The sequence below is a fragment of the Micromonospora sp. CA-269861 genome (genome assembly GCF_050948505.1).
GTDB lineage: Bacteria > Actinomycetota > Actinomycetes > Mycobacteriales > Micromonosporaceae > Micromonospora.
Genome location: NZ_CP192014.1, coordinates 225,484 through 337,877, shown reverse-complemented (window position 1 = coordinate 337,877; position 112,394 = coordinate 225,484). Strand labels below are relative to the sequence as shown.

Annotated in this window: 104 protein-coding genes, 4 tRNA genes and 3 pseudogenes (2 of these 111 only partly in view); 61 read left to right on the top strand and 50 right to left on the bottom strand. The window is 71.3% G+C overall.

All coding sequences use genetic code 11. The features are described 5' to 3' along the window. A protein-coding gene (locus ACQP0U_RS01630) for an NlpC/P60 family protein (protein WP_433315138.1) crosses the window boundary here: on the top strand, positions 1 to 270 show its end. The gene continues 1,284 nt to the left of window position 1, outside the view; the window shows 270 of its 1,554 coding nt (coding positions 1,285-1,554); the start codon falls outside the window, past its left edge; it ends in the stop codon at positions 268 to 270. A 736-nt stretch (positions 271 to 1,006) separates the two neighbouring features. Here the strand turns inward: ACQP0U_RS01630 and ACQP0U_RS01625 are convergent. Beyond that, on the bottom strand, positions 1,007 to 1,573 hold the full coding sequence (locus tag ACQP0U_RS01625; RefSeq protein ID WP_433315136.1) for a hypothetical protein: 567 nt from the start codon (positions 1,571 to 1,573) through the stop codon (positions 1,007 to 1,009). A 61-nt stretch (positions 1,574 to 1,634) separates the two neighbouring features. Here ACQP0U_RS01625 and ACQP0U_RS01620 point away from each other — a divergent pair, with 61 nt between their 5' ends. The 3 genes and pseudogenes from ACQP0U_RS01620 (at position 1,635) to ACQP0U_RS01610 (ending at position 4,940) form a co-directional block, all read left to right on the top strand. Next, a complete protein-coding gene (locus ACQP0U_RS01620; protein ID WP_433315134.1) occupies positions 1,635 to 1,970 on the top strand; it encodes a hypothetical protein in 336 nt (111 codons plus the stop codon). A gap of 365 nt (positions 1,971 to 2,335) precedes the next feature. Continuing rightward, positions 2,336 to 3,694, top strand: a pseudogene (locus ACQP0U_RS01615) (DEAD/DEAH box helicase); the annotation flags it as partial. Between the two features lie 625 nt (positions 3,695 to 4,319). Then, positions 4,320 to 4,940, top strand: a complete 621-nt coding sequence (locus ACQP0U_RS01610; protein ID WP_433320541.1) for a putative glycolipid-binding domain-containing protein — start codon at positions 4,320 to 4,322, stop codon at positions 4,938 to 4,940. Between the two features lie 35 nt (positions 4,941 to 4,975). On the opposite strand, the gene ACQP0U_RS01605 is transcribed toward ACQP0U_RS01610, so the two are convergent. Genes ACQP0U_RS01605 through ACQP0U_RS01595 form a run of 3 tightly spaced genes read right to left on the bottom strand, consistent with a single transcriptional unit; the run spans position 4,976 to position 7,438 of the window. Further along, a complete protein-coding gene (locus ACQP0U_RS01605) occupies positions 4,976 to 6,067 on the bottom strand; it encodes a PLP-dependent cysteine synthase family protein (protein WP_433315132.1) in 1,092 nt (363 codons plus the stop codon). A gap of 32 nt (positions 6,068 to 6,099) precedes the next feature. Continuing rightward, positions 6,100 to 6,930 (bottom strand): SDR family NAD(P)-dependent oxidoreductase, encoded by an 831-nt coding sequence (locus ACQP0U_RS01600; RefSeq protein ID WP_433315130.1) that lies wholly within the window; start codon positions 6,928 to 6,930, stop codon positions 6,100 to 6,102. A 49-nt stretch (positions 6,931 to 6,979) separates the two neighbouring features. After that, complete coding sequence (locus ACQP0U_RS01595) at positions 6,980 to 7,438, bottom strand: Lrp/AsnC family transcriptional regulator (RefSeq protein ID WP_433315128.1); 459 nt, start codon at positions 7,436 to 7,438, stop codon at positions 6,980 to 6,982. A gap of 270 nt (positions 7,439 to 7,708) precedes the next feature. Here ACQP0U_RS01595 and ACQP0U_RS01590 point away from each other — a divergent pair, with 270 nt between their 5' ends. Then, entirely contained in the window at positions 7,709 to 7,975 is a 267-nt protein-coding gene (locus tag ACQP0U_RS01590; RefSeq protein WP_007454516.1) for a BldC family transcriptional regulator, read from the top strand. 179 nt (positions 7,976 to 8,154) lie between these two features. Here ACQP0U_RS01590 and ACQP0U_RS01585 read toward each other — a convergent pair whose 3' ends face one another. Further along, positions 8,155 to 8,784, bottom strand: coding sequence for a UbiX family flavin prenyltransferase (locus ACQP0U_RS01585; protein ID WP_425779005.1), 630 nt, complete (start codon positions 8,782 to 8,784; stop codon positions 8,155 to 8,157). A gap of 152 nt (positions 8,785 to 8,936) precedes the next feature. On the opposite strand from ACQP0U_RS01585, the gene ACQP0U_RS01580 reads away from it, so the two are divergent. After that, positions 8,937 to 9,920 (top strand): terpene synthase family protein, encoded by a 984-nt coding sequence (locus ACQP0U_RS01580; RefSeq protein ID WP_433315126.1) that lies wholly within the window; start codon positions 8,937 to 8,939, stop codon positions 9,918 to 9,920. A 51-nt stretch (positions 9,921 to 9,971) separates the two neighbouring features. On the opposite strand, the gene mqnP is transcribed toward ACQP0U_RS01580, so the two are convergent. Continuing rightward, positions 9,972 to 10,946, bottom strand: coding sequence for a menaquinone biosynthesis prenyltransferase MqnP (gene mqnP / locus ACQP0U_RS01575; protein ID WP_433315124.1), 975 nt, complete (start codon positions 10,944 to 10,946; stop codon positions 9,972 to 9,974). After that, complete coding sequence (locus ACQP0U_RS01570; RefSeq protein ID WP_433315123.1) at positions 10,946 to 12,406, bottom strand: menaquinone biosynthesis decarboxylase; 1,461 nt, start codon at positions 12,404 to 12,406, stop codon at positions 10,946 to 10,948. The genes mqnP and ACQP0U_RS01570 overlap by 1 nt, the downstream gene beginning before the upstream one ends. Before the next feature lie 170 nt (positions 12,407 to 12,576). On the opposite strand from ACQP0U_RS01570, the gene ACQP0U_RS01565 reads away from it, so the two are divergent. Next, entirely contained in the window at positions 12,577 to 13,452 is an 876-nt protein-coding gene (locus ACQP0U_RS01565; RefSeq protein WP_433315121.1) for an alpha/beta fold hydrolase, read from the top strand. A gap of 72 nt (positions 13,453 to 13,524) precedes the next feature. Here ACQP0U_RS01565 and ACQP0U_RS01560 read toward each other — a convergent pair whose 3' ends face one another. After that, entirely contained in the window at positions 13,525 to 14,079 is a 555-nt protein-coding gene (locus ACQP0U_RS01560) for a carboxymuconolactone decarboxylase family protein (RefSeq protein WP_433315119.1), read from the bottom strand. An 85-nt stretch (positions 14,080 to 14,164) separates the two neighbouring features. Between ACQP0U_RS01560 and ACQP0U_RS01555 the strand changes: the two genes are divergently transcribed. Continuing rightward, a complete protein-coding gene (locus tag ACQP0U_RS01555; RefSeq protein WP_433315118.1) occupies positions 14,165 to 14,641 on the top strand; it encodes a MarR family winged helix-turn-helix transcriptional regulator in 477 nt (158 codons plus the stop codon). Positions 14,642 to 14,785: 144 nt separating this feature from the next. Beyond that, the gene (locus ACQP0U_RS01550) at positions 14,786 to 16,147 is read left to right on the top strand and encodes a hypothetical protein (RefSeq protein ID WP_433315116.1); all 1,362 of its coding nucleotides are present in this window, start codon (positions 14,786 to 14,788) and stop codon (positions 16,145 to 16,147) included. Positions 16,148 to 16,217: 70 nt separating this feature from the next. Here ACQP0U_RS01550 and ccsB read toward each other — a convergent pair whose 3' ends face one another. From ccsB to hemL, 6 genes are read right to left on the bottom strand one after another with little or no spacing between them, the layout of a single operon-like run. Further along, positions 16,218 to 17,189, bottom strand: a complete 972-nt coding sequence (gene ccsB / locus ACQP0U_RS01545; protein WP_433315114.1) for a c-type cytochrome biogenesis protein CcsB — start codon at positions 17,187 to 17,189, stop codon at positions 16,218 to 16,220. Next, on the bottom strand, positions 17,189 to 18,826 hold the full coding sequence (gene resB / locus ACQP0U_RS01540; RefSeq protein ID WP_433315112.1) for a cytochrome c biogenesis protein ResB: 1,638 nt from the start codon (positions 18,824 to 18,826) through the stop codon (positions 17,189 to 17,191). Before resB ends, ccsB begins: the two co-directional genes overlap by 1 nt. Further along, positions 18,826 to 19,644 (bottom strand): cytochrome c biogenesis CcdA family protein, encoded by an 819-nt coding sequence (locus ACQP0U_RS01535; protein ID WP_433315110.1) that lies wholly within the window; start codon positions 19,642 to 19,644, stop codon positions 18,826 to 18,828. The genes resB and ACQP0U_RS01535 overlap by 1 nt, the downstream gene beginning before the upstream one ends. After that, positions 19,644 to 20,213, bottom strand: a complete 570-nt coding sequence (locus ACQP0U_RS01530; protein ID WP_433315108.1) for a TlpA family protein disulfide reductase — start codon at positions 20,211 to 20,213, stop codon at positions 19,644 to 19,646. Before ACQP0U_RS01530 ends, ACQP0U_RS01535 begins: the two co-directional genes overlap by 1 nt. Further along, on the bottom strand, positions 20,213 to 20,860 hold the full coding sequence (locus ACQP0U_RS01525) for a histidine phosphatase family protein (RefSeq protein WP_433315106.1): 648 nt from the start codon (positions 20,858 to 20,860) through the stop codon (positions 20,213 to 20,215). The genes ACQP0U_RS01530 and ACQP0U_RS01525 overlap by 1 nt, the downstream gene beginning before the upstream one ends. Positions 20,861 to 20,866: 6 nt before the next feature. Then, positions 20,867 to 22,204, bottom strand: a complete 1,338-nt coding sequence (gene hemL, locus ACQP0U_RS01520; protein ID WP_433315104.1) for a glutamate-1-semialdehyde 2,1-aminomutase — start codon at positions 22,202 to 22,204, stop codon at positions 20,867 to 20,869. Positions 22,205 to 22,384: 180 nt separating this feature from the next. On the opposite strand from hemL, the gene ACQP0U_RS01515 reads away from it, so the two are divergent. Next, the gene (locus ACQP0U_RS01515; protein ID WP_088951070.1) at positions 22,385 to 22,720 is read left to right on the top strand and encodes an STAS domain-containing protein; all 336 of its coding nucleotides are present in this window, start codon (positions 22,385 to 22,387) and stop codon (positions 22,718 to 22,720) included. Between the two features lie 14 nt (positions 22,721 to 22,734). Here ACQP0U_RS01515 and ACQP0U_RS01510 read toward each other — a convergent pair whose 3' ends face one another. Beyond that, on the bottom strand, positions 22,735 to 23,289 hold the full coding sequence (locus ACQP0U_RS01510) for a response regulator (RefSeq protein ID WP_366333793.1): 555 nt from the start codon (positions 23,287 to 23,289) through the stop codon (positions 22,735 to 22,737). Continuing rightward, positions 23,286 to 27,653 carry a HAMP domain-containing protein gene (locus tag ACQP0U_RS01505; RefSeq protein ID WP_433315102.1) on the bottom strand — a complete coding sequence of 1,456 codons (4,368 nt, stop codon included), beginning with the start codon at positions 27,651 to 27,653 and terminating at the stop codon, positions 23,286 to 23,288. The genes ACQP0U_RS01510 and ACQP0U_RS01505 overlap by 4 nt, the downstream gene beginning before the upstream one ends. A gap of 295 nt (positions 27,654 to 27,948) precedes the next feature. Between ACQP0U_RS01505 and ACQP0U_RS01500 the strand changes: the two genes are divergently transcribed. Both ACQP0U_RS01500 and ACQP0U_RS01495 read left to right on the top strand, forming a co-directional pair. Then, positions 27,949 to 30,021, top strand: coding sequence for a SpoIIE family protein phosphatase (locus ACQP0U_RS01500; RefSeq protein ID WP_433315100.1), 2,073 nt, complete (start codon positions 27,949 to 27,951; stop codon positions 30,019 to 30,021). Positions 30,022 to 30,070: 49 nt separating this feature from the next. After that, the gene (locus ACQP0U_RS01495) at positions 30,071 to 30,502 is read left to right on the top strand and encodes a hypothetical protein (RefSeq protein WP_433315098.1); all 432 of its coding nucleotides are present in this window, start codon (positions 30,071 to 30,073) and stop codon (positions 30,500 to 30,502) included. A 20-nt stretch (positions 30,503 to 30,522) separates the two neighbouring features. Here ACQP0U_RS01495 and ACQP0U_RS01490 read toward each other — a convergent pair whose 3' ends face one another. After that, entirely contained in the window at positions 30,523 to 31,881 is a 1,359-nt protein-coding gene (locus ACQP0U_RS01490) for an FAD-binding oxidoreductase (RefSeq protein ID WP_433315096.1), read from the bottom strand. A gap of 96 nt (positions 31,882 to 31,977) precedes the next feature. On the opposite strand from ACQP0U_RS01490, the gene ACQP0U_RS01485 reads away from it, so the two are divergent. Together ACQP0U_RS01485 and ACQP0U_RS01480 are read left to right on the top strand one after the other, a co-directional pair. Continuing rightward, positions 31,978 to 34,074, top strand: coding sequence for a S9 family peptidase (locus ACQP0U_RS01485; RefSeq protein ID WP_433315094.1), 2,097 nt, complete (start codon positions 31,978 to 31,980; stop codon positions 34,072 to 34,074). 163 nt (positions 34,075 to 34,237) lie between these two features. Continuing rightward, positions 34,238 to 34,423, top strand: coding sequence for a hypothetical protein (locus ACQP0U_RS01480; RefSeq protein WP_433315093.1), 186 nt, complete (start codon positions 34,238 to 34,240; stop codon positions 34,421 to 34,423). A gap of 12 nt (positions 34,424 to 34,435) precedes the next feature. On the opposite strand, the gene ACQP0U_RS01475 is transcribed toward ACQP0U_RS01480, so the two are convergent. From ACQP0U_RS01475 to ACQP0U_RS01460, 4 genes are all read right to left on the bottom strand, one after another. Continuing rightward, the gene (locus ACQP0U_RS01475) at positions 34,436 to 35,968 is read right to left on the bottom strand and encodes an FtsX-like permease family protein (protein WP_433315091.1); all 1,533 of its coding nucleotides are present in this window, start codon (positions 35,966 to 35,968) and stop codon (positions 34,436 to 34,438) included. Continuing rightward, on the bottom strand, positions 35,965 to 36,666 hold the full coding sequence (locus ACQP0U_RS01470) for an ABC transporter ATP-binding protein (protein WP_433315089.1): 702 nt from the start codon (positions 36,664 to 36,666) through the stop codon (positions 35,965 to 35,967). Before ACQP0U_RS01470 ends, ACQP0U_RS01475 begins: the two co-directional genes overlap by 4 nt. Next, positions 36,663 to 37,199 carry a PadR family transcriptional regulator gene (locus ACQP0U_RS01465; protein WP_433315087.1) on the bottom strand — a complete coding sequence of 179 codons (537 nt, stop codon included), beginning with the start codon at positions 37,197 to 37,199 and terminating at the stop codon, positions 36,663 to 36,665. The genes ACQP0U_RS01470 and ACQP0U_RS01465 overlap by 4 nt, the downstream gene beginning before the upstream one ends. A gap of 177 nt (positions 37,200 to 37,376) precedes the next feature. Then, positions 37,377 to 37,964, bottom strand: coding sequence for a TIGR03086 family metal-binding protein (locus ACQP0U_RS01460; RefSeq protein WP_433315085.1), 588 nt, complete (start codon positions 37,962 to 37,964; stop codon positions 37,377 to 37,379). A 31-nt stretch (positions 37,965 to 37,995) separates the two neighbouring features. Here ACQP0U_RS01460 and ACQP0U_RS01455 point away from each other — a divergent pair, with 31 nt between their 5' ends. Continuing rightward, entirely contained in the window at positions 37,996 to 38,829 is an 834-nt protein-coding gene (locus tag ACQP0U_RS01455; protein WP_433315084.1) for an AraC family transcriptional regulator, read from the top strand. Positions 38,830 to 38,861: 32 nt separating this feature from the next. Here ACQP0U_RS01455 and ACQP0U_RS01450 read toward each other — a convergent pair whose 3' ends face one another. Genes ACQP0U_RS01450 through ACQP0U_RS01425 form a run of 6 tightly spaced genes read right to left on the bottom strand, consistent with a single transcriptional unit; the run spans position 38,862 to position 44,459 of the window. Then, a complete protein-coding gene (locus ACQP0U_RS01450) occupies positions 38,862 to 40,391 on the bottom strand; it encodes a SpoIIE family protein phosphatase (RefSeq protein ID WP_433315082.1) in 1,530 nt (509 codons plus the stop codon). A 13-nt stretch (positions 40,392 to 40,404) separates the two neighbouring features. Continuing rightward, positions 40,405 to 41,766, bottom strand: coding sequence for a sensor histidine kinase (locus ACQP0U_RS01445; protein ID WP_433315081.1), 1,362 nt, complete (start codon positions 41,764 to 41,766; stop codon positions 40,405 to 40,407). Then, positions 41,763 to 42,776, bottom strand: a complete 1,014-nt coding sequence (locus ACQP0U_RS01440) for a SpoIIE family protein phosphatase (RefSeq protein WP_433320539.1) — start codon at positions 42,774 to 42,776, stop codon at positions 41,763 to 41,765. Before ACQP0U_RS01440 ends, ACQP0U_RS01445 begins: the two co-directional genes overlap by 4 nt. Continuing rightward, positions 42,773 to 43,192, bottom strand: a complete 420-nt coding sequence (locus tag ACQP0U_RS01435) for an ATP-binding protein (RefSeq protein WP_433315079.1) — start codon at positions 43,190 to 43,192, stop codon at positions 42,773 to 42,775. Before ACQP0U_RS01435 ends, ACQP0U_RS01440 begins: the two co-directional genes overlap by 4 nt. Beyond that, positions 43,189 to 43,599: an STAS domain-containing protein gene (locus ACQP0U_RS01430; RefSeq protein WP_433315077.1), complete on the bottom strand. Its 411-nt coding sequence runs from the start codon at positions 43,597 to 43,599 to the stop codon at positions 43,189 to 43,191. Before ACQP0U_RS01430 ends, ACQP0U_RS01435 begins: the two co-directional genes overlap by 4 nt. After that, complete coding sequence (locus ACQP0U_RS01425) at positions 43,599 to 44,459, bottom strand: STAS domain-containing protein (protein ID WP_433315075.1); 861 nt, start codon at positions 44,457 to 44,459, stop codon at positions 43,599 to 43,601. Before ACQP0U_RS01425 ends, ACQP0U_RS01430 begins: the two co-directional genes overlap by 1 nt. Before the next feature lie 163 nt (positions 44,460 to 44,622). On the opposite strand from ACQP0U_RS01425, the gene ACQP0U_RS01420 reads away from it, so the two are divergent. Continuing rightward, on the top strand, positions 44,623 to 44,979 hold the full coding sequence (locus ACQP0U_RS01420) for an STAS domain-containing protein (RefSeq protein ID WP_007454464.1): 357 nt from the start codon (positions 44,623 to 44,625) through the stop codon (positions 44,977 to 44,979). A gap of 13 nt (positions 44,980 to 44,992) precedes the next feature. On the opposite strand, the gene ACQP0U_RS01415 is transcribed toward ACQP0U_RS01420, so the two are convergent. Beyond that, a complete protein-coding gene (locus ACQP0U_RS01415; RefSeq protein ID WP_433320536.1) occupies positions 44,993 to 46,144 on the bottom strand; it encodes an MFS transporter in 1,152 nt (383 codons plus the stop codon). Positions 46,145 to 46,359: 215 nt separating this feature from the next. Here ACQP0U_RS01415 and ACQP0U_RS01410 point away from each other — a divergent pair, with 215 nt between their 5' ends. The 4 genes from ACQP0U_RS01410 (at position 46,360) to ACQP0U_RS01395 (ending at position 48,328) form a co-directional block, all read left to right on the top strand. After that, positions 46,360 to 47,040 (top strand): FadR/GntR family transcriptional regulator, encoded by a 681-nt coding sequence (locus ACQP0U_RS01410; RefSeq protein WP_433315073.1) that lies wholly within the window; start codon positions 46,360 to 46,362, stop codon positions 47,038 to 47,040. A gap of 39 nt (positions 47,041 to 47,079) precedes the next feature. Continuing rightward, positions 47,080 to 47,541, top strand: a complete 462-nt coding sequence (mscL, locus tag ACQP0U_RS01405; protein WP_433315071.1) for a large conductance mechanosensitive channel protein MscL — start codon at positions 47,080 to 47,082, stop codon at positions 47,539 to 47,541. An 81-nt stretch (positions 47,542 to 47,622) separates the two neighbouring features. Then, positions 47,623 to 47,874 (top strand): hypothetical protein, encoded by a 252-nt coding sequence (locus ACQP0U_RS01400; RefSeq protein WP_088951051.1) that lies wholly within the window; start codon positions 47,623 to 47,625, stop codon positions 47,872 to 47,874. A gap of 82 nt (positions 47,875 to 47,956) precedes the next feature. After that, positions 47,957 to 48,328, top strand: coding sequence for a hypothetical protein (locus tag ACQP0U_RS01395; protein WP_433315069.1), 372 nt, complete (start codon positions 47,957 to 47,959; stop codon positions 48,326 to 48,328). Here the strand turns inward: ACQP0U_RS01395 and ACQP0U_RS01390 are convergent. Continuing rightward, the gene (locus ACQP0U_RS01390) at positions 48,241 to 49,503 is read right to left on the bottom strand and encodes a benzoate/H(+) symporter BenE family transporter (protein ID WP_433315067.1); all 1,263 of its coding nucleotides are present in this window, start codon (positions 49,501 to 49,503) and stop codon (positions 48,241 to 48,243) included. The genes ACQP0U_RS01395 and ACQP0U_RS01390 overlap by 88 nt on opposite strands. A gap of 55 nt (positions 49,504 to 49,558) precedes the next feature. Here ACQP0U_RS01390 and ACQP0U_RS01385 point away from each other — a divergent pair, with 55 nt between their 5' ends. The 8 genes from ACQP0U_RS01385 to ACQP0U_RS01350 all read left to right on the top strand — a co-directional run bounded on the left by ACQP0U_RS01385 (position 49,559) and on the right by ACQP0U_RS01350 (position 56,351). Next, the gene (locus ACQP0U_RS01385) at positions 49,559 to 50,119 is read left to right on the top strand and encodes a helix-turn-helix domain-containing protein (protein WP_433315065.1); all 561 of its coding nucleotides are present in this window, start codon (positions 49,559 to 49,561) and stop codon (positions 50,117 to 50,119) included. Positions 50,120 to 50,234: 115 nt separating this feature from the next. After that, positions 50,235 to 50,954, top strand: a complete 720-nt coding sequence (locus ACQP0U_RS01380) for a PP2C family protein-serine/threonine phosphatase (protein ID WP_433315064.1) — start codon at positions 50,235 to 50,237, stop codon at positions 50,952 to 50,954. Positions 50,955 to 51,057: 103 nt separating this feature from the next. After that, positions 51,058 to 51,396, top strand: a complete 339-nt coding sequence (locus ACQP0U_RS01375; protein WP_433315062.1) for a PadR family transcriptional regulator — start codon at positions 51,058 to 51,060, stop codon at positions 51,394 to 51,396. Then, a complete protein-coding gene (locus tag ACQP0U_RS01370) occupies positions 51,393 to 52,238 on the top strand; it encodes an ATP-binding cassette domain-containing protein (protein ID WP_433315061.1) in 846 nt (281 codons plus the stop codon). The genes ACQP0U_RS01375 and ACQP0U_RS01370 overlap by 4 nt, the downstream gene beginning before the upstream one ends. Further along, complete coding sequence (locus ACQP0U_RS01365; protein WP_433315059.1) at positions 52,235 to 52,927, top strand: hypothetical protein; 693 nt, start codon at positions 52,235 to 52,237, stop codon at positions 52,925 to 52,927. Before ACQP0U_RS01370 ends, ACQP0U_RS01365 begins: the two co-directional genes overlap by 4 nt. 83 nt (positions 52,928 to 53,010) lie before the next feature. Next, positions 53,011 to 54,186, top strand: a complete 1,176-nt coding sequence (locus tag ACQP0U_RS01360; RefSeq protein WP_433315057.1) for a GNAT family N-acetyltransferase — start codon at positions 53,011 to 53,013, stop codon at positions 54,184 to 54,186. A gap of 54 nt (positions 54,187 to 54,240) precedes the next feature. After that, positions 54,241 to 54,990 carry a ZIP family metal transporter gene (locus ACQP0U_RS01355; RefSeq protein WP_433315055.1) on the top strand — a complete coding sequence of 250 codons (750 nt, stop codon included), beginning with the start codon at positions 54,241 to 54,243 and terminating at the stop codon, positions 54,988 to 54,990. 161 nt (positions 54,991 to 55,151) lie between these two features. Beyond that, the gene (locus tag ACQP0U_RS01350; protein ID WP_433320534.1) at positions 55,152 to 56,351 is read left to right on the top strand and encodes a hypothetical protein; all 1,200 of its coding nucleotides are present in this window, start codon (positions 55,152 to 55,154) and stop codon (positions 56,349 to 56,351) included. Positions 56,352 to 56,471: 120 nt separating this feature from the next. Here ACQP0U_RS01350 and ACQP0U_RS01345 read toward each other — a convergent pair whose 3' ends face one another. Next, positions 56,472 to 57,554, bottom strand: coding sequence for an NAD-dependent epimerase/dehydratase family protein (locus ACQP0U_RS01345; RefSeq protein ID WP_433315054.1), 1,083 nt, complete (start codon positions 57,552 to 57,554; stop codon positions 56,472 to 56,474). Positions 57,555 to 57,801: 247 nt separating this feature from the next. On the opposite strand from ACQP0U_RS01345, the gene ACQP0U_RS01340 reads away from it, so the two are divergent. The 3 genes from ACQP0U_RS01340 to ACQP0U_RS01330 all read left to right on the top strand — a co-directional run bounded on the left by ACQP0U_RS01340 (position 57,802) and on the right by ACQP0U_RS01330 (position 61,981). After that, positions 57,802 to 57,873, top strand: a tRNA-Lys gene (locus tag ACQP0U_RS01340). 305 nt (positions 57,874 to 58,178) lie between these two features. Then, entirely contained in the window at positions 58,179 to 61,037 is a 2,859-nt protein-coding gene (locus ACQP0U_RS01335; RefSeq protein WP_433315052.1) for a hypothetical protein, read from the top strand. Between the two features lie 173 nt (positions 61,038 to 61,210). Beyond that, on the top strand, positions 61,211 to 61,981 hold the full coding sequence (locus ACQP0U_RS01330; RefSeq protein WP_433315051.1) for an IclR family transcriptional regulator: 771 nt from the start codon (positions 61,211 to 61,213) through the stop codon (positions 61,979 to 61,981). A gap of 96 nt (positions 61,982 to 62,077) precedes the next feature. Here ACQP0U_RS01330 and ACQP0U_RS01325 read toward each other — a convergent pair whose 3' ends face one another. Beyond that, positions 62,078 to 62,344, bottom strand: a complete 267-nt coding sequence (locus ACQP0U_RS01325) for a hypothetical protein (protein ID WP_433315049.1) — start codon at positions 62,342 to 62,344, stop codon at positions 62,078 to 62,080. Between the two features lie 98 nt (positions 62,345 to 62,442). Here ACQP0U_RS01325 and ACQP0U_RS01320 point away from each other — a divergent pair, with 98 nt between their 5' ends. Beyond that, a complete protein-coding gene (locus ACQP0U_RS01320) occupies positions 62,443 to 63,873 on the top strand; it encodes an extracellular solute-binding protein (RefSeq protein WP_433315047.1) in 1,431 nt (476 codons plus the stop codon). A gap of 125 nt (positions 63,874 to 63,998) precedes the next feature. Next, positions 63,999 to 65,906, top strand: a complete 1,908-nt coding sequence (locus tag ACQP0U_RS01315) for an ABC transporter permease subunit (RefSeq protein WP_433315045.1) — start codon at positions 63,999 to 64,001, stop codon at positions 65,904 to 65,906. Positions 65,907 to 65,930: 24 nt separating this feature from the next. On the opposite strand, the gene ACQP0U_RS01310 is transcribed toward ACQP0U_RS01315, so the two are convergent. Beyond that, the gene (locus ACQP0U_RS01310) at positions 65,931 to 66,875 is read right to left on the bottom strand and encodes a GNAT family N-acetyltransferase (RefSeq protein WP_433315043.1); all 945 of its coding nucleotides are present in this window, start codon (positions 66,873 to 66,875) and stop codon (positions 65,931 to 65,933) included. Continuing rightward, entirely contained in the window at positions 66,872 to 67,483 is a 612-nt protein-coding gene (locus tag ACQP0U_RS01305) for a dihydrofolate reductase family protein (protein WP_433315041.1), read from the bottom strand. Before ACQP0U_RS01305 ends, ACQP0U_RS01310 begins: the two co-directional genes overlap by 4 nt. Before the next feature lie 136 nt (positions 67,484 to 67,619). Here ACQP0U_RS01305 and ACQP0U_RS01300 point away from each other — a divergent pair. Both ACQP0U_RS01300 and ACQP0U_RS01295 read left to right on the top strand, forming a co-directional pair. Beyond that, a pseudogene (locus ACQP0U_RS01300) lies at positions 67,620 to 67,742 on the top strand (LysR family transcriptional regulator); the annotation flags it as partial. 88 nt (positions 67,743 to 67,830) lie between these two features. After that, on the top strand, positions 67,831 to 68,496 hold the full coding sequence (locus tag ACQP0U_RS01295; RefSeq protein WP_433315039.1) for a LysR family substrate-binding domain-containing protein: 666 nt from the start codon (positions 67,831 to 67,833) through the stop codon (positions 68,494 to 68,496). Here ACQP0U_RS01295 and ACQP0U_RS01290 read toward each other — a convergent pair. The 3 genes from ACQP0U_RS01290 to ACQP0U_RS01280 all read right to left on the bottom strand — a co-directional run bounded on the left by ACQP0U_RS01290 (position 68,486) and on the right by ACQP0U_RS01280 (position 71,434). Continuing rightward, positions 68,486 to 69,382, bottom strand: a complete 897-nt coding sequence (locus ACQP0U_RS01290; protein WP_433315037.1) for a GNAT family N-acetyltransferase — start codon at positions 69,380 to 69,382, stop codon at positions 68,486 to 68,488. The two genes, ACQP0U_RS01295 and ACQP0U_RS01290, sit on opposite strands and share 11 nt — an antisense overlap. A gap of 27 nt (positions 69,383 to 69,409) precedes the next feature. Further along, positions 69,410 to 70,570, bottom strand: coding sequence for a low temperature requirement protein A (locus ACQP0U_RS01285; protein ID WP_433315035.1), 1,161 nt, complete (start codon positions 70,568 to 70,570; stop codon positions 69,410 to 69,412). A gap of 75 nt (positions 70,571 to 70,645) precedes the next feature. Beyond that, a complete protein-coding gene (locus ACQP0U_RS01280) occupies positions 70,646 to 71,434 on the bottom strand; it encodes an SAM-dependent methyltransferase (protein WP_433315033.1) in 789 nt (262 codons plus the stop codon). 145 nt (positions 71,435 to 71,579) lie between these two features. On the opposite strand from ACQP0U_RS01280, the gene ACQP0U_RS01275 reads away from it, so the two are divergent. After that, a complete protein-coding gene (locus ACQP0U_RS01275) occupies positions 71,580 to 72,044 on the top strand; it encodes a hypothetical protein (protein ID WP_433315031.1) in 465 nt (154 codons plus the stop codon). A 129-nt stretch (positions 72,045 to 72,173) separates the two neighbouring features. Then, a complete protein-coding gene (locus ACQP0U_RS01270) occupies positions 72,174 to 72,803 on the top strand; it encodes a phosphatase PAP2 family protein (protein ID WP_433315029.1) in 630 nt (209 codons plus the stop codon). A gap of 36 nt (positions 72,804 to 72,839) precedes the next feature. On the opposite strand, the gene ACQP0U_RS01265 is transcribed toward ACQP0U_RS01270, so the two are convergent. Further along, a complete protein-coding gene (locus ACQP0U_RS01265; RefSeq protein WP_433315027.1) occupies positions 72,840 to 73,727 on the bottom strand; it encodes a prepilin peptidase in 888 nt (295 codons plus the stop codon). 589 nt (positions 73,728 to 74,316) lie between these two features. Between ACQP0U_RS01265 and ACQP0U_RS01260 the strand changes: the two genes are divergently transcribed. The 12 genes and pseudogenes from ACQP0U_RS01260 to ACQP0U_RS01205 form a co-directional block, all read left to right on the top strand. Next, entirely contained in the window at positions 74,317 to 74,883 is a 567-nt protein-coding gene (locus ACQP0U_RS01260) for a hypothetical protein (RefSeq protein WP_433315025.1), read from the top strand. Next, on the top strand, positions 74,877 to 75,803 hold the full coding sequence (locus ACQP0U_RS01255) for a hypothetical protein (RefSeq protein WP_433315023.1): 927 nt from the start codon (positions 74,877 to 74,879) through the stop codon (positions 75,801 to 75,803). The genes ACQP0U_RS01260 and ACQP0U_RS01255 overlap by 7 nt, the downstream gene beginning before the upstream one ends. Further along, positions 75,800 to 76,462 (top strand): SAF domain-containing protein, encoded by a 663-nt coding sequence (locus ACQP0U_RS01250; RefSeq protein WP_433315021.1) that lies wholly within the window; start codon positions 75,800 to 75,802, stop codon positions 76,460 to 76,462. The genes ACQP0U_RS01255 and ACQP0U_RS01250 overlap by 4 nt, the downstream gene beginning before the upstream one ends. Positions 76,463 to 76,464: 2 nt before the next feature. Then, positions 76,465 to 77,265: a ParA family protein gene (locus ACQP0U_RS01245; RefSeq protein ID WP_433315019.1), complete on the top strand. Its 801-nt coding sequence runs from the start codon at positions 76,465 to 76,467 to the stop codon at positions 77,263 to 77,265. After that, positions 77,255 to 78,796 carry a CpaF family protein gene (locus ACQP0U_RS01240; RefSeq protein ID WP_433315017.1) on the top strand — a complete coding sequence of 514 codons (1,542 nt, stop codon included), beginning with the start codon at positions 77,255 to 77,257 and terminating at the stop codon, positions 78,794 to 78,796. The genes ACQP0U_RS01245 and ACQP0U_RS01240 overlap by 11 nt, the downstream gene beginning before the upstream one ends. Positions 78,797 to 78,800: 4 nt before the next feature. Further along, on the top strand, positions 78,801 to 79,703 hold the full coding sequence (locus tag ACQP0U_RS01235) for a type II secretion system F family protein (protein ID WP_433315015.1): 903 nt from the start codon (positions 78,801 to 78,803) through the stop codon (positions 79,701 to 79,703). 117 nt (positions 79,704 to 79,820) lie between these two features. Beyond that, the gene (locus ACQP0U_RS01230) at positions 79,821 to 80,690 is read left to right on the top strand and encodes a type II secretion system F family protein (protein WP_433320531.1); all 870 of its coding nucleotides are present in this window, start codon (positions 79,821 to 79,823) and stop codon (positions 80,688 to 80,690) included. 24 nt (positions 80,691 to 80,714) lie between these two features. Continuing rightward, on the top strand, positions 80,715 to 80,918 hold the full coding sequence (locus tag ACQP0U_RS01225) for a hypothetical protein (RefSeq protein ID WP_357768671.1): 204 nt from the start codon (positions 80,715 to 80,717) through the stop codon (positions 80,916 to 80,918). 5 nt (positions 80,919 to 80,923) lie between these two features. Beyond that, a complete protein-coding gene (locus ACQP0U_RS01220) occupies positions 80,924 to 81,367 on the top strand; it encodes a TadE family protein (protein WP_433315013.1) in 444 nt (147 codons plus the stop codon). Then, positions 81,364 to 81,831, top strand: coding sequence for a TadE/TadG family type IV pilus assembly protein (locus tag ACQP0U_RS01215; protein WP_433315011.1), 468 nt, complete (start codon positions 81,364 to 81,366; stop codon positions 81,829 to 81,831). The genes ACQP0U_RS01220 and ACQP0U_RS01215 overlap by 4 nt, the downstream gene beginning before the upstream one ends. After that, the gene (locus tag ACQP0U_RS01210) at positions 81,828 to 82,277 is read left to right on the top strand and encodes a pilus assembly protein TadG-related protein (protein WP_433315009.1); all 450 of its coding nucleotides are present in this window, start codon (positions 81,828 to 81,830) and stop codon (positions 82,275 to 82,277) included. Before ACQP0U_RS01215 ends, ACQP0U_RS01210 begins: the two co-directional genes overlap by 4 nt. A gap of 14 nt (positions 82,278 to 82,291) precedes the next feature. Further along, positions 82,292 to 83,407 (top strand): annotated as a pseudogene (locus tag ACQP0U_RS01205) (LysM peptidoglycan-binding domain-containing protein); the annotation flags it as partial. 565 nt (positions 83,408 to 83,972) lie between these two features. On the opposite strand, the gene ACQP0U_RS01200 reads toward ACQP0U_RS01205, so the two are convergent. Next, positions 83,973 to 84,827, bottom strand: coding sequence for a DUF2231 domain-containing protein (locus ACQP0U_RS01200; RefSeq protein ID WP_433315007.1), 855 nt, complete (start codon positions 84,825 to 84,827; stop codon positions 83,973 to 83,975). A 186-nt stretch (positions 84,828 to 85,013) separates the two neighbouring features. On the opposite strand from ACQP0U_RS01200, the gene ACQP0U_RS01195 reads away from it, so the two are divergent. After that, positions 85,014 to 85,814, top strand: coding sequence for a crotonase/enoyl-CoA hydratase family protein (locus ACQP0U_RS01195; RefSeq protein ID WP_433315005.1), 801 nt, complete (start codon positions 85,014 to 85,016; stop codon positions 85,812 to 85,814). 1 nt (position 85,815) lies between these two features. On the opposite strand, the gene ACQP0U_RS01190 is transcribed toward ACQP0U_RS01195, so the two are convergent. The 8 genes from ACQP0U_RS01190 to ACQP0U_RS01155 form a co-directional block, all read right to left on the bottom strand. Then, complete coding sequence (locus tag ACQP0U_RS01190; protein ID WP_433315003.1) at positions 85,816 to 89,517, bottom strand: discoidin domain-containing protein; 3,702 nt, start codon at positions 89,515 to 89,517, stop codon at positions 85,816 to 85,818. Between the two features lie 188 nt (positions 89,518 to 89,705). Next, a complete protein-coding gene (locus ACQP0U_RS01185) occupies positions 89,706 to 92,588 on the bottom strand; it encodes a galactose-binding domain-containing protein (RefSeq protein WP_433315001.1) in 2,883 nt (960 codons plus the stop codon). Positions 92,589 to 92,726: 138 nt separating this feature from the next. Next, entirely contained in the window at positions 92,727 to 94,373 is a 1,647-nt protein-coding gene (locus ACQP0U_RS01180; protein WP_433314999.1) for a glycoside hydrolase family 13 protein, read from the bottom strand. Between the two features lie 101 nt (positions 94,374 to 94,474). Then, positions 94,475 to 95,362 carry a carbohydrate ABC transporter permease gene (locus tag ACQP0U_RS01175; RefSeq protein WP_433314997.1) on the bottom strand — a complete coding sequence of 296 codons (888 nt, stop codon included), beginning with the start codon at positions 95,360 to 95,362 and terminating at the stop codon, positions 94,475 to 94,477. Positions 95,363 to 95,374: 12 nt separating this feature from the next. Then, positions 95,375 to 96,331 carry a carbohydrate ABC transporter permease gene (locus tag ACQP0U_RS01170; RefSeq protein ID WP_433314996.1) on the bottom strand — a complete coding sequence of 319 codons (957 nt, stop codon included), beginning with the start codon at positions 96,329 to 96,331 and terminating at the stop codon, positions 95,375 to 95,377. 83 nt (positions 96,332 to 96,414) lie between these two features. Continuing rightward, positions 96,415 to 97,794: an ABC transporter substrate-binding protein gene (locus ACQP0U_RS01165; RefSeq protein WP_433314994.1), complete on the bottom strand. Its 1,380-nt coding sequence runs from the start codon at positions 97,792 to 97,794 to the stop codon at positions 96,415 to 96,417. A 333-nt stretch (positions 97,795 to 98,127) separates the two neighbouring features. After that, positions 98,128 to 99,132: a LacI family DNA-binding transcriptional regulator gene (locus tag ACQP0U_RS01160; RefSeq protein ID WP_430499341.1), complete on the bottom strand. Its 1,005-nt coding sequence runs from the start codon at positions 99,130 to 99,132 to the stop codon at positions 98,128 to 98,130. A gap of 93 nt (positions 99,133 to 99,225) precedes the next feature. Then, a complete protein-coding gene (locus tag ACQP0U_RS01155) occupies positions 99,226 to 100,713 on the bottom strand; it encodes a dihydrolipoyl dehydrogenase family protein (protein WP_433314992.1) in 1,488 nt (495 codons plus the stop codon). Between the two features lie 80 nt (positions 100,714 to 100,793). Between ACQP0U_RS01155 and ACQP0U_RS01150 the strand changes: the two genes are divergently transcribed. Continuing rightward, positions 100,794 to 101,870 carry a serine hydrolase domain-containing protein gene (locus ACQP0U_RS01150; RefSeq protein ID WP_433314990.1) on the top strand — a complete coding sequence of 359 codons (1,077 nt, stop codon included), beginning with the start codon at positions 100,794 to 100,796 and terminating at the stop codon, positions 101,868 to 101,870. A gap of 13 nt (positions 101,871 to 101,883) precedes the next feature. On the opposite strand, the gene ACQP0U_RS01145 is transcribed toward ACQP0U_RS01150, so the two are convergent. Beyond that, a complete protein-coding gene (locus tag ACQP0U_RS01145) occupies positions 101,884 to 103,209 on the bottom strand; it encodes a cryptochrome/photolyase family protein (protein ID WP_433314988.1) in 1,326 nt (441 codons plus the stop codon). After that, positions 103,206 to 104,129 (bottom strand): phytoene/squalene synthase family protein, encoded by a 924-nt coding sequence (locus ACQP0U_RS01140; protein ID WP_433314986.1) that lies wholly within the window; start codon positions 104,127 to 104,129, stop codon positions 103,206 to 103,208. The genes ACQP0U_RS01145 and ACQP0U_RS01140 overlap by 4 nt, the downstream gene beginning before the upstream one ends. Before the next feature lie 65 nt (positions 104,130 to 104,194). Between ACQP0U_RS01140 and ACQP0U_RS01135 the strand changes: the two genes are divergently transcribed. From ACQP0U_RS01135 to ACQP0U_RS01095, 9 genes are all read left to right on the top strand, one after another. Further along, the gene (locus ACQP0U_RS01135) at positions 104,195 to 105,337 is read left to right on the top strand and encodes a polyprenyl synthetase family protein (protein ID WP_433314984.1); all 1,143 of its coding nucleotides are present in this window, start codon (positions 104,195 to 104,197) and stop codon (positions 105,335 to 105,337) included. A 28-nt stretch (positions 105,338 to 105,365) separates the two neighbouring features. Beyond that, positions 105,366 to 106,847, top strand: coding sequence for a phytoene desaturase family protein (gene crtI, locus ACQP0U_RS01130; RefSeq protein ID WP_433314982.1), 1,482 nt, complete (start codon positions 105,366 to 105,368; stop codon positions 106,845 to 106,847). After that, a complete protein-coding gene (idi, locus tag ACQP0U_RS01125; RefSeq protein WP_433314980.1) occupies positions 106,844 to 107,464 on the top strand; it encodes an isopentenyl-diphosphate Delta-isomerase in 621 nt (206 codons plus the stop codon). The genes crtI and idi overlap by 4 nt, the downstream gene beginning before the upstream one ends. Continuing rightward, positions 107,454 to 108,404: a MerR family transcriptional regulator gene (locus tag ACQP0U_RS01120; RefSeq protein ID WP_433314978.1), complete on the top strand. Its 951-nt coding sequence runs from the start codon at positions 107,454 to 107,456 to the stop codon at positions 108,402 to 108,404. Before idi ends, ACQP0U_RS01120 begins: the two co-directional genes overlap by 11 nt. A gap of 75 nt (positions 108,405 to 108,479) precedes the next feature. Next, the gene (locus tag ACQP0U_RS01115; protein ID WP_433314976.1) at positions 108,480 to 109,262 is read left to right on the top strand and encodes a polysaccharide deacetylase family protein; all 783 of its coding nucleotides are present in this window, start codon (positions 108,480 to 108,482) and stop codon (positions 109,260 to 109,262) included. 154 nt (positions 109,263 to 109,416) lie between these two features. Beyond that, positions 109,417 to 109,489 (top strand) — tRNA-Glu (locus ACQP0U_RS01110). A 31-nt stretch (positions 109,490 to 109,520) separates the two neighbouring features. Then, positions 109,521 to 109,594 (top strand) — tRNA-Asp (locus ACQP0U_RS01105). 99 nt (positions 109,595 to 109,693) lie between these two features. Beyond that, a tRNA-Phe gene (locus ACQP0U_RS01100) sits at positions 109,694 to 109,767 on the top strand. 142 nt (positions 109,768 to 109,909) lie between these two features. Beyond that, the gene (locus ACQP0U_RS01095) at positions 109,910 to 110,113 is read left to right on the top strand and encodes a hypothetical protein (RefSeq protein ID WP_433314974.1); all 204 of its coding nucleotides are present in this window, start codon (positions 109,910 to 109,912) and stop codon (positions 110,111 to 110,113) included. Positions 110,114 to 110,140: 27 nt separating this feature from the next. On the opposite strand, the gene ACQP0U_RS01090 is transcribed toward ACQP0U_RS01095, so the two are convergent. Beyond that, positions 110,141 to 111,100 (bottom strand): hypothetical protein, encoded by a 960-nt coding sequence (locus ACQP0U_RS01090; RefSeq protein WP_433314972.1) that lies wholly within the window; start codon positions 111,098 to 111,100, stop codon positions 110,141 to 110,143. Between the two features lie 166 nt (positions 111,101 to 111,266). On the opposite strand from ACQP0U_RS01090, the gene ACQP0U_RS01085 reads away from it, so the two are divergent. After that, positions 111,267 to 111,794, top strand: a complete 528-nt coding sequence (locus ACQP0U_RS01085; protein ID WP_433314970.1) for an SRPBCC family protein — start codon at positions 111,267 to 111,269, stop codon at positions 111,792 to 111,794. Positions 111,795 to 111,806: 12 nt separating this feature from the next. Here the strand turns inward: ACQP0U_RS01085 and ACQP0U_RS01080 are convergent, their stop codons facing one another. Further along, positions 111,807 to 112,394, bottom strand: partial view of a DUF2786 domain-containing protein gene (locus ACQP0U_RS01080; protein ID WP_433314968.1) — the 3' portion only. The gene runs 117 nt beyond the window's last position; the window shows 588 of its 705 coding nt (coding positions 118-705); its start codon lies beyond the right edge, outside the window; its stop codon occupies positions 111,807 to 111,809.

The window sequence follows — 112,394 nt, the reverse complement described above, 5'->3', positions numbered from 1 at the left end:
CCGACGCCCACGCCCACGAAGACCACCACCCCGAAGCCCACCGAGAGCGCGACGCCGACGCCGACGCCGACCCTGACGACCACCCCGACTCCCAACCCGACAGGCAGCACCACGCCGAAGCCGTCGGAGACCCCGGACACCACTCCGACGACCCTTCCTCCGGCACCGACCAGCGCCCCGGCCAGCGCGTCTGCGACGACCACGCCGAAGGCCAGCACGAGCGTGACGGGCAGTGGCGGCGCGACGGGCAGCCCCAGCACCGCGGGCTGATCCGCCACGACCGGCTCCGGCTGTCCGCTCGGGAAGATCTGTGGCACCGTGACAACCAGGCACATCCGACTCGACGTCACGGGTCCGGGTGCGAGCATGGCGCGGAGGGCGGAAATGGCCGAGCAGAGAGATCCGGCGGAGACTGTCGACCCCCTGGTCGACCAGGCCGGCCCACCAGGGCCGGACACCGCCGACCCGGTAGCCGCCAGCGACGCCAGCCCGGCCGCCACCAGCCCGACAGGCACCAGCCCGACAGGCACCAACTCGGACGACTCCGACCCGGCTGACAGCAACGACAGCCCGGCTGCCAGCGGCACAGCACCTGCCGTCGCGGACGCCTCGACCGATGCCGACGACGACGAACCAGCCGACGACGACGCATCCGCCGGTGTCGACGCCGCTTCCAGCGGAACGGACGCTTCCGCGGCCGTTTCCGGGACCGGCGCCGGGCAGTCGGCCGCCGTCGACGCGCGCCAGGGCCAGGCCGCCGCACCGGTACGCGCACGCGCCAGCGTCACGACCGCCGGTGCTCTCCGCAGTGACCTGCCGGCCAGCGCTCCGGTCACCGCGACCACCTACCGCGCGACCGGTTCGGCCAGCCCAGCCGACGTGTCGTTGCCAGGGCAGCGGAACGACTCCCCGCGCCGGCCCGGGCCAGCGCCACGGTTCCGAGCAGCAGCCGGGGAACGGCCGACGCCCTCGGCACCCCGGACCACCGCGAGAGCACGCCCGGCGTCTACCGAGCCGCGCCGGTGGGTGCCGAGCCGGAGCCGGCCCCGACACCAGAGCCGGAGCCCGCGCCACCCGGTCCCGGGCCGACTCCGCCGTCGCCACCGGAACCGGAGCCCGCGCCGGCCCCGGGCCCGTACCCGCCCAGCCCGACACCGACGCCGGGCCCCCGACCCACGCCGCCACCCGGCCCGGTTCCGCCTGTCCCGGGCCCGCCCACCCCGCCGCCCTCGCCGATGCCGCCCATCCCCGGCCCGCCGTCGCCGCCCGTTCCGAGCCCGCCGCTGCCGCCGCCCGGCCCGCCGGTGCCCGCCCCACCAGCCCCGCCCGGCCCGATGCCGGCACCGCCGTTCCCGCCGCCGCCGGCGATGACCGACCCGCCCGGCGTACGGGCCACCGCTTCGGTCTCCGCACCGCCGGCCGGGTGGCCGTCCACCGGAGGGGCGACCCGCCCGACGTCCGGTGGCGGATGGACCGGGACGGCCGCCTCCCCGCCGCCGGTGGTGCCCGCGCCGGCGCTGCCGAGCTGGCCACCGTCCACCACCGGGGCTGCTTCGTCGACCCGGGGCAGCACCGCGAACTCCCGGACGACCGCGCCACCGAGCAGCCCACCGGCTGGTTCCGCCGGACGGAACGTGGCCGACGCCCGTGGTGCGCGGCCCGACAGCGGCGTCCGTGGTGGGCGGCCCGACAGCGGCGCCGACCTGGCCGGCACCGTCTACGGCAACGGCGAGGGGGCCGGCTTCACCACGATCGCGATACCCGCCAACGCGGTGGAGACTTCCGGCTCGTTGACCGGGCACATCCTGGCCCAGGGCTGGTCGGACACTCCGGCCGAGCGGTCCAGCAACGCCCGGGTGATGATCGTCCTGGCCGCCGCCCTGGGCCTGCTGGTGGCGATCAGTGTCGTGGTCGTCCTGCTGGCCGGCGACGCCCTGGACGGTCTGGTGGGCAGCGTGCTCAGCGGGTGAGCCAGCGAGTGGTGGCGATGGTGAGTCCGCCCACTACCGTCGGTCAACCGACTGGCGGCTTCGCCGGACCGCCGTACACTGGCTGAGATCACTGACCCGGCGCGCGTGGTGTGCGCCCCTGGGCGATCTTGCGGGCGATCCGGCGGTACAGCCGCGGCAGGCCATCGCGAAGATGCGCCCCGCTCGAAAGGTTTTTGTTGACCACCTCTGCTGACCCCAGCACCGTTTCATCCGTTTTCAACTCAGTCCCGGCGACCGACGCCGCCCGGGAGCAGCTAGACGTCGCTCCGAGCGAGGCCGGCACCGTGCCGGCCGCGACCGCCACCCCGCAGGCCGAGCCCGTGCCGACGGAGACCGCCGAGCCGATGAGCTTCGCCGCTCTCGGCCTGCCCGAGCCGCTGGTCCGCGCGCTGGCGCAGCAGGGCATCACCAGCCCGTTCGAGATCCAGCGGGCCACCGTTCCGGACGCGCTCGCCGGCCGCGACGTGCTGGGCCGCGGGCAGACCGGTTCGGGCAAGACGCTCGCCTTCGGTCTGCCGATGATCGCCCGGCTGGCCAGCCGCAACCGGGCCCGGCCGATGCGTCCGCGCGCCCTGGTCCTGGTGCCCACCCGCGAGCTGGCCATGCAGGTCAACGACGCCCTGGTGCCGCTGGGCAAGGCCGTCGGCATCTTCCTCAAGACCGCCGTCGGCGGCGTTCCGTACGACCGTCAGATCGACGCGCTGCGCCGCGGCGTGGAGATCATCGTGGCCACCCCGGGCCGACTCGGCGACCTCATCGAGCGGGGCATCTGCCAGCTCGACGACGTCGAGGTCACGGTGCTCGACGAGGCCGACCAGATGGCCGACATGGGCTTCCTGCCCGAGGTGACCGATCTGCTGGCGAAGACGCCGGCGAACGGTCAGCGGCTGCTCTTCTCGGCCACTCTGGACGGTGACGTCGACGCGTTGGTCAGGCGGTTCATGACCGACCCGGTCACCCACTCCACCGCGCCGTCCACCGCCTCGGTGTCCACCATGGACCACCACATGCTGTTGATCCCGCCGCACGAGAAGTTCCCGGTGGCAGCCTCGATCGCCGCCCGGGACGGCCGGACCATGGTCTTCGCCCGTACCCAGCTCGGGGTGGACCGGCTGGTCGAGCAGCTCGCGGCCGTCGGCGTACGCGCCGGTGGGCTGCACGGCGGCAAGACCCAGCGGATGCGCACCAAGACGCTTGCCGAGTTCCGTGAGGGCCGGATGAACGTGCTGGTCGCCACGGACGTGGCGGCCCGGGGCATCCACGTCGACGGGGTCACCCTGGTGCTGCACGTCGACCCGCCGAAGGACCCCAAGGACTACCTGCACCGCGCGGGGCGTACCGCCCGGGCCGGCGAGTCGGGCGCGGTCGCCACGCTTGTGCTGCCCAAGCAGCGCCGCACCACCCTGGCGATGATGGAGAAGGCCGGCGTCGCGCCGGCCGAGACCCGGGTCCGGGTCGGGGACGCGGCGTTGGCCGAGCTGGTCGGTGCCCGCGAGCCCAGTGGCGTCCCGGTCCGCGTCGAGGCCGAGCCCCGCGGCTACGGCGACCGCTCCGGCGGCCCGCGTCGGTTCGACGACCGGGCCGGCGGCCCGCGTCGCTTCGGTGACCGCACGGGTGGCGAGCGCCGGTACGGCGACCGCCCCCAGGGCGACCGGCGCTTCGGCGACCGCCCGCAGGGTGAGCGCCAGTACGGCGACCGCCCGCAAGGTGACCGGCGCTTCGGCGACCGGCCCACCGGCGAGCGGCGCTTGGTGACCGGCCGCAGGGCGACCGGGGTTACGGCGACCGCCCCCAGGGCGACCGCAGGTACAGCGACCGCCCCCAGGGCGACCGGGGCTACAGCGACCGGCCGCAGGGCGACCGCCGGTTCGGCGACCGGCAGCAGAGCGACCGCCCGCAGGGCGACCGGGGTACGGCGACCGCCCGCAAGGTGAGCGCCGCTACGGCGACCGGCAGCACAGCGACCGGCCGCAGGGCGAGCGCCGGTTCGGTGACCGGCCGCAGTTCGGTGACCGGGACGGTCGGGGCGATCGACCGACCGGCGAGCGGCGCTTCGGCGACCGGCCGCAGGGTGACCGGCGCTTCGGCGACCGGGACGCTCGGGGTGCTTTCCGCCCGGAGAGCCGGGTCCGGGACGACCGGCCCCGCGATGACCGGCCGCGGGAGGACCGCCCGCGTGACGATCGGCGCGGTTTCGGCGGGCGACCGCCGGCGCGTACCCACTGATTGATCCACCGAACGCCGTCGCGAAGCCCATGCTTCGCGGCGGCGTTCGCGCATGCCCTGCCGATGTCGGTCCGGTCGCGTAACGTCCGGCTCATGCCGACCATGCCGAAGTCAATCTTCTGGTCCCGGACGGACACCGCCGGCAGCGAGCAGGTCCTGCTCGACGACGGCCACGGGTTGGCGGCCCGGGGCACCCTGCTCGCCGTCGACCCGATCCCGTGGACCGCCCGCTACCAGCTGACCACCACGCCGGACTGGGCCACCACCCGGGTCGAGGTCGAGGCCGAGGGTCTCGGCTGGCTGCGCCGGGTGACCCTGGAGCGGGCCGCGGGCCGGTGGCGGGTGACCACCGCCGAGCAGGGCGACCTGGACGCGGCCCTGGTCGCGGCCGGTCATCCCCGATCCGGGCTGCCGGGCACGGACGACCCGGACCGGTTGGCCGACGCCCTCGACGTCGACCTGAGCGGCTCGCCGCTGTTCAACACCCTGCCGGTCCACCGGCTCCGGATGGCGGCCGAGCCGGCCGATGTGGCACACCGGATCACCGTTGCCTGGGTGCTTCTGCCCGGCCTGGAGGTGGTGCCGGCCGAGCAGATCTACACCGGGCTCGGGCCGGGTCGGGTGCGCTTCGCCAGCGGCACCTTCACCGCCGACATCGATCTGGACGACAGCGGCTACGTGGTGCGCTACCCCGGGCTGGCCGAACGGATCGACCCCCGCTGATCGGCGCTCAGACCGCCCCGACACCGCCGAGCGGTTCAGGCGGGCCAGGCGCCGCTGGTCAGGAAGCGGTCGATCGTGGCCAGGTGCGGGGTCAGGTCGAGGCCCTGGGCGGCCACCCAGTCGTCGGCGTAGTACGTGTCGGCGTACCGGTCGCCCGGGTCGCAGATCAGGGTGACCACCGAGCCGGTCCGACCCTCGGCGAGCATCGCGGCGATCAGGCCGAACGCGCCCCACAGGTTGGTGCCGGTGGACCCGCCCACCCGGCGGCCGAGCAGCGCCGACCCGGCGCGCATGGCGGCCAGTGACGCCGCGTCCGGCACCTGGACCATCCGGTCCACCACCGAGGGCAGGAACGACGCCTCCACGGTGGGCCGGCCGATCCCCTCGATGCGGGAGCCCTTCCCGGTCCGTACCGACCAGTCGGCCGCCAGCCAGGCGGGGTAGAACGCCGAGTTCTCCGGGTCGACAACGCAGAGCTTGGTGGCGAGCCGGCGGTACCGGGCGTACCGGCCGATGGTCGCGCTGGTGCCCCCGGTGCCGGCGCCCACCACGACCCAGGCGGGGATCGGGTGCCGCTCCAGCTCCAACTGCGCGTAGATCGACTCGGCGATGTTGTTGTTGCCCCGCCAGTCGGTCGCCCGCTCGGCGTAGGTGAACTGGTCCATGAAGTGCCCGCCGGAGTCCTCGGCGAGCCACCGGGCCTCGACCACCACGCTTGCCGGGTCGTCCACCAGGTGGCACCTGCCGCCCTGGAACTCGATCTGCGCGATCTTCTCGGGCGAGGTGGAGGCGGGCATCACCGCGATGAACGGCAGGCCGAGCATCCGGGCGAAGTACGCCTCGGAGACCGCCGTGGAACCCGACGACGCTTCGACGATCGTGGTGCGTGGCCCGATCCAGCCGTTGCAGAGCCCGTACAGGAACAGCGAGCGGGCCAGCCGGTGCTTCAGCGAGCCGGTGGGGTGTGACGACTCGTCCTTGAGGTAGAGGTCGATCCCCCACTCCCTGGGCAACGGGAACGGAAGCAGGTGGGTGTCGGCCGACCGGTTCGCATCCGCCTCGACGGTGGCGATCGCCCCCGTCACCCAGGTCCGGCTGGCCTCGTCGCACCTGTCGAGATGAGTCACGCTCGAAAACGTAGCAAGCAGGCCAGTGCCGGTCAGCGCCGGTCCGACGGCACCGACCGGCGGCGTTGGCGGCGCTGACCTGCGCGGCCGGCCGCCCGGACGAGCGGGGTCAGCGCGACGGCCAACCGGGGCAGCGCGTCCAACAGCCGCACCTGCGCTCCCCGCCAGCGGGGAAGACTGACCACCGGACGCGGCCGGTGGGCCAGCCGGACCACCCGGGCAGCCACCCGCTGCGCGGTCAGCATCGACCCGGTGAACGAGGCCACCGCCCCCGGGTCGTCCAGCCGGTCGTGCAGCATCGGGGTCCAGATGCCGTCCGGGCAGAGGCAGGAGACGTGCACCCGCCGGTATCCGGCCATCCGCAGGTCGGAGAGGGTGCCGAGGCTGAACGCCAGCAGGGCGTGCTTGCTGGCCGCGTACACCGTCTCGCCGGGCGCGGCGACCAGCCCGGCCAACGAGACGACGTTGAGCACGTGGCCGTGCCCCTGGCGGCGCATCACGGTCAGCGCGGCGAGGGTGCCGTTCATGGCGCCGAGGGCGTTCACGTCGAACACCCGACGGCGGGTCGGGGCGTCGTGCTCCCACGACGCCCCGGTGACCAGGATGCCGGCGTTGTTGACCCAGAGGGCGAGGTCGCCCCGGCTCGCCGCGGACGCGGCGATGGCGGCGCAGGCGTCCTCGTCCCGAACGTCCAGGGCTGCCGACCAACCCCCGACCGGCGCCGCGGCGGTCCGCACCGCCGCCGGGTCGAGGTCGGTGAGCAGCACCGACCAGCCGTCGGCGTGCAGCGCGGTGGCGATGGCGCGGCCCAGGCCGCCGGCAGCGCCGGTCACCACGGCCACGGGACGCTCCGGCGGGATCATCGGCGCACGCTACCGCCGGCCGCCGGGCGACACCAGGGGTACGCGGCAGTCAGGCCGCGGGCGGGCCGACCGGCTGGGGGCGGTTCTCCCACTTGGTGGAGAGCGCGATGGCGGTACGGGTGGAGGCGACCCCCGGCGTCCGGTTCAACCGCGTGATCAACTGCTCCAGCTCGGCGATCGTGCCGACCCGCGCCTTGAGGAGGAAAGACTCCACGCCGGCCATGAAGTAGCAGGACTCGATCTCGGGCAGCACCCGCAGCGACTCGAGCATGTCGTCGGTGTCGGCACCGGAGTCCTCCACGATGCCGATCAGCGCGGTGACGCCCAGTCCGATCGACTCCGGGGCCACGTCCGCCCGGTAGCCCCGGACCACACCACTGCTCTCCAGCTTGCCGACCCGCTCGTGCACGGCCGGGGCCGAGAGGCCCACCTGTCGGGCCAACTCGGCGTACGAGAGGCGAGCGTTGCCGCGCAGCAGGTCGACGAGGCTCAGGTCGATGGCATCCACAGAGAGTGACCCTAACCGCTGACGCGTAACGTGCGGCCTTCGGCACCCGTTGGACTGAGCGGTGAGTCACTGTTCACAAACCGCCGGTCAGGGCAGAGGTAGCACCAGTAACATTACTAACTCCCCACTCAGTGCATTTTTCGCGTTTGGGCGGACAGGCCATGTCCCTGGTGCTGTAATTGCCATACGTCCCTCATGACGGCTCTGGGCTACGCACCAGCCGGGGGCAGTGTGTTCAGCCGGGGGCTTCGTCGACGCGAGGAGGGGGCTGTGGACACTGGAGATCGCCTGCTGACACCGGGTGAGGTCGCCGCGCTGTTTCGGGTAGACCCGAAAACTGTGACGAGATGGGCGGCGGCCGGCCGGATAGGAAGCATCCGGACTCCAGGCGGGCATCGCCGGTTTCGGGAATCCGAGGTGCGAGCCCTGCTTGAGGGGGAGGGCATGCTGGACGAGGTGGATGAGGTCGGAAAGCCACGCAATGTGGGGCCGGCCGCATCCACGGGGCCGGGTCCGGCCAACGCCGGCATGTACTGAACTGGTGCGGACAACGCCACGCGGACCGGACACCAGTCCGGTCCGCGTCCCGCTTCGGCCAACCGCCGGGCGGCAGCACCGCTCGTGCTGAGCAGGACAACGGTGCCCAGCACGAGCGGACGGCTCAGCACGAGCAGGACGGCTCAGCACGAGCCGACGGCTCAGCACGGGCGGACGGCTCAGCTTCGCGCTGCGCCAAGCTGGCCGGACCACCGCCGAAACAGCGTGTGTGGGACGCCGAGCGCGTCCAGCACCTTGCCGGCCACGAAGTCGACGAGCTGCTGTGCGCTGGCCGCTGCGCCGGCACCGTAGAAGCCGGGGCTGGCCGGCAGCACCACCGCGCCCGCGTCGTGCAGCGCGATGAGGTGCTCCAGGTGGCTGCGGGTCACAGGTGTCTCCCGGGGCACCAGCACCACGGGCCGGCGTTCCTTGAGGTTGACCTCGGCGGCGCGCTGCAACAGGTCCTTGGAGAGCCCGATCGCGACGCCCGCACAGGCTGCCGTGCTGGCCGGGACCACTGCCATCCCGCGTACCCGGTAGGAGCCGCTGCTCGGCCCGGCGGCCAGGTCGCCGGCCGGCCAGTGCCGCACATCGGCTGTGGTCAGGTCCCGGTCGAGCCAGGCGGCGAGGTCCTCGGCCCAGTGCCCGTCGCGGAAGGGTCGGCCGGTCTCGTCGAGCACTGTGAGCCGTGCCGCCCGGGACACGATCAGGTCCACCGGCTCGCCCGCGTCGAGCAGTCCGCCGATGACTGCCGCCGCGTACGGCGTGCCGGAGGCACCGGAGACCCCGACCACCCATGGTTCCCGCATCCCCCCAGCCTGCCTGGTCCGGCTGGTCCGCTGGTGGGCACCCCCGGGGGATGCTCCGATCCGACATCTCCGGCGGGTAGCTGCGCATCCCGCCGTCCTGACATGCTGCCGCTGGCGATTTGCACCGGAACGATCTGGCAGAGGAGGCATCGGTGACGACCGGCGAGATCCTCCGGGCGCTGCGTGCCGAATGTCCGATCCCGTCCCGGCTTCCACCGCACGCCGATCGTGTGCAGGCCTGGGTGCTCGGTCTGCTGCCCGAGCTTGACCTTCGACTGGACGCCGCCGCCCTGCACCGGCTGTCCCGGGGAGCCTTCGCCCGGTACGCCGGACGGCTCTATCCGGAGGCGACCGAGGCCGACCTGCGGGTGCTGGCCATGCTGTTCACCTGGTTCTTCCTGGTCGATGACGCCTGCGACGGGCCGGACCGGTTGACCCCGGAGCAGATCCGGGCGCTGCGCAACAGCACGTTGGCGCTGCTGCGCGACGGCACCCGGCTGCGGCAGACCGGGCTGACCGGCCCGCTGCGACGACTGCTGGTGCTGGCCTGGCGGGAACCGCGCCGCCGGATGCCGGCCCGGTGGCGGGAGCGTTTCGCCAACGCGGTGGCCCGGCACCTCGACGGCACCTGGCAGGAGGCCGTCAACAAGGAGGCCGGTCGCCGGCCCAGCGTCGACGAGTACGTCGCGCTACGTCGGTCGACGTCGGCGGCGGAGGTGTCGTACCCACTCGTGGAGTTCGTCAGCGGTAGGCCGTTGCCCGACCCGGTCTACCACCACCCGCTGCTGCGGCAGATCGCCCGCACCGGCAACGACCTGCTCTCCTGGTACAACGACCTGGCCTCGTTGGAACGGGACCGGATCACCGCCGGCGGGCACAACCTGGTCCTCGCCATCGAGGCCGAACTGGCCGTGCCGGAGGCGAAGGCGGTCGAACGGGCGGCCGAGCACTGGCGGGAGGCGATGCGACGCTTCGTCACGCTAAGAGCTGCGGTGCCGTCGTTCGGCCCGGCGTTGGACGAGGCGGTCGCCGACCATCTCGACGGGATCGCGTACGCCGTGCGCGGGACCGTCGACTGGACGTTCGAGAGCGCCCGTTACCCCGTCAGCACCGTGCCACCAGCCGCAGGGCCGTAGGCCGGACCGGCCCAGCCTCAGGGCCGTAGGCCGAGCCGGACCGGCCCAGCCTCAGGGCCGTAGGCCGAGCCGGATCACCAGGTCGAGCAGGGCGAAGAGGAACAGCGCGATGCCGACGAACCCGTTGGCGGTGAAGAACGCCCGGTTGACCTTGCTGAGGTCGGTGGGTGTGACCACCAGATGCTGGTAGCCGAACGCCACAGCGGTCAACGCCAGCCCGATCCACCAGAGCCAGCCGAGACCGATCAACGCGCCGAACCAGATGAACAGCGCGAAGGTCACCACGTGCGCGACGGTGGAGGCGTGCAGCGCGAATCGCCGACCGTACCGGGCGGGCACGCTGTGCACACCGATCTCCCGGTCGATCTCGGAGTCCTGGCAGGCGTAGATCAGGTCGAAGCCGCCGATCCACAGCCCCACTGCCGCGCCGAGCAGCCAGGCTGGTCCGGAGCCGTCCAGGGTGCCGGTGACCGCCAGCCAGGCGCCGACCGGGCCGACCGCCTGGGCGATCCCGAGGATGGCGTGCGGCCAGTTGGTGAACCGCTTGCCGTAGGGGTAGACGACGAGCGGCACCACGGCGAGCGGCGCGAGCACCAGGCACAGCGGGTTGAGCAGGGCGGCAGCGACGAGGAAGACCACAAGCGCGACGGCCGCGCCGGTCCAGGCCGTCCGCACGCTCACCGCTCCGGTGACCAGTTCCCGACCGGCGGTACGCGGGTTCCGCGCGTCGATCTGGCGGTCGAGGATCCGGTTGGCGGCCATCGCGAACGTCCGCGCCCCGACCATCGCCACGGTGATCAGCAGCAGGTCGAGCCACCGTACCCGCCCGCCGTTGACCTGCATCGCGGCCAGCGCCGAGAGGAACGCGAACGGCAGCGCGAACACGGAGTGCTCGACGGCGACGAGCCGCAGGAATGCCCGCGCCCTCCCCCGCGATCTTGCAGTTTCTGCGGGGACAGTTGGGGCGGAAGGGGAGGAGTCGGCGACCGGAGGTGCAAGATCGCGGGGGTGTTGGGCGGGCGCCATCAGATTCCGTACTCCTTCCAGCGCTTGTCGACCAGCGCCGTGACCTCGGGGGCCATGCTCATCTCCTCCGGCCAACCGCGGGTGTAGCCCTCGGTGGGCAGCTTGCGGGTCGCGTCGACGCCAGCCTTGCCGCCCCAGAACTGCTGGTACGACGAGTGGTCGAGGTGGTCCACCGGGCCCTCGGTGAGCAGCAGGTCACGCGCGTAGTCGACGTTGCCGAAGGCACGGAAGGCGACCTCGTTGTAGTCGTGCACGTCGCAGTCCTCGTCGACGATCACGATCAGCTTGGTCAGCGACATCAGGTGCGCGCCCCAGATCGCGTTCATCACCTTCTGCGCGTGCTTCGGGTAGCGCTTGCGGATGGAGACGATCGCGCAGTTGTGGAAGACACCGGCGGCCGGCAGGTCGTAGTCGACGATGTCCGGGATCATCAGCTTGAGCAGTGGCTGGAAGATCCGCTCGGTGGCCTTGCCGAGGCCGTGGTCCTCCTGCGGCGGCTTCGAGGTGACGATCGAGTGGTAGACCGGGTTGCGCTGCATGGTCATCGCCTCGATGTGCAGCACGGGGAACGGCTCGACGGGCGTGTAGAAGCCGGTGTGGTCGCCGAACGGCCCCTCGGGCAGCCGCTCACCCGGCTCGAGATAGCCCTCCAGCACGATCTGCGCGTGCGCCGGCACCTGCAACGGGACGGTGAGGCAGTCGACCATCTCCACCCGCTCGCCGCGCAGGAACCCGGCGAACAGGTACTCGTCGATGTCGCTGGGCAGGGGTGCGCTGGCGGCGTACGAGACGACCGGGTCGCAACCGATCGCCACCGCGACCGGCAGACGCTGCCCGAGCCGCTCGGCGACCGCGTGGTGCGCAGTCGAGTCCTTGTGGATCTGCCAGTGCATGCCCAGGGTGTTGCGGCCGTGCTGCTGGAGTCGGTACAGGCCGAGGTTGCGCTTGCCGGTCTCCGGGTGCTTGGTGTGGGTGAGCCCGTAGTTGTGGAAGATCCCACCGTCGTCGGGCCAGACCTGCAACCCCGGCAGCCGGTTGAGGTCGACGTCCTCACCCCGGTAGACGACCTCCTGGCAGGGGGCGGTCTTCACCTTGCGCGGCGGCACCGACTTGAGCTGCATGACCTTGCCGAGACCCTCCCGGATGCCCGACCAGCCGACCGGCAGCTCCGGCTTGATCAGCGCGCCGATCCGGGCACCGACCTCGTCCAGCGACTCGACGCCGAGGGCCATCGCCATCCGCTTCTCGGTGCCGAACAGGTTGATCGCCACCGGCATCTCGCCCCGGGTCGGACGCTCGAAGAGCAGCGCCGGGCCGCCGGCCCGCACCGTGCGGGTGACCACCTCGCTGATCTCCAGGGTCGGGTCGACCGGGACGTCGACCCGGCGCAACTCCCCCGCGCGCTCCAGCGCCGCGAGAAAGTCCTTGAGATCGGTGTACGGGAAGCCACGAGCCGCCATGTCGCCAAGTCTCCCGCACCGGCTCCCGCAGGGACCAAGCCGGGTGCTGTGACGCTCGCGATTGCCCCCTCGGCGGACCAGTCGCGGGCATGGCGGGAGGTTGAGCGGGTAGCCGGGCAGGCGGACAGACGGCGGGCAGCCGGGCAGCCGGCGGACGGGTGGAGGCGGCGATGGGCGGGGAGCGGGTTCCGGCGGGGTTTGCCGAGCAACGGGCTCGGGTCGGCCAGATCACCATGAACTACGTCCGTGGCGGCACCGGCCCGCCACTGGTGCTGCTGCACGGGTATCCGCAGTGCTGGTACATGTGGCGGCACCTGCTGCCCGAGTTGGGGCGCTCCTTCGAGGTGGTCGCGCCCGACCTGCGGGGCTTCGGGGGCAGCGACGCCCCGGCCGGCGGGTACGACAAGAAGACTGTCGCCGCCGACCTGCACGGACTCCTCGACCAGCTCGGCCTGGTCAGTGACCTCCGGCTGGTCGGGCACGACCTGGGGACCATGGTGGCGTACGCGTACGCCGCCGCCCATCCGCAGCGGGTGGGTCGGCTGGTGCTCACCGAGGCGCCGATCCCCGACGAGAGCATCTACACGTTCCCCGCGCTCACCTCGGCCGGGCCGGGGGTGTGGAACTTCGGCTACTTCTCCATCGGCAACGGGCTTCCGGAGGAGTTGGTCAGCGGTCGGGAGTCGCTCTGGGTGGACCGGTTCACCGACGCCCTGATGGTGCGCAAGGGCAGCATCGCCGCGCCCGACATTGAGGAGTTCGCCAGCCATCTGCGCGACCCGGCGCATCTGCGGGCGAGTTTCGCGTACTTCCGGGCGTTCGAGCAGGACATCACCGACAACGCGGCGCACCGGGACACGAAGCTGACCATGCCCGTGCTGGCCGTCGGCGCGGCGGCCAGCCTGGGTGCGCAGGTCGCCGATCAGGTTCGCCGGTACGCCGACACGGTCCGCGGCGAGGTGATCGAGGACTGCGGGCACTGGCTGTACGAGGAGCGTCCGGACGAGATGCTCGCCCTGCTGCGCGACTTCCTCGGGGCGACCTGAGCAGAGGCCCGCAAGGTGCCCGAGCGTCGCGCGTGCGGGTGTGCCGGGACTTTGCCGGCCCGGCCAGGCTGGTCAGGCCGCGGACGTCCAGGCGTGAGCGGCCAGGGGCGGGTCGAGCGGCGCCCGGGTGAGCCGGTTGGCGAAGGTCGAGATGGTGTACGCGCCGACGCCGAGCACCACGTCCAGCGCGTGTCGGGGCTGGTAGCCGGCGGACAGGAAGGCGTCCAGCTCGTCGTCGGGCACTGCGCCCCGGTGGTCGAGCACGGCCAGCGTGAACCGGCGCAGCGCCTCCAGGCGCGGGTCGGCCAGCGCCGAGCCGGCGCGCAGCGCGGTGATCAGCTCGGCGTCCGCCCCGAGCCGGGTGAGCGTGCCGGTGTGCAGGGCGACGCAGACGTGGCACTCGTTTGTGGTGGCGACGGTGAGAACGACCACCTCCCGCTCCAGCGGGGCGAGGTCGGTCTGCTCGAAGCCCGCGCTGGCGGTGAGGAAGCTGGTGAGCAACTGCGGCGAATCGGCCATCAGCGCCACCGGAGTGGGCAGCCAGCCGAATCGGCGGCGTACTCCCTCGATCGCTCGACGGGCAGCGCCGGGCGCTGTCTCGGCGGTGTGGGCGGTGAAGACGGGCATGGGGTTACCTACTTTCCGCAGCCTCAATCGGGGTGCGATACGATAGTCAACGTGGTTGACGAAATAGTAAACGTGGTTGACCAACGTGACAACCCCTGAACCCACCCGGCCCGGCTTCCAGCTACCGCTGCTGCTGTTGGCCGGCTTCCGGACGCTGATCGACGACCTGCACCGCGAACTGGCCCGGGAGGGGCATCCGGAGCTGCGGCCGCTGCACGGGTTCGTGCTCCAGGCCGTCGGAACGGACGGCACCACCGCCACCGAGCTGGGCCAGCGGCTGGGCATCTCCAAGCAGGCAGCGGGCAAGACCGTCGACCGGCTGGTCGCCGTCGGCTACCTGGAACGGGTCGACGACCCCTCCGACGCTCGACGCCGGCTGGTCCGGGTGACCCCGCGCGGTGCGGACGGGCTGCGTCGCTCGGCGGAGATCTTCGACCGGCTGCGCACACAGTGGGCCGACACGCTCGGCACAGAACGGGTCGCCGCCATGGAGGACGACCTGCGCACCGTGGCCTCGGCCAACTGGTTCCGGCTCGACGTGCCCGGCTGGTTCGGCGGCTGACCGACGGCGTCGCCAACCGGCCGAGCCGCCCGGTCGACCTATCGAGAACTGTCACAGGCGATCTCTAAGATCATGGATGCCGATCGGGTCGGGGCGAGCGGGCCCGGCTTCTTCCGATCGGCTCATCCCTCACCAAGGAGATCGATGAGATCTGTGCACGTTACGCGTGGCAGGCTCCTTCGCGGCCTGACCGCGCTGGTCGTGGGCACCGCTGGGGTTGCCGTGGCGGCTGGCCCTGCCGCGGCCGAGGACGACCCCGGCTGGGTCAGCGGCTGGCTCGGTGACGTCACCGTCGGCGGCCCCGGCGCTCCCGGCCGCACGGTGTCGTTGACCCTGACCAGCACCGGGGCCACCCAGCCCCGGGTGACCATCGACCTGGCCGGTCTGGCGGGCGTGGCCACCGCCACCTTCCCCGACTTCTGCGTCACGCAGGGCACCTCGGTGACCTGCCCGATGCCACCGACGGCCATCGACGAGTCCGGCACGCTCACCGGCACCCTGCCTGTGGTGTTCCGGGCCGCGCCCGGCGCGGTCGACGGCGCGACCGGCACCCTTGACTACACGGCGCTCGGCGACCAGACCGAGGCGTACGCCCAGCAGGCGACGGTCACCGTGCGGTCCGGTCCCGACCTGCTCGACACGGTCGACGAGTACCTCTCGGGCGTGGAGGTCGGCGACAGCCTCGCCGTCCCGGTGAACGTGGTCAACGCCGGTGACCAGCCGGCGGTGGACCTGCGGCTCACGCTCCGCTTCCCGGTGGGCCTGGTCCCGCCGAGCTTCCGCAACTGCCGCTACGGCACCGACCAGTCGCTCGCCACGATTGTGGTGTGCACAGTGCGGGGCACCTTCGCGCCCGGCCAACGCCACGAGCTGCGGGGTGGGCTCGCCACCTCGGTGGGCCCGGCCACGCTCGGCAGCAAGCGGATCACCCAGGTCGTGGAGCCGCTGGCCAGTGCCGGCGCACTTCCGAACGGCGTCAAGCTCAGGAGCCGCGACGCCGACCAGGCGCTGCGGCTGCGTCCGGTGGGCGCGCCCCTCGGCGTGATCCCGGTCGAGGCGGACAGCGCCAGCGGGCAGACCTATCTGCGCGCGGTGCGGGGGGCGTTCGACATCGTCGCTCAGGGCGCGGCCGTCACCGGTGCTGTCGGCGAGACCGTGCGGGTCACTGTGGGCCTGCGCAACACGGGTCCGGGCGTACCGGACGGCAGCATCTCCGGCGAGAGCGTCGGGGCCTTCCGCTTCACCCCACCCGCCGGGGTCACCGTGCTGGCCACCCCGTCGGGTTGCTGGCTGAGCGGTGACGAGGAGGAGCCCGAGACGGTGCCGGCAACCTGGTACTGCGATGGGCCGGGGTCGGTCTTCCCAGCCGGTACGACCCACGTGGTCGGGTTCGACCTGCGGATCGACAGCCTGTCCGGTGGGCCCGGCGAGGTCCAGCCGTACCAGCGCTACCCCCGGGTGGACGACGACCCGAGCAATGACGTCGCCCCGGTCACCGTGAGCTGACCACACCCGCCTGAACGGTGCGGGCCGGTCACTGACGAATCCGTGACCGGCCCGCATCGCGGTGCCACTGTCAGTCCAGCCCGCCGTACGAGTGCAGGCCGGTGAAGAAGATGTTCACGCCGAACAGGTTCATCAGCATGGTGAGGAAGCCGAGCACCGCGATCCAGGTGGCCACGTTGCGCTTGACGCTGGGAGTCGCGCGGGCGTGCAGGTAGCCGGCGTACACCACCCAGGAAATGAACGCCCAGGTCTCCTTCGGGTCCCAGCCCCACGGCCGACCCCAGGCCGCCTCGGCCCAGATGGCACCGGCGATCACCGCGAAGGTGAAGATCGGGAACGCGAAGGCGTGCAGCGCGAAGGTCAGCCGCTCCAGGCCGGCAGCGCCGGGCAGCCGCTTGGCCAGGGTGTACGGGAAGCTCCGCTTGCCCTGCTCGTACCCGTTGCGCATCAGGAAGCCGACCGCCGGCACCACACCGAGCAGGAAGATGCCGGACGCGAAGACGATCGTCGAGACGTGGATGACGAACCAGTACGAGTTCAGGGCCGGCACCAGCGGCACGATCGGCACGTACAGCACCAGCTCGGCGGTGGCGACCAGCAGCACCATCACCAGGGTGAGGAAGAGCCCGAGCTTGCGCAGCGACTGTCGCTTCCAGAGCACCACCAGCCAGGCGGCGACCCCGATGAACGTCACAGTGAGCACGAACTCGTACATGTTGCCCCACGGCATCCGGTCCGCGGCGAGCCCACGGGTCACCAGCGCCGCCAGGTGCAGCGCGGCGGCGACCGCGGTGGCGCCCACCCCGATCAGACCCGCGAGCCGGGCACGTCGGGCCGAGCGGTCGGCCGTGGGCGGCGACGGGACCGGCGCGGGTGGCGTCGGCACGACACCACCGCCGGCGCCTACCAGCTCGCGCACCGGAGCCGCCGTGGCGACACGGGTACGCACGTTGCCCAGCGCGTACTCGACGGCGTGGCCGATCATCGCGACCAGGTAGGCCAGGATCGCGAAGGTCACCAGATTGTCGGAGAGTGCGGACATCACTCGGCTCCTTCTCGCACGCCGGCCCGCTCAGTGGAGTCAGCTTCAGGCCGTTCGGCACCGCTGACGGCGGCGACGAGCTGGGTGAACTCGTCGGCGAACCCTGGATAGTCGGTACGCGGCAGCCCACCGATCTCCATCAAGCTACTACCGCTCGTCGGAGATCCTTCCCCGGGGTCGGCCGGCACCACCCGGAAGAACACCCGGCGGCGCTTCCCGAACAGCGAACCCATCAGCCCGACCAGCAGGACGCCGCAGCTCACCAGCAGCATCGTCGAGCCGGGATCGTGCCGGACGGAGAGGGTGACGTACCGCTCGGTGCCGAGGAACTCGACTGTCGTGCCGTCGTCCAGCTTCCAGGTCTCGCCCTTGCGGAGCAGCTTGGTGCCGACCTCCTTGACCTTGCCGGTCCGCACCTGCCGCTGGTCGAGTTGGTAGACCGAGCCGGGGATGCCGGCGTCCAGGCCGAGGTTGCCGCGGTAGGCGACCAGGTTCAGCGCCGGGTTGCGCTCGGTCGGGTACTGCGAGCGGGCGAACGGGCCCTGCTCGGGTGCCGTGGGCAGGTAGATACCGGTGAACGCCATCTGCTGATCCGGTGCGCGCTGACCGGTCGCCGGATCGACGTTGGCGTCCGGAAAGGCGGCCAGCCCCTCGCTGGTCAGGCCCATGTCGCCGGTGGTCAGGAACGGCTCGTCACTGATCTGGCTGTTGCCGAACCGGTCGGTGTAGCGGATCACCGGGGCGTACCCGTGGCCGAGCAGGTAGACGCTCGCGTCCTTCAGGCGCAGCGGCGAGTTCACCGAGAAGTCCGCGCTGCGGGTCGGCTCGTCCGGGCCGTCGACGGTGACCGTGGCGTTGAAGAACTCCGGCTGGCCGGACGGCAGGAACCGGGCCTCGAAGTCGTCCAGCCGCAGGCAGAAGCGGGGCAGGTCGGCGCTGTCCACCTGAGGGCCGAGCTTCGCCTCGGCGTACTGCTGGCGGGTGTTGCAGAACGCGTTGTCCGCGCCGGCCACCAGCAGCCGGTTGCCGCTCCAGCCGTACCAGGAGCCGAGCGCCACGCCGATGAGCACCGCGATCAGCGAGGTGTGGAACAGCAGGTTGCCGGTCTCCTTGAGGTAGCCCTTCTCGGCGGAGACCTCGTCGCCGCGCACCTCGACGCGCCAGCGGCGCTTGCGCAGCACCTCGGCGATCGCCGCGGCGCCACCGGGCGGGGCTGGCAGCACTGTGTGCTGCGGCAGCCGGGCCATCCGCTTCGGCGCGGCCGGTGGCCGGGACCGCAGCGCACGAATGTGGTCGCGCAGCCGGGGCGTGATGCAGCCGATCAGGGAGATGAACAGCAGCAGGTAGATCGCGGAGAACCAGACCGACCCGAAGACCTCGAACGCGCCGATCCGGTCCAGCCGGGGGGCCCAGTCCGGGTGGTCGACGAAGTACTCGTTGACCTTCTCCGGGCTGATCCCGCGCTGCGGCAGCACCGAGCCGGGGATGGCGGCGATCGCGAGCAGGAAGAGCAGGATCAGCGCCGTACGCATGCTGGTGAGCTGCCGCCACGAGTTGCGCAGCAGGGCCAGCAGCCGGTTCGGCCGGCGGCGTGGCGCGGGCGCCACGGTCTCCGGTCGGTCGTCGACGACCGTCATCAGATGCTCACCTCGCCCACCCCGACGGTGGTCTGCAGCCAGATCACGAAGCTCTGCCATCCGCCGGTGACCAGGGCCAGGCCGATCAGGATGAGCAGGGCGCCGCCGACCCGGGTGACCCAACGGCTGTTGCGCCGGACGGCGCGGAAGACCCCGAGCAGGCGTTCGAAGCCCAGCCCGAAGACGATGAACGGTATCCCCAACCCGAGGCAGTACGCCACGGCGAGCACCACCGCACGGTCGCTCTGCCCGCTGGTGGCGGCCATGCCCATCACCGCACCGAGAGTGGGGCCGGTGCAGGGCACCCAACTGAGCGCGAAGACCGCACCGAAGACCGGTGCGCCGAGCAGCCCGGCCGACGGCAGCCGGGAGATCCGGAACTCCCTTTGCAGGGCGGGGATCATCCCGAGGTAGCTCAACCCGGCCACGATGATCAGCACGCCGACGCCGATCTGCAACTCGCGCTTGTAGTCGAAGAACACCCGGCCGATGCTGGCGAAGAGGATCGCGGAGGCCACGAAGACGACTGTGAAGCCGCCGATGAAGAGCAGCGTCCCGGCGAGCACCCGGCCCTTGACCGCGCCGACCCGCGCGACCCGCTCCTTGACCGCGACACCCCCGGTGACCGGTGCGGGATCGGCCGTCGGCCGCCGGCCGTCCAGGTCGGCGCCGGCCAGGCCGGTCACGTACGACAGGTAGCCGGGGACCAGCGGAAGCACGCACGGGGAGAGGAAGCTGACCAGGCCGGCGAGCGCCGCCGCGCCCATGGCGAGCAGCAGCGGCCCGCTGAGGGCCAACTCCCGGAAGGTCTCGCCCATCAGTTCGGCGCCGGGTTCTCGGCGGCGATCCGTTCGACGATCGGTTGCAGGCCCTCCTGCTTGACGGCGGCCCGGATCACCGCCGCGATCCGGCCGTCCCGGTCGAGCACCACCGTCGCCGGCACGCTGTTCGGCGGGATGTCCAGCGCGAGTGCCGTCTTGCTCGACGGGTCGTAGAGGCTCGGGTAGGTGACCCGGCCCTTCTCGAACGCCTTGGCCTTGTCCCGCTGGTCCTGGACGTTGATGCCGAGGAAATTCACCCCGGAGCCCTTGGTCGCCTGGTAGACGGCTTCCAGGTCGTCCGCCTCGGCGCGGCACGGCGCGCACCAGGAACCCCAGAAGTTGACCACCACCACCTGACCGCGAGCCTCGCTGACGTCATAGGTGCCGCCGAGAAGCAGCTCACCGGCGAGCTTCGGTGGTGCGGAGCGCTGGTCCGGCGCGCACTCGAAGATCCCGTCGGTGGTGGTCGTGCAGGTCTTCTCCTGCGCCTTCGACGACGTGCAGCCGACAAGCGCCACCGCGGCGACGGCGGCGAGCAGACCGGCGGTCCACCTCCGGGCGTTCATCAGGCCCCCTTGGCCGTCCGCGCTGTCGCGGAGAGAGCGATCAGGTGCGCGGCCGGCTCGCTGTAGCCGATGCCCACCACCTTCGCGCCGTCGAAGTGGAACGAGGTGAGGCTGGCCAGCCCGCACTGCCGCTTGCGCGGGTCGTGCCAGAGCCGCTTGCGCTCGACGTGGCGGCGCAATGTCCAGATCGGGAGCTGGTGCGACACCAGCACCGCCTCACGCCCCTCGGCGGCGACCCGGGCGGCGTGCACGGCGGCGAACATCCGCTCGGCGATCACCCGGTACGCCTCACCCCAGGACGGGGTCACCGGGTCGCGCAGCACCCACCAGTTGCGCGGGTCGCGGAACGACCCGTCACCCGGGGAGACCTTCTTGCCCTCGAACCAGTTGGCGCTCTCGATCAGCCGCTCGTCCACCCCGACCGGCAGCCCGAACTGGGCGGCGATCGGCTCGGCGGTCTGCTGGGCGCGCTCCAGCGGGCTGGCCACCACGTGCACGACCTCCCGCTCGGCCAGACCCTCCGCAGCGGCCTTGGCCATCTGCACGCCCAGCTCGGAGAGGCGGAAACCGGGCAGCCGGCCGTAGAGAATCTGGTCGGGGTTGTACACCTCGCCGTGCCGAAGCACGTGCACCACCGTCTTGCTCAAGGCTTTCTACCCCCCGTGACCAGCCGCCGCCGCCGCGTTCGCCGCCGTCGGCAGCGCGTCGGCGATGTGCTCCAGAGCGGCGTCGTCGATCGCCGCCGACACGAACCACGACTCGAACGCGCTCGGCGGCAGGTAGACCCCGGCGGCGAGCATCGCGTGGAAGAACGCCTTGAACGCCGGCACCTGCTGGGTGCGGGCACTGTCGTAGTCGACCACGTCGGCGTCGGTGAAGAAGATCGAGAACATGCTGCCCGCGTACGACAGTCGGTGCGGGACCCCGGCGGCGGCCAACGCCTCGGACGCCAGCTTGCCCACGACGGCGGCCGTCTCGTCGAGGCGCTGGTACAGCGCGTCGTCGGCGAGCCGCAGGGTCGCCAGACCGGCGGCGCAGGCGAGCGGGTTACCGGAGAGGGTGCCGGCCTGGTAGACCGGGCCGGCCGGCGCGAGCCGCGCCATGATGTCCGCGCGCCCGCCGAACGCCGCGGCGGGCAGGCCACCACCCATGACCTTGCCGTACGTCCACAGGTCGGCGTCGGAGGCGTCCAGGCCGTGCCACCCGGCGCGGGAGACCCGGAACCCGGTCATCACCTCGTCCACCACGAGCAGGGCGCCGTGTGCGTGCGCGATCCGGGCGAGCTGCTGGTTGAAGCCGTCGCGGGGCGCGACCACGCCCATGTTGCCGGCGGCGGCCTCGGTGATCACAGCGGCGATGTGCGGGCCCTCGGCGGCGAACGCCTCCTCGACGGCCCGGATGTCGTTGTACGGAAGAACAATCGTCTCGCTGGCCGCCGCGCCGGTCACGCCCGGCGAGTCGGGCAGGCCCAGAGTGGCCACGCCGGAGCCGGCGGCGGCGAGCAGAGCGTCGACGTGGCCGTGGTAGCAGCCGGCGAACTTCACGATCTTCGAGCGGCCGGTGAAGCCGCGCGCCAGCCGGACCGCCGACATGGTCGCCTCGGTACCGGAGTTGACCAGGCGGACCTGCTCGACCGGGGTCCGGGCGACGATCTCGGCCGCCAGCTCCACCTCACCGGGGGTGGGCGTGCCGAAGCTGGTGCCCCGGGCCGCGGCGGCCTGGACGGCCTCCACCACCTCCGGATGGGCGTGCCCGAGGATCAGCGGACCCCAGGAGCAGACCAGGTCGACGTAGCGGCGACCGTCGGCGTCGTACAGCCACGGGCCCTCACCACGGACCATGAAACGCGGGGTGCCGCCGACCGCCTGGAAGGCGCGCACAGGGGAGTTCACCCCGCCCGGCACGATGGCGCGGGCGCGGTCGAACAGGGCCTCGGAGGCCGGCGCATCGGCTGGGTAGCGGCCGGACCCGGCGGGAAAGATGTCGGTCACGATGCCGCCATTGTGACAGCGCCGGACGGCCAACCAGCAGCCACCCCGTGGTGGGGTTACCCGGCTCACCCAAGACCTGGGCCCGTCAGCGACGCCAACCCCGGGGGGCCTCATGGCCTGGACGGCGACGGCTCACGGCCTCGACAGGCCAGGTCGGTCGGATCGCGCTAGGCTGACCGGGTGGATCGTGCCGAACTGTCCATCACGCTACACCGGACGGGCGACGAAGCAGTCTTGCGCCTGGCCGGTGAGATCGACATGCTCACGGCGGCGCAGCTCTCCACCGTCGTCAACGAGGTGCTTGCCGACCCGCCGCCGAAGATCGTGCTCGACCTCGGCGGCGTCACCTTCTGCGACTCGCAGGGCCTGGGCACCCTGGTCGTGCTCAGCCGCAAGGCCAGCCACGCGCAGAGCCTGCTGATGCTGACGCACGTGGGCGACTTCCTGATCCGCGTACTGGACATCACTGGCCTGCGCAGCGCCCTGATGATCCGTAACGACCAGCCCACCGGCTGAGCCGCGCCGCCGCGTCAGGCGGTGTTGCCCCAGCGGGCCTGTTCGAGCATGCGTACCGCCCGGTCGCGGACCTCCGGGTCGTCCGAGCGGAGCAGCGCCGTCGCCTCGTCGACCGCGTCGGTGAGCCGACGCCACTGCGTGTCGCGCTCCCGGACCAGGTCCGACTGGGTGGCCAGCTGCCGGGTCTTCACCCACAGCTCGACGAAGACCGACACCTTGGCCCGCAGCACCCACGGGTCGAACGGCTTGGTGAGGTAGTCCACCGCGCCGACCTGGTATCCCCGCAGGGCGAGCTGGGCGTCCCGGTCGGCGGCGGTGAGGAAGATGATCGGAACGTGCCGGGTCCGTTCGCGGCGCTTGATGTGGCTCGCCGTCTCGAAGCCGTCCATGTCCGGCATCTGCGCGTCCAACAGGATCACCGCGAAGTCGTCCACCAGCAGTTGCTTGAGCGCCGCCTCGCCGCTCTCCACCGCCACGGACTGGACCGGCAGGCCCTGAAGGATCGCCTCCAGGGCCGTCAGATTCTGCCGCCGGTCGTCCACGAGCAGCGCTTTGGCCATCTGGGTCACGAAGTCTCCTCGGTCCGGCTGCCGTTGATCCAGGACGACATCAACTCGATCAGGTCGTCCAGGTCGACCGGCTTGGTGATGTAGTCGCTGCCCCCGGCAGCGAGCGCCGACTCACGGTCGCCCGGCATCGCCTTCGCGGTCAGGAAGACCACCGGAAGGTCGGCGAACCGGTGGTTGCGGCGGATCTGGCGGGTGGTCTCGTAACCGTCCTGGTCGGGCATCATGGCGTCCATCAGCACGATGTCCACCTCCGGATGCTCCGCCAGCAGGCGGACACCGTCCGCCCCGTTGTCCGAGTACAGCACGGTCATCCCGTGCAGCTCCAACGCGCTGGTCAAGGCGAAGACATTGCGTACGTCGTCGTCCACGATCAGCACTGTCGCGCCGTCCAGCTGGCGGGTGGCCGGTGCCTCCGGCCGGTCCGTCAGCAGTTCCAGCGGCGGCATCAGCAGCGACGACGGCAGGCCGGCGCGCTGCGGAGACGGAGTCTGCGGCACGACCACGGCGTCCGGGGCCAGCACCTGTGGCACGAACAGGGTGAAGGTCGAGCCCTGGCCGGGCGCGGACGAGACGGTGATGGTGCCGCCGATCAGTCGGGCCAGATCGCGGCTGATCGACAGGCCCAGGCCGGTGCCGCCGTACCGGCGACTGGTAGTGCCGTCCGCCTGCTGGAACGCCTCGAAGATGATCGACAGCTTGTCGTCGGAGATGCCGATCCCGGTGTCGATCACGGTGAAAGCGATCACCTGCTGAGCGTTCGTCAGCGCCGGCACGTCGAAGACCGCGTTCTCCGCGGCCGGGGCGATCCGCAGCGTCACCGCACCGTTGTCGGTGAACTTCACCGCGTTGGAGAGCAGGTTGCGCAGGATCTGCTGCAACCGCTGCGCGTCGGTCACCAACGCCGGCGGCAGATCCTTGCTCACCCGTACCTGGAAGTCGAGGTTCTTCTCCTCGGCCTGCGGCGCGAACGCCTGCTCCACGTAGCCGCGCAGCTCGGTGAAGCGGATCTCGGTCGGCTCGACGTCCATCCGACCCGCCTCGATCTTCGACAGGTCGAGGATGTCGTCGATCAGACGCAGCAGGTCGGACCCGGAGCCGTGGATGGTCCGGGCGAACTCGATCTGCTTCGGGCTGAGGTTCTGCTCCGAGTTCTCGGCCAGCAGGCGGGCCAGCAGCAGCAACGAGTTCAGCGGGGTCCGCAGCTCGTGGCTCATGTTGGCCAGGAACTCCGACTTGTAGGCCGACGCCCGGGTGAGCTGCTGCGCCTTCTCCTCCAGGCCCAGCCGCGCCAGCTCGATCTCCCGGTTCTTCGTCTCGATGTTGCCCTTCTGCTCGGACAGCAGAGTGGCCTTCTCCTCCAGCTCGGCGTTGGTGCGCTGCAACTCCGCCGACTGCTCCTGCATCTCGTGCGCGAGCCGCTGCGACTGGGCCAGCAACTCCTCCGTACGCCGGTTGGCCTGGATGGTGTTGACAGCGATGCCGATGGTGAGCACCAGCCGCTCCAGGAACGACAGGTGCAGCTCGGAGAAGGCCGACACACTGGCGAACTCGATCACCCCGAGCAGCTCGCCCTCGAACAGGACGGGCAGCACCACCAGGTCGGACGGGGGCGTCTCGGCCAGCCCGGACCGCAGGGTGAGCCGGCTGTTCGGGGAGGCGCTGACCCGGATCGTGCGACGGGAGAGCGCGGTCTGCCCGACCAGCCCCTCACCCGGCCCGAAGGTGACGTCGTGCCCCCGCGCCACGTACCCGTACGAGGACGTCAGCTTCAGCCGCATGCTGCCGTCGGCGTCGTCGGCCAGGAAGAAGGCGCCGAGCTGGGCGTCGACCAGCGGGGTCACCTCCGTCATGATCATGCGGCAGACCTCGCCGAGGTCGCGCTGGCCCTGCAACAGGCCGCCGATCCGGGCGAGGTTGGAGTCCAGCCAGCCCTGCTCGGCGTTCTTCTTCGTCGTCTCCCGGAGGGTGACGATCATCTGGTTGATGTTGTCCTTCAGCTCGGCGACCTCGCCCTGCGCCTTGACCGCGATCCGCTGGGTCAGGTCGCCGCGGGTCACCGAGGTGGACACCTGGGCGATGGCCCGCAACTGCGTGGTCAGCGTCGAGGCGAGCTGGTTGACGTTCTCGGTGAGGTCCCGCCAGGTGCCGGAGACACCCTTCACCTGCGCCTGACCACCGAGCTTGCCCTCGATACCGACCTCACGCGCGACCCGGGTCACCTCGTCGGCGAACGACGACAACTGGTCCACCATCGTGTTGACGGTCGACTTCAGCTCCAGGATCTCGCCCTGGGCGTCCACGGTGATCTTCTGCGAGAGGTCGCCCTTCGCCACGGCGGTCGTCACCGAGGCGATGTTGCGGACCTGGCTGGTCAGGTTCGACGCCATCGAGTTCACGTTGTCGGTCAGGTCCCGCCACGTGCCGGAGACACCCTTCACCTGCGCCTGACCGCCGAGCTTGCCCTCGGTGCCCACCTCACGCGCGACCCGGGTCACCTCGTCGGCGAACGACGACAACTGGTCCACCATCGTGTTGACGGTCGACTTCAGCTCCAGGATCTCGCCCCGCGCGTCCACCGTGATCTTCTGCGACAGGTCACCCTTCGCCACCGCCGTGGAGACCTGGGCGATGTTGCGGACCTGGGCGGTCAGGTTGGAGGCCATCGAGTTCACGTTGTCGGTCAGGTCCCGCCAGGTGCCCGCGACCCCGCGCACCTGCGCCTGACCGCCGAGCTTGCCCTCGGTGCCCACCTCACGGGCCACCCGGGTCACCTCGTCGGCGAACGACGACAACTGGTCCACCATCGTGTTGACAGTCGACTTCAGCTCCAGGATCTCGCCCCGCGCGTCCACCGTGATCTTCTGCGACAGGTCACCCTTCGCCACGGCGGTCGTCACCGAGGCGATGTTGCGGACCTGGCTGGTCAGGTTCGACGCCATCGAGTTCACGTTGTCGGTCAGGTCCCGCCACGTGCCGGAGACACCCTTCACCTGCGCCTGACCGCCCAGGTTGCCCTCGGTGCCCACCTCACGCGCGACCCGCGTCACCTCGTCGGCGAACGACGAGAGCTGGTCGACCATGGTGTTGACGGTGTTCTTCAGCTCCAGGATCTCGCCCTGGGCGTCCACCGTGATCTTCTGCGACAGGTCGCCCTTCGCGACGGCGGTGGAGACCTGGGAGATGTTGCGGACCTGGCTGGTGAGGTTGCCGGCCAACTGGTTCACGTTCTCGGTGAGGTCCCGCCAGGTGCCGGAGACGCCGCGCACCTGGGCCTGACCGCCCAGCTTGCCCTCGATGCCCACCTCACGCGCGACCCGCGTCACCTCGTCGGCGAACGACGACAACTGGTCCACCATCGTGTTGACGGTGTCCTTCAGCTCCAGGATCTCGCCCTGCGCCGCCACCGTGATCTTCTGCGACAGGTCGCCGCGCGCCACCGCCGTGGAGACCTGCGCGATGTTACGGACCTGGGCGGTCAGGTTCGACGCCATCGAGTTGACGCTGTCGGTCAGGTCCTTCCAGGTGCCCGCCACGTTCGGCACCTCGGCCTGGCCGCCCAACTTGCCCTCGGTGCCCACCTCGCGGGCCACCCGGGTCACCTGCTCGGCGAAGAGCCGCAGCGTGTCGGTGAGGTAGTTCATCGTGGCGGCCAGCTCGGCGACCTCACCACGCGCGCCGACCGTGATCTTCTGCGACAGGTCACCCTTGGCCACCGCCGTCGCCACCTGCGAGATCGACCGCACCTGGCCGGTCAGGTTCGACGCCATGGTGTTCACCGAGTCGGTGAGGTCCTTCCAGGTGCCGGCGACGCCTCGCACGTCGGCCTGGCCGCCCAGCTTGCCCTCGGTGCCCACCTCACGGGCCACCCGGGTCACCTCGTTGGAGAACGACGAGAGCTGGTCGACCATCGTGTTCACTGTGCGTCCGATGCGCAGGTACTCACCGCGCAGCGGCCGACCGTCGATCTCCAACGCCATGTGCTGGGACAGGTCACCGTCGGCGACCGCCACGATCACCCGGGCGATCTCGGTGGTGGGTCGACCCAGGTCGTCGATCAGCGAGTTGATGGCCCGCTGCCCCTCCGCCCAGGATCCGTCCAGCCCCTCGTCGTCGAGCCGCTCGGTGAGCCGGCCGTCGCGACCGACGATCCGGCTGATCCGCCGCAGGTCCAGGTACTGCCGCTCCTGGAGCGAGACCACCTCGTTGAAGGCGTCCGCCACCTCACCCACAGCGCCGGCGCGGCGGGGAAGCCGGACCTTCAGGTCTCCGCGACCGATCCGTCGCAGTGCCTCGGTCAACTCACCGAGGAGCGCCTCGTGGTCGGGCGCGGACGGATCCGCCACCGACTGCTTCGCCGTGGTCATCATTCCTCGCTCAACTCGGGGGCGCCGGTCCGTGCGGACACACCGGCACCCCATATTGTGCCCGCGCGCGCCGCGGTGCCAGGGTGCGCGACCCGCCAGGTGGCATCGATCGCCCCGTCGACCCGCCCGATCGGCGTCGAGCCGGCACGGCGCGTCGCAAACCTCGCCCGGCTCCCGCACCTGTCGTTTCGCCGCATCCGGCTGCGCGCGGCCACTCGTGCCCCCTGAGCGACGCGACAGCCCGCTATTGGTGATCGGCTTGGCACCCGGCAGGGCGACGGTGGAGGATACGGGGGTGTCAGCCGAGGCGGGGCCCGCGACGGCCGGGGCCCGGGACGGGGCCGTCCGGCGTGTCCGGCTGCCCGCCGACCGCCGTACGCCGGCCGCCGCCCGCGCCGTGGTCCGCTCGGTGTTGACCGAGTCACACCTGGACGAGCTGGCCAACGAGGCGCTGCTGCTCACCACCGAGCTGACCACGAACGCCGTCGAGCACGCCCGCACCGAACTGGACATCGAGGTCGTCGCCGACGAGATCGGGCTGACCGTCACCGTCTCCGACTTCGCCCCCGGCTCGGGCGACGAGCTGACCGTCGGCGACCGCAACGACTCCACCGAGATCAACGAGGTCTCCGTGCGGGGCCGGGGCCTGCTGCTGGTCGACCACTTCGCCAGCCGCTGGGGCACCACGTACCTGCCCACCGGCAAGGGCGTCTGGTTCCGGCTGGACCGCCCCGGCGCCGACCCGCCCTCGACGGGGACGGTCGGCGAGTCGACACCTGCCAACGCCGGCCCGCAGACGAGCACCGACCGGTCCGCGCCGAGCGCCAGCGCGATGAGCGAACTCATGCAGACCGCCCCCGACCTGTACGGGGACGACCCGCTGCCCGACTTCGCCACCAGCCTGCTCAGCCGGGTCGCCGAGATGGTGGGCGCGGCCGGCGGCACGATCCACCTGGACCGGGGCGACGGGCAGGGCCGCCAGGTGCTGGCCCGCTTCGGTCGGCCGCCCCGCCCCGGCAGCGAGCTGCTCCGGGTGCCGCTGACGGTGCACCGGCCGTACGCCGGGGAGTTGGAGTTGGACGCCGCGCCGTCGGCGTACGCCCGACCGTTGGCGGTGCTCACCGCCGAGCGGCTGTCGCTGCACCTGGAGAACGACCGGCTACGCAGGGCCGACGTCCGCCGGCAGGTGTGGTTGACGTTCCTGGCCGAGGCGAGCGAGCTGCTGGCCCAGTCGTTGGACGTTGACCTGACGATGGCGCTGGTGCCGCAGTTGGTGGTGCCGCGACTCGGTCAGTGGTGCGCGGTGCACACCGCCGACGAGTGGGGCCGGCTCCGGCTGGCGGCGGCCAGCCACGCCGACGAGTCGATGCTTCCGCAGCTGCACAAGGTGCTGGCGGAGACCGGGCCGGATTCGATCCAGGCCCGCCTGAAAGAGGCGTCCCGCAGCGCGGCACAGATCCCGCTCGGCGGGCCGATGGAGGGTTTCGCGGTTCCGCTGATCGCCCGCGGGCAGCGGCTCGGGACCCTGGCGGTGGGGCGGCACCAGCGGCACCGGCACGACCCGGACGAGGTGGCCGTGCTGGAGGACGTGGCCCGGCGGGCCGCGCTGGCCATCGAGAACGCCCGGATCCACGCCGAGCGCCGCCGCGTGGCGCAGACGCTCCAGCAGTCCCTGCTGCCGCCGGTGCTGCCGGTGGTGGACGGGATCGGTTTCGCCGCCGAGTACGTCCCCACCGGCGACGACGCCGAGGTGGGCGGCGACTTCTACGACGTGGTGCCGTTGCCCGACGGGCGCTGGCTGGTGGTGATCGGTGACGTCTCGGGCAAGGGTGTCCAGGCCGCCGCGGTGACCGGGCTGGTCCGGGACGTGATCCGGGTGCTGGTCGGCGACGGCAAACCGTTGCCGGAGGCGCTGGCGCGGCTCAACGAGACACTTGTCGAGCGCGGTGGCGGTCGCTACTGCACGCTGGCGTTGGCGGCGGTCGGGCCGGGCGAGGGCGACCGGTTGGACGTGTCGCTGCACCTCGCCGGACACGACCGGCCGGTGCTGCTGGCCGGCACGGGCGGCGCGGATTTCGTCGGCACCGGCGGCACCGCGCTCGGCCTGCTCGACACGATCACCTCGCCGACGGCGGAGATCACGCTCGCACCCGGCGATTCGCTGATCTTCTACACCGATGGCGTCACCGAGCGGCGACGCGGCCGGGAGCTGTTCGGCACCGACCGGCTGCGGGACGCCGCAGCGCCCCTGGCCGGATATTCAGCAGACGTGGTGGCCGCCCGGCTGCGCGCCGCGGCGATCAACTTCTCGGTCGAGCCGCCCCGCGACGACATCGCCGTCCTGGTGCTCCGCAACGACGCGACCTGACCGTCGTGCGGGCCCCCGGATGTCGGGTCCGCTCGGTAGATTCACCGCCATGTCGAGTGTCGCGCAGGTCTCGTCGTCCTCCCGGCCGCTTGTCCGCACCCTGATCGTCGCGCAGCTCGCGTCTGTCGGCGCGTTCCTCGCCGTGCTGCTGCTCTACGTCGGTCGGATGGCGACCGCCGGTGTCGGCCCGGCCGAGATGGTCACCGGCGCGTACGACCCGAAGGACCTGATCCCGTTCGGGATGGACGGGCTGAACCCGTTCCTCTGGCTCTATGCCGTGGTCGGGATGCTCTACGTGGTGGGTGCTGTGCTCGGGCTGCCGTTGGCGATCGTCGCGGTGGCGCTGGTCGCCCGGGAGCGCGAGGCCCTGCCCCGGGTGACCCGGTCGCTGCTGCTGGCCGGAGCGGTTGGCAGCCTGCTGGTGCTGGTGGCACGTTTCACCCCGCCACTGCTGGACATGCACAGGTGGTGGATGGACTGACCCCGGCCGGGCCGCAGGGCTCACAGACCGCCGGGGAGTCGTCCGGGGGCGAGCCGGTGCTCCGGGTCCAGGTGCCGCTTCGCGGCTCGCAACTGGGCAAGCCCGGCCAGCTCGCCCCAGAGGTCGACCGCCTGGCGGACCGCCGCCGGAGCGGAGACCACGACGCAGCGGCCCTGCCGGGCCAGCAGCACCCCTCGGACGGCGGCCAGGATGGACGCCACCCGGTCGGGTGCCAGAGCCCCGGGCAGCGCAGCGTGCACCACGCCCAGCCCGGCGGACCCGCGCACCGGCACCGGCGCTCCGGCCGCGTCGCGTAGCGCGTAGACGGCGGCGTGCAGGTCGCCGATCGGCACTTCCAGGCGCAGCGCCGTGTCGCCTGGCGCGAACGGGTAGCGGCGCCACCACGTCGGCGCGGAGTGGGTGATCGTCGCCTCCCCGTGCAGCAGGCCGACCAGCCGCTCGGCACGCTCGGTGACGTCGGCGGGGCCGCCCTCCAGCAGCACCACGAGGCTGCCGGCCCGGGACGGGGCACCGGCCCGGCCGGACATCGACGGGTGGCGCTCCCGGGCGGTGGCCGCCGGGTGACCGGGCGGGTACGGCGTACGGGGGCGGGGGGTGCCGCCGGGCAGGTCCAGCTCGATGGCCGACGGCTCCAGCCGGGCGGCGATGATCGTCCGGACCAGGTCGTGCACCTCCAACGGCGTCCACACCGGACGGGACACCCAGAGCCTGCTCGCCGGCACCGGCTGCACCCGCAGGCTCGCCGAGACCAGCACACCGAGGGCGCCCTGGGAGCCGCAGAGCAGGCGGGCCAGGTCGAGGCCGGGCGCGCCGCCGTCGACGCTGACCAGCTCGCCGTCGGCGGCGAGGTAGCGCACACCGAGCAGTTGGTCGCAGGGGCTGCCGTGGCGGTGGCGCAGCGGGCCGGCCTCACCGGCGGCGAGCACGCCACCCAGCGTCGCGCCGGGGGACGGGGCGTCCATGGCGAGCCGCTGCCCGGTGCGCTCCAGGGTGGCCTGCACCGCCCGTAGCGGGGTGCCGGCCCCCACGTCGGTCACCAGCGCGTCGACCGGGTCGTGACCGATGCCGGCCAGCCGGCCGGTGTCGAGCAGGATGTCGACCTGCACGGGAGTGGCACCCCAGTCGATCTTCGTGCCCGCACCCCTGGGCACCACCGCCAGGTCGTGCACGGCGGCCAGCCGCAGCACCTCGGCGGCGGCGTGCGGGCCGCCCGGGACTGCCACCCAGCGCGCCGGCCGCCCCGCCACCTCGTCGGCGGGCCCGGCCAGCCGGGAGAACGGTGGACCGCAGATCGCCTCCAACCGCCGGGTGATCTCAAGGGCTCCGGACCGGCCGAGGGAACTCGCTGCTGCCGCCATGCCGGCCATCGTACATGTGTTCTAAAGGCATGGTGGCGGGTATCGGGATGCCGCTGGTCCGGCGCACTGCGGCTGCCGGCCGGTAACGTGGCCGCCGTGACCACCGAGACTGCCCCGCCCGCGGCGAAGCGGGTGCCCAGCGAGCGCACCCACCACGGCGACACAGTCGTCGACGAGTACGCCTGGCTCGCCGCCAAGGACGACCCGGAGACGATCGCCTACCTGACCGCCGAGAACGAGTACACCGACGCGCGTACGGCACACCTGGCCGAGTTGCGCGCCGACCTGTTCGAGGAGACTCGCCGACGTACCCAGGAGACCGACCTGTCCGTGCCGACCCGCAAGGGCGGGCACTGGTACTACACCCGGACGGTCGAGGGGCAACAGTACGGCGTGCAGTGCCGGCGGGCGGTCCGCGACGGTGAGACCGACCCGCCGGTGAGCGCGGACGGCGCTCCGCTCGACGGCGAGGAGGTGCTGCTCGACGGCAACCTGCTGGCCGAGGGGCACGACTTCTTCTCACTCGGCGCGTTCGACGTCAGCCCGGACGGTCGCTGGCTGGCCTACTCCACCGACTTCTCCGGTGACGAACGGTTCACCCTGCGCGTGAAGGACCTGACCACCGGCGAGCTGCTGCCGGACGAGGTGCCTGACACGTTCTACGGCACCGCCTGGTCGACCGACGCCTCGGTGCTGTTCTACGTGACTGTGGACGACGCCTGGCGGCCGAACCGGGTCTGGCGGCACACCGTCGGCTCCGCCGCCGCCGATGACGTGGTGGTCCACCAGGAGGACGACGAGCGGTTCTGGGTGGGGGTGGAGCTCACCCGGTCGGAGAAGTTCATCCTCATCGACGTGCACAGCAAGGTGACGAGCGAGGTGCTGGTGATCCCCGCCGGCAACCCGACCGGCGCGCCGGCCGTGATCGCTCCCCGCCGGCAGGGCGTCGAATACACGGTGGAGCACCACGGCCACCGCTTCCTGATCCTGCACAACGACGGCGCTGAGGACTTCGCGCTGGCGTTCACCTCGGCGGACGTCCCGGGCGACTGGGTGCCGCTGATCGAGCACACCCCCGGCACCCGGCTGGAGGCCGTCGACGCCTTCGCCAACCACCTGGTGGTGTCGCTGCGCACCGAGGGGCTCACCGGGTTGCGGGTGCTGCCGGTGGGCAGTGACGACGGGTACGACATCGACTTCCCCGAGCCGCTGTACAGCGTCGGGTTGGACGCCAACCCGGAGTACCGCACCGGTCAGGTCCGGCTGCGCTACTCCTCCCTGATCACCCCCGACTCGGTGTACGACTACGACCTGGTCACCCGGCAGATGGTGCTGCTCAAGCAGAAGCCGGTGCTGCCCGGGCCGGACGGGCGACCGTACGACCCGGCCGAGTACGAGCAGTTCCGCGACTGGGCGCTCGCCGACGACGGCACCCGGGTGCCGATCTCGCTGGTCTGCCGCGTCGGCACCCCCCGGGACGGCTCGGCACCCTGCGAGCTGTACGGCTACGGCTCGTACGAGGCCAGCATGGACCCGTGGTTCTCGGTGGCCCGACTGTCCCTGTTGGACCGGGGTGTGGTCTTCGCGGTGGCGCACATCCGGGGCGGCGGTGAGCTGGGCCGTCGGTGGTACGACCAGGGCAAGCTGCTGGCCAAGAAGAACACGTTCACCGACTTCGTGGCGTGCGCCCGGCACCTCGTGAAGGCCGGCTGGACGGCCAGCGACCGCCTGGTCGCCCGGGGCGCCTCGGCGGGTGGCCTGCTGATGGGCGCGGTGGCCAACCTCGCGCCGGACGCGTTCACCGGGATCGTGGCGCAGGTGCCGTTCGTGGACGCGCTCACGTCGATCCTCGACCCGTCGCTGCCGCTCACCGTCACCGAGTGGGAGGAGTGGGGCAACCCTCTCGACGACCCCGAGGTGTACGCGTACATGAAGTCCTACACGCCGTACGAGAACGTGGCCGCCGTGGAATATCCCGCGATCCTCGCGGTGACAAGCCTCAACGACACCCGGGTGCTCTACTCGGAGCCGGCGAAGTGGGTTGCCCGGCTGCGGGCGGTCGCCCCCGGCGGCGACTACCTGCTGAAGACCGAGATGGGCGCCGGGCACGGCGGTCCGAGTGGTCGCTACGACTCCTGGCGGGAGGAGGCGTTCATCAACGCCTGGGTCCTGGACCGCATCGGCCGCGCCTGACCTGCCGGTTCGGCATGATCGCGCTCGGTCGTGGAAGTGGTCCCCTCGGCGGCTCGGGGACACCATTTCCGTGATCGGGCGCGATCATGATCGGGTCTCGGATGCGCGGGCGTCCCGCCTGGCCTTCCGGGTCGTGGCGGATGTCGGGGCCTAGACTTCCGGGGTGACCGGGGCTACGGATGGTGACGACAGGACCGCCGAGGATGTCCGCCGACCGAGCCTGGCGGCGGTGGCGCGGGACCGCCGGGTCTGGCTGATCCTCGCGATCGTCGCCGGCCTCCTGGTCTGCTGTTGCTCGGCTGTGGTCGGCACGCTTGTCGCACTCTCCGCCGGTCTGCTCAGCGCCTGACCCGACCCCGACTCAGGTCGTCCGCAGCTCGTCCAGGGCGGTGCTGACCCGCAGGAAGAGCAGGCCGACACCGACCGTCACCAGCACCGCCGCCAACGCGCCGGCGCCGAGCCACGCCAGGTGCTCCAGGGGTACGGGGACGGCTCGCTGCACCTCGGGAATGTGCACGATCCGGCTGTACTGCTCTCGGGTGGCAGGGTCGTCACAGAGCGCCGCCGTGGCCTCGCAGATCATCGTCGACCCGCCGCCCCCTGACACCTCCGCCACGAGCCCTCGACCGAGCACCGTGCCCACCCCGAGCGCGAGCAGGATCGCCGGCACGGCCGGCGCCAACGCCTGCCAGGCCACCGAACGACTCAGCGTCGCGCGGGGCACCCCGGTGGCGACCAACGCGGCGTAGGCGCGTCGACGGGCGACGATCCCCTCCACCAGCGCGACGATCAAGCCGCCCGTCGCGATCAGGATGGCCACGGCGATCGCGCCGTCGACAAAATCCATCGTCGACAGGTAGAAGGGGTTCGCGCCACCGTCGCCCGCCCCGGCGAGTCGGCTCTGCTCCCGGTCGAGCTGGTCCTTGGTGGCGAAGTAGGCGCGCTGGGCGGCCGCGCCCCCGCCGAAGATCAGGGCGGCGAGCAGCGCCGCGAACGTGCGGCTGCCCGCCCACGGATCGGCCATCAGCCGGCCCGCCGCGAGCAGCGCCGGGGCACGGCGGGCGTGCCGACGCAGCAGAACCCCACAGTGGTACGAGATCCAGCCGGTGCCGATCACCACCCCGATCATCGCCGCGACCGCACCTGCCGCGAACAACAGCGGAACCACCCAGGCCCACTCTTCGCTGTCGTCGAACCGGTTGACCGCCGGGCGGATCAGCGCGAACGAGGTCACGCCGAACCCGATCAGGACCCCGGCCCACGGGCCTGGACCGCGCTCCCGGACTGCCCTGCGGCTCACCCCGAGCGGGCTGGTGGTGACCGTACGCAGCATCAGGGCGGTGGCCAGCGCCGCGACGACAGGCAGACCGAGCACCACGCCGACCAGCGCGCCGGGCGACGGCAGCACGTCGGTGGGCAGGTTCAGTTGACCTGACGCGTCCGGGCGGTGCAGCAGGTCACGGCCCACCAGGTACACACCCAGCCCGACGAGCGTGCCGAGCAGAGCCGCCACGCCGGTCTCCAGCACCACCAGCCGGGTGACCTGCCCGGGGGTGGCACCGGCCAACCGGAGCGCGGCCAAGCGGCGGTCCCGTGCCGGCGCGCCGAGCCGGGCGCACTGACCTGCCAGCGCCAGCACCGGGATCATCAGCATCAGCAGCGCGAGCGCCGTACCGCCGCGCAACCCGGGCTCCACCAGCAGAGCGTTGTGGTACTGCTCGGACCACCTGTTCCGGTTCTCCTCCGTCGCCGCGGGCGTGGGGATGGCCACCACGGTCAGCGCCGCGAGCCCGGCCAGGGTCGCCAGCAGGGCACTGAGCGCGGTGAGCACCACCCGGGCGGTGTCGGTACGGGTGCCGGCCAGCGCGAGGCGCACCAGCGTCGTCGGTCTCACCGGGCACCGCCGGCCAGCGGCACGTCGAGCCCCAGGCCGGTGTGGTCCACCAGGCCGTCGCGCAGCACAATCTCCCGATCGGCGTACGCGGCGATCCGCGGCTCGTGCGTGACCAGCACGACGGCGGTGCGCTGCTCGCGGGCGAGCCGGACCAGTTGGGTCAGGACCTGCTCGCCGGTGAGCGTGTCCAGGGCGCCGGTCGGCTCGTCGGCGAAGAGCACCCGAGGCTCGGTCACCAACGCCCGCGCCGTGGCGCAGCGTTGCTGCTGCCCCCCGGACATCTCGCCCGGCCGGACGTCGGCCACCTCGATCACCCCGAACCGTTCCAGCCAGGTGAGCGCCGCCGTCCGTGCCTCTCGCCGCCCCGTGCCGGCGAGGAGCAGGGGCAGGGCGACGTTCTCGGCCGCGGTCAACTCGGCCACCAGTTGCCCGAATTGGAACAGCACCCCGAACTCGGTGCGCCGCAACCGGGACCGGGCCGCCTCCGACCAGGTGTCGATGCGGTGCCCGCGCCAGGTGACCTCGCCGACGTCCGGCCGGAGGATCCCGGCAAGGCAGTGCAGCAGTGTCGACTTGCCGCAGCCACTCGGCCCGGTGACGGCGACGATCTCGCCCTCGGCCACGTCGAGCGTCACACCGCGCAGCGCTGGCGTCGGGCCGTACGCCCTGACCACGCCGCGAGCCTGGAGTTGCGTCACGGATGCACCTCCCGGTGCCAGTCGGCGACCCGGCCCAGGGTGGCGTGCAGCCACCGCAGATCCGCGTCGAGGTGGGCGATCGCGAAATCGGCCGCGACCACATCGCTGAGGGTCGCGGCCAGGTCGGCCTTGACCGCGGTCAGCTCACGCAGCCGTGCCGTGTGCGCGGCCCGCTGGGCGATCAGATAGGACTGGGCCCGATCGACATCGGCGACCAACAGCGCCACCACGACCTTGGCGAAGAGCGTGCTGGCCACGTACGGCATGGGCGGTTCCACAGTGGACAGCCACTGGTCGAGTGTGTCCCGCCCCTGGTCGGTCAGCGCGTACACCGTGCGATCCGGCCCGGCCACGCGGTCCTGCCCGGCGGTCGCCACCAGCCCGTCGCGTTCGAGGCGACCGAGAGTGGCGTAGACCTGCCCGAAGGCCAGCGGCCGAGCTCGCGGCAGCCGCTCGTCGTGCGCACGCTTCAGCTCATACCCGTGCCGGCTGCCCCCAGCGAGCAACCCGAGCAGAACATGCGGCGTGGACACCCCGCCCACTATTCACCCAGCGAATACCCAAGTCAACAACTCACCACCCCACCCCTACCCCCACCCCACCCGACCCCGTTGATCATGAAGTTATTGCGCCGACACGCCGGGGTAGACAGCAATAACTTCATGATCAACCGGGGGTTGGCGGCCGGGGGCCGGGTGGGTGGGGTGGGGTTAGGGGGTTTGGGGCCAGGTGGGGAGGCGGCCGGTCTTGGTCAGGAGGTGGGCCAGGTCGGGGGTCAGGTCGGGGGTCAGGTCGGTGGGGGTCGGGGTGGGGTCGGCGAAGACGCCCATCTTGCGGGCGGTGGGGCCCAACTGCTCCACCAGCCCGTGCAGCTCGGCCACCGCCTCCGGGGCTGGGCGGTACGGCTGGCCGGTGGCGACCGCGAGATCCCAGCCGTGCACGGTCAGGTCGAGCAGGGCCATGCCGCCGATCACGGGCTGCGGCATGCCCATTCCCGGTGACACGCCTTCCAGGGTGGACGGGTCCGACCAGGCGGCGACCAACCGACCGGTCTCCACCTCGAACCTGTCCCGCCAGCCGTCGCCCAGGTGGTCGGGCTTCTCGGCCCACTCCACCTGTCGCTTCCCGGCCAGCTCCTGAAAGTTGACCACCACCTGGAAGAGATGATTGAGCAGATCACGGACCACGTAGTCCTGGCACGGCGTGGGCAGGTCCAGCTGGTCGTCGGAGATACCGCGTACGACATCGACGGTTCGCGGCGCGGCAGCCGCCAGCAGCTCGCTAGTCTGAGTGGACATAGGGCCAGCGTATGAGGGTGGTCTTGAACAAATGCGACAGCGACCGCGTGGCGACAGCCGGGGAATTCTCGATCCCGGGCGTCTACTGCGCGAGGTGCGCTTCCGTCGACACCTGCCGGCGGCGTCGCTGCGCCCATGGGTCGAGCACTACTGGTTGATCGACTGGGCGTTGAGCACGCCGTTCGAGCAGCGGGTCGTGCCGCACCCGGCGGTGAACGTGGTGTTCCGACGTGACGACGACGGCGCCGACGACGAGCCGGAGTCCGGCGAGGTGGCCGGGGTGGGCCTCGACCTGTTCCGGATCACGCTCAGCGGCAGCGGCCAGGTGTCCGGGGTGCAGTTCCGCCCCGGCGGCTTCCACGCGTTCTGGCGTCGCCCGGTCAGTGAGCTGACCGGGCGGAGGGTGCCGCTGCCCGCCGGCCGACTGACCCGCCCGGACGTCCCGGTGTGCGCGGGCGGGCCTTCGGGACCATCGGCCGCCGGCGACGACGGGCGTTGCCGGGCGTTGGACACCCTCCTCACCGCCTGGCAGCCGGAGCCGGACCCAATGGCCGAGGAGGCCGTCCGACTGGCCGAGGCGATCCGCACCGACCGGACGGTGCTGCGCGTCGCCGACTTCGCCGCCCGGCACGACGTTCCGGTCCGCCGGTTGCAGCGGCTCTTCCTGGAGTACGTGGGGGTCGGGCCGAAGTGGGTGATCCGCCGCTACCGGCTCCAGGAGGCGGTCGAGCAGGCCGCTGGTGGTCCGCCGAGCTGGGCCGACCTCGCCGCCGACCTCGGCTACAGCGACCAGGCCCACCTGGTCCGTGACTTCACCGCCGTGGCCGGAGTGTCTCCCGCCGCGTACGCCCGCTCGGTGAGCTGAAGAAGCTGAAGAAGACGGGAAGAGCTGAGAGATCAGCGGCGACGCAGGACGACCACGGCGACGTCGTCCTGGATCTCCGGTGGGGCCAGCTCCACCAGCAGTCGGGCGCAGAACTGGTCCAGGTCACCGTCGACAGTTGCGGCGCTTGAGGCCAGCGCGGCCAGCCCTTCGTCGATGGTGGCGTCCCGTCGTTCGATCAGGCCGTCGGTGTAGAAGACCAGCGTGGCCCCGGCCGGCACCACGAACTCCAGGTCGGCCGGGCGAGGGGCGCGGACGCCGAGCAGCGGCGCGGAGTGCTGCACGAACTCGACCTTGCCGTCCATGACCATCAGCGGCGGAAGGTGCCCGGCACTGGCCAGCCGGACCCGTCCGGTCGGTGGGTGCAGCAGCAGTACGCAGAGCGTCGCCAACTCGTTCGGCAGCAGTGTCCGCATCAGCTCGTTGACCCGGTGCAGGATCTCGCCGGGCTGGTGGCCCTCGACCGCGTACGCCCGCACCGCGTGCCGTAGCTCGGCCATCACGGTCGCGGCGTGCAGCGAGTGGCCGGCGACGTCCCCGATCGCCAGCAGCAGGTGCCCGTCGAGCATCACCAGCTCGTAGAAGTCGCCGCCCACCTCGGTCTGCGCGCTGGCCGGCTCGTAGCGGACCGCGAGGTCGAGGCCGGCCACGGTGGGCAGCCCGCGTGGGAGCAGGCTGCGTTGGAGGGTGACAGCGATGCGGTGCTCCTCGTCGAACGAGCGCTGCCCCTCCACGGCCGCCGCCACCGCCTGGGCGAGCTGGACCAGCACCGGGGTCCGCGCGGTCTGGGTGGCGGTCGGGACCACCACGTACAGCGGGGCCCGGTCCGCGCGCAGCCGCGCGGCGGCGACCGTCACCGTGTCGTCCGCCGGCCAGTCGACGAGCGCCCAGTTCGCCGGGGCCTCCACCCGGACCGTGGCGCCGGTCGGCACCCCGGTGTCGTCGACGACCCAGGGCACCACCACGGCCGTCGCGCCGGGGCCGGCGCAGACGCCCGCGAGACAGTCACCGTCGAAGGTTTCGGCAATCACCGCGGCCGGGCTCTTGAAGATCAGGGCAGCGCCCTCGGCGGCGGCCTCCAGCAGGCGCGCGAAGGTCGGCGCGGCGTGCACGGCCACTGTCGTGTCGGCCAACCCGAGCAATCGCTCGGCGAGCAGTTCGGCGCGCTGGCGTGCCTGGTAGTAGCGCAGCACCGCCCGGGTGGTGGCGATCAGCTCCTCGGGCTCGATCGGCTCGGTCAGGTACGCGTCGGCGCCCCGGGTCAGCCCCTGGGCGCGGTCGGCCACGTCCACGGCGTGCGCCGACACGTGGATCACCGGCATCGCCGGGTGCCGGACCTTGATCTGTTCGCAGACCTCGTAGCCGCTCAGGTCGGGCAGCCGGACGTCGAGAACCACCAGATCGATCCGGTCCACCTCGACCCGAGCCAACGCCTCGGCGCCGTTCTCGGCCTCCAGCACTGTGAACCCGGCCCGGGTCAGCCAGCTGACCAGCAGGTAACGCTTGGTACGACTGTCGTCGACCACCAGGATGGTTGTCGGCATGCCGTCCACGCCGTCACGCCCGGCCTGTGGGTAGGGACACGGTGAACGTGCTGCCTTCGCCCGGCGCGCTGGTCAGCTCCAGTGTCCCGCCGAGCAGCGTCACCAACCGCCGGGCGTACGGCAGACCGAGGCCGGTGCCGCCGACCCGGGTGGCACCGGGCACCTGGTAGAACTCCTCGAAGATCCGGTCGTGCAGCTCGGGCGCGATGCCCGACCCGGTGTCGCTGACCTCGAACTGCCAACGGTCGCCGTGTTGGCTGGCCCGCAGTCGCACCTGGCCGCGCTCGGTGAACTTCAACCCGTTGTGCAGCAGATTGCGCAGCACCTGGCCGAGCAGCACCTCGTCGGTGCGCAGCATTGCCGGCGCGGTTGGCTCCTCGACGACCAGCTCCACCTCCGGTCGGGTGGCCAGCGCGCGCAGCGTGCCGCGCAGTTGACCGAAGACCGGGCGCAGGTCGACGTCGGCCAGGTCCGGCTCGATCCGGCCGGACTCGGCCTTGGCCAGATCCAGCAGTTCGTTCACCAGGTTGAGCAGATCCGCCGCCGACGAGCGGATCAGCTCGATCTGGCGGCCCTGCTCGTCGGTGAGCGGGTCGGACGCGGAGTCGGTGAGCAGCCTCCCCAGGCCGATGATCGCGGTGACGGGGGCGCGCAGCTCGTGGCTCACGTTCGCCAGGAACCGGCTCTTCGACTCACTCGCCGCACGGAGTTGGGCCGACTTCTCGTCCAGTTCGGCGTAGAGGGCGACGACGCCTCGGTTGGTCTCCTCCAGCTCTTCGGTGAGCTGGTTGTAGAGCGCCAGCACGCCGCGGTTGGTCTCGGCCAGCTCCTCGTTCAGCACGGCCAGCTCGTCGCGCTGACTGCGCACCTCGTCGAGTGCGGCGATGAGCTGCCCGTTCTGCACGGTCAACTCGTCCAGCGCACTGGCCGGCGCGGTACGGCCGAGTTCGGTGCGGAACTCGGCGAGCCGCTCCGGGGTCGGTGTCGGCGCGTTGGCCGGGACTCGTCGGGACATCCGTACGACCGTAACCCCCGCGACGGTCGACACGCTCAGTGTGTCAACCAGTCGGGACACCGCGCCGGACTGCGGCTCGTAGCGGCCGTCCGGGAGCGGGGCCACCGGGGCCAGGTCGGCGCGCAGGTGGAACCGGTCGTCGGCGCCCGGGTCGACGTAGAAGGAGACGTCAGCTCCCCCGGTCGTGCGCAGCAGGTCCCGGGCGACCTCGCTGAGCGCGGTGGCGATACGCACCTGGTCCTGGTGTTCGAGGCCGACCACCGAGGCCACCTCGCGCCCCCGCTGACGGATCACGAAGATGTCCTGCTCGACCCGCAGCGCCATCTGGAGCAGCGGCAGTGCGGCCGCCTCCCCGGTCATGCCCAGGACCTCGCGACCAGTACGCAGGCGTCGTCGCGTCGCACACCGGCGTCCCGCAGCAGGGTCGCCGCCATGATCAGCGGGGACCGCTCGGCCAGGCCCGGGTAGTCGGCCATCCGCCACCTGTCGACCACCCCGTCACTGTGCATCACCAGCCGGGCGCCGGGACCGAACGGGTAGTCGTACTCGCGGATCGTCGGCCGTTGGTGGCCGGCGATGCCGGGCAGCGACACCAGCCCTCGACGGCGGCCGTCACCCTCGACGACCACGCCGGAGATGTTGCCCAGGCCTGCGTAGTGCAGCACGCCGGCCTCCGGTATCAGCTCGCCGACGGCGAGCGCGGCGCCACGGGTGTGCGACATGCTCCGGTGCAGGTGACCGACCACCATCGCCGGTGGGCCGGCCGGGGCGTCGCGGAACGCGGCAAGCGCCGCGTCGGTGGCGGCCCCCGCCAGCGGGCCGTGCCCCAACCCGTCGCTGACCAGCACCTGGTGCCGCCCGTCGACAACCCGGACGGCGTACCCGTCGCCGCTGATCGTCTCACCGGTGATCGGCCGGGTGAGGGCACCGGCCCAGGACGGGCGCGCCGCCTCGGCCGGCCAGACCTGCACGGCGAGGACGGTGCCCCGGCCGGGCAGCGAGTATCCGTCGAACCAGCTGGCCTGTCGGACGATGGCGCCCAGACCGATGCCGAGCGTGCCGGTCGTGGAGTGCCCGTCCCGGGACGAGACGGTGAGGTCGGCCATGCCGGGGCCGGAGTCGATGGCCACCAGCTCCACACCGGCCTGCCCGGCGCGGCGTACCGGCCGGAGCAGCAGCACACCCTCGTCGGCGTGCTTCACCAGGTTGCTGGTCAGCTCGGCCGCGACGATGGCCAGGTCGGCGATGCGAGCGTCGCCCATCTCCACCTGCGCGCCGAGGCGTTCGGCGGCACGCCGGACGGCGCTCGCCGCGCTGCTGGCCTCCACCCGGAACCAGATGCCACTGTCGGTGACCGCGTCGGCGTTCACCTCGACCACTTGGTGACCGTGATCCGCGTGCCGCTCTCCGCTGACGTCTCGATCTGGAACTCGTCGACCAGGCGTCGGGCGCCACTGAGCCCGAGGCCGAGCCCGCCACCGGTGGTGTAGCCGTCGGTGAGGGCCAGGTCGAGGTCAGGGATGCCCGGCCCGGAGTCGACGAAGACGATCTGCACACCCTTGCGGCGGACGTTCTCCACGACCGTCACCTCGACCGAACCGCCGCCGCCGTACACCAGCGTGTTGCGGGCCAGCTCGCTCGCCGCGGTGACCACCTTGGTCTGATCGACGAGGGACAGCTTGACGGCCACCGCCACGGTACGGATCAACTGCCGGACGCGCACCACGTCCTGGTCGCTCTGGATCGACTGCGCCTGCGGGTGGCCCACGTCGACGCCCGCGGTCACGGCGTGGCCGTCTCGACGTCCGGATCGTCGTCGAGCTGGTATTCGAGCTCGTCGGCGTTGGCTGCCGCGATCAGCTCCATGCCACGCTCGACGTTCAACGCGGTACGGATGCCGTTCAGCGACAGCCCCAGTTCGACAAGGGTGATGGCGACGGCCGGACGCATTCCGACGACCACCGTCTCCGCGTCGAGCACCCTGGAGATCGACGCGATGGTGGAGAGCATCCGCCCGACGAAGGAGTCGACGATGTCCAGCGCGGTGATGTCGATGATGACGCCGTGGCAGCCGGTGGCCACGATCCGCTCAGCGAGATCCTCCTGGAGCGCGACCGCCGTCTGGTCGGACATGTCGAGCTGGATGGAGACGAGCAGGATGTCGCCGATCTTGAGGATCGGTACCCGTTCCATCAGGCGTCCCGGCGTGGCTGCCGGCGGCCGTTCTCCACACCGGTGAGCCGCAGCACGTGGCGCAGGGCGTCGGCGAGGCTCGCCTTGGTGGCGATGTCGCCGAACTCGATGCCGAGCGCCACGATGGTCTGCGCGATCTGCGGGCGGATGCCGGAGATGATGCAGTCGGCGCCCATCAGCCGGGCTGCCACCACGGTCTTCAGGATGTGCTGGGCGACCTGGGTGTCCACCGCCGGTACGCCGGTGATGTCGATGATCGCGTACGGCGAGCTGGTGTCGACGAGGGTCTGCAGCAGCCGCTCCATGACGACCTGGGCCCGGGCCGAGTCCAGGGTGCCGACCAGCGGCACGGCGACGACGCCTTCCCAGAGCTTGACCACTGGCGTGGAGAGCTCGAGCAGCTGCTCGGCCTGGTCGGCGATCAGGCTCTCCCGCGTGCGCACGAACGTCTCGAAGGTGAACAGGCCCAGCTCGTCGACCAGCTTGGAGAAGGCGACGTAGTCGTGCAGCGCGTTCGCGCTGCCGGTCTCCTGCACCAACTCGGCCAGCACGTCCTTCAACGCGAAGATGCTGATCGTGGTCTCGGTGGCGGAGAAGCCCTGTCGGGCCCGGCCACGGGACAGCTCGGAGAGCGCGGCGCGCAGTTCGCCGGCGCTGTCGGCGGACAGGTCGATGTCGCCCTGCTCACCGGTGGTGACGATGGCGCGGTGCAGATCCTGGACCTGCCGGCGCAGCTCGGCCTGACTCAACCGGCCCCGCAACGACCTGGTGACGATCTCGGTCCACCGAGATGTGACCCGTTCGGCCTGCCCGCTGAGCAACGCGGCAAGCCGACCACTTTCTTCGGTGCTCAACGCCATTTCGAACCCCCTTGACCTGGACCGGGCGGACTCTATCACCGGGGCCTGACGAACTACTTGCCCCGTAGCAACGGAATGACGATGGCCACCGGATCACGGCTCCCGTTCTGCGTCCGACCCCGGTCGTGGGATACCGTTCCCCCGATAACAGGAGGTCTGGCGAATGTCGTTGACGGTGCACACGGAACAACGCGGCGACGTGGTCGTCGTGTCGGTCGCGGGCGAGCTGGACATGGCCACCGCACCGCAGCTGCAGGACCAGATCACCGACCTGCTCGACAAGGGCCGCAACCGGCTGGTGTTCGACCTGGCGGACGTCTCGTTCTGCGACTCGACGGGTCTGTCGGTCTTCGTCCGTGCCAAGAACAGCTGTGACGAGGCCGGCGGCGTGGTCCGGTTGGCCGCCCCGCAGCGCGGTGTGCTGCGCATCCTCGAGGTGAGCGGGCTGGTCGAGGTGCTGCACACCTATCCGACGGTGGATGAGGCAGTCGCCGGCGAACCGACGCCGGCTTCCTCCTGACCGCTCCGGCGCCTCACTCGTCCTCGACGTAACGGGGACGAGCGATCGCCATGCCCGCCGTCGTCTGCACGGCGAGGGCGCCCAGCAGGAACCCGATCGGCGCGGTCCAGCCGCCGGTGGCCTCGTAGAGGATGCCGACCATCAGCGGGCCGAGGGCGGCGATCACGTACCCGGTGCTCTGCGCGAACGCGGAGAGCGCGACGGTCCCCTCGGCGGTGCGGGCGCGTAGGCCGATGGCGGTCAGGATCATCGGGAACGCGCCCTGACCGATCGCCAGGAGGGCGACCCAGAGCAGCGCGGCGCCATGCGGTGCGAGCGCCAACCCCAGGTAGGCCAGTGCGGATGCGGTGGTCAGCCCGAGCACCAGTGGACGCAGACTGCCGAGCCGACCGGCCAGGGTGGGCATCAGCAGCGCGATCGGCACGCCGAGCGCGGTCACCCCGGCGAGCAGCAGCCCGGCCGACTGCGGCTGGTAACCGGCGTCGCGGAACAGCTGGGCCAGCCAGCCCATGATCGCGTACCCGCTGAGCGACTGCGCCCCGAAGTAGACGGCCATCGCCCAGCCGAGCCGGGTCCGCGCCGGCCGGACCCGCGTCGGTGTGGCGACGTCCGCCGTCGGGGTCGCCCGCCGCACCGAGGCGCGGGTCCGCAGCGCCAGCGGCACCCACGGGAGTACGGCCACCGCTGCCATCGCGGCCCAGACACCGAGCCCGGCCCGCCACGACCCGAAGGCGTGCGCGATGGGCACCGCGGAGGCTGCGGCCACCGTCGTGCCCACTGTCAACGCCATCGTGTACGCCCCGGTGACCAGGCCGGTGCGGTGCGGGAAGTGCTGCTTGACGAGCATCGGCAGCAGGATGTTGGCCACCGCGATGCCGGACAGCGCCAGCGCGCTGGTGAGCACGAAGATCCAGGCCGAGTCGGTGGCGACCCGGAGCACCTGACCGACGGCGAGGGCGAGCATGGCGACCACCAGCACCCGGGCCGGTGCCACCCGGCGGACCAGCCACGGGGTGAGCGCGCCGAGGCCGGCGAACGCGATGGTCGGCAGGGTGGTGACCAGACCGGCGGTGACGCCGGAGAGACCCAGCCCGTCGCGGACCTCGTCGAGCAGCGCGCCGAGGCTCGTCACCACGGCACGCAGGTTGAGCGCGACCAGCAGCATCCCGACCAGCACCAGCGCGCCACCGGTCGCCGGGTGCGTCCGCCGGCCGGCACCGGGGTCCCGCGTCTGGCGAGGGTCGACGGTGACGGGGGTGGGCAGCGCCGGAGCGGCGGTTGGTGGCGGGGTCATGACAGCTAACCTACAATCATGGGATGAATTTGGGACCGGTGATGTAACCAGTGCCACCGTCGGTTGATTTCCCCCCCGCACCGCCGGTGCCGCCCCGCGGCCAGCCACCCGTGCCGCCCCGCGGCCACCGCGTCCGGCAGACCACCGAGCAACTCCGCGCCCGAATCCTCGGCGGCGAATGGCCCGTCGGCGGGCGCATCCCCACCGAGCCACAACTGGTCGCCGCGCTGGGCGTCGGGCGCAACACGGTCCGCGAGGCCGTCCGCGCCCTGGTGCACGCCGGGGTGCTGGAGTGCCGGCAGGGCTCCGGCACCTACGTGGTGTCCACCGACGAACTGGCACCCGTGGTCGCCCGCCGGCTCGGCGACGACCGGATGACCGAGGTCATCGAGGTACGCCGCGCCTTCGAGGTGGAGGCCGCCCGACTCGCTGCGCTGAGGCGTACACCTGAGGACCTGGCGGCGCTCGACGGCGCGCTCGCCCAGCGCGAGGCCGCCTGGCGCGGCGGCCGGGTCGACGCGTTCGTCGAGGCCGACGCGGCACTGCACACGGCGGTGGTCGCCGCCGCGCACAACGCCATGCTCGCCGAGCTGTACGCCTCGGTGGGCACCGCCCTGCGCAGCACTGTCGCCCAGGCCATGGGTGGGGCGCTCACCCCCGAGCGCTACGTCGACCACACCCGGCTGGTCGAGGCGATCCGGGCCGGCGATCCGGGCCGGGCGGCGCTCGAAGCCGGCGCTTTTCTGGAACCCGCCGAACGGGCATAGGTTGTGCCGGACAGAAAAGCGGACACCTCGGGAGTACGAATGCTCAAGGGCTTCAAAGACTTCATCATGCGTGGCAACGTCGTCGACCTGGCGGTCGGTGTCGTCATCGGCGCCGCGTTCACGGCGGTGGTCACCGCATTCACCACATCGTTCCTCAAGCCGATCATCAAACTGGTCGGCGGCGGCGAGGATCAGCTCGCCGGGCAGTGGGAGATCAGCAAGGGCAACTTCGTGGACTGGGCGGGGTTCCTCAACGCCCTGATCACGTTCCTGCTCACCGCGGCGGTGCTCTACTTCCTCGTGGTGTTCCCCATGAACAAGCTGGCCGAGCGGCGCAAGCGGGGCGAGGAGCCGCCGCCCTCGGCGCCGAGCGAGGAGGTCAAGCTGCTCACCGAGATCCGGGACGCCCTGGTCTCCGCCGGCCACACCACCCCCGGTCAGCAGCGCGGGGCGCTGGACGACGTGTTGGGCCGCCGTCCGGAACCGCCGACGCAGCGCTGACCCGAACGGATGCACATCGGCCCCTGTGGGATTCCCGCAGGGGCCGCACCTTCTCGTACGTGTGTTCGATAGAGTCCCGCCATGGAGCAGCGAAAGCACTGGTGGAACGGGAAGTGGGGGCGACTGGCCCGGCGGGACGTCTTCCTGCGGGTGGACGCCGACCGGTGGCACGTCGAGCAGCGAGCCGGCGGCGCCGAGGGCATCTCCCGTTTCTACGAGTACGGCAGTGCGGACGAGGCCGAGGACACCGTCCGGGCCCTGCTCGACGGCCCGGACACCTGGCGGGAGCTGTCCCCCCGTCCGCCCGGCAGCTGGACCCTCCCGAACAGCTGAGCCGCCGCCGTGGCTGCTGAGCGTCGGGCGGACGGATGGACGGTGGCGTTTAGCGGCGTACCGGCCCGGGAACCGCAGCGGGATGGATCAGCAGGACGAGCAGCAGGCGACCATCTCGCGGATCACCACCGGAATGCCGGTGATCGACGCAGCCGGCACCGAGGTCGGGACCGTGGACCTCGTCCAGCGGGGTGACCCGAACGCGGTGACCGTCCAGACACCGACCGCCGACCCGGGCAGCAGCCTGGACGAGCTGATCGAGGCGACCGCGGTCGAGGAACCGGACGTCCCGGCCGATCTGGCGGCGCGGCTGCTGCACAGCGGATATCTGAAGGTCTCGACCGACCTGACCCGTACCGGCGCGGTCTACGTACCGGCAGACCGGATCGGGTCGGTGGCTGACGGCCGGGTCCTCCTGGCCGTCGGTGTGGCCGATCTTCCGCCCGAGGAGTGACTGTCCGGCGCGGCGGGGGCGGCTCGACGGTGGTGGAAGAGCAGCAGCATCAGGCAGCCCGCGACCAGGCCCCAGAACGCGCCGCCCACGCCGATCAGCGTCACCCCGGACGCGGTCACCACGAAGGTGACCACGGCGGCCTCGCGGGTCGCCGGGTCGGTCACCGCCGAGGCGAGCGCGGTGGCGAGGGCGCCCAGTAGCGCCAACCCGGCGACCGCCTCGATGAGGATCGGTGGGGCGACCGCGACAAGTGTGGTGGCCACGCCGGCGCCCAGTCCGAGCACGGCCAGCCCGGCGCCGGCGGTGACCGAGGCGATCCACCGGCGCTCCGGGTCCGGGTGCGCGTCGGGGCCGGCAGCCAGCGCGGCGGTGATCGCGGCGAGGTTCACCGCGTGCCCGCCGGCCGGGGCGGCGAGCAGACTGGCCAGGCCGGTGGTCCGCAGCGCGGCGCCGAACGGCGGCCGGTAGCCGTAGCCGACCAGCACCGCCATGCCGGGTACGTTCTGCGCGGCCATGGTGACCAGGAACAGCGGCAGGGCCAACCCGACCAGGGCGGACGCGTTCCACGCCGGCGCGGTCAGCGTGACCGACGGGATCAGCGCGGCACCGCTCAGGCCGGCCGGCGGTGTGGTGAGTGCGATCGCCGCCACCGCCACCACAAGGGCACCGGGCACCGCCCAGCGGCGGGCGAACCGGTGCAGCAGCAGCCAGCCGACCACCACCGGCCCGGCCACCATCGGCAGCTCGACAAGCGCGCGGACCGGGGCGGTGCACAGCGGCAGCAGCACCCCGGCGAGCATCGCGCCGGCCACCGGCTTGGGGATGGCGGCCACGGCACGACCGAGTGGCGGGAACAGCCCGGCCGCGACGATCAGCAGGCCGGAGACGAGGAAGGCGCCCACCGCCACCCGCCATCCGCCCGGCGGCGGCCCGGTCGCCACCAGCAGCGCCGCGCCCGGAGTGGACCAGGCCGCGCTCATCGGTATCCGGTACCGCCAGCCCAGCCAGGCGGCGACGAGCCCGCTCGCCACGCAGAGAGCGAGCAGGCCGGAGGCGGCCTGCGCGTCCGACGCGCCCGCCGCTCGGAGCCCGGCCAGCACGACGGTGAACGAACTGGCGAAGCCCACGAGCGCGGTCACCGCACCCGCCAGCACCGGTTGTACGCGTCCGGCCACTCCACCCTCCCGACTGTTCCGTTTACGGAACGGCAGCGTGTAGCACGATAGCCGGGTGCCGCACCCACCACCAGAGCCACGTCCGGGCCTCGACGTGGATCCCGCCGTCGTCGGACGCCGGGTCCGTGCCCTGCGCGAGGAGCGAGGGCTCTCGCTGTCCACACTCGCCCGGCTCGCCGGTGTCGGGAAGGCCACCCTCTCCGGCCTGGAGCACGGCACCCGCAACCCGACCCTGGAGACGCTCTGGGCGGTCACCGCGCAGCTCGGCGTACCGTTCACCGCCCTGCTGGCCGAGCCGGCCGCCGGGCCGGTCGTGCACGGCACCGCGGTCACCGCCACCCTGCTGGAGGTGTTCACCGACACCGACGCGACCTACGAGCTGTACCGGATGCGTGTCGCACCCGGCGTCGCGCAACTCTCCCCCGCCCATGCGTCGGGCGTCACCGAGCACGTCACAGTCTTCGCCGGGGTGCTGCGCGCCGGGCCGGCCGACGCACCGCTGACCGCCCCGGCGGGTGGTCACCTCCGCTGGGTGTCGGACGTGCCACACAGCTACGCGGCGGTGGGTGACGAGGAGGTCGCCGCCAGCCTGCTACTGCGCTATCCGCGCCGCTGAGGCCCGGCCGATCGGGCACGGATCGTCCGCCCCGCCGACGAAAATCGCAATCATTTCTCGACCTAGGTAGGAGGCGTAGAGACGAATGCGGGTTGTTCTTGGCAAGCTTGACCCCATGACGCTGATCCTCCGCTCGGTCATCCTCAACGACATCGGCTTGGTGCGCACCAACAACGAGGACTCCGCCCTCGCCGGTGACCGCCTGATCGCCGTCGCCGACGGCATGGGTGGGCTGCCTGCGGGCGAGGTGGCGAGCGAGATCGTGATCCGGATCCTGGACGAGCTGGCTCCGCCCACCGACCCCGACGGCGCCGCCGACGCTCTGCGTGCCGTGGTCAGCACCGCCAACCAGCGCATCCACGCCGCGATCACCGTCGACCCGAGCCGGGACGGCATGGGCACGACGCTCACCGCGGCGCTGCTGGCCGGGGAGACCCTGGTGCTGGCCCAGGTGGGCGACTCCCGCTGCTACCTCCTGCGCGACGGGGAGCTGACCCAGCTCACCCGGGACGACACCTTCGTGCAGGCGCTCGTCGATCAGGGCACCCTCTCTCCCGAGCAGGCCCGTCACCACCCGCAGCGGTCCCTGGTGACCCGGGCCGTGCAGGGCGCCGACACCCCACCCGCGATCGGCGTGCTCACCGTGGTCCCCGGTGACCGGCTGCTGCTGTGCAGCGACGGGCTCTCCGACTACGTCGAGGACGAGGCCATCGCGGCCGCCCTGGGCATGTACGCCGACCGGCAGCAGTGCGGTGAGCAGTTGGTGAAGCTGGCTCACCACGCCGGCGCACCGGACAACGTCACAGTCGTCGTCTCCGACGTCGTCGCCCGCTGACCCGGAAAGGCTCACTGAGCGGCTCGCCCGAACCTGTCGGTTCGGGTTCCGCTGCCCTAGTAGGTGGTTGTGCCATCTAGCTTGCGTCGCTACTGTCCCTCGTGTGGATTCCGACCGGCGCGGGCAGTGGCTGCGGGGGGTGCTCGACATCTGCGTCCTGGCCCTGCTGTCCGAAGGTGAGTCCTACGGCTACCAGCTCGCCCAGGCGCTCGACGCGTCGGGCGTCGGGCCGATCCAGGGCGGCACCCTCTATCCCGTGCTGCTGCGCCTGCAGAAGACCGGCCTGGTGACCGCGCAGTGGCGGGAGGGCAGCGCCGGGCCGGCCCGCAAGTACTACCGGCTCACCCACGACGGGCACGCGGCGCTCCGCGCCGGCGGCACCGCCTGGCTCACCTTCGTCCGGCCGGTGAACGACATCGTCACGAAGGGGGTCACCCGGTGAACGCCGACGATTGGCTGCGTACGCTCACGGCCGAGCTGCACCAGCGCCGGGTCGCGGCGGACGCCGCACGGCACGTGGTCGCCGAGGCCGCCACGCACCTGCGCGAGGGGGGCGGCGACCCGTGGGTCGTCTTCGGCCCACCCCAGCAGTACGCGGGTGCGGTCGTGGAGAGCATCGGCACCGCGCCCGGACCGCGCCCCGGCGCGGTCCGGCTGCACGCGGCGGGCATCACCAAGAAGTACGGACGGCGAACCGTGCTGCGCGACGCCACGCTGACCGTCCGGGCCGGACAGATCGCCGCCGTCGTCGGCGCGAACGGCTGCGGCAAGAGCACCTTCCTCCGGATCTGCGCCGGGCTGATGTCACCGGACGCCGGTGAGGTGACCGTCTCCGGGCGGCTCGGCTACTGCCCGCAGTCCGGCGGCACCGCCGACTTCCTGCTCGCCGACGAGCACTTCGTGCTGGTCGGCGCGGGTCAGGGCGTGGCCCGGGGCCCGGCCCGCCGAGCCGGTCGGGCGGCGGCCCGTCAGCTCGGTTGGGAAGCGGGCGGGGACGTGCAGGCCCGCCACCTGTCCGGCGGCACCCGACAGAAGCTCAACCTGACCATGTCCACGCTCAGCGCCCCCGACGTACTGCTGCTCGACGAGCCGTACCAGGGCTTCGACCAGGGCACGTACGTCAACTTCTGGGACCAGCTCAGCAGGTTGCGCGACGCCGGCACGGCCATCGTCGTGGTGACCCACCTGCTCAACCAACTCGACCGGGTGGACATCGTGCTCGACCTGACCCCGGCACGAGAGACCGGGTGGCACGCGCCCGGCATCCAGGGAGGTCGCCTGTGACCCGGCTCGTCACCGTCGCCGAGATGACCCTGCGGGAGCTGCTGCGGCGTCGGGGCGTACTCCTGCTGTTGTTGTTGATGCCGTTGACCTTCTACCTGATCCGGCGGGACGCCTACCTCGGGCAGTCGGTTCGCTCGCTGCTGCTCGGCGTGGGCTGGGCGGTGAGCACCGCCGCGCTGTTCGCCACGACCGCGGCGCGCGAGTTGGAGCCGAGGCTGAGGCTGGCCGGCTACCGCCCACACCACCTCTATCTCGGTCGGATGCTCGGCCTGTGGACAGCGGGGCTGGTCATCTCCGTACCGTTCTTCCTGCTCCCGATGATCGACGGCGCGGACCTGCGGTACGGCGGCCTGGCGGCGGCGCTGCTCTGTTCCGTCGCGGTGGCGGCGCCGTTCGGGATGCTGATCGGTGCGCTGCTGCCCCGCGAGTTGGAGGGCACGCTGTTGCTGCTCACCGTGGTGACGGTGCAGATGCTGATCGACCCGGCCGGGTCCGGGGCGAAGTTGACGCCGTTCTGGTCGAGCCGGGAGATCGCCACCTGGACGGTCGACGACACCGACCAGGGCTACCTCTCCCGTGGCCTGCTGCACGGGCTCGTCGTCACCGCCCTACTGGTCCTGGGCGTGGCCGCGGTGGCAACCGTCCGGCTGCGCCGCCGCCGGCACCTGCGGCACCTGCCGGTCGGCTGACCGCGGTCGGCGCCGCGGATCGGGCCAATCCGGTTGCTGTGGCCTCCGCGGCGGGTTGAGATGGGCGAATGACCATCCGCCGGGTGACCGACGACGACCGTCTCACCACCAGCTTCCCGCTGGCCGCGTACGCCTTCGAGTCCTCGCCGCTCAGTGCTGCCCGGACCGCGGAGTTCCGCGACTACCTGCCCTACAACCAGGGCAACCGGACGCTCATCGCCGAGGAGGACGGCACCACCCTGGCCGCCGTCTCGGCCATTCCGATGCGGCAGAACCTGCGCGGGGTGGTGCTGCCGATGGCCGGTGTCGCCGGGGTGGCGACCCATCCGCTGGCCCGCCGGCAGGGGCACGTCCGGACGTTGCTGCACCAACTCCTCGACGAGATGCGCGACGAGGGCCACCCGCTCAGCGCGCTCTACCCGTTCCGGCCCAGCTTCTACGCCCGGTTCGGCTGCGTGGGGCTGCCCAAGCCACGCCGGGTCACCTTCACTCCGGCCAACCTGGGCTCGCTGCTCAAGGTGGACCTGCCCGGCGAGGTGAGCTGGGAACGCATCGCCGCCGGCTACCCGGCCTGGCGGGCGTTCACCGAGCGCAACCTCCAGGAACGACACGGGTTCTCGATCTTCCCGGACTACCGGGCGATCGGAATGCGTGACCGTGACGAGTACTGGCTGCTGACCGCCCGGGTGGACGGGGAGGTCACCGGCGCGGTGACGTACCGGATCGACGAACACGGCGGCACGCTGCACGGCAACGAACTGCTGGTCACCGACCCGCTCGCGCGGGCGCTGCTGTTGCAGTTCTTCGCCCGGCACGTCGACCAGATCGAGCGGATCACCGTCCAGGTCCCGCCCGACGAGTTGCCCGAGCTGTGGCTGACCGACCTGGACGTGCACGTCGAGGCCCGCACGGCCGTGCCGGGCTCGTCCGCGCCGATGGCCCGGCTGCTGTCACTGGACGCGTTGCGCGGGCTGCCCGCCGGCCCGGGCCGGGTGCGGATCGAGCTGACCGGGGACCGCTGGCTGGCCGGCACCCACCTGCTCGACGGCACGACCGGCGCGCTGGAACTGGTCGACGACACCACCGGCCGCGTGCCGACCGCCACGCTCACCGCCGCTGGGCTCTCCGCCCTCGCGTACGGGGTGCTGGACCCGGCCGAGCTGCCGCTACGCGCTCTGGGTGCGGTGCCGGTGGACGCCGCCACCGAGCTGCGCGGCCTCTTCCCCCGACGGGTGCCGTACCTCTTCGCCGACTTCTGAGCCCTCCTCACAATCGGGTTTGTCGCCTCGGCGACAGTGGGTACGGTCCCGCGAATGCCGGAGTGGTTACAGGCGGGTGGGTGGGGGCTGCTGGCCGGATCGGCTCTGCTGGTCGGGGCGGCGGTCGGCTGGTTCGCCCAGGTGCCGCAGCGCATCATCGCGTCGATCATGGCGTTCGGCGCGGGGGTGCTGCTCTCCGCCGTGTCGTTCGAGTTGATCGCCGAGGCGCACGCGCAGGGCGGGCTGCTGCCCACCGCTCTCGGCGCCGCCGTCGGCGCGGTGGTCTACACCCTGGCCAACCTGGCCCTCGCCCGGCACGGCGCCCGGCACCGGAAGCGGTCCGGCGACCAGCAACCATCCGAGAGCGAGAAACCCGGCTCCGGATCGGCGCTCGCCGTCGGCGCGCTCCTCGACGGCGTACCGGAATCGGTGGTGATCGGCGCCAGCCTGCTCGGCGGCGGCACAGTCAGCCTGGTCACGGTGGCGGCGGTCTTCCTCAGCAACGTTCCGGAGGGCCTCTCCAGCGCGGCCGGCATGCGCCAGGCCGGCCGTACCCGACGCTACGTGTTCCTGCTCTGGACCGGGATCGCGCTGATCAGTGGCGTCGCCGCGCTGGTCGGTAACACGCTGCTGGGTGGCTCGCCGCCGGAGGTGCTGGCCGCCATCACCGCGTTGGCCGCCGGGGCGATCCTCGCCATGATCACCGACACCATGGTCCCGGAGGCGTTCGAGAACGCGCACCTCCTGGTCGGTCTGATCACGGTCGCCGGCTTCCTGACCGCCTTCGCCCTCTCCCACGCCTGACCACCGGTCGCCGCGCTGCAGGCGGGCGACGCACGGCGAGCGGGCGGCGGGCGTCGGGCGGGCGGCGGGCGGCGGGCGGGCGGCCTGGCTTAGCTGTGCATTAAACCGGCTCGGCGGATTCGTCGGGACGCCGTCGTGGCTCCTAGCATCACGGGGTGCGCATGACGTCGCTTGCCGCTCTCCTCGTCCTCGGTGTCGCCACCGCGACCCTGCCCGCCTGCGCGCCCAACGACCCGGCCCCCGTCTTCGAGGCCGGCTCGTCCGCTGCACCGACGCCGCCGCCGACCAGCGGTCGGAGCGGAACGCCGGAGGCCCGGGCCAGCCTCGGGGGCCCGGGAGCCAGCGCGAGCCCGAAGCCCGCCACCAAGGTGCTCGCGGCCGGCAACCCGAACGGCAGGGCCACCGTGCCGGCCGAGGCGCGGGCGGTGGACACCTCGAAGCCGACCCGGACCATCGGCAGCGGCACCCCGGCGAGCTGCACCTCCGCAGCCGTCGTGAAGGCCGTCGCGGCCGGCGGCGTCATCACGTTCAACTGTGGACCGGCCCCGGTGACGATCAAGATGGCCGCCACCGCGAAGGTCCGCAACGCCAACGGGCCGAAGGTCGTGCTGGACGGCGGCGGCACTGTCACGCTGAGTGGCCAGGGGCAGCGCCGCATCCTCTACATGAACACCTGCGACCAGGCCCAGGGCTTCACCACCTCGCACTGCCAGAACCAGGATCACCCGCAGCTCACCGTGCAGAACCTCACCTTCGCCGACGGCAACTCCACCGGTGAGAAGGCCGAGGGCGGCGGCGGTGGGGCGATCTTCGTACGCGGCGGGCGGCTGAAGGTGGTCAACTCACGCTTCGTCCGCAACCGCTGCGACCGCACCGGCCCCGACCTGGGTGGCGCGGCCATCCGGGTGCTGAGCCAGTACGAGAACAAGCCGGTGTACGTCGTGGGCAGCACCTTCGGCGGCGCGGCCGGCCAGGGCGGATCCTGCTCGAACGGGGGCGCGCTGAGCAGCATCGGCGTCTCCTGGGTGGTGCTGAACAGCATCCTCAGCAACAACGAGGCGATCGGCAGCGGCGCCAACCCGGCCAAGTCCGGCACGCCCGGCGGCGGCAGCGGCGGCGCGATCTACTGCGACGGCAACGAGTTCACCGTACGGATCGCCGGCACGATCATCGAGAACAACAAGGCCAAGGAGGGTGGCGGCGCGGTCTTCTTCGTGAGCAACAACCGCACCGGCACGATGCGGATCGAAAACTCGACCCTGCGCCGCAACCCCAGCGCCAAGTTCGAGACCCGCGGCTTCCCCGGCATCTTCTTCCTGGGCGCCCGAAACCCCACGGTCACCAACTCCAAGCTCTCCTGACCCCGCCCCCGGCCCGCCTGCGCCTGCGCCCGGCCCACCCCCGCCGTTGATCAAGAGCTTTCGGTCATCGGGGCGGCGTTCTCTGACCGAAAGCTCTTGATCAACAAGCCAGGCCGGGGGTCAGTAGGGGTTTCCTTCGCCCGGGGGGCGGGCGTGGAGGAGGGCGGTGGGGCGGCCGGGCAGGTCCCGCGCGCCGGACATCGGTGGGCTCGCCGTGTGGTCGCCGTTGGCCATGCCGGCGATGAGTTCCTTGAGCGCCGTCAGCGCACTGATCTTGGGCTGCCAGCCCAGCACCGTCTCCGCGCGCTCGCTGGACATCAGCGGGGCGTTCAAACCGAGCTCCACCCAGCCCGCGTCGACAGGTTGCAGCCGCGCCCGCCAGGTCAGCGCCGCCGCCGCCCGCAGCACCGGCGCGGCGACCGGCACCGTCCAACCATGGAAGTGCCGGGCCACCAGCTCCGGAGTGAGCACCGGGTCCGCGGCGACATTGAAAGCACCGCGCGCATCACCCAACACCGCCCGGGCGTACGCGTCAGCCACGTCATCGGCGTGCACCGCCTGCATCCGCAATCGGCGGTTCGTCGGCACCAGCGGGATCCGGCCGAAGCGCAGCAGCCGCACCGGCGCCAGCGGGCCGAGGAAGTAACGCGTGATCTCCGCGCCGGCGGCCCGCTGGAAGATCAACCCGGGTCGCATCCGCACCACCCGCAGCGTCGGGTGATCCTTTTCGACCCCGTCCAGCAGCGCCTCCACCTCCGCCTTGTGCTCGCTGTACGACGAACCGGGCACACCGGTGGCAGGCCACCGCTCGCTGATCGGGTGGTCCTTCGGGCCGGGTGCGTAGGTGCCGACCGACGAGGCGTACACCAGGGCCGGCACTCCGGCCCTGACCACCGCGTTGATCACCGCCCGGCTGCCCTCGACGTTGGTCCGACGCAGCACCCGCTGGTCGTGGCTGGGCTGGATCTGCCAGGCCAGGTGCACGACCGCGTCCGCACCCGCGAACACCTCGGCGAGCTGCCCGGCCGCGCCCGGCGCGCCGATGTCGCAGGAGTGCCACTCCACCTGGTCGTACGGCTCGCCAGCATCCGGGCCGGGTAACCGTCGGACGACCCCGGCCAGCTCCACGCCCCGCTCCCGGCGTAGGCGCCGCAGCACCGCCGTACCGACGTTGCCGCTCGCCCCCACCACCACGATCCGCATGCCCGACCCCGTACCCGCCCAGCAGCAGCTCAACCACCCACACGCCCCGTCTGGCGCCCAGCAGCCCGCCGCTTGATCCACTCGACTTCCTGAAAATCGGGGCATCCGAGCAGCCAGGACAACCCGACTTCCAGAATCCCGAGTCGATCAAGGACGAGATGGGTGGAGAGCAGGTACGGCGGAGCCATCGACAGCCGGCCGGAAGCCGAGAGCCGCCGACACTCACCGTCGGGTAACCTGAGCGCGCGGGCCGCTAGCTCAATGGCAGAGCTGTGGACTTTTAATCCATAGGTTCAGGGTTCGAGTCCCTGGCGGCCCACTCTTACCCAGGTCAGCGGTGTACGCCGTACTGCCTCGTGTCGGAATCGACACCGCCGTGGTCGCTGGCACCGCCCGGGACCCGCCGTCCTGACGCCCGACTGCCTGGCCGAACGGCCAAATGATGATCTCCGTGCGATGGTTGCACGACTACGACGCCTGTCGACGCGTTTGGCTGGTCCGGGACCGGATGAGCGCGCCCGCGGGGAGGCGTCGCCGCCACCCCCTACTGCTGGCGCCGCCTCGCTACGATGGCGCCCGCCGGCGTGGATCGGGGGCGCCGCCATGGGGGAGGAACAAGTCCACATGAAACGTCTCAGAGTAGCTGTCCCGTTGACGGTAGTCGCCGTCACGGCCGCGATGCTGACCACCAGCTCTCCGGCCTCGGCCGCCACTTCGTCCGATCTACCTCTGACGAGCTGGGCCTATCTCGACTCGCAGAATCCACACGCGAAGGTCGTCGACGCGGCGGTGGCACCGCCGGTCGGTACGTCCCGCGACGACGCCAACCGGACGCACACCTACCGCTCCTACTTCACGTACGACCTGACCACGTTGAAGGGCACTGTCGTCCACAACTCGTACCTGTGGACGAACGAGAATACGGTTACCGACTGCTCCGCCCCGGCAACCATCGAGGTGTGGCGGACCAGCCCGGTCAAGGGCAACACGACCTGGCTGCGCCCGCCAACCGAGCTGGAGAAGCTGGTGTCCGCCGACCGGGGCGCCGGCGCTGTCTACTGCCCGGGCTACCTGGGCATCGACATGGTGGCCACGCTCAACGCGGCGCTGGGCCGGAACGAGAAGAGCATCACCCTGGAGTATCGGGTGACCGCCAGTCAGGAAGCCGACGCGCGGACCGGTCGCACCTTCGACAAGCCGGTGCTCAGTGCGACAGCGAACCATCCGCCCACCGTCACGAACCTTCATCTGGCGTACCCGGACCGGCCGTGCGGCACGCTGGCCAAGCCGTCGCCGGCGGCACGGAACGTGGTGTTCGCGTCCACCGCCAAGGATGCCGACGAGGACGACCACCCGACAGTGCTGTACGCGATCTGGCCGGTGGACCACCCCGATCAGCGTCGCGAGTTCCGTGACTACGGCGGCACCGACCTGAGCCAGTACGCCGACGGTGCGGTCCTCGCCTGGCAGGCGCAGGCCAGCGACTACTACGACCAGGGTCCGTGGAGCGCGACCTGCTACCTCGTCATGGACCGGACCGCCCCGGCGAATCCGCCGAAGGTCTCGTCGCGGACCTATCCTGAGGGCGACACCCCGGGCGGTGGCACCGGCATCGAGGGGACGTTCCGCCTCGACGGTGCCGGCGACCGTGACGTGGTCGCCTTCACCTGGCGTGACTCGATGGGGTCGTCCGGGCAGATTCCGGCCAAGCGCCCGGGTGGCAAGGCGATCCTGAAGTACACCCCGAAGCTGCGGTTCACGAACGACCTCTATGTCGCGTCCGTCGACGCGGCGGGCAACCGCGGGCCTGAAAAGAACTATCAGTTCCGGGTCGCCGAGACGGCACCGAACGCCAGTGTCGCCGTGAGTGGCGTCGGCCTGCCGAGCACGATCACGTTTGTCGCCTCGAAGCCCGAGACCACCGCATTCGGGTACCAGATCAAGGACGGCGCGGAGGTCCGCGTTCCGGCTGTCGACGGTAAGGCGACCGGCCGGATCACGTTCACCGCCACCGGTCAGGTCGAGGTGGCCGTCCGGAGCTACGCCAAGAACGTGCTGATCGGGCAGGACACGCTGCAGGTCTGGGTCACCGACGCCCCCGGCGTGGAGTCGGCGGAGTTCAACCTGGACACCGACCAGGTCGCGGGCAAGACCGGCTCCTTCCGGTTCACGCCGCACAGCAACGATGTCGTCGCCTACGAGTACAACCTCGACGACGAGTGGAAGACCATTCCGGCGGCGGAGGACGACACCGCCGTACTGCAGTGGACGGCGACGCCTGGCTGGCATTCGATGTACGTGCGGTCGGTGCGGGCGGATGGTTCCACGTCGATGGTCGCGGACCATCAGTTCAACATCATCGACACGCGTCCGACCGCCTACGCCAGCGATCTGACGAGCTGGCCGCGCCGCGACGGGGTCGGCGTGCCGCTGAGCATCGAGTTGGGGAGCCAACTGCCGAACCTGACCGGATTCGTCTACCGGTTCGACGGCGGTTCCGAGCAGACCGTGTCCAACGGGGGCAACCCGTACGCGTACATCACTGTCACGCCGACGCACGCCGGCGACAACACGGTGGTCCTTCAGGCGCTGTTGTCGGACGGTACGCGGTCGCCCGCCACCACCTACACGTTCGGCATCTGGTCCGGTCCGGTGGTCACGCACACGCCCGAGGGCAGTGGCACCGTCGGCCGGCCCGCGACGTTCACCTTCCGCCCGGGGCTGCCGAATGTCGCCTCCTACCGATACTCGTTGAACGGGGCCGACGAGGAGACGATCGCGGCCGGTCCCGACGGCACCGCGACGGTCACGTACACGCCGACGTCGTGGGGCTACAACGAGGTGCGGGTCACGAGCGTTGGTGCGGACGGCACCGAATCGGACCTGCGGATGGCGCCCTTCGATGTCCGGGACAACAAGGTCAACGTGTACAGCACGTTCGACTGGTCGCGGAGGGGGATCGGCTGGACCGGGTACTTCTACTTCCACACCCAGCTGTTCGGCGAGGTGACCGAGTACCACTACCGCGTCAACGACGGCCCGGAGCAGGTGCTGCCGGCCAGCACTGACGGCACGTCGACGCTGGTCGCGGTGCTGTTCGAACGCAACGGCACGAATACGCTGCACGTCCAGAGCCTGACGGCGGGCGGCGAGCTCTCGCCCGTGACGGACTACGACTTCACGGTCGGCAACGCGCCGTACGTCGTGAGCGCCGAGTATCCGAACGGCACCTGGTCGGGCGGTGGCGGTGTTCCCGGCACCTTCGAGTTCAGTGGCGGCACTGCGGGAATCGTGTCCTTCTCCTGGCAGATCGACGACGGCCCGTCGACGGACGTGCCGGCGGACAGCAACGGGAGGGCGTCGATCACCTACACGCCGGACCAGGACTTCGAGACGCACACCTTGTCGGTGACCGGCCACAAGGCGGACGGCACGGACACCGATCCCACCAGCTACTCCATCTACGTGGGCAGCGGCGACTGACGAACGCAATGTGCCACGGCCGGCCTCCTGGTGCCCAGTGTTCGGGACGCCAGGAGTGCCGGCCGTCGGCGTGCGGGCACCTGGCGCCGGGCGCTGACGTAGATATCCTCTTCAGGTGCTGGCCCGTGTGAAGATCGTTGACACGGGTCCGGCATTTCGAAGGGACTTTCGACATGCCCCGTGTGGTACCGGCGGTCATCCGCGCACTCGACGTCCTCGAACTGTTCCTGGACTGCCCCCAGCTGTCGGCCCGCCAGGTGATGGAGCGGCTCGGCCTACCTCGCACCACCGTCCACGAGCTGCTCGTCACGCTCGAGGCACGCTCGTACCTGATCTCCGTGCCGGGTCAGCCGGTGCAGTATCGGCTCGGTATGCCGCTGTTCCAGCTCGGTGCGGCGTTCGCCGGCCGGCTTGATCTGGTCCGCGAGGCGCAGTGCGTGGCGCGGGACGTGGCGGCCGCGTGCGACGAGGCGGTGCACGTGGCGGTGCTCGACGGCGCCGATGTCATTTACCTCGTGAAGTTCGACAGCACGCATCCCGTTCGGATGGTTTCCGCGGTCGGGCGGCGGCTGCCGGCGCACTGCACGGCGGTGGGCAAGATACTGCTGTCGGGCCTCGACCCGGCGGGCCTGGACGCCGTCCTGAGGACGGGTGCCCTGCCGGGTATGACGCCGGACAGCATCACCGACCCGGACCGTCTACGCGACCATCTCGATCGGGTCCGGGCGGAGAGCGTCGCGGTCGACGTCGGCGAGTCGGACAGCGCCATGCGCTGCGTCGCTGCGGCCATCCGAGACCATTCCGGCACCACCATCGCCGCGATGAGCCTGTCCGCGCCGATCATCCGCTGGACGCCCGAGGCGCACGTGGAGTGGACCGGGCTGGTTCGTGAGGGCGCGGCCGCGCTGTCGGCTCGGATGGGTTACCGGGCCCAGCGCCAGTAGTCGGCCTCCCGTTTTCGGCTCGAAACCACATCGAAACATTGACACCTGTCTCCGCACTGCTCTAGCGTCGCGACCACTCGATACGGTATCTCGAACTCAGTTCGAAATCTCGAACGGTGGTGGTCTCGTGGCCCGACCGAAGTGGAACGCCAGCGCCGCTTTCTCGGCCCGGTCACCGATCGCCTCAACCTCGTCGCGCTGCCCGTCGAGCCGTACGCGGAATCTCTCGCGCGGCTCGCTCGGACGCCACGACGAAGCGTGCGCCAGCGGACCCCCGACGGTGAGCAGCGACAGGGGCAGGCCCGCCGCCACTGCGGCAACCCCACCAACCCCACCAACGGGTACGCGGACGCACTGATCCATCCGGGCGACGCTTCCGTGGTCGCCGTCATAGGGACACCTGGAGCACAAGTACGCCTTCGGCGTGCGGTGGTGCGGGGAAACAGAGGAGGCGAACGTCCATGGAGGACAACTCGACGTGGTCCCGGCGCGGCTTTCTGGGGATGGGGGTGGGGGTGCTCGGCGCGGCCGGTCTGGCCGCGTGTGGAGGCACCTCCGAATCGCCCAGCAGGGTGCAGCCGGAAGTTCCGCAGGAGCTGATCGACGCCGCGGCGTCGATGAAGGGCTCCGCGATGGGCATGCTGTCGCAGAAGCTGTACTCAACGGCGGCGAACGAAGCCCTGGACAGCTCGATCAAGAAGTTCGCCGACACCACCGGGACGAAGATCGAGAACAGTCTGGTCCAGGCTGACGCCGGTGATGTGGTGGCCAAGATCGATGCCGAGGTCAAGGGCGGGGTGGCCCGTGACCTGGCCTTCATGACCGACTCGCGGTTCGTCGCGCAGTTCCACGCGCTGGGGGACCTGGAGGACGTGACGGACGTCGTCCAGGCGCTGACCGCCAAGTACGGCGAGCCCTGCGCGGAGGCCAAGAACTTCTGCGTCTTCGACGGGAAGTGGTTCGCCATCCCGTACCACTTCATCGGGATCGGGTCGTTCCTGCGCAAGGACTGGATGCAGGACAAGGGCATCACTCCCAAGGACATCTACAACTGGGAGGAACTGCGGGACCTGTGCCTGGAGATCTCCGATCCGACCAAGCGCCGGTTCGGCTGGGGCATGACGGTGAACCGGTCAGGTGACGGCAACGGCATGATCGAGGCGCTGATCAACGCCTACGGCGGGTCGATCGCCTCCAACGACGGCCGGAAGGTCACGTTCAACTCGCCGGAGACGGTGCAGGCGGTGACCTTCCTCGGCGACATCTACACCAACTCCAAGTACAAGCCGATGTTGCCACCGGGGATCGCAAGCTGGACCGACACCAGCAACAACGAGAACTGGCTCGCCGGAATCCTCGGCTACACCCGCAACCAGTTCAGCGTCTACGCGGACTCCAGGACCAAGAAGAACCCGGTGCACGCGAACACCCACGTGTTCTCCGACTGCATCGGGCCGGCGACCGACAATCCGCTGCTGCTCGGCCAGTCGCAGGGCTTCGTTGTCTTCAAGGGCGCCAAGAACCCGGCGCTCGCCAAGCTCCTGGCGCAGTACCTGGTCAGCGCGCCCGCGCTGCTCGGGGTGGCGAAGGAGGCGCCCGGCCTGGTGATGCCCGCCTGGGAGAAGGTCTGGGACGCCGACCCGTTCTTCACCAGCGGCGACGCGGCGTTCCCCATGCTGCGCAGGATCACTGAACTGAAGCTGCCGCTGAACACGAAGAACGGCCTGGCCTTCCCGCAGAAGGCCAGCGCGGGCCAGCAGGCGGTGGGTTCGGCCTACGTCCTCACCGACATGATGCAGCAGGTCGTCCAGGGCACGGCGCCGGCGCAGGCAGTGACGGCCGCGCACGCGAAGATGGTGCAGATCTTCAACCAGCAGGGGCTGCCGCAGTGAGGTCTGTCCGTCCTGCGCGGGTCCCGGCGGCGAGGAAGTCCCCGCCGTCGGGACCCGGCTCCCTCACAGCGGTCCAGCGGCGGCTGGGTCGTGACTGGCGGCTGGCCGCGCTGTTCCTGGCGCCCATGGCGGTGCTGGTCGGCGGGCTCGTGCTCGTGCCGATCGCCCGCTCGATCGTCACCAGCACCACCGAACGGCACGGGCAGGACACCGTCTTCGTCGGCCTGGACAACTACCTCGCGCTCGTCGGTGACGACCAGTTCCACACGGGCGTGGTGAACTCGTTCGTCTTCACCGCGTACGCCGAGGTTTTCAAGGTCGTGCTGGGGTTGGCCGCAGCCCTGCTGCTGCACCACCGACGACGTGGCCGGGCCGTGCTGGCCGGGTTGCTCCTGGTGCCGTGGGTGGTGCCGACGGTGGTGACGGCGTTCAGCTGGCGCGCGCTGCTCGACCCGATCTTCGGCAGCGTCAACACGCTGCTCACCGCCACCGGGATCGGGCCGCTGCTGGCCAGCGCCCACCTGGTCGACAGCTGGCCGGCGGGCTGGCTGTCCGACCCGTCGCTGGCCATGCCGTCGGTGATCCTCGTGAACGTCTGGAAGGGGGTGCCGTTCTTCACCGTGTGCTTCCTCGCGGGGTTGAAGGCCATCCCGGCGGACCTCTACGAGGCGGCGACAATCGACGGCGCGTCGGCGTGGCAGCGGTTCGCCAACGTGACGCTGCCCGGACTGCGCCACGTGATCACCGTGACGGTGACCCTGTCGTCGATCTGGACGTTCAACAACTTCGACCTCGTCTGGTTGCTGACGCAGGGCGGGCCGGGCGACGTGACCGCGCCGTACGTGCTCATCGCCTACTCGAAGGCGATCCTGCAGCTGCAGTACGGCGCGGGCGCGGCGGTCACGCTCGTCATGCTGCCGATCATCGGCGGGCTGGTGTTCGTCCTGGTCCGGTTGTTGCGCCAGGACACCAACATCAAACTGCCCCGGCGACGCAGGGCAGCGCGGTGGATCGGAACGCAGCGGTGGGCCGGGACGGCCCGGAGGGCGCTGCCGTGGATCGTCGCCGCCCTGGTCACCGGCCTGCTGGCCTGGGCATCGCCACAGATCTTCTGGAAGGCGGCGGTCGTCCTCGGGGTGATTCTGCTGATCGCGGCGGCGGTCGGCCGGATCGTCTCGACCCTCCAGTCCCGAGGTGGTCGCCGGTCGTCGTCAGTGGTGTCGGGTCTGGGGTCCTGGGCCGCGCTGGCCGGGTTGCTCTTCTTCGTGCTGGGCCCGCTGTACTGGATCGCCGTCACGGCCTTCAAGTCCGAGGGCCAGGTCGTCATGCGCACCGACGACCTGTGGCCAACGCCGTGGACCCTTGAGCAGTTCGGTGCGCTGTTCGCCAACCAGCCGTTCGGCCGGTGGTACCTCAACACCCTGCTGGTGTCGGCGGCGTCCACCGTGGTGGCACTGGTCTGCGCCGCCCTGGCGGGTTACGCGCTGGCCCGGCTGCGGTTCCGCGGGGCGCAGAGCTTCACCGTCACGGTGCTGCTCACCTACGTGATGCCGGGCGCGCTGCTGTTCATCCCGCTGTACCAGATGCTCATCGGCGCCCGGCTCACCGACTCGTTGTGGTCGCTGGTGGTGACGTACCCGACCTTCACGCTTCCGTTCGCCACCTGGCTGCTGGTGGGGTACTTCTCGTCGATCCCCATCGAGTTGGAGGAGGCCGCGCTCGTCGACGGTTGCAGCCGCGTCCAGGCGTTCGGCCGGGTGGTGCTGCCCCTCGCCAAGCCGGGGCTCCTGGCGGTCGCGCTCTTCACACTGACCAACGCCTGGAACGAGTTCCTCTTCGCCTTCGTGTTCATCACGAAGGACGAGTACAAGACGCTCCCGGTGGGGATGCAGTCGATGATCGCCGGGGACGTCGTGCCGCAAGGCCAACTCGCCGCGGCGTCGCTGCTCGTCAGCATCCCAGTGGTGATCATGTACGCCCTCGGGCAGCGCTTCCTGACCGAAGGGCTCACCGCAGGGGCGGTGAAGGGCTGATCGGGGGGCAACCAGCCGTCGGCGCTACCAGGCCATGTTGATGGCACGCTCGAAGTTGACGTAGCCGGCACGGGCGAAGGCGTTCGCCATCGGGGCATTGCCCAGGTCGGTCGCGGCGCGGATGCGCGGCACGTTCTCCTCGGCCAGGATGCGGGTGCCTTCGGCGAGGAGGCCGTCGACGTACCCGTGGCCCCGATGCTCCGGGACGACGCCAAGGTAGGCGATCACCGGGTGGTAGGCGTTGCGTGCCGGGACGACGAACCCGACGGGGTCGCCGTCCCGGCCCAGCGTGCCGACGCGCCACCACCGACGAGGGCTGGAGTACGTGGCGAACTCCTGCTCGTAGTGCTTGACCGCGGCCTCGTGCGGTGACATCTGTGCCAGGTCGCTCCGGCTGTGCGCGTCCAGGGTCCCGTCCAGGGTGCGGGTCATCAACGCGATCAGCTCGTCGGTGTCGCTGACCGGGCGGAAGGCCAGACGTCGGTCGGGCGTCGGTACGCCCACTGTGGGGCTCCACTCCAGGCGGAGCCGTTCGACAGTCAGGTGTGCGCCGGTGTTCTCCAGGACGCCCATCCTCAGTCGCACCGCCCGGTACGCGTCCTGATTTTCACGCCAGTCAGCCGGAATGAAGCGCCCGTACTCGGGAGGGGTGGCCCCGGTTGGCAGGACCCGCTCGGCGGCCGTCTCGTACAGCGCCTGCGCCACCTCGGTGAGATCGTCGGCGGTGTCGTCGACGTCGAGGATGTCCAGCAGCAACGGAGTGCTGTCGCCGCTGCGGCCCCACCAGGCGACCCTGGCCAGCAGACGGTCGCCGTGCAGGGCCACCCACATCCACTCCGGCCGGCGGCGCTGCCCGACGAGGTCGTCGGCGAGTTCGTGGTTGATGGTGTACGGGAGGCGGTTGAACAGGTCGACCTCGTCCGGCCCGGTAATGGGACGGATCGTGACGCCGCCGGGGGATGTGATCATGCGGACTCGTCTCCGGCCGCGGTGCGGGCGTAGGTAAGGAAGAGCGCGCCGCTGTCCAGGGCGGTGTGGTCGGTCAGGCGCCAGGCGCGTGGGGCGAAGACCGCGTCGCGGCCGAACAGCGGGATGCCCGCGCCGATGGTCAACGGGGCGAGCTTGACGATCAGCTGATCGATCTCGGGGTACAGGGCGCCGGCCAGTGCGCCGCCGCCGATCACCCAGATGTCCCTGCCGTCGTGCCGCTTGAGCTCCCGTACCGTGGCAATCGGGTCCTGGGTCATGACCTCGACGGCCGGTGCCGGGCTGCTGCCGAGCGTGCGGGAGAACACCAGGTGGCGCAGGTGCGGGTACGCGTCGGTCACACCGGCCTTCAGCCCCACCTCGTAGGAGTGGCGCCCTTCCAGCACGGTGTCGAACCGGCTGCCCTGGTCGACGATGCCGAACGCCTGCCGGGCAGGGCCGGGCAGGGTCTCCGGGTACTCCGCGACGAGGTGGCGCAGGTAGTCGTCCGGGACGGGCCAGAATCCGCCGGGGCCGGTGGGGTCGGCGCCGTCCGGGCCGGCGATGAAGCCGTCCAGGGTGGTGGCGATGTAATACACGAGCTTGCGCACGAACATCTCCTTGCGTGGGGTCGGATGCTGGTGCTCGCTCCGACGTCCGTCAGCCTTCCGCAGCAGGGCCCGGGGCGACAAGATCACGCCTGATAACGTGCGATAACCCAGCGCTAATACCTGAGTCGGGACCTCCATGGAACTTCGGGATATCGAAATCTTTCTCATCCTCGCGGAGGAACTGCATTTCACCCGCACCGCCGAACGGCTGCACGTGACCCAGGCCCGGGTCAGCCAGGCGATCAAGAAGCAGGAACGCAGGATCGGGGCCGCCCTGTTCGAGCGCAACAATCGCCAGGTGGCGCTGACCCCGATCGGTAAGCCGGCTCTTCGACGACATCCAGCCCATGTATCAGGGCCTGTGCGACGGGATGGAGCGGGCTCGGCTCGCCGCGCGCGGCAAGACCGGCGTGCTGAGGATCGGGTCGATCGCCGTCAACCTGCACGACTTCCGCCACCTGTTCGACGCGTTCGCAGAAGATCATCCCGAGTGCGAGGTGCAGCTTCGACACGTCGACTTCGGGGACCCCTTCGGGCGGCTACGGGCCGGAGACATCGACATCCAGATCGTCTGGCTCCCGGTCAGGGAACCGGACCTCAGCGTCGGCCCGGTCATCTACACCGAATCCATCGTGCTGGCCGTCGGAGCAGGTCACCGGTTCGCCAGTCGTGAGTCGGTCTCCTACGAGGATCTGGCGGACGAGACGGTGATGGGTGGGGCCCGGCCGGACTACTGGCGGGAGATCCTGGTGCCCCTGCGCACCCCCAGTGGCCGTCTGATCCGCATCGGCCCGTCCGTCTCCAACTTCCAGGAGATGATCCCGATCCTCGCCACGGGTGAGGCGGTCTCGCCCGTCCACGCCCAGGCCGCCCGCTATTACGCCCGGCCGGACATCGCCTATGTGCCCATCAGCGATGCCCCGCCGGCCCGGTGGGGGCTGATCTGGCGCACCGGCAACGAGACCGAACTCATCCGCTCGTTCGTCAGCGCGGCGCAGCGCCTCACTGGCTGAGCTGCTTCTCGAACCAGTGGTGGGCGTAGTGCTCGGTGTTGTACGCCTCGATCTCCCGGTAACCCGTCGCCCGGTACAGGGCGATCGCCTCGGTGAGGTTGCGGTTGGTGTCCAGTCGGACCGCTGTCGCACCCCGCTCGGCGGCGTACCGTTCCAACTCGCCCAGCAGCCGCCGCCCGACGCCGAGCCCGCGTACGGTGTCGGCCACCCACACGCGCTTGATCTCGGCGGGCGCGTCGGGGTGGAGTTTGACCGCGCCGCAGCCGATCGGCTCGCTGTTGAGGGTGGCGAGCAGGAGCACTCCGTTGGGCGGGACGAGCGCTTCGTCGGGGAGCGGTTTGCTCAGTGCGGGGTCGAACCCGCCGTCGAACCGTCGTGCGATGTCGCGGACGTAGGCCCGCAGGCACGCGCGGGCTCGCGGGTCGCTCGGCGGGCACGGTTCGACGACGACCATCGAGCCGATGAGCAGCCGTTCGACCTCGGCCATGGCGGTGACGAGTCGTTCCCGGCGGTGTTCGGTGAGCGGTTCGAGGATCGAGGCGGCGAGATCGTCCGACCGCTTGTCGAGTTCGGCCCACTGGGCACGACCGGCGTCGGTGAGCGTGGCGACGCGTACGCGGCCGTCGCCGCCGGCCCGGTCGACCGGTCCCACAGTGATGAGGCCGTCGTTCTCGAGGGTGCGCAGGAGTCGGCTGAGGTGTCCGGAGTCCAGGCCGAGCCGGGCCCGCAGCGCGGCGACCTCGGCACCGGCGGGGCTGATCTCCCAGAGCAGCCGAGCCTGCCCCAGCGGACGCCCCTGGGCCATGTACTCGTCGTCCAGCGCACCCACCCGCTGGGTGACAGTCCGATTGAACCGCCGCACAGCGGCGATGAGAGTTGGGTCCATATACCTGACTTTAGTCAGGCTTCCAGGTCACGCGCCAGCCTGGTGCCGGTAGGACCGGATGCCGGCGTGGTCCAGCACGACCACCACGAGCACCACCCCCGTGGCGACCGCGCTGACCGCCAACAGCGGCAACCGCAGGACGGCCGCCGAAGCGGCCAGCACGAGCAGGGCGGCGACCCGGGGCCAGGAGAGTCGCCGGTGGATCGCTGCCGAGAAGAGGATCCGCCCGACGAGGAACAGCATCGGGCCGCTCAGGATGACCAGAACCGCTGTCGTGTCACCGGTCCGCATGGGGTGGGCGATGCTCAGCTCGGCGCCGACGGCGGTGACCACCAGCCCGGCGATCATCACCAGGTGCAGGTATCCGGTGATGACCCCGAGCCGGGCCGGGTCGGCGTGCTCGATGGCCGGGCCGAGACGTTGACCGGCGGGCGTCACGTAGAGGAGACCGATCAGGATTGCGGTGGCGAAGACCAGCAGGAACGCGACGGTCTGTGAGAGGTCGAGACGGGTGTCGGCGTACGAGAGGCCGGCGACCAGGACGAGTTCGCCAAGCGCGATGATCATGATTTGCTGGTACCGCTCGGCGAAGTGCTCGCCGGCCAGGTGCAGCTCCTGTCGCCCGGTCCGACCCATGAGTGGAGTGGGCCAGCCGAGTCGTGGGCCGGTGAAGTCGATGGCGAGGGCGAGCAGCCAGAGCGGCACCCGCCACTCCGGCAGAAACCCACCGGCCAGCCACGGTACGGCCGAGACGCTGAACCAGCAGAGGATCCGCAGCGCCCGGCTCTGCCGCGGGTGGCCGCGCAGCGAGACGGCGGTGACCACACCCCGGGCGACGTGCACCGAGACGTACGCGCCGGCGAAGAGCAGGCCCCGCCCGTCCAACGCCTGCGGGATCGCCACCCCGGCCAGCAGGCTGCCCAGCGCCGAGCCGACCAGCAGCCACCGCACCGCCGGGCTCTCCGGGTCGTACCAGTCGGCGAACCAGGTCGTGGTGACCCAGATCCACCAGACCCCGGCCAACAACAGGGCGGTCCGCAGCGCGCCGGGCAGGGTGAGGTCGTGCAGCAGGTGGGCGGCCAGCTGGCTCAGGGCGAGCACGAACGCCAGATCGAAGAACAGCTCCAGGAACGAGGCGCTCAGCGGCGAGTCGTTCCCCCGCAGCAGCCGTTCGGGTCTGCTCGCCATCGACGCTCCTCCCGGTGGCGCACGCCCTGCGTCCGTCGTACCACCAGAAGCAGCCCACCGGGGGCGAAAGCGGGGTCAGCCGCGGACGCCGACCCCCGCGTACCCGTGTGCGTCCACGGTCTCCGGCGCACCGTCCGGTCGCCACCTGGTGGTGGCGACCAGGCCGGGTTCCACCAGGTCGTACCCGGCGAAGAAGCGTGCCGTCTCGGCGCGCGTCCGGGGCACCAGTGGGGCGCTGCTGTTGCGGTAGACGGCCTGGCCGCGCTCGGCCAGCTCCGGCGGAATGCCGTCCAACGTCAGGTGGGACAGCACCAGGTGACTGCCGGGCGCGGTGGCGTCGCGCAGCCGGGCGACCGCCGCCCACGGGTCGTCGTGGTCCGGCACGAAGTGCAGCACCGCGAGGAGCAGCACCGCCACCGGCTGGTCAAGGTCGAGGGTGGCCCGCACGTCCGGGTGGGCCAGCAGCTCGTCCGGACGTCGCAGGTCACCCTGCACGACCGCGGTGCCGGGTACGTCTGTCAGCAACTGCCGGGCGTGCCCGACGGCCACCTCGTCGTAGTCGACGTAGACCACCCGCGCGTCGGGCGCCACGGCCCGCACCACCTCGTGCACGGCGTCCTGGGTGGGCAGCCCCGCGCCGATGTCCAGGAACTGGCGGACGCCCTGCTCGGCGGCGTACCGGACGGCCCGGCGCAGGAAGTGCCTGTTGGTCTGGGCGGCGACCCCGGTCTCCGGAAAGATCTCCAGCACCCGGTCGGCGGCGGCCCGGTCGGCGGGGAAGTTGTGACTACCCCCGAGGAAGTAGTCGTACATCCGGGCGACGTTGGGTCTGGTGGTGACGTCAGGTGCCGGCTGGTCGGTCATGCGGGATCCCTTCGGCGGCGGGAGCGGAACTCGATGTCTAGCACCAGTGACGACGACCCGCTGACCCCTCGTGTCGTTGATCCGGCTGCGCCCATGGTCACCGCTGACCACGGTGGGGGCACCGACTCAACGAGGAGGGACGCCGATGACCGCTCAGCGCGAGACCGTGCAGGTCGACCACGACCTGTTCCGCGCCGTGTACGACTCGCCCGCATCACTGCCCGGCCGACACCGCTGGACCACCCCCGAGTCGGACGTCCGGCGGCTGGAGAAACTGCTCGGCATGCCGGCGCGCAGCATCGGCGCCCCGCTGTGGGTCAGCGGCGACGAACCCGACTGCCCGAAGTGCCGCCGGCGGGTCACCTGGTACGACATCGTGTCGTCGGCGCTCTCCGGCCTGCACGACAAAGCCATGATCGCCACGGTCATCCTGGGCGAGCGCAAGTACGTCAACACCGAGATCCCGGATGCCATCGCCGGCGTGCGCTGCTCGGACTGTCACACCGCGATCGACGGTCTGCGCAGCTTCAAGTGCCACAACTGGGCGTACGCCTTCGAGGCGCTGGAGGCCGTCCGCGAGCGGATGGCCGGCGGTCCCACGTCGATCTGAGCCGGTCGAGGCGAAAACCCTGGACGAAGGTCGTGAAGACCGCCCGACCTTCGACAGCAGCGGGCCCTCTGCCGCGTTCGTAGGGTGTCCGCAAGGTGAACAGGGTATGAACGTGAAGTGAGGTGATGCATGGTCGACAACGGCAGCATGGACGTTCCGGAGATCAGCGCCGAGTGGTACAGAGACGTCGTCGACGCCGCCGCCGGCAGCCCAGAGCCGGTGCAGTGGTTCGTCGGACACGCCACCGAGGGGGTGATCCTGCTGCTCGGCGCGCTGCTGCTGATGGCCGCGCTGAGTCGCCGGTCCGGCGGCCCGCACGACCGGGCGCTCGCCCTGATCGCGCCGGTGCCAGCCCTCCTGGCGTACGTGGGCAGCGAATTCTTCAAGACCGTGGTGGACGAGGAACGCCCCTGCCGGACCATCGGTCGGGAGATCATCGCGAGCGCCTGCCCACCCACGGGTGACTGGTCGTTCCCCAGCAACCACGCCACTGTGGCCGGGGCGCTGGCGGTCACCACGTTGCTGCTGTCCCGCCGGCTCGGCCTGGTCGCGCTACCCCTGGCCGCGCTCGGCGCCTTCTCCCGGGTCTTCGTGGGCGTGCACTACCCGCACGACGTGATCGCGGGCGTGCTGTTCGGTGCCCTGGTCGCCGTGGTGGCCACCCCGTTGCTGGCCCGCCCGACCAGCGAGATACTCCGCCGCCGGGCCAACCGCGCCGACAGCCCGGTCCCCAAACTGGCCAGCCGCTCCCGCCCCTGACCAGCGCGACGGAGTCGGCCGGGGGCCGGGCGGCGGTCAGGTTGCCAGCAGGAGGGCAGCCGTGGTGCCGAGGAGCAGGAACGGGCCGAACGGTAGGTGGGTGCTCCAGTTGGCCCGGCGCGTGGCCAGCAGGCCCAGACTCACCAGGGCGGAGAGCCCGAAGGTGAGCAGTAGCCCGAACAGCAGCACCGGCCAGCCGTACCAGCCGAGCAGCGCCCCGACACTGAGCGCCAGCTTGGCGTCGCCCAGCCCGAAGCCGCGGCGGCCGAGCAGCACCGCGGTGCTGGCGAAGAAGAATGCCAGCGCCGTGCCGCCGATGACGGCACGCAGCCAGTGCCCCGGGTCGGCGTCGAGCGCGGCCACGCCGAGCAGCAGCCAGGTCCCGGCCGCCGCGGGCAGGGTGAGCCGGTCCGGCAACCGGTGCACGGCCAGGTCGACGAAGATCGCCGGGATCGTCCAGCCGAGCCACCAGATCAACGCCGGCAGCGCTCCGCCCGACGGACCGGCGAACGCCAGCAGCACCGCCGCCGCGAGCACGGCCAGCTCGACGGTGCCCTGCGGTGGGCCGACCCGGGCGCGGCAGCGACCGCACCGGGCCGCCGGCCCCAGCGCCGGCCAGGGGCGGGTCGGGCCGACCGGCGCGCCGCAGGCGTCGCAGCCGGTCCGGCTGGGCAGACCCGGGGGTACGGCGTAGCGCAGCGCGGCCAACCGCATCAGCGGGCTGATCGCGAGGAACGCGAACACTGTCGACACCCGGGTACGCGCCACCGCCGAGACGAGGCCCGGCCGTCGTTCGCGCCCCGGCGAGTGCGCGGCCCGGCGGGTGGGCTCCTCCGTCGTATCCCCGGACGGCGGGGGTACCGGTCTCCGATCGGGTGGGTTTTCTCGACCCGGTACGGCCGCCGGGGGGCCGGTCAGCGCCATGTCGCCTCCATTGCGGCCAGACGGCCGTCCGCCACGGTGAACACGGATAGTGATGGAACGCTCGCTGGCGTGTAGCGGATGGCGCAGAAAGCGACCTGTCCACCCGGCCCCACGATGGCGCCGTCGACCACTCCCGAGCCGGGCACCCCGCCGGGCGGGGCAGCCCGTCGATCGGCCGACGACAGCGCTCGAATGCCGGGATGACGCCACGATGTCCCACTACCGGGACCGACAGCGACACCTTCGCGGGCACCACCGACCCGGCGCCGGCTCAGCATTGACGATCTTTCGCTCGACCATTGCCCGGGGCGCAGTGCGGACACCCACCACCACCACCTGCCATCACGCTGAGTGTTCACATTAATTGCCTCTGTTGCATCGGCGAGCGTCAGCCTATGCTCGCCCCTTGGGTGTGATGCAAGCCTCACCTTGACAATCAGACGACATGGGATTTGCATTTGTGGAAGATCCGTAACGGTGAATGCAGAAGCGCAATGAACGGCTCCGGATGTGCTGATCCGGGCGCGCTTCCGTATGCCCGACGGCGGTGAACCGTCACCGCCCCGGGCGACCACGAGGAGGCTCGACGGTGCGCGGACGGCAGCTCAGACGAGCGGCAATCTGCCTGCTGGCGGTCGTGGCGGCGGCGCCGGTCACCGCCTGCGCCAGCGGACGGGAAGCGGTCGAACGGCCGACGGCAGCCCGGGACGAAGAACAACGGACCGATCCCGACGTCGAACGGCGAGCTGCCGAAAAGGCGGCACTCGACGCGTACTCCGGTTATCTCGCGGCCTCGCGCACGGCGGGCGCACGCAGTGATCCACGCGCGCCGGAACTGTCGCGGTTCCTCGGCGATCCGCTTCTTACTCGGGTCCGGGTGTCCATTCGCGAGGCTAAGGAGCACGGCGCTATGCGTACCGGGACGCTGAAGTCCGACCCGACCGTCACCGCCGTCAGCCTGGATTCGAAGCCGGCCACCGTGGACATCCAGGACTGCCTGGACACGACCGCCTACCGGCTGGTCTACGCCAAGGACAAGCGCCCGGTGCCGGGCAGCGGCGGCGGCAGGCACCTCTCCACCGCCACCGCGACCCGATATCCGGACGGCCGCTGGCTGATCAACTACGGCGCGACGCACCGGGACCAGCCGTGCTGACCCGGGGCGGGAAGGGTGCCCGACGGGCTCTCGCCGGGGTCGGCCTCGCGCTCCTGCTGGTGGCCGGGGCGACCGTGCCGGCCGCCGCCGCCCTACGGGCTGATCCGGGGGCCGGTTGCCCGCCCGACCAGCCCGACTGCAGCGTCTGGGACGACGAACCCGGCAACCCGGGCAATCCCGGCGGCGGTGGGGACGACGGTGGGGGCGGAGACGACGGGGGCGGTGGCGGTGTCTGCCAGTGGAACGGCCGGACCATCCCCTGCTACGACGAGGACCTGGGCTGGTTCAACAGCGGCGACGGCTGCTACTACAAGCTGACCGAGGGACCGGTAGAGCCCCCCGAGGGCGAGCAGTGGTATCTGCAGACCTGCAACGGCGGCGACCTGGGCGCCCAGGACGTGGTGCTGCTGGACGCTCCGCCGCCCGGCTTCGGCGCGCCGCCCGACCCGGAGGAGCTGGCCCGTCGCGCCCTGGCGTCGATCAGTCTGCTGCCGGCACCGCTGAAGGTGGCACCCCGCAAGAGCGTCGGCCCCGGTCTGGTCGGCCTGCCCGTCTGGATGTGGGCGGCGCCGAGCACCAGCTACTTCGGCCCGTTGACCGCGTCCGCGTCGGACCGGGGCGTGACCGTCTCCATCGAGGCGAAGGTCGACCGGATCGTCTGGGACATGGGCAACGACGAGCACGTCACCTGCGACGGTCCCGGCACCCCGTACGACCCGAAGGGCGATCGCGCGGGCCGCACGTCCCCGGACTGCGGCTACGACGAGGGCTACTCGAAGGCCGGCACCTACGAGGTCACCGCCACCACCCACTGGACGGTGACCTGGCGCGGCGGTGGCGAGAGCGGAGAAATCCTGGTGACGCGTAACAGCGGCATCGTCCAGATCCAGATCAACGAACTCCAGGTGGTCACCAGATGAGCCTCGCGACGCGCAACGGGACCCCGTCGGTGGACGCGCCCATCAACCCGCCCACAGTGGTCCGTCAGCGCCGGGTACGCCCCGGGCTGCTCGGTCTCGCCGTCCTCCTGATCGCCCTGGGCGGGCTGGGCGCGGCGTTCGCGGTCACCTCGGTACGCGCCACCGGCAGCTACCTGGCGGTGGCCCGCCCGGTCGAGGTGGGCCGCGAGATCAGCGCAGCCGACCTGATCACCGTGCAGGTGGCCGGCGGCCAGGGGCTGCGCCCGGTGCCCGCCGGACGGCTCGACGAGGTGGTCGGCAAGCGGGCTGCGGTCGCGCTGCTTCCGGGCACGCTGCTCACCCTGGGACAGGTCACCGACGATCCGCTGCTCGGCCCCGGCCAGCAGCAGATCGCACTCGGCCTGAAGACCGCCCAGGTGCCGGCCCGCGAACTGCACCCCGGCGACAAGGTCCTGCTGGTCAGCACCCCGGACAGCAATGCCGACGGAGACCCGCCCGCCGCCGCCGGCACGCGGTTCGCGGCCACTGTCATCGACATGGTCAGCCCGGCCAACGACGACAAGGTCCTGTACCTGGCGCTGCTCACCCGTGACGTCCCCGCGGTGGTGGCGCTCGCCGCACAGGAACGGCTCGCGGTCGTGCTGACCGAGGTGGCCTGAGCATGGCGATCATCGCGCTGGTGTCCGCGAAGGGTTCGCCAGGCGTCACGACCTCGGCGCTGGCCTGCGCGCTGGCCTGGCACCGGCGGCTGGTGGTGGCCGAATGTGACCCGGCCGGCGGCTCGATCCTCGCCGGATATCTCGGCGGTCAGCTCGACGGCCCGCGCGGTATCGGCGAGCTGGCCGTCGGGGAGTTGCGCGACGGCAACCTGGACACCGCGTTCTGGTCGCAGCTTGTCGACCTGGACGCACCCCGCCGGGAACGGTTGCTGCTGCCCGGCCTCGTCGACCCGGCCCAGGGCGGCAGCGTCACGCCGCTCTGGCAGCGCTTCGCCGACTACTTCGACGCCCTCGACCGCGGCAACCCCGGCTACGACGTCCTTGTCGACTGTGGCCGGCTGCACGTGCCCGGGCCGCCGTGGCCGGTGCTGCGGGCCGCCTCGGTGGTGCTGCTGGTGACCCGGGCGCACCTGCCGGACCTCTCCGGCACCCGCGCGGTGGTCACCACCATCGAACGGGACTTCGCCGAGCACCGGGTTCCCCCGGGCACACTGCGGCTGCTGCTGGTCGGCAACGGGCACGGGCGGGCCGAGATCAGCCGCGCCCTGAAACTGCCTGTCATCGCACGGCTGCCGCACGATCCGCGTACCGCCGGGGTGCTCGCCCTGGGCGGGACCGTGCGGGCCGGACGGCCGCTGATGCGCGCGGCGGCCGCCCTGGAGGTCCCGATCGGGGCGCTCCTGGAGCGGCGACGGGCCCGGTTGGCGTGGCCCGTGCAGCAGGGGGTGCCGGATGCGGTTTGAGCCGGTCTCCACCGATCCGCGCCAACAGCCACCGGGCGTGACCTCCACCGCGCCACCCCTGGCCGTGCCGAACGGCCGGCACCACCAGTCCGCGCAGCAGCCGCAGCCGATGCCCGCGGCCACCCCACCACCGGAGTCGCCGCCCCGGCCCCGGATGGACTTCCAGGTGGTCCGGGAGCTGCGCCGGGAACTCACCGAGAGGCTCACCCTCTGGCAGCGCGGCCGGGAGTTCACAGTCGACGAGGAGGACACCGAACGGGCCCGACTCGCCGTCACAGTGGTCGCCGCGTACGCGGACTCGGTGCGCCGGGCCGGCACGCCGATGGCCGCCGGCGACGAACGCCTGCTGCTCGACCAGGTCACCGCCGAGCTGGTCGGGCTCGGCCGGCTACAGACGCTGCTTGTCGACGACACCATCGAGGAGGTGCACATCCTCGGCTGCGACCAGGTACGCATCACCCGGCACGGCGGCGGGGTCGACTGGGCCGAGCCGATCGCCGACAGCGACGCCGAACTGGTGGAGATCCTCCAGGCGGCGGCCCGCCGGGCGGGCGCGACCGAGCGGTCCCTCTCCACCGTGAAGCCCACCCTCGACCTGCAACTGCCCGACGGCAGCCGGCTGGCCGCGGTGTTCCTGGTCAGCCACCGCCCGTACGCGGTCATCCGCAAGCACAACACCCTGGACGTGAGCCTCGACGACCTCGCGGGCGCCCGGGGCGACCTGGACGAGATGATCGACCCACTGCTGCGCGACTTCCTCCGCGCGGCGATGCGCGCCGGTCTGAACATCATGGTCGCCGGGTTGGCCGGCGCCGGAAAGACAACTGTCATCCGGGCGCTGATGAACGAGATTCCGCCCGACGAGCCGTACGTGCTGCTGGAGGAGAGTCGGGAGCTGCTCCCGGCCCGCCGCCGGGAGCGGCACCGGGCGGTGATGAGCTTCGAGGCCCGGGAGGGTCACGGCGAGCGCGGCTTCGACGGTCGACCGGCCGGTGAGGTGACCATCGCCGACCTGATCCCGCTGTCGCTGCGGATGGGTGTGCTGCGGATCATCGTGGGCGAGGTGCGGTCCCGGGAGATCGTGCCGATGCTCCAGGCGATGACCACCAGCCGGGGGTCGATGTGCACCATCCACGCCCGTACCGCCGCCGGTGTGGGTGAACGGATCGTCGAGCTGGCCCTGGCGCACGGCCGCGAGATGACCGTCGACCAGGCCCGCCGCATGGCCGGCAACGCGCTCGACCTGATCGTCTACGTCACCATCGAGGACGAGACCGCGATCGGCGGGCGGAAACACCGGTTCGTCTCGCATGTGGAGGAGGTGATCGGGGCCGGCGAAGCCGGTCGGATCACCACCACCACTGTCTTCGGGCCGGGCCCGGACGGTCGTGCGGTCCCCCGGCACCTGCCGGAGCGGGTCCGCGACCAGTTGCTGCGGGTGGGTTACGACGCGCGGCTGCTGACCCGGTGGGTCGAGGCCGGTGCCGGTGCCTGGCGGCGGCCCCGGCAGACCCGACTGGCCCGGCGGTGATCTGATGCTCGGCAGTCTGGAGTTGATCGCGGTGGTCTCCGGGGCCGCCTGTGTGGCCGGGCTGCTGCTGGCCGTGGTCGCGCTGGTCGGCACCCGCCGACCTCCCGGGCCGCGCCCGGGCAGCGGGCCGGGGCTGGGCCGACTGTGGCGCGGGCCGGGCAGCACCCCGGCCGAGCAGCGGGGCTACCAGGCGCTGCTTGTCGCCGCGCTTGCCGCCGGGGCATTGGCGTTCCTGTTGACCGGGCTGCCGGTGGTGGGCCTCCTGGTGGCGGTGGCGGTGCCCGGCACCCCGTGGTTGTTCGGTGTGGGCAAGGCCGAACAGCGGGCGATCGCCCGGATCGAGGCGGTCGGCGAGTGGACCCGCCGACTCAAGGACGTCTCCGGCACCGGGCAGGGGCTCCAACAGTCGATCATCGGCACGATCGGCAGCGTGCCACCCGGCATCGAGGACGAGGTACGGCTGCTCGCCGCCCGTCTGCAGGCCGGCTGGATGGCCCGCTCCGCGCTGCTGGCGTTCGCCGACGAGATCGCCGACCCGGTCTGCGACCAGGTGGTCGCGGCGCTGATCCTGCACCTGTCGGACCGGGGCGAGCGGTTGGGTGACGTGCTCGGTTCGATCGCCGGCGCGGCGTCCGCGGAGGTCGCCACCCGTCGGGAGATCGAGGCCAAGCGCACCCAGCCCCGGTTCGCGGTCCGCTTCCTCACCGGGATGACGCTGGCAACCCTGGCGTACGGGCTGATCAACACCGAGTACATCAGGCCGTACGGCACGCCTGTGGGTCAGCTGGTGATGGCCGCTCTCGGTGCCGCCTTCATCGGCCTGCTGGCCTGGGTGCGGTCGATGAGCCAGCCGCAACGGCCGGCGCGGTTCCTGCCGGCGCCCAACCCGGCCGAGGTGATCGCGTGAGCGCGAGGAGTGCAGCGCAGCGGAGCCCCGCAGTCGCGAACGAAAGGCGGCTCCCGTGAGCGCGAGGAGTGCAGCGCAGCGGAGCCCCGCAGTCGCGAACGAAAGGCGGCTCCCGTGATCGTGAACTGGCAGTTGGCCATCGCGGTCTGCGGTGGCGCCGGGGTCGGCCTGGGTGTGTTCCTGGTGGTCCGGGAGTTGGTGCCGGCGACGCCGGCGCTCGGGCCGGCGCTGCGTCGACTGCACCAGCCGCAGGGCACCGGCCGGGTGGCCACGCCCGCATCCCGGCGACTCGACTGGCTGACCGGGATGTCCCGCTGGATGCGGCCGCCGCAGATGCAGCTCGCCCTGATCGGCCAGACCTCCGAGCAGTACGCGCTGTCGGTGCTGCTCTCCGCGCTGTTCGGGCTGGCAATGCCGACTCTGCTCGGGGTGACGCTGTGGGCGCTCGGCGTTCCGTTTCCGCTTGTCGTGCCGGTGCTCGGCAGCCTCGGCCTGGCACTGCTGGGCGGCCTGCTGGCGCACCGCGCCGTGCTGACCAAGGCCAACACCGCCCGCGACGAGTTCCGCCAGGCGGTCTGCACCTACCTCGACCTGGTGGCGTTGCAGCTCTCGGCGGCGCACGGGCCGGTGCAGTCGCTGGAGCGGGCGGCGGCGGTCTGCGACGGTTGGGTGTTCGACAGGCTCCAGGAGTCGCTGCGGATCGCCCAGATGCAGATGCACGCGCCCTGGGACGAGCTGCGCGACCTCGCCGACAAGATCGGGATCCCGGAGTTGGGCGACGTCGGCGCGATCATGCGCTCTTCCGGCAGCGAGGGCGCGCAGGTGCACGAGACGCTGCGCAGCCGGGCGGACTCGCTGCGCGACCAGATCCGCACCGACAACCTCACCCGCGCCGAGGGGATCACCAGCAAGCTCGACATTCCGGGCGCACTGCTCGTCTTCGTCCTGCTCGGGTTCGTCCTCTATCCGTTCATCGCCCGTGTCTGACCCCATCCCCTGAAGGAGCACGCCATGTCCATCCTCAGCTACCTGCACGTCGTGGTGACGACGCGCCTGGCCGAACTACGCCGTGACGGTGAGCGCGGCGACAGCCCGGTGCCCACTACGGTGATCATCGCCGGCCTGGTCGCCGTCGCGATGGCCGTCACCGCTCTGGCCCTGACCAAGGCCAGGGGCTGGATGAACGGCATCCCGAATTACACGGTCCCGAAGTAGCCGGGATGCGCCGAGCCGCGTACCCGAGGTGGCGCCGAGCGGTCAATGCCGCCCGGCGCCGCCTCGTGGCCGGCGACCGCGAGCGGGGTGCCAACCCGGTGGAACTGGCCGTGATGATGCCGCTGATCCTGGTCCTGCTCTTCGCCTCGATCCAGGTCGCGGCCGTCTTCCTCGCCCGCTCCACCGCGTTGAACGCTGCGCAGAGTGGCGTGAACGCGCAGCGGACGTACCAGGCGGGGAACGGCGCCGGGGTGGACAGCGCCTCCCGCTTCCTCAAGGCCGCCGGCGGTTGGCTGGTGGGCTGGGACACAGCTGGCCCGACCTGCGTGACCACCACGACCGAGGTGACCTGCACGGTGAGCGGCCGATCCCTGTCGGTGGTGCCGGGCGTGGACTTCGCGGTACGGCAGACCGCCCACGGAACTGTGGAGAGGGTGACCCAGCCATGACCCGTACCGCCGAGCGGGGTTCGGTCTCCATCGAGGTGGCGGTGCTGGCGCCCGCGTTCATCGCGTTGATGGTGCTGGCCGGTGTGGTCGGGCGCAGCGCGGTGGCGGCGGAGGCGCTCGACGCGGCCGCGCACGACGCCGCACGGGCGGCCTCGATCTCCCGGGATTCCACCACCGCCAGAGAGAAGGCGCTGAAGGCCGCCCAGGCCCAGCTGGACTGGCACGGCCTGGCCTGCACCAACAACCTGAAACCGGAATTCACCGGCAGGTCGCCCGGCAACGCGGCCAGCTTCGACGACGCCTTCAAGAGTTCGGTCGGTAGCAACGCCACGGTGACGGTGACGATCCGCTGCACCGTGTCCTTCAAGGACATCACACTCGACGTCCTGCCCGGCATGGAGATCGAGAAGGAGATCTCCGCGCAGTTCACCTCCCCGCTCGACCGTTACCGGAGTCGGCAATGACGGCCACGACGTCGGCTGCCAGGCCCTCGCGGGCAGGTGAGCACGGTCGGGTGAGCATCTTCCTCGCGGTGACGATGGTCGGCGTACTGGCCATCATCGGCCTCTCCTTCGACGGCGCCGGGCAGCTCCGCACCCTGCAACGCGCCCAGAACCTGGCCTCCGAGGCCGCCCGGGCCGGCGGTCAGGCCATCGACCGGGCCACCGCCATCGAGGGCGGGCCGAAGCGGATCGACGAGCCGGAGGCACGCAAGGCGGTCGCCGACTACCTCGCCGAGGTGAAGACCTCCGGCCACACAGTGAACTTTCCCGAGGTCGACGGGGAAGTCCTGATCCGGGTGACCGTCTCCATCACCTACCACCGCTCGATGCTCGGACCGTTCGTTCAGGACAAGACGGTCACCGTCACCGGCGAGGCGACCGCGCGTGCCATCACCGCAGCACCGTAGGAAGGAAGGCAGCCATGCCCGTATCGGGTGGGTCCGTCGTACGGCGGACCGGACGGATCCTCACCGGCATCGGCGCGCTGGCCGTGCTCCTGGTGCTGCTGGTCGGCGCACCGATCGCGCTGCTGGCCTTCGCCGGTAACCCTCTGCCCGATCACCTCCCCACGATCAGCGAGGTGGGCACCGCGCTGACCAGCCGGGACGACGGTCAGCTCTTCCTTCGGGCATTGGCCTTGGCCGGTTGGTTCGGCTGGGCCACGTTCGCCTTCTCCGTCCTCGTCGAGTTGGGCGCACAGACCCTGCGCCGGCCGGCGCCGAAGCTGCCCGGGATGGGCCGCCAGCAGAAGGCCGCCGCCGCGCTTGTCGGCTCGGTCGCGCTGATCCTGGTCGCCAGCCCGGCCGCCGCCAGCGCCGCGGCGGTCTACGGCACCCCGGCGTACGCGAGTCCGAGCGCACCGGCCGTCACCACCCTGGCCGCGCCGACCCGCGCCGCGACGACACCTGACACGGCCGCGCCGGTGGCCCGGGGCGGGCTGCTCGGCATGGCCGGGACCGGGCTCGCCGCACCCGCCGGCTCGGCAACGAACGACGAGGCCGCACCGGTGTACCGGGTGGCGCGGGGCGACTACCTCGGAGGGGTGGCCGAGCGGTACCTGGACGAGTTCGGCGACTATCGACAACTCGCCAAGCTGAACAAGCTCGACGACCCGGACCGCATCCGCCCCGGCCAACTGCTCCGACTGCCCACGGAGGCCGCCGACCAGGGGGCCCGGCAGCACGCCACCGGCCGGCTCGTCGACCGGCCCGCGGCGTCGAAGCCGCCCGCGCCCCGGCCGGCGCCCGAGCGGGCCGCACCGCCGCGGGTGGCCCCGGCACCACCCAGCGGTACGGAGTCAGCCGGCCAACCACCAGCGATGACTGTCGGCGCAGCCCGGGCCGGTGCCGCCGACCGGGTGAACCGACCGCTGGCGGTGTCCGCCGTTCTGGCGGTGGCGAGCATCGTCGGCGCCCAGATCGGCGCGGTGCTGGGGCTGCGTCGACGCCCGGCCACCGCCGGGGCGGCTCCCCGACTGGCCGCGTCCTCGCGCACGCCCCGAAGCGGCGCGGGCCGGAGCAGTGGTGGCGCGGGCCGAAGCAGCGGCGGGTCCGGCCGGAGCAGTGCTGGCGCAGGCCGGCGGGCCGGCGGTGGGGCGGCCGGGAGCGGTGCCGCGTGGGCTGCCAGCCGGGCGGCGGCGGCCATCGAAGCCCCCGCGACGCCGAACGGCGGCACGGCACCGAGCGGGCACGACTTCGCACCTCGCGGCGACGGAATGACACCCGGCAGTCAGGCGGCATCCTCGGGCAACGGGGTGGCACCTGCCCCCGGTGGGGCAGCACCTACCGGAAGTGGGGTGGCACCCGCCGGCAGCGGAATGGCCTTCCCCGGCAGCACGGCGTTCCCGGGCAGCGGGATGGCTCTCTCCGGCGGCACGGCACCCTCCGGCGGCGCAATGGCGGCCGCCGGCGCAGGGGGCTGGAGCGGCGACGACGGCTGGCGCGGTGATGGTGGCGAGGGCGGGCTGTTCGACGGCGGGCACGGCCTGGACTCCGTACCTGACGGTCCGCCGGTTGGTCGACACCGACGGACCTGAGCGACCCGTACGACCTGGTGTCTCCGCATTCCCCCAGGTCACGGTGATCGTCGCCGCGACGGGCGGGTCAGGGCAGGCGGGTCTGGAGCACGCCGTTCTCGATCCGGGTGGGCAGGATCTGCTGGTCGCTCCCGGACGGTCCCTGCATGACCTCGCCGCCGTTGAGCCGGAACGCGCTGCCGTGCCACGGGCAGACCACACAGGCGTGGCCGTCGATCTCCTGCACTTCGCCCTCGCCGAGCGGCCCGCTCTGGTGCGGGCAGCGCTCCAACATCACTGTCACCTCGTCACCGTGCCGGTAGAGGATCACCGAGATGTCGTCGTCCACCTCGCGGGTGATCAGGGTGCGTTGCGGCAACGTCGCCATGTCGGCCAGCGAGTGCCAGCCATCGGTCATCCGGTGCAGCTCGGAGACGCTCTGGTTGACCTGGGCCCCCTGCTTGTACGCCAGGTGACCCCCGATGTAAGCCCCGAGGCTCACGGTGGAGAGACCGAGGAAGCCGAGGGCTCGGCCCACTCCGTAACGGCCGGACAGCCGCGCGGCCAGCGAGCCGGCGTAGATCGCCATGCCGACGGTGTTGGCGGCAGCGTGCACCAGGCCGACGCGGCGCTGGTCCCGGGCGAGCGCCGCCCAGTCGTTCAGACCGGCGACCGCCGCTGGCAGCGCGCTGACGGTGCCCAGGCCGACAAGCATGGCGGCGGGCCGGCGCTGCCCGGGCATGAGGTCCAGCACCGCGGCGCTGACCCACGCACCGACCGGCACCTGCACCATCGCCGGGTGCAGCGGATGCCCGAGGGTCACCCCGTGCAGCAGGTCGCGCAGCCGGCGCGGACGCAGCGTGCCGAGGACCACCTTCTGCAACCGGTCACCCGCGCGGTCCAGTCGGGAGTCCTGCTCAACTTTCGTCAGAAGTGCTCGCACGAGTACCGACTTCCCGGCGATCGCCGTCGCAAACCGGCCGGCCGCGACAAACCTGCCACACCGCCCAGCCCTGTCGATCTTGCACTTTCTGCTCCGGCAATCCGGGGCACAAGCCACGAAACGGCGACCGGAAGTGCAAGATCGACGGGGATTGTGGGGGTGGGGCGGGGCGGGCATGCTGGCGGGATGGGTGTGCGGGTGGAGCGGCTCGGGGCGGTCACCACAGTTGTGCTGGATCGGGCTTGGGCTCGGAACGCTGTTGACGGGCCTACGGCGCGGGCCTTGGCGGACGCGTTTCGGGCCTTCGAGGCTGATCCGGACGCGTCGGTGGCCGTGCTCTGGGGCGCCGGTGGCACGTTCTGCGCCGGCGCCGACCTCAAGGCGATCGGCACGCCGAGCGGCAACCGGGTCGAGCCGGAGGGGGACGGCCCGATGGGTCCCACCCGGATGACGCTCAGCAAACCGGTGATCGCCGCGATCTCCGGGTACGCGGTGGCGGGCGGGCTCGAACTGGCGCTCTGGTGTGACCTGCGCGTCGCCGAGTCCGACGCGACGCTCGGGGTGTTCTGCCGCCGCTGGGGAGTGCCGTTGATCGACGGCGGCACGGTCCGACTGCCCCGGTTGATCGGCGAGAGTCGGGCGATGGACCTGATCCTCACCGGCCGCCCGGTGCCGGCCGACGAGGCGTACACGATGGGGTTGGTCAACCGGTTGGTGCCGCCCGGCCAGGCGCGGGCCGCGGCCGAGGAGTTGGCGGCGACGATCGCCGGGCATCCGCAGACCTGCCTGCGCAACGACCGGGCGGCGCTGCTGGTCGGCGCGGGCCGACCCGAGTCGGAGGCGCTGGCGATCGAGTTGGCGTACGGGATGGACTCGCTGGCCACTGACGCGGCGGCCGGCGCGGCACGGTTCGCCGCGGGCGAGGGCCGGCACGGCGCGACGCCGCCGGGAGGGGTGCACCCCCCGGCGGCGTCGGCTACCGGCTAGCTCAGTTGCGGTTGATGGTGAAGGTTGTCGTGGTGTTGCGGATGTCCTGGTAGTTGTTGGTCAACCGCAGGTTGTTGAAGGTGACCGAGCCGACCGCCGGGCCCTGACCGGGTTCCGGCATCTCGTTGGCCCAGATCGCGAAGCCGGACTTCGCGTCGTACGCGTCACCGCTCTTCCGGACGCCACTGATCGAGATGTTGGTGAAGACCGTGTCGGTGATCGGGTTCTCCGGCTGCGACCCGGTGTACTTGGTCTGGAACATGATCCCGGTGTACGTCGGGTCGACGATGTCCACGTCGGACACCCGGATGCCGCGGAACTCCTTGGATGCGGAGAAGACCCAGATCGCGGGGAATGTCTGGGAGCCCCAGAAATGCCCACCCGCTCGAATCAGCGAGATGTTCTGGAACTGGGTCGGCGGGCTGGCCCCGAACCCGATGAACGGATAACCGAAGTCCAGCGAGCTGATGGTGATCCCGGAGTACGTCAACATGTCTGCGATGTACAGGTTGCGGAAGATGTTGTTGTAGCCGCCGTAGACCGCCAGACCGGCCGCCCGCCAGGTAAGCGTGGCCGAGAGGTTCTCGAACACGTTGCCGTTGTTGCCGACGGACGCACCCTGGTCGGTGGCCGAGAAGAGGGCGAACGCGTCATCGCCGTTCGACCGCCCCTCGGTGTTGGTGATCAGGTTGTTGGTGCTGCCGTTGGTCAGGTTCACACCATCGGCGAAGGTGTTGCGGAAGCGGCTGTTGCGGATGGTCAGGCCGCTGACGCTCACCCCCCAGTACGCGCAGACGGTGTGCTCGACCCAGACGCTGTCCAGGGTCATGTTGTCGACGTCCTTCAGCTCACCCCACACCTTGCCCGGACCGTCGATCCGGTTGGTGTAGTTGCCGAAGAAGGCCAGATGCGAGAAGGACGACCCGCTGGCCGAGGACTCCACCCGGAAGCCCGCGTCGGTGTTCTGCTGACCGGTCGGCGTCTGGAAGCGGGTGTACCACATGCCCGCGCCGACCACGGTTATCGGCTTGCCGTACACCTGGAACTTCTGCGCGGTCTCGTAGGTGCCGGCCGGCAGGTAGACACCGAGCAGGTTGCCGGTGGTGTCCATCCGGACCGCGTCCAGCGCGTTCTGGACGTCCTGGTGACTGAAACCGGAAGGCACCCGGTAACGGGCCGAGTCCGGGTTCGCTCGCGGTGCGACAAGCTCCAGGTTGACGAAGTCGATCGCGTACGTGGTGGTGTTGGCCGGGTCCTTCTGCAAACGGATCTTGCTGCCGGCCGGGATCGTCGAGTTGAGCATCACGTTCGCCTCGTCGTACAGGTGGCGAGGCGGGCCGGCGCTCGGCGAGTCACTCGGGCTGGCCTCCGAGCCGTACAACCAGATGTGCTTGGAGGTCAGGTTGATCGGCTTGTGCAGGGTGCCGTTGACGTAGATGTTCAGCGTGGAGTCGATGCCCCCGCCGCCCGCCGAGTCGGGGATGGAGAAGCGGGTGACCAGGGTGTTGGTCGCCGCCCGGGTGGTCCACTCGACGTACGAGCCGGTGCTGTTCAGGGTGACCGCCCGACGTCCGGACGCCTCACCGCCCAGGTTGCCGATGTCCCGGTTCGGCCCGACCTGCCCGGCGCCGCCGCCGGTGGTGCCGTCCTCGGCCTCGTACATGTCGTAGCCGAGGTTGGCGCCACGCCCCACGAAGAGCGGACGGTCACTCGTGTTGTTGGTCTGCTTGACCGGCAGCTCGTTGCCGTCGACAGCGAGCACCACCCGGACGGTGTACTTGCCGTTCGCGGCGGTCCAGGTGCCCAGGCTGATCGGGCCGACAGTCGCGCCGGCGTTGATCACGCCGGAGTACGAGCCGGTCAGGGTACGGACCACGGTGCCGGACTCGTTGAGCACGGTCAGGGTGATGCCGTGCGCGCCGGACGCGGACGCCTGGTTGCCGGCGTTGCGGATCGACACGGAGAAGTTGACGGTGCTGCCCGGCGGCGGGTTGCCCGGCGACCAGTCGACGGCGGAGGCGACCAGGTCGGAGCTGGCGACCGCGCCGACCACCAGCGGGCTGGGGTTGGTGTAGCTGTTGTTGGTGTCGTCCTGCTCGACGACCGTGTTCGACTCGTCAACCTTGGCGCTGAGCGGGTAGCTGCCCGAGTCGCGGGTGCCGATGCTGGCGCTGACAGTGGTCGAGGCGCCGGCCGCGAGGCCGCCGACCGAGGCCGTGCCGACCCGGGTGGAGCCCAGGTAGAAGTTGACGTTCGTCGCGCCGGAGGCCGCCGAGCCCGCGTTACGCACCGTCGCGGAGAGCGTGATGGTGCTGGTCTCCACGGGTGCGGACGGGCTGAACGACATGCCGGTAACGGTCAGGTCCGGGTTCGGCGCCGGAGTGCCGAAGACCTGGAACTCGGCCACCTGACCGGCCGGAGCGCCGGTGTTCGAGGCGATCGAGAGCCGGACGTCGGCCGCCGCGCCGGAGACCGGGATGGTCACCGTGTTGCCGCTGCCCGGGTTGAAGGCGTAGTTCGCCGCGCCGACCAGTGTGGTGAAGCTCGACGAGCCCTGGTCCCGGCCGAGCACTGCGATGTTCTGGGTACGCGCGCCCCACGCGGAGTCCGGGTTGAGCTTCACGACGACCTGGCTGAGAGTGGCGTTCGCGCCGAGCTGGACGGTCAGCGTGCTCGGGTTGCCGTTGCCCTCCCAGTAGGTGGCCACGTTGTTGTCGTTGGCGTTGGTGGCCACGAACGTGTGCACGAACCCGGAGGCGGTGATCGGCTTACCGATCGCCAGGTTGCTCCCGGTCGGCGGGTTGCCGGTGCCGGTCCGGGTCACTGTGTTGCTGTTCGCCGACTGGTTGCCGGCCGCGTCCTTGGCCCGGACGTAGTACGACACCGTGGCGCTGTCCGCCTGGCTGTCGGTGTACGTCAGCGTCGAGCCGTTGACGCTGCCGCGCAGCGCGCCGTTGGCGTAGATGTCGTACCCGGCCACCCCGACGTTGTCGCTGGACGCCGACCAGGTGAGCCGGATCTGCCCGCTGGCCGGCTGGGTGTACGCCAGGTTGCCCGGGACGCTTGGCGCCTGGGTGTCGGTGCTGCCGGTGGCGCCGTACACCTCGACCTCGGAGAACTGCGCGGCCGGCCAGCCGGTGTTGCCGGTGACCTGCACGCGTACGTAACGGGTGCTGGCGGCGGTGAAGCTGACGGTCGCGGTGTTGCCGCTGCTCGGGTTGAAGGTGTAGCCGGCGGACGCCTTCAGGGTGGTGAAGGACGAGCCGTTCGTCGAGCCCAGCACCGACAGCGTCTGCGTACGGGTCTGCCAGTCCGACGAGGGCGGCAGCTTCAGCACCACCCGGTCCACGTTGACAGTGGCGCCCAGGTCCGCCTGGATCCACTGCGGGAACGCGTTGTTGACGCTCTCCCAGTAGGTCGACGCGTTGCCGTCGTTGGCGTTGCCCGCCACGTAGTTCTGGTTGTAGCTGCTGGCGGTCATCGTGGCGGAGAGCCCGGCGAGCATGGCCACCCGGGCGGCTGCCGCGGACGGGTCGGCAGCCGGTGCCGCGCTCGCCATGGGGGTGACGACCGGGGCGGTGGCGAGAAGCATGCCGGCGAGCGCGCCGGCGAGCATCCGACGGCGGCCCGTGCGGGCGGTGCGGGGGACGGTGGTGGGCGCGCCGGTTGGCGGCGTGCCTGGTCTGGTGCCGGTCCTGGACATGGGGTCGCTACACCTCTTTCGGGGGTGGGTGTGGGTGCGTTGCCCGGCGACGGGTGCAGGGGTACGCCCGTCGTTCCGCGACAGGTGGGGGACGGTGCGGGTTGGGGACGGGTCGGACGGTCGGCGCGGCGTTGCGCCGGAGCGCCCGGACCGGGTGCCCCCGCCCGGTCCGGGCGGGGGCGCCCGACCTAGCTGGAGTAGACCTCGAACTCGCTGAGCTGGCCGGCTGGCCAGCCGCTGTTACCGGTGACGGTCAGCCGCAGGTACCGCTGGGTGGTCGCCGTGAAGGTCACGGTGACCGTGTTGCCGCTGGCCGGGTTGAAGCTGTAGCCGGCGGACGCCTTCAGCGTGCTGAACGACGAGCCGTTGGTGGAGCCGAGCACCGCCAACGTCTGCGTACGCGTCTGCCAGGCCGATGACGGTGGGAGCTTCAACACGACCCGGGACACCGAACGATCGGCGCCCAGGTCCACGGTCAGCGACTGCGGGAACGCGTTGTTGGCGCTCTCCCAGTAGGTGTTCGCGTTGCCGTCCACCGCGTTGGGGGCGGCGTACACGTCGGAGTGGCTGGTCTCGGTGATCGACCGCCCGGCCGCCAGGTTGCCGCTCGGCGGCGGGGTGGTCGGGGGTGGCGTGGTCGGGGGCGGGGTGGTCGGCGGCGGAGTGGTCTGCGTGCCGCCGTACACCTCGACCTCGGAGAGCTGCGCCGCCGGCCAGCCGGTGTTGCCCGTGACGGTGACCCGGATGTAGCGGCGGTCACCCGAGGGCAGCCCGATCGACACCGCGTTGCCCGAGCCGGGGGCGAAGACCCGACCGGCGGACGACGCCAGGGTGGTGTACGACGAGCCGTCGGTGGAGCCGAGCACCGACAGGGTCTGGGTGCGTTGTTCCCAACCGCTGGGCAGCTTGAGCACAACCCGGTCGACCGATCGGGACGCGCCCAGGTCGATGGTGACCGACTGGGGGAAGGCGTTGTTGGCGCTCTCCCAGTAGCTGGCCGCGTTGCCGTCCACCACGTTGCCCGCCGTGTAGCTCTGGTTGGTGCTGGTAGCGGTCGTCGACCGGCCCAGCGCCAGGTTCCCGCCGGTCGGGGGCGGCGTGGTGGGTGGCGGCGTGGTGGGTGGCGGCGTGGTCGGGGGCGGGGTGGTCGGCGGCGGCGAGGTGGGTCCGCCGCCCCACTGCGGGTTCGGCCACGGGCCGCAGTACGGCGTCGGGGTGTACCAGCCGGAGTTGCCGGAGCCCTGGGTGATCTGGAAGCCGGCGCCGACGCAGTTGTGGATCGGGTTGCTCTGCGCGATGTTGGTGGCCCGCACGTTGGTGAAGGACACCTGGCTGTTCGCCTGCACCTGGAGCGCGTACGTGCCGGCGCCGTCGATCCGTACGTTGTTGAGGTTGATCCCGTTGGTCTGACCCTCGATCCAGTGCAGCGCCGCGTACGAGCTGTCCAGGATGTCGGTGTCGGTGATGTTGATGGTGGGGTTCTGGAACGCCTCGTTGAGCGCGGAGAACCAGATCGCGCCGACACCGAAGTTCCAGTTGTAGTCCGAGTTGCCGTTACGGATCAACGTGTTCCGGGCGATCGTCCAGGTGCCCTGGACTCCGGTGGCGCCCTGCACGCCGGGGTAGCGGTTCGCGACGTGGATGCCGCCGCCGTTGGTCAGCGAGTCGGCCGTCACGTTGTCGGTGATCTTGATGTCCCGACCGCCGTAGCTGACCAGGTGGTTCGCCAGCAGGGTCACGCCGATGGTGTTGTGGGTGAAGGAGTTGTTGACGTTCGGCACGCTCTGCGCCCACATCGCCAACGCGTCGTCGCCGGTGTTGCGGACGAACGTGTTCGTCACCGTCGAGTTGGTCACCCCGGTGTGGAAGTTCACCCCGTCCGCGGTCTGGTCCAGGATGCGGCTGTTGCGGATGGTGAAGTTGTCCATCGGGCCGTCCATCCACGCCCCGACCTTGGTGTTCTCCAGCCAGAGGTTGTCGACCACCGAGTTGGTCATCGCCCCGCCCAGGGCGTTCACCTGGTCGTCGTCGATCCGCTCGCGGATGTCACCGATGATGGCGAAGTCCCGCAGCGTGACGTTGCGGCTCGGCCCGTTCGCCTCGTGCGAGCGGACCGGGCCGGTGTAGCCGCCACCGGGGACGTACTTGCCGTAGATGCCGACCGACCGGTGCCGTTCGGTGGGGTGCCGGCCGCCGAGCACCGAATACCAGGGGCCCGCGCCGCGCAGGGTCACCCCGTCGACCACCACGTGATCCCAGAGGGTGAAGGTGCCGGTCGGGATCCAGACCGCCCGGCCCTGGGCCTTGCCGGCGTCGACAGCCGCCTGGAACTTCGCCGTCGAGTCGGTAGCGCCGCTCGGGTCGGCGCCGAAGTCGGTGACCACGTCGAGCACACCGGAGGGCTTCGTGATCGCCGGGGCGACCAGCTCGAAGTCGGCCAGGTCGATGGTGAACGTGGGCGACTGCGCGGTCGAGGAGACCTGGAGCCTGATCTTCGTTCCGGCCGGCTGGGTGCTGCCGAACAGCGCCCGGGTCTCGTCGTAGAAGTGGTGCGGGTTGGTGTCGCCCGGGTTGTTGTTGAACGGGTAGCCGCCGTAGTACCAGCCGTACTTCGACGTCACCGGAACCGACTTCAGCAGCGACCCGTTGGCCCGCAGGTCGATGGTGGCGTCCCGGCCGGTGCCGGCCGGGCTGTCCGGCAGGCTGTAGCGGAAGGTCACCGCGTTGGCCGGGGCGGTGAGGGTGAACTCGACGTACTCGCCGACGGCGTCCAGGGTGACCGCCTCGCGGCCGGACGCCTCGGACGGCAACGTGCCGTAGCGCCGGTCCGGGCCGATCTTCGTGCCGTTGTGGGCGGTCTCCTCCGCCTCCTGCTCGACGAACGGCACTGTGGCGCCCCGGTTGGGGATGTCGAAGGGGGACAACCCCGCCGCCGAGGCCGGGGTCGCGGTGCCGGTGACCGCGAGGGCGGTCACCGTTGTGGCGGCGAGCAGGGTGGCGGCGATGGCGGCCAACCCTGCCCGGGTCGGGTGTCGAAGGTGGTGCGGGGTGCCGGTGGTGTGGTTGGCCATGAGCTGCGCTCTCCCTTTCGTCAGGCAGGCCAGATCCCCCCGTGTCGGTGCGGTGTCGCGCGTCCCCCCTCGTTTCTCCCTTCCTGGTGGCGTGGTGCCGGCGGCCGGGACGGGCCGCCGGCACCACGGCGAGCAGAGTCAGGTCAGGCCGGGTCCGTCCGCCGCTTCGGCGGTACGCAGCCAGACCGCGGTGTCGGACGGCAGCAACCCGTCGTCGAGCGGCCCGCTGGCCAGCAGCAACTCCCCCTGAGCTGGCATCGGCACCGGCGCGGCGGACAGGTTGACCAGGCAGGTGAAGCCACCACCGCGACTGAACGCGAGCACCCCGTCCGGGGCGGGCAGCCAGGTCAGCTCGCCGTCACCGAGCGCCGGGTCGGCCTGCCGGGCCTGGATCGCCGCCCGGTACAGCTCCAGCATCGAGGCCGAGTCGCCGGTCTGCGCGCGGGCCGTCCGGTCCTTCCAGTCGGCCGGCTGCGGCAGCCACGGCGCGGCGGCACCCGCGGGGCTGAACTCGAACGGCGGCTCGTCCCCGGCCCACGGCAGCGGTACGCGGCAGCCGTCCCGACCGGGGTCGATCCGGCCGGACCGCTCCCACATCGGGTCCTGCCGCATCGCGTACGGGATGTCCTCGACCTCGTAGAGGCCCAGCTCCTCGCCCTGGTAGACGTAGGCGGCACCGGGCAGCGACAGCGACAGCAGCGCTGCGGCGCGGGCCCGGCGGGTGCCCAACTCCAGGTCGGTGGGGGTCCCCTCGCGCTTGGCGGCGAAGCTGAACCGGGTGTCGGCCCGACCGTAGCGGGTGACGTGCCGGGTGACGTCGTGGTTCGAGAGCACCCAGGTGGCCGGCGCGTTGACCGGCGCGTGCGCGCTCAGCGTCCCGTCGATGCTCTCCCGCAGCGCCGAGGCGTCCCAGGCGCAGCCGAGGAAGTCGAAGTTGAACGCCGCGTGCAGCTCGTCCGGGCGCAGGTAGTTGGCGAAGCGCTGCCGGTCCGGCAGCCACACCTCACCGATCAGCGCCCGGTCGGCGTACTCGTCGGCGACCCGACGCCAGCCCCGGTAGATGTCGTGCACCCCGTCGAGGTCGTGGAACGGGTGCGGCTGGTCGGGCTGGACCTCGGGCAGCGTCCCGTCCTTGACCAGGAGCCCGGCCGAGTCGATCCGGATGCCGTCCACGCCCCGGTCGAACCAGAACCGGAGGATGTTCTCGAACTCCTCCCGCACCCGTGGGTGGTCCCAGTTGAAGTCCGGTTGCTGCGGGGCGAACAGGTGCAGGTACCAGTCGCCGGGGGTGCCGTCCGGGTTGGTGGTGCGGGTCCAGGTCTCGCCGCCGAACTCGCCGATCCAGTCGGTGGGTCGCTCGTCGCCGTTGGGGCCCCGGCCGGGCCGGAACCAGAACAGGTCCCGTTCGGGTGCGTCGGGCCCGCCGGCGAGCGCGGCCTGGAACCACGGGTGGGCGTCGGAGCAGTGGTTCGGCACCACGTCGACGATGGTCCGGATGCCCAGCGCGTGCGCCTCCGCGATCAGCGCCTCCGCCTCGGCCAGGGTGCCGAAGACCGGGTCGATGTCGCGGTAGTCGGAGACGTCGTAGCCGGCGTCCGCCATCGGGGACGGGTACCAGGGACTGAACCAGATGGCGTCGACGCCGAGCGCGGACAGGTGGTTCAGCCGGGACCGGATGCCGGCGATGTCGCCGATGCCGTCGCCGTTACCGTCGGCGAAGCTACGGGGATACACCTGGTAGATCACCGCTCCCCGCCACCACGGACTTCTGTCAGCTGTGGACACGAGCACCTGCTTTCTGCGTCAGTACGTCGGCGTGTTCGCCGGACCTGGTTATGTGTCGGGCGAACGGTCGTTGTTCGCCGCGCGGAAGGATGCGGTGGTGGCTATCCCTTGATGCTGCCCGTGGTCAGACCGGACATGATGTTCCGTTGGAAGATCAGGAAGATGATGACTGTCGGGATCGCGGCGATGACCGAGGCGGCGATCACCACGTTCATCGGTGTGCCACCGGCGAAGGCGTAGATGCCGACGCTCACCGTCCGGGTCTCGGGCGAGGGCATGACCAGCTTCGGCCAGAGGAAGTCCTTCCAGACCGCCGTCACGGCGAAGATCGAGACTACGCCGAGGATGGGACGCGACAGCGGCAGGATGATCGACCAGAGCGTGCGCAGCGACGTCGCCCCGTCCATGAGGGCGGCGGCCATCAACTCCTCCGGAATCGAGTCGAAGAACCGCTTCAGCAGGAAGATGTTGAACGCGTTGGCGACCAGGGGCAACCAGATGGCGAACGGTGAGTCCAGCAGGTTGATGTGCACGATCGGCAGGTCGATCACCGTCACGTACTGCGGGACGATGAGGACCATCGCCGGGATCATCAGCGTCCCCAGCATCAGGGCGAGGATCACGTTGCCGAAGATCGGCCGAAGCTTCGACATCGAATACGCGGCCGCGGTGTCGAAGACGAGTTGGAACAGCACCGCGCCGGCCGCGTAGTAGAACGTGTTGAAGAGCAGCTTGGCGAGTTCCAGGTTGTTCCAGGCGTCGATGTAGTTCTGCGGCTGGGGATCCTTCGGAAACAGCGACGGCGGGGTCTGCGCGATCTCCTGACCGGACTTGAGTGCGCCGGTGACCATCCAGTAGAGCGGCCCGAGGAAGACGAGGGTGAAGCCCACGACGACGACGGTGAGCAGAGCCCAGTAGATCAACCTGCCTCGCCCACGGCGAAGCTGCGCGTGAGAGATGAGGGTCCGGGTGCCGGAGTCCTGTGCCATGTCTCGCCCGTCCTAGTCCTGTTTCGCGCTCAGCCGCAGGTAGGCGGCGGAGAAGCCGGCCAGCACCACGAGCATGATCACGCCCAGTGCGGCGGCGCCGTTGAGGTCGTTCTGGAAGAAGCCATGCTGGTAGATGAGGTACGCCACGGACGTCGCGGAATCCTCCGCACCCGCGCCGTTGGCGAGGATCAGTGGCTCGATGAAGAGCTGCATCGTGGCGACGATCTGGATCATCGCCAGGAGCGCGAGGATCAGCCGGGTCTGCGGGATCGTCACGTGGCGGATGCGCTTCCAGATCCCGGCGCCGTCGAGCTCGGCGGCCTCGTAGAGCTCGCCCGGGATGTTCTGCAGCGACGCCAGGTAGATCAGCACCGCGCCACCCATGTTCATCCAGGTCGAGGCGAGCACCATGGCCGGGATCGTCATGTCGGGTGACTGCATCCACTGCGAGGTGGGCAGGTGCAGCGCCTTGAGGATCGCGTTGAACAGACCCGCCTCGCTGGGGTCGTACGCGTAGAACTTGAAGAGGTACAGCGCGGAGGCCGGCGGCAGCATCACCGGCAGGTAGACCAGGATCCGCAGGTAGCCCTTGGCGTGCCGGAACTCGTTGAGCAGGACCGCCACGAAGAACGGCACCGCGTACCCGAGGAGGAGCGCGAGCAGCGTGAAGTAGAGCGTGTTCTGCCAGGCCGGCCAGAAGCTCGGGTCCGCGAAGATGCGGGAGTAGTTGTCCCAGCCCACCCAGGTGGTCTCGCCGCGCCGGGTCCGCTGGAAGCTCATCACGATGCCGCGGACCATCGGGTACCAGGAGAAGACGACGAAGCAGAGCACCGCCCCGATCAGGAACGCGTGACCGGTGAGGTTGTCCCGTAGCTTGCGGCCGAGGCTGGTGCGCTGCGGCCTGGCCGAGTACGGCGACGGCGGGCGGCCCGGTTTCCTGGGGGTCTCCGGGACGGTGGTGATCGCCAAGGCAACTCCTGGGTGAGTCGGTGACGTCGAGACACGGTGCGGATGTGGGGGCCGGGTCGGCGTCCCGGCCCCCACACGATCGGTCAGCTCTCGGCGGCGAGGAGCTGGTTGACCTTCTCCTCGGCGGTCTTGAGCAGTGCGTCGATGTTCGAGTTCGGGTTGGTCAGCACACCCGACATCGCGGCGTCGAGGACCGCGTAGACGGCCTGGGCGTTGCGCGGCTCACCCTTGATCGTGACCGGGGTCGCCTCGAAGAGCGCGAAGTTCGCCGTGTCGACGTTCGCGTTCGCCTTACGCAGCTCCAGCTCCTGCTTCTGCGCGTCACTGCCGTTGGCGAAGAGCAGCGGCTGGGGCAGACCCACCGGGTAGTTCTGCGGCTTGGCCCGGACGTAGTCGAACTGACCCTTGCCCGGGGTGAGCTTCTGGTACGCGATCCACTTCAGACCGGCCTTGACCTGCTCGGGAGTGAGGTCCTTCTTGAAGAAGTAGCCCTCGCCACCACCGAGCGTCCCCTTCGCCGCGCCGTCCTGGCCGGGCAGCGGAGCCATCGCCCAGTCCTGGAACTTGCCCTGGAACTGGCTGACGATCGCCTGGGTGGCGTCCGGCGCGCCGATGAACATGCCGACCTTGCCCGCGCCGGCGTTCGTCAGCAGGTCGCCCCACTGCAGCAGCTGACGGGCGCCCATGCTGTTGTCGCCGTACCGCATGTCCTTGAGGTTCTGCAGGACCTGCTTGCCCATGGCGTTGTTGAAGTCGGCCTTCTTGCCGTCCTCGGTCAGCACCTGGCCGCCCTGCGAGTAGAGCAGGGAGGTGAAGTGCCAGCCGCCGGTGTTGCCGGCGCTGTACTCCGAGTAGCCGGCGATGCCGTTGCCGAGCGCGGAGATCTTCTTGGCGGCGGCCCGGACGTCGGCCCAGGTCTTGGGCGGGTTGTTCACGTCCAACCCGGCCTGCTGGAACAGGACCTTGTTGTAGACCAGGCCCATCGAGTAGTTCTTCACCGGAACGGCGTAGAGCTTGCCGCCGTCGGTGAAGACCTCCTTGAGCGCCGGGTCGACGCTCTCCCAGGTCGGGATCGCGTCCTTGTTGACGTGCTGGCTGATGTCCATCGCCTGACCGGAGTCGAGCACCTGCTGGAGATCGGTCATGTAGCCGTAGAACACGTCGGTCACGGTGCCGCCGGCGAGGCGGGCGGTGAAGTCCGGCGGGTTGTTGCACTGCTCGCCGACGCTGACGCTCTTGATGGTGATGTCCGGGTTCTGCTTCTGGAACTCGGCGACGTCGTCGTTCCAGTTCTTCAACAGCTCTTTCTGGGCGCCGACCGGCTGGCAGTCGACAGTGATGGTGACCTTGCCGCCTGCGTTCGAGCCCTTGTCGTCGCTCTTCGTGGAGCATGCCGTGAGGCTGAGCCCCAGGCCGGCCACGAGCGCAACCGCCGCAGCCTTTCGGTATTGCGGTACGGACATCTGTCCATCCCTTCGGGAACGGGTGTCTCCAATGACCTTCGCTGATCTGCGGTGATACGACCTGACGCCCAGTAGCTGCGTCGGAGCCAGGTGTGAGTGGAGTCACTGTAGCGAGGCCGACTCATTTCGGCAAGGTATCGACCCTGTTCCGAAAGGACACGACGTGATTACGACAGATGTTGGCAAGGAGCTGAAAGCAGACCGCTTTGCTCGCTATTGATCCCTTATGGGCGGTCATTCGGCCCGGTCGATGCCGACCGTCGCGAGCAACGACGAAAACGGCCGCCGACCGCGAGAAGCGGTCGACGGCCGAAGCGTCGTCGGGTGTGCTGCCTAGCGGCCGGGGGCGGGCGCGGTGGAGCCCCGCACCACCAACTCCGGCTCGAACAGCAACTCGTCCTGAAGGACGCCGGCACCCTCGATCTGGGTGACCAGCAGATCCACCGCAGCCTGCCCCATCGTCTCGATCGGCTGCCGCACCGTGGTCAACGGCGGATCGGTGCACGTCATGAACGCGGAGTCGTCGAAACCCACCACCGACACGTCTGCCGGCACCGAACGACCCAGCCGCCGGGCCGCACGGATCGTGCCCAGCGCCAGCACGTCGCTGGCGCAGATGATGCCGGTCACGCCCCGCTCGACCAACTTCGTGGCGGCGACCCGCGCCCCCTCCATCGAGAAGCTGGAGCGCTCCACGCACTCGGCGTCGCCCTCGTCCCAGCCCGCGGCCTTCATCATCGCGTCGAGCTTGCGTCGGGACGGCACGTGCCCCTCCGGGCCGAGCACCATCCCGATCCGCTCGTGCCCGAGCGAGCGCAGGTGCCCGTACGCCTGCTCCACCGCCACCGCGTCGTCGGTGGAGACCCGGGGGAAACCCAGCTCGTCCACACCCGCGTTGACGAGTACGACCGGAAGCCCCCGGTCGGTCAGCCGACGGTAGTGGTCGTGCCGCGCGTCGGCGAGCGCGTACGAGCCACCAGCGAAGATCACCCCGGAGACCTGGTGGTCGAGGAGCATCTCCACGTAGTCCATTTCGGAGACGCCGCCGATGGTGCGGGCGCAGAGCGCCGGGGTGTAGCCGCGCTGGGCGAGAGTGCCGGTGACGACCTCGGCCAGCGCCGGGAAGATCGGGTTCTGCAACTCGGGCAGCACCAGCCCGACCAGCCGGGCGCGTTCGCCGCGCAGTTTGGTCGGCCGCTCGTAACCGAGCACGTCAAGTGCCGTCAGCACGGCGGTGCGGGTCGCCTCGGAGACTCCGTCGCGGCCGTTGAGCACCCGGCTGACGGTGGCCTCGCTGACGCCCGCCTTCTTGGCAACTTCAGTCAACCGCTTGGTCACGGTCGCAATCGTACGTCACCTGAATGAAAGAAATGAACAGCGAATTGCCTGCCGCTTGCTGGCCGGCTGCCTGATCACCGCGCCGGCCTGGGGTCAGGACAGGTCGCGAAGGGCGTCCTCGATGGCCCGGTGGAAGGTCGGGTACGCGTAGATCATGTGTCGGAGCTGGCTCAGCGGCACCGCCGCGTGCACCGCCACCACCAGTGCGGACAGCACCTCGCCGCCGGCCGGGCCGACCGAGGTCGCGCCGATCAGCACACCCTGGTCGGCGTCCGCGACGAGCTTGATGAAACCGTCGTCGCCGACCCGGTGGATCCAGCCTCGGGTCGAGCTGCCGAGTTTGGTGAAACCGACCTGCACGTTGATGCCGCGCTCGCGGGCCTGCTGCTCGGTGAGCCCGACCGCGCCGACCTCGGGGTCGGTGAAGGTCACCCGGGGCAGCGCGCGGTAGTCGGCTCGCGGGACGGTGCCGGCCGACCCGCTCGACCCGCTGGCGGCGAGCGCACTGGACGCGCTCATCGCACCGCCGACCACGCTGGAGGTGCCGCTGGCGTCCGGCCCCGCCTTCGCCTGCCGGGCGTGCGCCAGGATGTCGGCGATCACGATCCCCGCCTGGTACATGGCGATGTGGGTGAAGGCGCCCTCGCCGGTCAGGTCGCCGACCGCCCAGACGTGGTCGGTGACGTGCAGACGGTCGTCGACCGGGAGGTAACGCTGGCTGGCGTCCAGGCCGATCGTGTCCAGACCCAGCTCGGCCAGGTGGGCCTTGCGCCCGGTCACCACCAGCAGCCGTTCGGCGGTGAACTCCGCGCCGCCGCCACCGCGCAGGGTGAACCTGGTCCCGTCGTGCTCGACCCGTTCGGCGCGTACCCCGGTGTGGATCTCCACGCCGTCGGCGCGCAGCGCCGCGGCGGCGACTTCGGACGCCTCGGGCTCCTCGATGGCCAGCACCCGGTCGAGTGCCTCGACCACTGTGACCCGGACCCCGAAGCGGGCGAAGACCTGCGCCAGCTCCAGACCGATCGCGCCGCCGCCGAGCACGAGCAGCGACTCCGGCAGCTCCTCGACCTCGATCGCCTGGTGGTTGGTCCAGTACGGCGTGTCGGCCAGGCCGTCGATCGGCGGCACGGACGGACGGGTGCCGGTGCCCAGCACCACCCCGTGTCGGGCCTCGAAAACCTGGTCCCCGACCCGGACCCGGCGCGGACCGTCGAGCCGGCCGCTGCCCCGCACGAGCCGGCCGCCCTTGCCGATGAACCGCTCGGCGGCGACCGTGTCGTCCCAGGTGTCGGTGGCTTCCTCGCGGATCCGTTTCGCCACCGGCGCCCAGTCCGGCTGGACCTGCGCCGTCCCGGCGAGCCCGTCGACCCGGCGAGCCTCGGCGAGAGCGTTGGCCGCTCTGATCATCATCTTGCTCGGGATGCAGCCCCAGTAGGGGCACTCCCCGCCGACGAGACCCCGTTCGACGCCGACGACGCTCAGGCCGGCGTCGGCGAGCCGCTCGGCCACCTCCTCGCCGCCGACCCCGAGCCCGACCACGACCACATCCACCAGCTCCGGCTCCGCCACACCGAACAGCATCCCCCAGCGACACCACCCCGACCACCGGGGTCGGCGGAAAAGTCGGCACGCTCACCGGCCCGGACGCCTACCGTGGCCGGATGCACGCACGCTTCGCTCCGGTCCGGGACTGCTTCCACGACCTGCTCGCCTCCGGCCGGGAGACCGGCGCCGGCCTGACCATCTGGTACGACGGGCAGCCGGTGGTCGACCTGGTCGGCGGCGCCCGCGACGGCCACAGCCCGGTTGGCGAGCCGTGGCTGCCGGACACGCTTGTGAACGTCTACTCGGTCGGCAAGCCGGTCGCCGCGCTCTGCCTGCTGCTGCTCGTCGACCGGGGCGCTGTCGATCTCGACGCGGCGGTGGACCGGTACTGGCCGGAGTTCCGCACTCCCGCCACCGTGCGTCAGGTGTTGTCGCACACCGCTGGGCTGCCGGCCTTTCCGGTGCCCCGACCGGCCACCGCGATCGCCGACTGGACGCTGCTCACCGGCGACCTGGCCGCCGCCGACCCCGAGTGGTCGCCGGGCTCGGTCGCCGGGGAACACGCCTGGACGTACGGGCATCTGGTGGGCGAGCTGGTCCGCCGCGTCGACGGACGGTCGGTGGGCCGGTTCCTGGCCGAGGAGATCGCCGACCGGTGGAAGCTCGACCTCGGCTTCGGGCTGACCGGGGCGGACCAGACGCGTTGCGCGGACCTGCGGTACGGCGACCCGCAGTGGCCGAGCCGGAAGCTCGGCGAACCGGGGTCACTGCGGGCGCGGGCGCTGGGCAACCCGGCCGGCGGGCTGGACCTGGCGGTGCTGAACAGCCCGCTGTGGCGGGGTGCGGAGATGCCCGCCGTCAACCTGCACGCCACCGCGTCCAGCCTGTCCCGGCTCTACGCCGGCCTGTTGGCCGGTGGTGTCCTGGACGGCGTCCGGCTGGTCAGCCCGGACCTGATCGCGGAGGCCACCCGGGTCCAGTACGACGGGCCGGACCTGGTGCTGGACCGCCCGGTCCAGTGGACGCTGGGCATGCAGCGGGAGCCGGATGGCAGCTGGGGAATGGGCGGCATCGGCGGCAGCAGCGCGTGGGCAGACCCCGAGCGCGGCTACACCTTCGCGTACGCCACGGCGCACCTCGCCGAGCACGACCGGGTGGACGAGCTTGTCGAGGCGTTGCACTCGGTGCTCTGACCCGGGTGAGCCGTCAGCGCAGCCAGACCGGGTCGGTGCCGGGCACGGACAGCGGCGGCGGGTAGTCCAGGGTGCGCCGGAGCTGCTCCGGCAGCTTCCACGGTTGGTGCACCGCCCTGCCCTGCACCCCCGCCAGCTCCGGCACCCACCGACGCACGTAGTCGCCGGCCGGGTCGTACCGTTCGGCCTGCCGGACCGGGTTGAACCCCCGGTAGGGCTTCGTGTCGTTGCCGGTGCCGGCGACCCACTGCCAGTTGCCGGAGTTGTTCGCCACGTCCCCGTCGAGCAGCCAGCGGAAGAACACCGCCACCCCGGACCGCCAGTCCTGCCCGAGGTGCTTGGTCAGGTAGCCGGCGGTGATCAGCCGGGCCCGGTTGTGCATCCAGCCCTGCGTCCGCAGCTGCCGCATCCCGGCGTCGACGATCGGCATCCCGGTGCGTCCCTCGGCCCAGGCGGCCAACGCGTCGTCGTCGTAGCGCCACTGCTCGGTGGCACCCCGCCGGTACGCCGCTGTCGAGATCTCCGGAAAGGCCGCGGTGACCTGGTAGTAGAAGTCCCGCCAGCAGAGCTGCCGGACGAAGGGTCCGGACCGGTCGCCGGCGCGGTTCGCCACCCCCAGCGGCGACACGCAGCCGAAGCGCAGGTACGGGCTGAGCCGGGAGGTGTCGTCGCCGGCCATGTCGTCGTGCTGATCGCCGTACCGGGTCAGGTCGGGCAGCCAGTCGGTGAGCCGCTGCCGGGCGACCTGCTCGCCGCCGACTGCCGCGTCCGGCGAGTCGCCGGCCGGCAGCGCCGGCAGCCGGCCCACGCTCACCCGGTCGGGCAGCGCGATCCGGCGCGGCGCGGCCAACTCCTCGCGCCACCGCTTGGCGGCCCAGGCCCGGTGGTACGGGCTGAACACCCGGTAGTGGTCACCGCCGCCACCGGGCCGCAACGCGCCCGGCTCGACCACTGTCAGCCCCGGGAACAGTCTCAGGTGCAGCCGGTGCCGCTCGCACTCGGCGCGTAGTCGCCGCTCCCGGCGGCCGGCGTAGTGGCTGACGTCGGCCGAGAGCGCGACGGCGGTGGCGCCGACCTCGGCGGCCAGCCGGATCGTCTCGGCCACCGGGTCGCCGTGCCGGACCACCAGGTCGCCACCGCGGTCACGGAGCTGGGCGCGCAGGTCGGCGAGGGCCTGGTGCAGGAAGCGGCTGCGGTTGGCGGAGAGATTGGCAAGCGCCGGGTCGAGCACGTACAGCGGCACCACCTGGTCGAAGGCCGCGCAGGTGCTGGCCAACGCCGGATGGTCGTGCACCCGCAGGTCGCGGGTGAACAGCACGATCGCCGTACTCGCGGTCACCGGCTCTCCGGGCGGATCGTCGGCCCGGGGATGACGACAGGCGTACCTGTCGAGGTGAGCAGAGCCCGCGCGGCCACCGCCATCCGTCGCCGCTGCGGCACCAGGGCCCGTCGGACGAAGACGTCGTAACCCTGCGCGGCAACCTCGTCGAGGATGCCGCCGTAGAGCGCGTACGCGGTGCGCATGCAGGCCTGCGAGGCGGGCGCCAGCATGGTGATGCCCGGCGCGGCGGCGGCGTAGTGCGCCTGGGCGCGGGTCACCTCGTACTCGATCAGCTCGCGGACCCGGGGGGTGACGCGGCCCCGGGCGCAGGCCTCGGCCAACTCCTCGCGGGTGACCCCGAACTTCGCCATGTCCTCGTCCGGCAGGTAGGTGCGGCCCCGGTCGAGGTCCTCGGCGACGTCCCGGATGAAGTTGGTGAGCTGGAAGGCGAAGCCGAGCTGCCGGGCCGGCTCCCGGGCCGCCTCCGGGTCGGAGCTGCCCAGGATCGGCAGCATCATCGTGCCGATGACCGCCGCCGAGCCCTCCATGTAGTCGAGCAGGTGGTCGTAGGTCGGGTACGCGGTGACTGTCAGGTCCATCGCCATGCTCTTCAGAAACGACGCAAAGTCGTCCCGGTCGAGATCGAAGACGGCGATCGTGTGCAGCACGGCCGGCAACAGCGGGTCGTCGACAGGCGCACCGTGCAGACCGGCCACGAACTGGCTGGCCCAGTGGTCCAGCAGGGCGGCCCGCTCGGCCGGCGGCAGGTCCTCGGTGCGGTCGACGATCTCGTCCGCGTACCTGGTGAACCCGTAGAGGGCGTGCACATGTCGTCGTTTCCAAGCGGGGAGCAGGCGGGTGGCGAGATAGTAGGTGCGGCCGTGGCGTTTGTGCAGCTCACGGCACCGGTCATAGGCAGCGGTGAGATCAGTTTCCACCGGCCCTCCTCCATTTATCGACGCACCAATCGACGCAACTCGTAGCCTAGGGTACGCTCAGCCGCATGGCCAACGACGCAGTTGCGGGCAACGTGACCCGCGTGGCGCCGGCAGGGCCGGGGGACGGGGACGATCCGGTCCGCGCCGTTCTGGCCGCGTACACCCATGACCTGGTGACGGCGGTCGACGAGACCCTGAACACCTTCCTCACCGCTGAGGTCGACACCCTCAACGACATCGACGCGTCGATGGGCAGCTTCGCCGCCACCGCGCGGGAAGCCGTCCTGACCGGCGGCAAACGGATCCGATCCACGTTCGCCTACTGGGGTTGGCGCGGGGCTGTCGGCGGCACCGCCGCGCTGCCACCCGTGCTGCCCGCGCTGGCCGCGCTGGAGCTGCTGCACACCTTCGCGCTCGTGCACGACGACGTGATGGACGCGTCCACCACCCGCCGGGGTCGGCCCACCGCGCACGTCGCGCTCGCCGAACAGCACATCGCCGCCGGCCACCGAGGTGATCCCGGCCGGTTCGGTGAGGCCGTCGCCGTGCTCATCGGCGACCTCTGCATGGTCTGGGCCGACCAGTTGCTGGCCCACGCCTCGGTGCCGTCGACGCGACTCTTCGAGGTCCGCCGCTGCTACGACCAGATGCGGGTGGAGACGGTCGCCGGGCAGTATCTCGACGTGCTCGGCGAGAACGACCCGGCCAGCTGGTCGGTCGACCGGGCGCTGCGGGTGGCCCGCTACAAGACCGCCAGCTACACCGTCCAGCGGCCAATGCTTTTCGGGGCCTGCCTGGCCGGGGTGCCCGCCGACGACTCGCTGGTCTCCGCGTACACCCACTATGGCCTGGCCGTCGGCGAGGCGTTCCAGCTGCGCGACGACCTGCTCGGCGTCTACGGCGACCCGGCGGCCACCGGCAAGCCGGCAGGTGACGACCTCCGCACCGGCAAGCCGACCACGCTGCTCATGCTGGCCCGGGAGCTGGCCACGCCGGCCCAGCTCACCGCGTTGGAGCGGGCCGCCGACGGGCCTGTCGACACGCTCGCCGGGCTGGTCGCCGAGACCGGCGCGGTGACCCGGGTGGAGCAGATGATCGCCGAGCGGGTGAGCGACGCGCTGGCCGCGCTCGACGCCGCACCCGTGGACCAGACGGCGCGGACCGCGCTGACCGGGCTGGCCACCGCCGCTGCCAATCGGCGGGCCTGATGAGCGACTTGAGCGAGGAGATGGTCACGTGCGGACGGTGACAGGACGGACCGACCGGGTGGTGGTCGTCGGGGCCGGGCTGGGCGGGCTCGCCTGCGCGCTGCACCTGGCCGGCAGTGGTCGGCAGGTGACAGTGCTGGAGCGCGAGCCGGTGCCCGGCGGGCGGGCCGGACGGCTCGGCGTGGACGGCTACGAGTTCGACACCGGCCCGACGGTGCTCACCATGCCCGACCTGATCGCCGAGGCGCTGGGCGCGGTCGGCGAGGAGCTGCACGACTGGCTGGACCTGACCCCGCTCGACCCCGCCTACCGGGCGTACTACCCGGACGGCTCGACCCTCGACGTGCTCACCGACACCACCCGGATGGCGGCCGAGATCTCCCGCGTCTGCGGGCCCCGGGAGGCCGACGGCTACCTGCGTTTCGTCGAGTACGCGCGGGAGCTGTGGCGGCTGGAGCGCACCGACTTCATCGAGCGCAACCTGGACGCGCCGACCGACCTGATCACCGGCAACCTGCTCAAGCTGCTCGGCGGTGGGGCCTTCCGGCGCCTCCAAACCAAGATCAACCAGTTCTTCCGGGACCCGCGCACCCAGCGGATCTTCTCCTTCCAGGCGATGTACGCCGGCCTCGCGCCGCACGACGCGCTGGCCATCTACGCGGTCATCGCGTACCTCGACTCGGTGGCCGGGGTCTACTTCCCGCGCGGCGGCATCCACGCGGTCTCCAGGGCGATGGCCGGCGCGGCCGAGAAGCACGGCGTGCAGATCCGCTACGACACCACGGTGACCCGGGTGGAGACCGCCAACGGCCGCGCCACCGGCGTGCTCACCGCCGACGGCGACCTGGTGCCGGCGGACGTGGTGGTGCTCAACCCCGACCTGCCGGTCGCCTACCGGGATCTGCTCCCCGCCGCGCCGCAGCGCCGGCTCACCTACTCGCCGTCCTGCGTCGTTCTGCACGTCGGCTCCCGTCAGGGCTATGCGAAGATCGCCCATCACAACATCCATTTCGGACGCGCGTGGAAGGGCACCTTCGATGAGGTCATTCGGCGGGGTGAGCTGATGACCGACCCGTCGCTCCTGGTGACCAACCCGAGCCGGACCGACCCCGCGGTGGCCCCGCCGGACCGGCACACCTACTACGTGCTCGCCCCGGTGCCCAACCTGCACCGGGCGCCGTTCGAGTGGCGCGGCGACCTGACCCAGCGCTACACCGACCAACTGATCGGCACCCTGGAGGAGCGCGGCTACGTCGGCTTCGGTGCCGGGGTCGAGGTGCTCCGGGCGATAACCCCCGCCGAGTGGGAGGAGCAGGGAATGGCCGCCGGCACCCCGTTCGCCGCCGCGCACACCCTCTTCCAGACCGGCCCGTTCCGCCCGTCGAACCTGCACCGCGACCTGTCGAACGTGGTGTTCGTCGGCTCCGGGACCCAACCCGGCGTCGGTGTGCCGATGGTGCTCATCTCCGGCAAGCTCGCCGCCGGCCGGATCACTGGGGAAGGCCGATGAGCAGCCGCGAGAGGCACCTCGTCGAACTCGTCGACGAGACCGGCAAGGCCCACGGCGAGACGACCGTCGCCACCGCCCACCAACCCCCGGGGCAGTTGCACCGGGCCTTCTCGGTGCTGCTTGTGGACCCGGACGGCCAGGTGCTGCTCCAGCGCCGAGCCGCCGCCAAGACCCGGTTCCCGCTGCGCTGGGCCAACTCCTGCTGCGGCCACCCGCAGCCGGGTGAGTCGCTCGCCGAGGCGGCCAACCGACGGCTGGGCGAGGAGTTGGGCGCGGGCCCGGTCGAGCTGACCGAGGTCGGCATCTACGTCTACTACGCCGAGGACCCGGCGACCGGTCGGGTCGAGTTCGAGTACGACCACGTGCTGCGCGGCGAGTTCCTGCCCAGCGCCCCGCTCCTGCCGGACCCGGACGAGGTGGCCGAGCTGCGGTGGGCCGATCCCACCCTGCTGGAGGCCGAGTTGAAGCGCGACCCCCGGTCGTACGCGCCCTGGCTGGGCGGGGTGGTGAACCGACTGCTCCGCCCCTCGGGGTCCCGGTCGGCCGCAACCGGCCCGGCCATGACCCCGCCCGGTTCGTCGGCGGACAACACGGCGGAGCGGTCGGGTGGTCGATGAGGCGCTGAGCGCGGGCGCGGTCGCACGCCGGCTGGGGGTCGCGGTGACGACCCTACGCACCTGGCACCAGCGCTACGGGCTCGGGCCCAGCGAACACATCCCCGGTCACCACCGCCGGTACACACCCACCGATCTGGCTCGCCTCGAGATCATGCAACGACTCACCGCCGAGGGGGTGAGCCCCGCCGAGGCGGCACGCTGGGCCCGCCAGGCACCGGATCCGACGCCCAACGGCAACGGCACCGTCGCCCCCGCCCGGATCCACCCGACCGGCCGTGACGGCGGCGGTTCCATCCCGGTCGGCCGTGCGGGCCCGGCAGCCCGCGGACTGGCCCGGGCCGCCATGCGGCTGGACGCGGCGGCGATCAGCGAGACGATCGCGCACGCCCTGGCCGCCGGCGGGGTCGTCGCCACCTGGGAGGGCCTGCTACGCCCGGTGCTCGCCGGCATCGGCGAACGCCACGCCGCCACCGCCGGCCTGATCGAGGTGGAACACCTGGTGTCCCGCTGCGTCTCGGAGGCGCTCGCGGCGGCCAGTCGGGCCAACGTCCCCACCGGGCCGGCCCGGATCCTGCTCTCCTGCGCTGACGAGGAACAGCACACCCTGCCGCTGGAGGCGCTGGCCGCGGCTCTCGCGGAGGCAGGTGTCAGCTACCGCATGCTCGGCGCCCGGGTGCCGGTGGCCGCTCTCGTCGAGGCGGTCAACCGGACCGGACCGGCCGCCGTGGTGCTCTGGTCGCACACCCGGGTCACCGCCGACCCGGCCCAGCTCAGCGCGCTGCTCGCCGCACCGCGGCGCCCGTTGCTGGTGCTCGCCGCCGGCCCCGGCTGGCGCGCGGACACGCTGCCCGCCGGGGTGGTGCGGCCTGTCGACCTGGCCGAGGCGGTCTCGCTCTCCGCCGCCGTCCGCGACTCCCTGGACCAGTCGAGGCGTGACTGATCGCACTGTCGCCGACCGGCGGCGTGAACTACCGTCGGGCGGGTCCGCCTACCCCGACCCCCCGGGAGCGAGCAGATGCAAGCCCGCGCCGTCCTGGCGTCCGTCCTCGCCATGGCGCTGGTCTTGTCCGGCTGTGCCCAGCCGGACCGCACCATCGTCGCCGCCGGCCATCCCAAGCCGGTGGAATCCACCGCGCCACCCACCCCGACGCCGCGCCCCAGCGTCACCAAGCCGGCCAAGCCGCCACTGCGGCCGCTGCCGGCCAAGCTCCCCGCCGGGCTGGGGCGCAACACAGGCGTACGCCCGGTGGCCCTGACGTTCGACGACGGGCCGAGCCCGGCCTGGACGCCCAAGGTGCTCGACCAGCTAAAGGCCGCCAAGGTGACAGCGACGTTCTGCGTCGTCGGTCGCGAGGTGCAGCGCCACCCGGAGTTGGTCCGACGGATCGTCCGGGAGGGACACCAGCTCTGCAACCACAGCTGGCGACACGACCTCGATCTCGCCCGGCGACCTGTCGCCGAGATCCGGGCCGACCTGGACCGCACCAACAAGGCCATCCAGAAGGCCGCTCCCGGCACGAAGGTGTCGTTCTACCGGCAGCCGGGCGGCCGGTGGACGTCGGAGGTGCTCGGGGTGGCCAAGGGCCTCGGCATGCGCCCGCTGCACTGGTCGGTGGACCCCCAGGACTGGGACAAGCCGACCGCGGCCACGATCGGCAAGCGAATCCACGCCGCCACCCGCCCCGGCGCCATCGTTCTCCTGCACGACGGGGGCGGAAACCGGGCCGCGACGCTCGCCGCGTGCCCGAAGGTGATCGCCGACCTGAAGCAGCGCTTCGGCATCACCCGTCTCCACTAGAACCGCTCTGACCTGCAGTTATGACCCGTCCCAAGCCCTTGCCGACACCGATTTTGTCGACCGACGGAGCATCACGTATGCTTTCCAAGCCTCCGGCGGGGCCGGATGGGAGCAAGTCCGCTTGAAGTTGCGAATGTGCAATGATGGCGGGGCCGCCCTCATCGTCTAGCGGCCCAGGACGCCGCCCTTTCAAGGCGGTAGCACGGGTTCGAATCCCGTTGGGGGCACGACCGGCGCAAGCCGGAGCAACACAAGCTAGGTCCTGTGGAGCAGTTGGAGTGCTCGCCGCCCTGTCAAGGCGGAGGTCGCGGGTTCAAGTCCCGTCAGGACCGCAGCGCTGACGCCGCGCCCCGCGCGGCGTTCTGCGTATCGGAGCAGGTCGCCCTGCCGCCGGTTCGTCCGGTTGCCGGGTAGCATGAGCCGAGCGACACGGCCAGGTAGCTCAGTTGGTACGAGCGTCCGACTGAAAATCGGAAGGTCGGCGGTTCGACCCCGCCCCTGGCCACATAGCCTTTCGCCGGGCTACAGAGGTCCCCACCAGCGGAAACGCAGGTGGGGATCTTGCTGTTTCCGGTGCCTGCGTCGACACCCCTGGCCGACCACTCCTGGTCGCCCCGCGTTAATCGTCCGCACCTACGCTCCCGCCCGTGAACAAGAGGCCTGGCGGGACCGTGGAGACCATCGGAACACTCGGCGCTGTTGTCGGCGGCGCCCTCTTCGTCATGGGCCTGACCGGCGACAGCTACCGCGGCGACCTTCTCGTGACCGGAGCACTGCTGGTGATCGCGGGCCTGCTGCTCCGCATCGAGGCAGCGGTGCTGGGAGCCCGCTGGCGCGGACCAGACTTCTGACCTGACCCCTCCCGCCGCCCCGAGTGATCAACAGCACTGCGAACCGCGGCGCGGGGCGACGGCGGACGTGACGCAGGTCGGCGCGGCGTCAGTGGTCGCGGCGGCCCTGCGGGCGATGCTGCGCCACGCTGCCCTGGATCGCCTCCCACACGCTGCGTCCGGCCTGTCGCAGCGTCTCCCCCGCCTGCTCGGCGAGCTGCGCCGCGCTCTGGGCCGCAGCCTGCGCCGCACTCGGCAGACCACCGTCGTCGCCCCCGGACGGGCTCGGACCGGGCACCGCCGACCGACCGGCCTGGTTCCGGGCTTGTTCGGCGGGACGCGGCCCTCGTGCCGCTGGCCGTCCGAGCGCTGGCCGTCCGAGCGCTGGCTGTCCGGGCGGTGGCCACCTGGCGGGCCGGCCTCCGGCTCACGGCCCTGCGGATGCCGTCCCTCCGCATGCGGGCCCTGCGGATGCTGTCCCTCCGGACGCGCCTGGTCGGCCGGCCCTGGGCCGCCAGCTCGCGGCCCGGGCCCCCCGACACCCGGTCCCGCGCCGACCTGCCGGCCCGACTCGTCGCGTACGCCCTCCGAGCGCCGACTCGACGCCTTGATCTCCGCAGCGCCCGCGGCCAACTGCTGCGCGCTCCGGTTCGCATCGTCGACGGCGGTGCCGGCCGTGCGCGCGAGCGCCTCGATGATGTGTGGGTTGTTGTCGAGCGTGTCGAGCGCTCGTCCCAGGATGCTCGTCAGTTGCTCCAACCGCACCCGCAGCTGCGCCTCGGCGTTCACCCCGTTGACGTCCAACTCGCCGCCGCTGAGGCGCACCCGTACGCCGGCGTCGACCTGGAGCAGGTTGGCCACCCGGGCCCGCAGCGACAGGTCGGCCTCCAGGCCGTCGACCGCCAGCCGGATGGAGTCGACGGAGACCTTCGGAATGTCGAGCAGGACGTCCGGGTTCCCGCTGTCCACGTTCCGGTCCGGCTCCCGCTGCTGCCCGCTCTCGTTCATGCTCTCCCGCCCCGCCCGCACATCGGCCCGGTCGTCCGAGTCGTTCGGCGCGGTTACCCGCTTTCCGGCGGGGCATCCCGTCCGTGACGACTCGACGACCCTCTGTCTGGAACCGGGCACCTCGCGAAGCTGCACAGCCGGGCATCAGCCGGTATGGTCCGGGCCTATGGGACAGGAATTGACTGATCCGGCCGACATCCGGCAGGACGTCGACCAGTTCTCTCTCCGGTGCAGCCTCCTCGTCCCGGGCTCCGCCGAGCACGCGTTCGCGGTCTTCACCGACGAGCTGACCGACTGGTGGGTCACCGAATACACCTGGTCCGGTCCGGACGCGTTGGCCGAGCTGGGCATGGAGCCTCGGGCCGGCGGCATGCTCTACGAGTTGGGCCCGTACGGTTTCCGCGCCGACTGGGGCCGGGTGCTCACCTGGGATCCGCCCCGCCGGCTGGTCTTCGTCTGGCAGATCGGCCCCGACCGGGCGCCGGTGCCGGACCCGGCCCGCGCGAGCGAGGTCGAGGTGCTGTTCCATTCCGAGGGGCCGGAACGCACCCGGGTCGAGCTGGAGCACCGGCACTTCGACAGGCACGGCGAGGCTGCCGAGGGTTACCGCAAGGCGCTCACCGCCGGCTGGCACGAGTTGCTCACCCGCTACGTCGCCACTGTGTCGCGTCACCGCCCCACCACGGCGGCCTGACGACCCACCGGTTCAGCGGCCGAGCCGCCGATCGGCAGCGGCACCGCCGAGGTCCCGACCGCCGAGGTTCGCGCGTTGGCCAGCCTCCGCCCCCGAGCCGAAGCCGGTGCCGCCCAACCGGCGTGGCGGGGCGGTGCGCAGCCGCGGGTACTCCTCGGTGAGCCGTCGCTGCACCCGGTCGGATCTGTCGGCCAGCACCAACGCCACCGACGGCGTGCCCGACTCGCTGGCCGCCGCCGTCTCGGCCGCCCAGAGTCGCCCTCCGACCACCTCCGCGAAGCCGGCCAGCCAGGAGCGGCGGAACGCGGCGGGATGGTCGTCCGCGGGCACCTCGGTGGCGGCCAGGCCGTGCGCCGCCTGCACGAGCAGCGAGGTGAAGAGCAGGTCGACCCGTTCCAGGTCGCTGGCGAAGCCGAAGAGGTGCAGGGTGAAGCCGTTGCCCTGCCGACGGCGTACGCAGCGGCAGCGCAGGGGCTCGGCCACCGCGGAGAGCAGGCCGACCTTGTCGCGGGCGTACGGGGCGACGACGTCGAGCACTCGATCGCCGACCGGGTCGGTGGTCGGGTCCCGGGCTGCCAGCAGTGCCCGGTCGACGCCGTA

Excerpts from the sequence above, each read along its gene's own strand:
- ccsB (WP_433315114.1), bottom strand. The coding sequence starts at position 17,189 with ATGTCCGCACTCTCCGACAATCTGGTGACCTTCGCGATCCTGGCCTAC.
- ACQP0U_RS01115 (WP_433314976.1), top strand. The coding sequence starts at position 108,480 with ATGCAAGCCCGCGCCGTCCTGGCGTCCGTCCTCGCCATGGCGCTGGTC.
- ACQP0U_RS01345 (WP_433315054.1), bottom strand. The coding sequence starts at position 57,554 with ATGCGGATCGTGGTGGTGGGGGCGAGCGGCAACGTCGGTACGGCGGTG.
- ACQP0U_RS01610 (WP_433320541.1), top strand. The coding sequence starts at position 4,320 with ATGCCGAAGTCAATCTTCTGGTCCCGGACGGACACCGCCGGCAGCGAG.
- ACQP0U_RS01270 (WP_433315029.1), top strand. The coding sequence starts at position 72,174 with ATGGTCGACAACGGCAGCATGGACGTTCCGGAGATCAGCGCCGAGTGG.
- ACQP0U_RS01460 (WP_433315085.1), bottom strand. The coding sequence starts at position 37,964 with ATGTCCACTCAGACTAGCGAGCTGCTGGCGGCTGCCGCGCCGCGAACC.
- ACQP0U_RS01155 (WP_433314992.1), bottom strand. The coding sequence starts at position 100,713 with ATGCTGTTCGGTGTGGCGGAGCCGGAGCTGGTGGATGTGGTCGTGGTC.
- ACQP0U_RS01285 (WP_433315035.1), bottom strand. The coding sequence starts at position 70,570 with ATGGCGAGCAGACCCGAACGGCTGCTGCGGGGGAACGACTCGCCGCTG.
- ACQP0U_RS01585 (WP_425779005.1), bottom strand. The coding sequence starts at position 8,784 with ATGCGGGAACCATGGGTGGTCGGGGTCTCCGGTGCCTCCGGCACGCCG.
- ACQP0U_RS01450 (WP_433315082.1), bottom strand. The coding sequence starts at position 40,391 with ATGCCGACAACCATCCTGGTGGTCGACGACAGTCGTACCAAGCGTTAC.
- ACQP0U_RS01600 (WP_433315130.1), bottom strand. The coding sequence starts at position 6,930 with ATGATCCCGCCGGAGCGTCCCGTGGCCGTGGTGACCGGCGCTGCCGGC.
- ACQP0U_RS01445 (WP_433315081.1), bottom strand. The coding sequence starts at position 41,766 with ATGACCGGGGAGGCGGCCGCACTGCCGCTGCTCCAGATGGCGCTGCGG.
- ACQP0U_RS01150 (WP_433314990.1), top strand. The coding sequence starts at position 100,794 with ATGCACGCACGCTTCGCTCCGGTCCGGGACTGCTTCCACGACCTGCTC.
- ACQP0U_RS01535 (WP_433315110.1), bottom strand. The coding sequence starts at position 19,644 with ATGGGCGAGACCTTCCGGGAGTTGGCCCTCAGCGGGCCGCTGCTGCTC.
- ACQP0U_RS01090 (WP_433314972.1), bottom strand. The coding sequence starts at position 111,100 with ATGAACGAGAGCGGGCAGCAGCGGGAGCCGGACCGGAACGTGGACAGC.
- ACQP0U_RS01455 (WP_433315084.1), top strand. The coding sequence starts at position 37,996 with ATGCGACAGCGACCGCGTGGCGACAGCCGGGGAATTCTCGATCCCGGG.
- ACQP0U_RS01315 (WP_433315045.1), top strand. The coding sequence starts at position 63,999 with ATGGCGGTGCTGGTCGGCGGGCTCGTGCTCGTGCCGATCGCCCGCTCG.
- ACQP0U_RS01395 (WP_433315069.1), top strand. The coding sequence starts at position 47,957 with ATGGATCAGCAGGACGAGCAGCAGGCGACCATCTCGCGGATCACCACC.
- ACQP0U_RS01355 (WP_433315055.1), top strand. The coding sequence starts at position 54,241 with ATGCCGGAGTGGTTACAGGCGGGTGGGTGGGGGCTGCTGGCCGGATCG.
- ACQP0U_RS01325 (WP_433315049.1), bottom strand. The coding sequence starts at position 62,344 with ATGGATCAGTGCGTCCGCGTACCCGTTGGTGGGGTTGGTGGGGTTGCC.
- ACQP0U_RS01330 (WP_433315051.1), top strand. The coding sequence starts at position 61,211 with ATGCCCCGTGTGGTACCGGCGGTCATCCGCGCACTCGACGTCCTCGAA.
- ACQP0U_RS01135 (WP_433314984.1), top strand. The coding sequence starts at position 104,195 with ATGGCCAACGACGCAGTTGCGGGCAACGTGACCCGCGTGGCGCCGGCA.
- ACQP0U_RS01310 (WP_433315043.1), bottom strand. The coding sequence starts at position 66,875 with ATGATCACATCCCCCGGCGGCGTCACGATCCGTCCCATTACCGGGCCG.
- ACQP0U_RS01420 (WP_007454464.1), top strand. The coding sequence starts at position 44,623 with ATGTCGTTGACGGTGCACACGGAACAACGCGGCGACGTGGTCGTCGTG.
- ACQP0U_RS01550 (WP_433315116.1), top strand. The coding sequence starts at position 14,786 with ATGAGATCTGTGCACGTTACGCGTGGCAGGCTCCTTCGCGGCCTGACC.
- ACQP0U_RS01190 (WP_433315003.1), bottom strand. The coding sequence starts at position 89,517 with ATGTCCAGGACCGGCACCAGACCAGGCACGCCGCCAACCGGCGCGCCC.
- ACQP0U_RS01570 (WP_433315123.1), bottom strand. The coding sequence starts at position 12,406 with ATGGCGGCTCGTGGCTTCCCGTACACCGATCTCAAGGACTTTCTCGCG.
- ACQP0U_RS01175 (WP_433314997.1), bottom strand. The coding sequence starts at position 95,362 with ATGGCACAGGACTCCGGCACCCGGACCCTCATCTCTCACGCGCAGCTT.
- ACQP0U_RS01280 (WP_433315033.1), bottom strand. The coding sequence starts at position 71,434 with ATGACCGACCAGCCGGCACCTGACGTCACCACCAGACCCAACGTCGCC.
- ACQP0U_RS01210 (WP_433315009.1), top strand. The coding sequence starts at position 81,828 with ATGACGGCCACGACGTCGGCTGCCAGGCCCTCGCGGGCAGGTGAGCAC.
- mqnP (WP_433315124.1), bottom strand. The coding sequence starts at position 10,946 with ATGGCGCCCGCCCAACACCCCCGCGATCTTGCACCTCCGGTCGCCGAC.
- ACQP0U_RS01250 (WP_433315021.1), top strand. The coding sequence starts at position 75,800 with ATGAGCCTCGCGACGCGCAACGGGACCCCGTCGGTGGACGCGCCCATC.
- ACQP0U_RS01380 (WP_433315064.1), top strand. The coding sequence starts at position 50,235 with ATGACGCTGATCCTCCGCTCGGTCATCCTCAACGACATCGGCTTGGTG.
- ACQP0U_RS01085 (WP_433314970.1), top strand. The coding sequence starts at position 111,267 with ATGGGACAGGAATTGACTGATCCGGCCGACATCCGGCAGGACGTCGAC.
- ACQP0U_RS01530 (WP_433315108.1), bottom strand. The coding sequence starts at position 20,213 with ATGAACGCCCGGAGGTGGACCGCCGGTCTGCTCGCCGCCGTCGCCGCG.
- ACQP0U_RS01220 (WP_433315013.1), top strand. The coding sequence starts at position 80,924 with ATGCGCCGAGCCGCGTACCCGAGGTGGCGCCGAGCGGTCAATGCCGCC.
- ACQP0U_RS01320 (WP_433315047.1), top strand. The coding sequence starts at position 62,443 with ATGGAGGACAACTCGACGTGGTCCCGGCGCGGCTTTCTGGGGATGGGG.
- ACQP0U_RS01215 (WP_433315011.1), top strand. The coding sequence starts at position 81,364 with ATGACCCGTACCGCCGAGCGGGGTTCGGTCTCCATCGAGGTGGCGGTG.
- ACQP0U_RS01235 (WP_433315015.1), top strand. The coding sequence starts at position 78,801 with ATGCTCGGCAGTCTGGAGTTGATCGCGGTGGTCTCCGGGGCCGCCTGT.
- ACQP0U_RS01495 (WP_433315098.1), top strand. The coding sequence starts at position 30,071 with ATGTCGAGTGTCGCGCAGGTCTCGTCGTCCTCCCGGCCGCTTGTCCGC.
- ACQP0U_RS01185 (WP_433315001.1), bottom strand. The coding sequence starts at position 92,588 with ATGGCCAACCACACCACCGGCACCCCGCACCACCTTCGACACCCGACC.
- ACQP0U_RS01195 (WP_433315005.1), top strand. The coding sequence starts at position 85,014 with ATGGGTGTGCGGGTGGAGCGGCTCGGGGCGGTCACCACAGTTGTGCTG.
- ACQP0U_RS01415 (WP_433320536.1), bottom strand. The coding sequence starts at position 46,144 with ATGCTGCTGGTCGCGCTCAACCTGCGTGCCGTGGTGACGAGCCTCGGC.
- ACQP0U_RS01565 (WP_433315121.1), top strand. The coding sequence starts at position 12,577 with ATGGGCGGGGAGCGGGTTCCGGCGGGGTTTGCCGAGCAACGGGCTCGG.
- mscL (WP_433315071.1), top strand. The coding sequence starts at position 47,080 with ATGCTCAAGGGCTTCAAAGACTTCATCATGCGTGGCAACGTCGTCGAC.
- ACQP0U_RS01400 (WP_088951051.1), top strand. The coding sequence starts at position 47,623 with ATGGAGCAGCGAAAGCACTGGTGGAACGGGAAGTGGGGGCGACTGGCC.
- ACQP0U_RS01505 (WP_433315102.1), bottom strand. The coding sequence starts at position 27,653 with ATGACCACGGCGAAGCAGTCGGTGGCGGATCCGTCCGCGCCCGACCAC.
- ACQP0U_RS01430 (WP_433315077.1), bottom strand. The coding sequence starts at position 43,599 with ATGGAACGGGTACCGATCCTCAAGATCGGCGACATCCTGCTCGTCTCC.
- ACQP0U_RS01350 (WP_433320534.1), top strand. The coding sequence starts at position 55,152 with ATGACGTCGCTTGCCGCTCTCCTCGTCCTCGGTGTCGCCACCGCGACC.
- ACQP0U_RS01275 (WP_433315031.1), top strand. The coding sequence starts at position 71,580 with ATGACCGCTCAGCGCGAGACCGTGCAGGTCGACCACGACCTGTTCCGC.
- ACQP0U_RS01245 (WP_433315019.1), top strand. The coding sequence starts at position 76,465 with ATGGCGATCATCGCGCTGGTGTCCGCGAAGGGTTCGCCAGGCGTCACG.
- ACQP0U_RS01225 (WP_357768671.1), top strand. The coding sequence starts at position 80,715 with ATGTCCATCCTCAGCTACCTGCACGTCGTGGTGACGACGCGCCTGGCC.
- idi (WP_433314980.1), top strand. The coding sequence starts at position 106,844 with ATGAGCAGCCGCGAGAGGCACCTCGTCGAACTCGTCGACGAGACCGGC.
- ACQP0U_RS01290 (WP_433315037.1), bottom strand. The coding sequence starts at position 69,382 with ATGGACCCAACTCTCATCGCCGCTGTGCGGCGGTTCAATCGGACTGTC.
- resB (WP_433315112.1), bottom strand. The coding sequence starts at position 18,826 with ATGACGGTCGTCGACGACCGACCGGAGACCGTGGCGCCCGCGCCACGC.
- ACQP0U_RS01490 (WP_433315096.1), bottom strand. The coding sequence starts at position 31,881 with ATGGCGGCAGCAGCGAGTTCCCTCGGCCGGTCCGGAGCCCTTGAGATC.
- ACQP0U_RS01560 (WP_433315119.1), bottom strand. The coding sequence starts at position 14,079 with ATGCCCGTCTTCACCGCCCACACCGCCGAGACAGCGCCCGGCGCTGCC.
- ACQP0U_RS01295 (WP_433315039.1), top strand. The coding sequence starts at position 67,831 with ATGTATCAGGGCCTGTGCGACGGGATGGAGCGGGCTCGGCTCGCCGCG.
- ACQP0U_RS01335 (WP_433315052.1), top strand. The coding sequence starts at position 58,179 with ATGAAACGTCTCAGAGTAGCTGTCCCGTTGACGGTAGTCGCCGTCACG.
- ACQP0U_RS01425 (WP_433315075.1), bottom strand. The coding sequence starts at position 44,459 with ATGGCGTTGAGCACCGAAGAAAGTGGTCGGCTTGCCGCGTTGCTCAGC.
- ACQP0U_RS01240 (WP_433315017.1), top strand. The coding sequence starts at position 77,255 with ATGCGGTTTGAGCCGGTCTCCACCGATCCGCGCCAACAGCCACCGGGC.
- ACQP0U_RS01165 (WP_433314994.1), bottom strand. The coding sequence starts at position 97,794 with ATGTCCGTACCGCAATACCGAAAGGCTGCGGCGGTTGCGCTCGTGGCC.
- ACQP0U_RS01265 (WP_433315027.1), bottom strand. The coding sequence starts at position 73,727 with ATGGCGCTGACCGGCCCCCCGGCGGCCGTACCGGGTCGAGAAAACCCA.